Here is a 115343-nt window from a genome sequence, read left to right on the forward strand (position 1 = left end):
GGATCCAAGAGGAAGAGGCAACAATAGGGCTTATTGGTGTTGCATTACCCTATCAAGGTCAGGGCTTAGGCAAAAAGCTACTCGCGCTTGTTGAAAGTTATTGCATTGCTAAAAAGGCTAATGTGATCAAGGTTGCAACACAAACAAGTAATATTTCGGCTGCAAATTTATATAGCAAAAATGGTTTTGCTATAGCTGATATTTCGTATTGGTTCTACAAACAGGTTTAAAGATGATCCCTTTCAATGTGCCTCCTAAAACAGGCAGTGAGTTAAAATACATAGAGCAAGCTATTAACTCTGATAAGTTATGTGGTGATGGTCACTTTTCAAAAAAATGTGAAGCATGGATAGAAAGTAACTTTAATACCACAAAGGCACTGCTAACGCCGTCGTGTACTGCAGCTCTTGAGCTTGCAGCTATTCTTATAGATATAAAAGCGGGTGACGAAGTCATCATGCCTTCATATACTTTTGTATCGACCGCTAATGCATTTGCATTACGAGGCGCTAAAATAGTTTTCATTGATGTACGTCCAGATACCATGAATATGGATGAGTCATTAATTGAAGCCGCTATAACCTCAAACACACGCGCTATAGTACCGGTTCATTATGCTGGGGTAGCGTGTGAAATGGATACAATATTAACAATCGCAAAAAAATATAAACTTTGGGTAATAGAAGATGCAGCTCAAGGCGTAATGTCTACATATAAAAGTCAAGCATTAGGTGCTATTGGGCACATAGGTTGTTTTAGTTTTCATGAAACTAAAAACTACTCTTCAGGCGGTGAAGGAGGAGCAATTTTAATTAATACACCAGAATTAGTTGAAAGAGCAGAAATTATTCGCGAAAAAGGAACAAATCGTAGTCAGTTTTTGCACGGCTTAGTAGATAAATATACTTGGCAAGATATAGGTTCGAGCTTTTTACCAAGTGAGTTGCAGGCGGCATACTTATTCGCACAACTTGAAAATGCAGAGGCTATAAATAATTATCGACTATCAATTTGGGATTATTATTATGGTGAACTTAGCCAAGTTATAAACTCAGATAAATTGCCTTATATTCCTAATAACATAAAGCATAACGCGCATATGTTTTATATAAAATTAGACTCTGATGAAGAACGAACAGAGTTTATAAATTACATGAAAAAGGAATGTATCACCACGCCATTCCACTATGTGCCACTACACTCAAGTCCTGCTGGATTAGTTTTAGGGGAGTTTGTAGGTAATGATATTTACACTACTCATGAGAGTTCAAAGTTAGTTCGCTTGCCAATGTACTTCGCTATGCCCCATATTGCTCAAGAACACGTTATTAATGCGGTTAAAGGGTTCTTTAGTGACGACTAAAAAAATATTACATGTAGCAGAGTGCGATAAATTTATTCCTCCATACATAAGATTTATAAATAAAAATTTTAATAGTGATGAACATGAATTTCTAATTAAAAATGGAATGGCTAATGATGAGCTTGAATATGCTAAGAATATCTGTTTGACAGGGAGCTCATCTGCATCAAAGGTAAATCACCATATTCAGTTAATAATAAAAATGCACCGAGCTGATAAAATTATATTACATAGTTTAATGGATATAAAAATGGTTCAAATACTGAGTGTTATGCCTTGGTTGCTTAAAAAGTGTTATTGGATGATATGGGGAGCAGACTTATATGCTTATCAATTAAAGCGTGTCACTCTCAAAGAAAAAATAAATGAGTTTTTAAGATACAGGGTGATAAGTCGGCTCGGGCATTTAGTTACATATTTAGAAGGAGATGTAGCCCTTGCAAAAGACTGGTATGGAGCAAAAGGAACTTACCATGAGTGCTTAATGTATACGAGTAACCTATACAAAAAATATAAACTTCCCACAGTTGATAAGGTGAGGGTAAATATTCAAGTAGGCAACTCAGCCGATCCGAGTAATAATCATATAGAGGCGTTGGAAAAGTTATTACCATTTAAACATCAAGATATATGTATCTATGTACCTTTGTCGTATGGGCATCAAGAATATGCGAAGCAAGTAATAAAGCAAGGCAAAGAATGGTTTGGTGATAAGTTTAAACCCCTTACAGATTTTATGCCATTTGATGATTATTTGTTATTTTTAAGCTCAATTGATATTGCCTTTTTTAATCATAAACGCCAGCAAGCCATGGGCAATACAATAACTTTATTAGGCCTTGGTAAAACGGTTTACTTGCGAAGTGAAACCACGCAATGGCATTTTTTTGCAGAGAAAGGTGTTAACGTTGGCAATATTGAAAAGATCAGTAATTTAGATTGCTACAAATCACATAAAAATATTGAAATCATAAAAAATTACTTTTCTTCAGAGAACTATAAAAATCAACTTTCCCAATTATTTGATAAGTAACTACTTCAAAATCTTTAATAGTCATTGTTTTTTAAATAATACTCTATTGGGGGTTGCTCGCATGATGGAACGTAAAAAAATATGACCCCAAAAAAAATCCTGTCTTTTGCATTGGGCCCAGTGGGCGGTGCTCTCTTAGGTTTTGTTAGTTTGCCAATTATCACTTGGTTTTTTTCTCAGGAAGATATTGGCCGTATAGCTATGCTTAATGTAGTGGTAGGTTTTTGCACACTCCTTTTTAGCTTAGGACTAGATCAAGCGTATGTACGTGAATTCCACGAAGTTAGTAATAAGCCAGCCCTATTTAAGGCGTCATTCTCTCCTGGCTTAACCTTATTAATTTTTAGCTTATGTGTACTACTTAGCTTCGATAATGCAATTTCGTTATGGTTATTTGAGGTTGATAGCAAATTACTTAGCCTGTTAGTCGCTTTAGCTGTTTTATGTGCTTTTATGTCTAGGTTTTTATCTTTAATTTTGCGAATGAATGAACAAGGCTTTGCCTATTCAATGAGTCAGCTACTTCCCAAGCTACTTTTAATCATTATTATCTTAGGTTATGTTTTATTTTCGGTTAATAAAAATATTACCAACCTCGTAATAGCCAATGTTGCAGCTATATTACTCGTTTTTTTTATATACGCGTTGAATACAAGAAAGGAGTGGATTGCAGGACTTAAGGAAAAGCTAGACCCTAGCCAATTAAAAGGTCTGTTAAGCTTTGGTATGCCGCTAATTTTTGGCAGTTTAGCGTTTTGGGGACTAACCGCATCAGATAAAATATTATTAAAAGAGCTCTCAAATTACGAACAATTAGGGATTTACTCTGTAGCTGTTAGTTTTGCCGCCGCTGCAACCATTATTCAAAGTGTTTTCTCAACTGTTTGGGTTCCCGTTGTGTATAAATGGGCTGCAGCTAACGAAAACCTTGATAAAATATTCAAAGTAAACCGATATGTATTATTGGTAGTAATTATTTTATTTTGTTTGGCTGGCATACTTTCAGCTATAGTGACGTTTATACTTCCTGATAGTTACAAGGCCGTTCAATGGATTTTAGTTCCGTGTTTAGGGTACCCATTACTTTATACCCTATCTGAAACAAGCGTTGTAGGTTTGGGTATTACTCGGCGCACGGGGTTTTCAATGCTTGCATCTGTAATTGCTTTTGGAGTTAACTTGTTAGGAAACGTATGGCTAATTCCTAAGCATGGTGCAATAGGTGCAGCTATAAGTACGTGTTTTTCTTTTTGGATATTTTTTATATTAAGAACTGAGTTTTCTATCTATTTTTGGAAAGCAATCCCTAGGTTAGGCATGTATATTTATACAACCCTATTGGTGCTTGGCTCTGTTATACATGCATTATATGCTAACAGTTTACAAAACTACTTTACGCTATATTGGTGTCTGATATTAATGAGTTTATTTTTCTTTTTTAAAGATGAAATTTTTGAAAGTAAAAGCTTTATTAAAAATAAAATCTCTGGAATGAAGTCTTAGCAAGTTTTTTTGTTACAACAGTTAGGTTAACCATAAACAAATACGCAAACGTTTTTACCGTTAGCCTGATATCAATTATTCCAGAACGCCATTATAAAAAGTATTTAATTACATTTAATGGCTTTTTCTAAGCCGAAGTCGCCTAAATCAAGTGTTTAATTCACCACTATTTAAAGTAATAGCTTATTACCGCTAAATGCCCTTTAAATTAAGATTTTTACTTACTTATCTCTATTTTAACCTCATTTCCCAACACCTCTTTGTATTTATTTACCATTGTTGTTTTTGCATTATTATCACCATACACAATTTTTATATGGCTTGGCTTTTTACGCATACCGGTTATAAATTTAACTAATCCATTTTGATCGGCATGTGCGCTGTAACAACTAATGGTGTGCACCTGCGCGTTAATTGTAATACGTGTATCCTTATAAAAACATACCCTGGACTTCCCATAGTTTGCTAGACACCTAGTGAGTTACATTCTAACTTCTAAAAAGAAGTGTTTTATGAGGAAAGGCAAGCGTTATACCCAAGAGTTTAAAGAAGCGGCTGTTAAACAAATTACTGAGCGTGGATATTCAGTTGCTGAAGTCGCTGAACGATTAGATATTTGCACCAAAACGTTATATCACTGGCGAAGCCAATTATCAGATAAACCTAAATCCGTTCAATCATCCGATGAAAAACTGAAGGTCGCCAAATTAGAGGCTGAGTTAAAACGTGTCACGGAGGAACGAGACATTTTAATAAAGGCCGTAAGGTACTTTGCCTGCAACCCCGAGTAAAGTAAGGCTTCATTCGTGATCACCAAGATGAATTTTCTATCACGGCGATGTACCGCCTTTTTAAGCTACACAGAAGTGGTTTTTATGCGTGGTTAAAAAAGCCCTTAAGCGATAGAGCTCTTGAATATAATCGTTTGTTGAAGCTCATTAAAGAGTTTTATGTAGCCAGTGGTGGCACGTATGGTTGCCCTTGGATACATGCAGACTTGCGTGAAGCAGGTGAGCATTGCACCATAAACCTTGTTGCGAAGATCATGCGACAACATAAGCTTAAAGCGCAAATTGGATATAAGCGTCGCAATTTTAGAGGCGGTAAGGCATCGCGGATTGCAGATAACTTATTAGCGCGTCAATTTAACCCGCCAGCGCCGAACCAGTCGTGGGTGAGCGACATAACTTATATAAGAACCTATGAAGGTTTTTTATATGTGGCAACAGTGATGGATTTATTCTCTCGGCGTATTGTGGGCTGGTCGATGGATAAAAATATGAATCAGCAGCTGGTGATAAATGCACTTAAGGTAGCCAATACGGCAGCGCTTACTATCTCGCATTTTTGAAAGAATATAACCTTGTACCTTCGATGAGTCGAGCTGGGAACTGTCATGATAATGCAGTTGCGGAAAGCTTTATTGCGACAATTAAAAAGCGAACAATTAAGCGTAAGATATACTCGACACGCGAAGATGCGAAAGCTGAGATATTTAATTTTATAGAAATGTTTTACAATCCAAAAAAGCGCTATTCACACAGGCGGTGTTTCACCTGCTAAGTTTGAAGAAGCGTACTATTCTGAGTTAAAAGCTGTCTAGTGAAAGCTGGGAAGTCCACTGCATTTATTTTTTAAGAGTAAAATTAAAAGTAGAGCTAAACAGTAATTTAAGCAAAATTTAGGTGTGTTGTAGCAGCGGCTTTATGCCGCGTTAAAGCAATAAGACCAAACGCGAGATAAGTTTGTCGCTACTTGTAAGTTTTTTTCATTCACTTCGCTTTCACTCCTTCATGTGCAAAAAATAAAGGTATTATTCACCAAGAGGCTAAGAGGGCGCACCGAAGCAGTGGCTTTATACCACGTTAAAAAATAAGCCCAAACGCGAGGTAAACTTGCTGCTACTCACGTGTGTATAAGCTGCTTTATATTAAATAGGCATAAACGGATATGAAAAATACAATTACTGCTGTTAACAAAGTAAGTGTACATTTACCTTAAAAGACTATTTACTTAAGAAACTTAAATTGTTTATAATTATGTGCTGTTAAAAATAATGTTGTGTTTGTTGCAATTGTGTGTGTAGTAAGGATTGCTATGAAGGGTTGGTATTTAGTTACATGTAGGCCTCGCCAAGAAGAGCGAGCAGCCACCAACTTACTTAATCAAGGCATTGAAGTTTTTTATCCAAAATTAACCACCGAAAAACTCATCAAAGGCAGGCGAACTGTTAAACAGTCTGCTCTGTTTCCAAGCTATTTATTTATTTGCTTAGAGTCTCAAAACGGTAACTTTTCTGCTGTAAAAAATACACGTGGAGTGATTGGGTTTGTTACTTATGGCGCCCGTTACCAAGTTGTGCCAGATTGTCTTATAGAACAACTCAAATGTGAGCGCATAGAGTCTGCCGAATCAACAATACCTAAAGCAGGTGATACCGTAAGCGTAAACAACAACGCGTTTAACAATGTTTCAGCAATATATAAAGAGCCTGATGGCGACATGCGTAGTATTTTACTTATTAACTTACTTAATCAAAAAATTGAGGTAAGTGTAGATAACAAAGATATCAAACAGTGAGGTTAAAGGTTGTAGCGAAGTTACGCCTTAACACCTAAAAAGTTAAGTAATATCAGTACGTAGGAACTGCAACCTAGGGGCGGAAGCGTGCCCGAAGGGCTAGATAAGCAAAAAAATTTGCTTTCAAGCTGGAGCGAGAGGAGCTCTGCGACGAACTGGAACGTGAAGCGTGCCCAATGGCTGGCGCCTTGTAGACGCACAACTTGTTGGCGTAATGGGCGAAGCCCATAATAGTTGTAGCAACGGCTATAAACCGCGTAAAAATTAAATACTGCAAGGTAAACTTACTGCATTACTTCAATAGTATCATTTTTAAAATTTGGTTAATTTAATCAATACGGTTAAATGATTCAAGCTTGCGCGTAAACAGACCTCATGCTTTAATTACATCGCTAAAAAAAATAAGTACTCACCAAGGTTGGTGAGCAAGAGCAATATTTAAAATAATTTTGGGATTCTACAATGGCGTTAAGCTGTAAATCACTCGCAACTTCTCTCGTAATGCTAGCAATATCAGGATGTACAATAGTACCCGGTAGCCATTTTGAAGGCATAGACTCAGGCGAACAAACATATAACCTTGAGCAAGATCTCGAAAAAGTAAACATTCAAATTATTGACTCTCAGCTTTTAAATACACAAAAGCTAGCGCAAGCAGCTGCTAAGCCAATCTCCAGCAACGCAGGTGTTAGTACTAGCAGCTACGAATATAAAATTGGTGTAGGCGATGTATTAACAATAGGCGTGTGGGATCATCCCGAACTCACAATACCAGCAGGTACACAAAGAACTGCGGAGTTTGATGGCTTTAGGGTACAACAAGATGGCACAATTACTTATGCGTATGCGCCTAGTATACCAGCCGCAGGAAAGACAATAAGCCAAGTGCGTGACGACTTAGTAAAGCGCCTAAGCCGAGTAATAGAAAACCCACAAGTAGATGTGAAAATAGTGGGCTTTAAAAGTCAAAAAACATATATTACAGGTGAAGTAAAGCAACCAGGGATATACCCAGTCACAGAGAATCCGCTTACCCTCATTGACGCACTAAACCAAGCCGGTGGTTTAACAGAAGCTGCCGATTGGCGCACAGTTACTTTTACCCGAGGCGATAATACTGAAGTTATTCAACTTGATAATTTTTATGCCCACGGCGATATTTCGCAAAACCGTTTATTACAGCACGGCGATATTGTGCATGTAAGCCGTAACGATGCGCAAAAAGTATTTGTACTTGGCGATGTTAAAAAAGCAGGTTCAGTAACCCTTAATCGCTATGGTTTAAATTTAGCCGAAGCATTAAGTGATTCGGGCGGTCTAAACGAAGCAACAGCAGATGCAAACGGCGTATTTGTACTGCGTAAAAGTAACATAGAGCGAACAGGCTATTTTGCAAGCGTATATCAGCTACATGCAAAAAATATTGCGGCTATGGTATTAGCGGAGCAGTTTGAACTGCAGCCAAGCGATATTGTATATGTAACTTCTGCACCACTTGCACGTTGGAACCGTGTAATCAGCTTATTGTTACCGTCTATAGCTACCGTTGATAGTGTAGATGATATCACTGCAAACTAAAGGTAAAAAATGTTTGATTCAGTTTTAGTAGTATGTGCGGGCAATATATGCCGCAGCCCTACCGGTGAGTATGTGTTAAAGCAAAAGCTTGAAGGTAAAAATATTAAAGTATCGTCAGCCGGGTTAACTGCACTTGAAGGTAAACCTGCCGATGCCACAGCAAAGCAAATTGCACAAGCTAATGGTGTAAATATGGATGCCCACCAAGGGCGCCAATTAACATCAGCTTTGGTAGCGCAAAACAGCGTTATTTTAGTAATGGAAGAACGCCATTTAAACGATGTACACGGCCGTTACCCCGAGGCACGCGGTAAAACCTTTTTATTAGGCAAATGGATTAACAGCGCCGAAATACCCGACCCATACCGCCAGAGCGCAGAAGCTTTTGAACACGTGTATACATTAATCGATAGCGCATGCAGCGCTTGGCAAAAGTATTTATAAGGAATGGCTAATTTAATGACTGCCCAGCCTAGTAATAAAAGTAATAACACGCAGCCCACTCAAGAAATCGACCTAATGGCACTACTTGGAGCATTGCTCGACCGTAAATATTTTATAGCCGGTATAACCGCTTTATTTATGTTTGTAGGTATTGTTTATGCTGTATTAAGTACACCGGTTTACCAAGCCACAACCATGATACAAGTGGAAGATGGCGGCGCATCTGTCCCTGGGTTTGATGACATGGCTGGCATGTTCGAAAGTACATCGGCCGCAGTAACAGAAATAGAGCTCCTTAAATCGCGCAGTGTAATTGGTGAAGCAGTAGATACACTAAAGCTTGATATTACAGCTGAGCCTAAGCTCTTCCCGTTTATTGGTAATCGCGCTTATCGTAAATTTATGTCAATGAGCGAGGGCGACCTAGCCGAGGCAAGCTTTGGTGCAAGCAGCTACGCCTGGGGCGGCGAAAGTATAAATATATTTAGGTTTGACGTACCTCGTACTGCTATAAACCGAGGGTTTACGCTTGTAGCACAAACAAATAATGGTGTGGCGCTTTTAAATAGTGATGGCAACCAAATACTCGCTGGTAAAGTGGGTGAGGAGCTTACCAATGGCAAGTTTAACTTAACAGTACGCGAGCTTAACGCACGCCCAGGTACAGAGTTTATAGTAACTCGTAAAGATCGCTTAAATACAATACTTGATTTACAAGCAGCCATTGGCGCAAGCGAAAAAGGTAAAGACTCAGGCATAATTAATTTAAGTTTACAAAGCACAAAACCAAGCTACGCCGAAAAAGTACTTGATAAAGTAGCCGCTATTTATGTACGCCGCAACGTTGAGCGTAATAGTGCAGAGGCACAAAAGTCGCTCGAATTTTTAGAAGTGCAATTACCTGAGATTAAAAAGCAACTTGAATACGCCGAGCAACGTTTTAACGATTATCAAATAAAGCGCCAGTCTATAAACATAACACTTGAGACCCAAGGTGTACTTGAGCAAGTAGTAAAGCTTGAAACCAAATTACAAGAGCTAAATTTAAAACGTTTAGAACTTGGCCGTAAATTTAAAAAAAACCACCCGTCATACCAAGGTATTATTGAGCAAATTCAAGCAGTAGAAAAACAAAAAGATCAGCTAATTGGCGAGGTGGGTAGCCTACCCGAAACTCAACAAGAGCTACTACGTTTAAAGCGCGATGTTGAGGTCAGTAATCAAATTTACACCTTGCTACTTAGCAAAACCCAAGAGCTCGATATAGTGCGTGCTGGTACCGTAGGTAATGTTCGTGTTATCGACTACGCAGAGGTAAACATCAGCAAGCCGGTAAAACCAAAAAAAGCATTAATAGTGGTTATGGCAACTATGCTAGGCGGTATGTTGAGCGTTGCCATTGTGCTTATACAAAAAGCAATGCACAAAGGAGTAGAAGACCCAAGCGAGATAGAAGCCATAGGCATACCTGTTTACGCAAGTGTACCGCACTCAGACCACCAAGATAAGCTAACGGGTTTTGCAAAAGCGCGTAAAATTAAAACGGCAAAAGCAAAAACTATACTCGCGCTCGATAACCCTGCGGACCTTTCTATAGAGGCGCTCCGTAGCCTACGCACAAGCTTACACTTTGCGATGATGGAAGCTAAAAACAACATTATTGCTATATCGGGCCCAAGCCCAGGTGTGGGTAAATCGTTTATATCGGTTAACTTAGCCACGGTGCTGGCACAAAGCGGTAAAAAAGTACTGATTATTGATGCCGATATGCGCAAAGGCTATTTGCAAACACAGTTTGGCTTAAAATGGGATGACGGCCTAAGTGATTACTTATCGGGCCGTTTAAACTTAGTGCAAGTTATCAAAACAACCAAAGTAGAAGGCCTAAGTGTAATTACCCGCGGGCAAATACCACCAAACCCGTCAGAGTTGTTAATGCACAGCAACTTTAGCAAATTGGTTGAAGAGGTAAGCGCTGCTTACGATATAGTAATTATAGATACACCGCCAATACTTGCAGTAACCGACCCGGCCATTGTCAGTGCTCATACAGGCACCACATTGCTAGTGGCTCGTTTTGGGCAAAACCACTTACGCGAAATAGAGCTCACCCGTAATCGTTTTGAGCAAAATGGAATAGATGTAAAAGGGCTAGTCTTTAATGGTGTAGTTAAAAAGGCTAGCAATGCTTATGGGTATTACGGTTATTACAACTATGAATATAAGAGTGATAAGTAGTTTTTGGGGCCTATTGGGCACTTTTTATAAAAATTACTAAATCAAGTAATTACAATGAGGTAGCCTAAATTGACTGTCTCAAAATGGAAAAAAGTGTCTCAGGGGGGAGTTTTATCCCTGAGGTGCACACTTGCTAAAACACAAGTTCATTTGTTTGTAATAGTAGTGTATTTAACTATAAAGGCCACTAAAACTCTAAATGTAGCGCTCACCCAAAAGATTATAAAGGGTTGTTAAACACTACTAATATTAGGCTAGCTTTCATATCACGCTTTTCAATAAAACAAATTTTCAATTTAACATTTACAAGTTCGAAGTTACACGCTCGAAGATGTATAACTAGATAAGAGAGTACATATGCACGATTCATTAACGGACCTAAAAATTGGCATTATAGGCTTAGGCTATGTTGGCCTACCATTAGCAGTTGAATTTGGTAAAAAGTTCCCTGTTTTAGGTTTCGATATAAATCAAGGGCGAATAGCCCAGTTACAATTAGGCCATGACTCTACCCTTGAAGTAAGTGACGAAGAGCTTGAAAATTCACCACAACTTGGTTTTTCCTCATCTGTTGCAGATTTAGAAAGTTGTAATGTATACATTGTTACCGTACCCACGCCTATTGATGAGCATAAACAACCTGATTTAACACCGCTGATTAAAGCCAGCGAAATGCTAGGTAAAGTAGTTAAAAAAGACGACATAATAATTTACGAGTCTACGGTTTATCCTGGCGCAACAGAAGAGGCATGTCTACCAGTCGTTGAGCGTGTATCTGGCCTCGTATTTAATAAAGATTTTTTTGCCGGCTACTCACCAGAGCGTATAAATCCAGGCGATAAAGAGCACCGCGTAACTAACATATTAAAAGTGACGAGTGGTTCGAACCTCGAAATAGCAGAAAAAGTTGATCAGCTGTATAAATCAGTTATCACTGCGGGCACACATAAAGCTAGCTCGATTAGAGTAGCAGAGGCAGCAAAAGTTATCGAAAATACTCAGCGCGATGTAAATATTGCTTTAATTAATGAGCTGTCGATTATTTTTAATAAGTTAGATATCGACACGCTCGAAGTATTAGAAGCGGCTGGCACTAAGTGGAACTTTTTACCGTTTCGCCCAGGCCTAGTGGGTGGACACTGTATTGGTGTAGATCCGTATTATTTAACACATAAAGCTCAAAGCGTAGGCTACCACCCAGAAATGATTTTAGCGGGCCGCCGTTTAAACGATGGCATGGGTAAACATGTTGTGTCTGAACTAGTTAAAAGTATGCTTAAAAAGCGTATCCATGTAGATGGTGCAAATGTGCTTATTATGGGCTTAACCTTTAAAGAAAACTGCCCAGATTTACGCAATACAAAAGTGGTCGATATAGTAAGCGAGCTCAAAGAATATAACATTAACGTAGACATAGTAGACCCATGGTGCTCAAACGATGAAGCTGAGCGTGAATATGGTTTAAGTTTAACCACAGAGCATAAGCAAAGTAACTACGATGCAATCATTCTTGCTGTAGGCCATAGCGAATTTAAACAAATGGGTACTGAGCAAATTCGTGCACTAGGTAAAGCAGAACACGTACTTTACGACCTAAAATACGTACTACCTAAGCAAAATGTAGATATGCGTTTATAACGCAGTATGCGCGGGTTTCTCCCGCGCTTTTAAATTAGATAGCATATGCCACGCACAATTAATAACTTAAACGTTGTTAGTTCAATATCCAGAGATTATATAGGGACGCACATGACGCGCTACGCACAAATTAAAACCGAGCTACTTTCATCACCTAAAACCTGGTTAGTAACAGGCGTAGCTGGTTTTATTGGCTCTAACCTTTTGGAGCATTTATTAAAATTAAATCAAAAAGTAGTGGGGCTTGATAACTTTGCAACGGGCCATCAACATAATCTTGATGAAGTAAAAGGCTTGGTTACTTCTGAACAATGGCAAGGTTTTAACTTTGTTGAAGGCGATATTCGTAATTACCAAGATTGCGAAACAGTGTTAGCTAATAACGGTAACGGCGTTGACTACGTATTACACCAAGCTGCCCTTGGCTCGGTACCACGCTCAATTGCGGACCCTTTAACAACTAATGCGGCTAATATCAGCGGCTTTTTAAATATGTTACAGGCAGCAAAAGAGGCTAACGTAAAAAGCTTTACCTATGCAGCAAGTAGCTCTACATACGGCGACCATCCGGCACTACCTAAAGTTGAAGAGAACATCGGTAATCCATTATCCCCTTACGCAGTAACCAAATATGTAAATGAAGTGTACGCGGGTGTATATGCCAAAACATATGGCTTTAAAGCCATTGGCTTACGTTACTTTAATGTTTTTGGGCAGCGCCAAGACCCTAATGGTGCTTACGCAGCGGTAATTCCTAAGTGGACTGCCGATATGATTAAAGGGGAGGATGTGTTTATTAATGGCGATGGTGAAACAAGTCGCGACTTTTGCTTTATCGAAAATACAGTACAAATGAATATTCTTGCTGCAACAGCAGAAGATAAAGCTAAAGATAACGTATATAACGTTGCCGTAGGTGACCGGACAACACTTAACGATTTATACAAATCTATACAGTCTGCTCTTAAAGAGTGCAATATTAATGCGACCCAAGATCCAATATATCGTGACTTTAGAGCAGGTGACGTACGACATTCTCAAGCTGATGTGAGTAAAGCCGTTAATAACCTAGGGTACGTCCCTGAGTACAAAATAATACAAGGTATTAGTAAGGTAATGCCATGGTATGTTAAGTTTATTAGATAAAAATTATTTCTTTTCCTGAGAGTAGCTGAGCGTTGAATATCATAATATGAAAGTAAAATATAATGTAATAGCTAATTTTATCGGCCAGTTTTATGTTATGACTGTTGGTATATTAGCGCTGCCATATTATCTTAAATATTTAGGAAGTGAAGCTTATGGTCTTGTAGCATTTTTTACAATGTTGACATCTATGATGATGTTATTGGACGCTGGAATAATACCAACTGTAACCAGAGAGTCAGCAAGGTTAAATAATGATAAAGCAAAACTTAAATCAACTATAAGAGTAATCGAGTATTTTCTTTTACCAATCACTTTAATTACAGCATTTGGCGTGTATTTTTTAAGTGGTAAATTAACTAATAATTGGGTTGATTTCGCTACATTGGATTTTTCATCAGTAGAAAATAGTATCAAAATTATGGGGTTCATTATTGCAATAAGGTGGTTTGGTTCTGTCTACCAAGGTGTATTAATGGGTTTAGAGTATCAAGTCTGGGTCAATTCTTACAAAATAGTGATTTCAACTTTTAGAACGATAGTTGCTTTATTGTTAATAGTCTATATAAACGATGATATAACAACTTATTTTTTGTATCAGCTGCTTGTTGCAATAGCGGAGCTATTGGCAGTTATGCTCAAAACTTATTTAGCTTTAGGTATCAAATATAAAGCTAAACCAAGTTTCCAAATATTGAGAGAGATGTTGCCATTCATATTTTCAACGGGCTTTACAACTATAAGTTGGACGCTTTATATACAATTCGATAAGTTGTTATTATCTAGTTTTCTAAATTTAGCAGAATATGGTTATTATGTCATAGTTGTAGTTTTAGCTGGAGCTGTAATGAAGTTTTCCACCCCGTTTACTCAAGCAATGTTACCAAAAATGACTAGTTTAAAGAGTAAAAATGATATTGTAGGGTTCAATAAATTCTATAGAAAGGGAACTAGAACTGTAGCAATGCTGATTATTCCAATAACTGCTATGATGTCGTTTTATTCATCGGAGTTACTTTACTCTTGGACTGGAAATATGGAGCTAGCTAACTGGGGGGATGGGATATTAAAGTGGTATGTATTGGGGACAGGGTTAGCAGCTCTAAATATATTTCAATATTATATACAGTATGCGTCGGGAAATTTAAGATTTCATGTTCTATATAATACAATTTTGCCTCTAGTTGGAGTACCGTCATTGTATTTTATTATACATCTCAATGGCGCGCAAGGAGCTGCATACTTTTGGTTTTTTGTTCATTTTTCAACCTTTTTAATCTGGAATAAAATTGTACACGATAAGTTTATTCCAGGCCTACATTATCAGTGGCTATTTAGGGATATTCTGCCTTATACGTTAGTAACATCTGCCTGTATATTGCTTTTTAACTTAGTTAATATTGAGTTTTTTTCTTATAGCCAATTTGAAATTTTTGTCCTATTAATTTTTTTAGGTTTAATCAATCTTTTACTAAATTTAGCTGTTTATTTCTTTACTACAAAAAAGGCTCTTATATGAAATGTATAACCGTTATCACTACAACATATAACCGAGGTTATTGTTTACATCAATTATACGAGTCTCTGAAGAAGCAGGAATATAAAAAGTTTCAATGGTTAGTTATTGATGATGGTTCTAATGACAATACTAAAGAGTTAATTCAAGGCTATATAGATGAAAATAGTATCGATATTGAATATCATTACCATCAGAACATTGGTATGACAGCCTCTAGGAATATTGGTTATGAATTAGCTAAAACAGAATTAAGTGTTATTATCGATTCAGATGATTGGTTAGAATCTAATGCACTTAATAATATTATTGATTGTTGGGAAGAAAAAAAATCTGATAATATCGCAGGCATAATAGCATTAAACCAAAAACGGGATGAGAGCTTTGATGAAGTTAAGTTACTTCCAGACATAAAACAGCTTAAATTCAGAGATTTGCACGATATATATCGTTACGGTAAGGATGCCAAGCTAATTTATCGAACTGACATAGCAAAAAAGTACCCTTACCCCACATTTGAAGGGGAAAGAAGCTTTCCTGCTAGCTTCAAATTTAGAGCAATTGATGAAAAGTATGATTTAGTGACGATGAATAAGGTAGTCTGTATAGTTGACTTTAATCAAAATGGACAAACTTTTGATAGAATAAAGCAATACAAAACTAACCCTAAAGGATATGCTTTTTATAGAAATGAAATGATGAGAATATCAAAAAATAAAAGGTTCATACTCAAGCAAGCAATTCATTATATATCTTCATCATTTTTTGCTAAAGACTATATGTTTTTGTTTAAAGCATCAAAAAAGCTATACGTCGTTTCAGTTCTTCCTTTAGGTATTATGTTTCATTTATATATAAGGAACACCAAAAGACGCTCTTTAAAGTTCAAATAATTACACGCTTTGATATTTGACTTCGGTTGCCAATACATAATAGACATAGATATTAGACAAGATATACCCTGTACAATTATTGGGTAAAGGTAAAGGTAAAGGGAAAGGTAAAGGTAAAGGTAAAGGTAAAGGTAAAGGTAAAGGTAAAGGTAAAGGTAAAGGTAAAGGTAAAGGTAAAGGTAAAGGTAAAGGTAAAGGTAAAGGTAAAGGTAAAGGTAAAGGTAAAGGTAAAGGTAAAGGTAAAGGTAAAGGTAAAGGTAAAGGTAAAGGTAAAGGTAAAGGTAAAGGTAAAGGTAAAGGTAAAGGTAAAGGTAAAGGTAAAGGTAAAGGTAAAGGTAAAGGTAAAGGTAAAGGTAAAGGTAAAGGTAAAGGTAAAGGTAAAGGTAAAGGTAAAGGTAAAGGTAAAGGTAAAGGTAAAGGTAAAGGTAAAGGTAAAGGTAAAGGTAAAGGTAAAGGTAAAGGTAAAGGTAAAGGTAAAGGTAAAGGTAAAGGTAAAGGTAAAGGTAAAGGTAAAGGTAAAGGTAAAGGTAAAGGTAAAGGTAAAGGTAAAGGTAAAGGTAAAGGTAAAGGTAAAGGTAAAGGTAAAGGTAAAGGTAAAGGTAAAGGTAAAGGTAAAGCATTAAGTTGATATATATGGCTTATATTTTGTAAAATGTATTTTTATATGGGAGAATTTCTCTGAGCATTAAATCAGTCCTCTGAGTATGGCTACTTATTTGACATAGTATGCCCCAATAAAGGTAAAGCTTTCGCCTTATTTCTCCGAGTTAAATATTGTCTATCTAATAGTGTATTTAATGGTTACAAAGAATTAGTTGAATTGTGTTAGCGCGAGCACGAAATAAATTCTTTCAGTACCAGATACAATCAATGTATATGCGCTAGATATTGGATTAAATAGTCTTAATCCTTATGCAGACTTGTATAACACAGGTATTCATCCTTACAAATTATGACATTTCCCTTTCAATATCAGAATATTATTGCAAGACAGCTTATTACGCATTTGAAAATCACTTTTAGTAAATGTAACAACATTTACTTTTTTTCAGAAAATGAATAAAAGCTAATGATTGTCTCGGTTATAGTGAACGTATATAACTTTTCAGTATAAGATCTCAGTAAAGTGTATCCACGGATGACAATTCAAAATTATTAAGTTTTCGAAACTTTCATTCGGTATATTAAGTGGTGACCTATTTTTGGGGGGCTGATCTGATAAAGATCGAGTACAACAAAACAAAGAATATCACTGTGCTGGGATAAGAATTAATGATCAGCAGGTAGATATCTATATGAAAGGTAGAACGTTAACTTCAACGTAGTTTTTGATCTTTTTCACGGGCTTTAGAGCGATAAATGTGAATTCATAAGTATATTAATCGAATTCATAAGTGCTGAACACTGTTCTGTTCAGTAAGGAAGTGGCATTCCTGTAAACACATGGACGTTTTGGGTGTTAGTTTTCACATAAATGATGCGGTGGTGATAGATTTACTTGCTTTTACTGATTGTATTTATAGCCACTTACAATATGCTAAGGAAGTCTATAGGGCCATGCTGAAGTTAGCTATCCATAATATAGCAGCTAAAAATAAGTTACATAGGGTTAGAATAACTGGTTATTACTGACTTAACTAGCTAGAAGAAAAGCTATAGGTTTATAGTCAGGGTTAAGTTGCTAATATCAGACCATGGAATACACGTTATGTTTTGTAGTAATGTTTTAATTTATTTAGAAGGGCGTTATGGAGAAAATAGCTTTTATAATTAATAGCTTCGGAGGAGGCGGTGCTGAAAAGGTAACACAGCAATTATTGGAGTACATATTATCAACTAATAGTGCCGAAATACATCTTGTGTTGTTAAATAATGACGATATTGAATACGAACTACCGAGTCAAGTCATTGTACATAGGCTTGGAGGAAAAAGTATTCGCTATGTCGAATACTTTCTTCTTCTATGGAAAGCCTTGAAATTAGCTAATTTATTATCAGCAAATAAGATTGATCACTCTATCTCTATGTTGTTTAGAGCTAATGTTTGTAATGTTATGTCTAAGCTATTTGGGAATAAAAACCAAATAGTGATTTCTGAACGCAGTTTTAGTAATTTTAATTCTGGAAATAATCTTTTAATAAATAAGTTGATTACATTCTTTTATAGCAAGGCTGATAGGATAATTGCTATTTCACATGGTATAAAAGAATCACTTGTAAGTGATTTTCACTTGAATGCTAGTAAAATTATTGTCATTCATAATCCTGTTAAATTAAATCGATATAGCGTATTACCAGTACAAAAAGAGAATGTCGAGTATATTTCAGTTGGCCGACTTATTAGTTTAAAAAATCATGAATTACTGATAAAGGCATTTTCAGCTTGTGTAGATATTAACCCTAAAGCAAAATTGATAATATTAGGAGATGGGCCGTTAAAAGAAAAACTGCAGGGTTTAGTATGTAGCTTAAGCTTACAAAACCATGTGACTTTGACTGGATTTGTAGAAAACCCTGGTGAATATCTCAAGCAATCTGATATTTTCGTTTTTAGTTCCTTAGTTGAGGGTTTTGGTAATGCGATAACCGAAGCTATGAGCTATGGTTTGCCTGTAATTTCAACTAATTGCCCATCTGGCCCTTCAGAGATACTATCTGGCGGAGATTATGGAGTTTTGGTCAAAAATGATAATGTCGAAGAGCTTAGTCGATCTATGATTAAACTAATGGAGAGTTTAGAGCTTAGACAGCATTATTCATTAATGTCACAGAAAAGAGTCTTAGACTTTGAAATATCTAAGATTGCGGAAAAATACATAAAGACGATTCGATAAATAGTAAAAGTAGGGTACATTGGCTCTTATATGAAAAAGATTCTTCACATTGTTGGCAAGATGAATTTAGGTGGTACAGAAACTTACATAATGAACCTATTTAGGGGAGTTAATAAGAAAAATTACACATTCGATTTCCTTACTTATTATTCAGAAGGGGAAGAAGGTTACTATGATAAGGAAATACAGGATCTCGGTGGTAATATATATAAGATAGCCCCGTTTAACTTTAGAAATGCGGTGTCTTTTATTAGATCCATAAGGAGGATCATTAAGGAGGGGGAATATGATGTAGTCCATGCCCATACAACTTATAACATGGGCTTTGCTTTATACGCTGCTTATAAAGAGAATGTTAATATTAGGATTGCTCACTCTCATAATACAAGCATTGGTGAGCGAAAATCACTCCCTCACTACATATATAGAAAGATAATGCATTTTTCTATAAATAATTATGCAACTCACTATTTTGCATGTAGTTTAGCCGCTGCAAATCATATGTTCACAAAGTTTAATGTTGAGTCAAATAGTTACTCTTACCTACCAAATGCAGTAGAGCTGGAAAGCTTTTTATCGATAAAAGAAAATAATCTGAGAAAAGATCTCAACATCCACCCAAAAACTAAGATTATTGGCCATGTCGGACGATTTGGAAAAGCAAAAAATCATGATTTTATTATAGATATATTTAATGAGCTTACCTCAATTGAAGATAACTATTGTTTGATTTTAATTGGAGAAGGTGCATCGAAATCAAATATACAGGAAAGAGTGAACATTTTAGGTTTGAATGACCGAGTGAGGTTTTTAGGCCAACGCAATGACATACCGGATTTAATGTCTATTATCGATGTTTTTATTCTTCCATCACTATATGAAGGATTTGGTATTGTTCTTTTAGAAGCTCAGGCAAGTGGCTTGCCATGTGTTGTTTCTGAAAATATTCAACCAGAGCCTGACATGAAGCTGGGACTAATTCATAGAGTCGAATTACAGAATAAAAAACAATGGCTCTTATGTATAAAGAAATTAGCACATGAGTCAAAAATGCCTATCAGTACTAGAGAACTAGCTATAAAAAACAGCAACTTTATTTTATCAAAGGTTCTAGATAAGTTAACTAATACTTATGAGAGCAGAAAGTGAATAAGTTAAAAATATTAATTGTTATGAAAACTATGAATATTGGTGGAGCTGAGAGGAGCTTAATAGGCTTACTCTCCTCGATAGACTATGAGAAGTGTGATGTATCTTTAAAGTTATTTCATCATGAAGGGGATTTTTTGCCATTAATCCCCGCACCGGTAAAAATTATCCCTAATGATCCTCTATATTCAAACTATGAACGACCACTTCGAAAAGTACTTTTCAGTAAATACTTTAGGTTTGGTGTTGCCCGCCTAATTGGTAAGATCGAATGCTATATTTATCGTAAGCGTAATAAAATACCTTACAGCTCTTGGATAGCCCAGCAGTATACCCATAAAAATATAATTAATAAGTTGCCTCAGATCCCTGGGAATTATGATATGGCGATCAATTTCTTAGGAGTTCCTGATGTAGTCTGCAAAAAGGTTGTAGCCAAAATTAGGCTAGGTTGGGTTCATACAGATTATGAACAATTATCTGTCAATGAAGAGCTAGATATTAGAGTTTACTCTGAGCTCGATTATATTATAAACGTCTCAAAAGATTGTAATGAAATTTTCAAACTAAAATATCCTTCCTTAAATCATAAAGCTAAAGTTATTGAAAATATACTTTCTAAAAAATCAATAGTTAAACAGTCTAATTTAAATGTTGCAATGGAGGATATGCCGCGTGTAATTAGCGAGCAAATTATTCTCTCAATAGGTCGATATTGCAGGGCGAAAAATTTTGACAACATACCGAAGATTGCTAAAAATCTTCTTGAATACGGTTGCCGTTTTAAATGGTATATAATAGGTTATGGTTCAGAAGAAGATATTATAAGAGATAATATTGATAAACTAGGACTTAGCGACGTAGTTATACTGTTAGGAAAAAAGGCAAACCCTTACCCATATATTAAGAAATGCGATATATATGTGCAACCTTCTCGTTATGAGGGGAAATCTGTTACCGTTAGAGAGGCTCAAATTTTAGGTAAGCCAGTTGTAATAACAGACTACGCTACAGCGCCTAGCCAAATTAATAATGGGGTTGATGGCATAATTGTCCCCATGGAAAACACAAAGTGTGCTTTGCAGTTGTCAAAAATTATGTCCGATAAAATTTTATTGTCAAAATTAGCGAAGTATTGTGATAGTGCAGATTTTGGAAATGAAGAAGAAATCAACACACTTTATAAATTAGCTGGAAAGGTACAATGAAAAGAATTTACTCTATTTTATACCATCTTACATCACCACTATTACCGACATCTTACTTTCGTTTGAATGCTTATGGTCGATCATATCATGTGTCAATTGGCCTGAAAATTCGACGCTTTTTATGTTCTAAGATAATAACTAATTGTGGTAATAATATAAACATTGAGAAATTTGCAAAATTTAACTCAAATATTAGTATTGGGAACAATTCAGGAATCGGTTACAAGGCTCAAGTAGGACCGCAAACACACATTGGTGACAATGTTATGATGGGGCCTGAGGTTGTTGTTTATACACGTAATCATGCAATTGATCGTGTTGATATACCTATGTGTCAGCAAGGCTTCAAAGAAATAGCTCCTGTATACATCGAGGATGATGTATGGATAGGTAGAAGAGTGATTATTTTACCGGGGGTTTCGATTGGAAAAGGTTGTGTATTAGGCGCAGGTAGTGTAATTGCTAAAGATATACCACCTTATTCTATTGTAGTTGGTAACCCTGGGAAAGTAATTCGGAATAGGCTGGCTGGGAGCTAGTTAGCCGTTATTATTAGTATATGACGTATAGGACTATAAACGTTGCTATTTTATATAATTCTATTTTTTATTTGGGTTTTCTCATTTTTAACTGATTTTTCAGATGAAAAAGGAAACAAAACATTTTTCTTTCTATTAAGTATGATTTTTTTAACAGTATTAATTGGTAGTAGATTAGAGTTTAATGATACTGAGAGCTACATTTATAACTTTTTAAGGTTAGAACAAAATAGCAATTTTAAAAACGTATTTATTATTAGTGAGTTAGGAGATAACCCTTTATTTTATAATTTGCAACTCTTTTTTAAGAAATATATTTCTGTTGATCCTTATTTATTCATCTTTTTAAATGCTTCTATTATTAGCTTTTCGTTCATGCAGTTTTTTCGTAAAGCAAGTGTATCAATATCTTCATCATTTTTGATTTTTTCATGTTTTGGATTGCTTTTATTAAGTATGGCTGCGATGAAGCAAGTGTTGGCAATGGCTGTTGGTATTTGGTTTTTTTACGACTATTGTGTTAATAATAGACTGAAATACTTGTGGGCTCTGATATTAGCTATATTTATACACCCTTTTATATCATTTTACTTAGTCTTTCTATTTATAGGGGATAATATTTGGAGTAGACGGAAACTTATTTTATTTTTGTTCCTATTGATTTCTGGACCTATTATTTCTGGAAGTATTTCAAATATATTAGAGGTTTTGAGTTTAATAAGTGTCAATTATAATATGGATTACATAGAAGGCACTAAGGGGGGGAGTTTTGTTAGGCTAAGTGTTTACGCCGTGACACCGATACTTTTTTATATATATCGTGATTATATAAATCAATATAGTAGTAAGTTAGTAATCGTTTCTGGTAATTGCTCCATTATCTCATTCCTCTTTTTTTACTATGGTACTTTTCAGGCTGCTAATATGTTTTCTCGGCTTTCTTCTTATTTCGATATAGTGTCAATAATTGGTTTGGTTTGGATATTACACAAAGCACCAATGAGTACATTCACTAGAACTATTGCTTTTATTTCTATGTACATACTATACCCTCTATTTTTATATTATGAGTTAGTTTTAAAGCGCGGGTTTACCTATATTAGCCATTTAAATTATATATTTACCTAACCTCACAAAGTTACAGTACCATTGACATAAGATAAACTATATAGAAGTGCTCATATATACCACCTATCACTATATGTAATAAACAGAGCTGTATACCCGCCTACTAGGCATTTAAAGTACCATGGTAATAAATTGTTTAGAACAGCGATTTTCAGCTAATATAAGTGTTTGCCTGTCTTTCTGTATGGGAGAGCGACACTAAACAACTCGATACGCGAAGATGCGAAAGCTGAGATATTTAATTTTATAGAAATGTTTTACAATCCAAAAAAGCGCTATTCACACACAGGCGGTGTTTCACCTGCTAAGTTTGAAGAAGCGTACTATTATGAGTTAAAAGCTGTCTAGTGAAAGCTGGGAAGTCCAGTAGAGGAAAACCGACAGTACTTGATAGTCATTATACAAATTTGAAATGTCGTTAACGTTTATGACGTTATAAAGTTATGTAATGTATGAGTATGCCTGAAACTATTAGGATAACGGGCCAATGGAGCGATCTCATAGCAACGGTTAAACGGAATGGATGTTAAAGATTGGATATGTAAACTTTAAAGGTGCTAAATTCGGGTTTAGTGATTATATCAACTGATATTACAATATCGCTAGGCGCACTATTATGATGCTGGCTTAGCGCCGAAAGCAAGTAGAGGGCTGTAATTACACAATAAGTGCGTTGGTTAATCCTTATATTCAATGTAAGGAGGATCTTTGAAACCATGCAGTATCTTCATAAAAGACACATTTATTTAAGTGAAATAGTATTATTGATGAAGGAGAATTATTGTTTTGAAACATTATTTATTTGTCGCAAACTCCCCATTTACAATTACGAACTTTAGGAAAGAGCTCGTATTTTCATTGATATCAGAGGGGGGGAAAGTCTCAATTTTGTGCCCTAATGACTGTAATTTATTAGACAGCTCCAGTCAAAAACAGGATTTTATAAATAATGGAGTCGATTTTTATAACTTAAATGTTGATAGAGCTGGAATGAATCCTCTGGTGGACTTAATGATGTTTTTGAAAATAATAAGAACTATCAAGAAAGTAAATCCAAGCATAATACTAAATTATACTATAAAGCCAACAATTTATTCATCACTAGCAGGGGGGATTTTGGGGAAGAAATTTATTTATTCTAATATAACAGGAATGGGATATGCCTTCACTGATAAATGTTTAAAAGCTAAGCTGTTATCAGTCGTTATTAAACTACAGTATAAATTATCTCTGTATTTTAATAACAAAGTGTTTTTTCAAAATCCTGATGATTTAAGGTTTTTTGCTAAAAATCAGCTAATTCGTAGTGATAAAGCAGTATTGATTAATGGTTCTGGCGTTGATATCGACTACTTTAAAAATACAATTCATACTAAAATTAAGGTTATAAGGTTTTTATTTGTCGGCAGGCTACTTAGGGATAAAGGCGTTTTTGAGTATATTGAAGCTGCTAAGATAATAAAGAGGAGCTATCCAGATGCTGAGTTTTTGATCGCAGGTGCATTTGACTCGAACCCTTCTGCAATATCAGAGGCTGAAATGCAAAAACACATAGGATCAGGCTTGATTTCTTATCTGGGCAACGTTAGAGACATAAAGTGTGTGTATCAAAATGCTGATGTGTTTATATTACCCTCTTACCGAGAGGGAACACCTCGTTCAACGTTAGAGGCTATGTCTATGGAAATGCCCATAATAACTACTGACGCACCAGGGTGTAGAGAGACAGTCAAAGAAGGATACAATGGCTACCTAGTTCCGACAAAAAATGTAGAAGAGTTAGCAACAGCAATGGAAAGGTTTATTGTTAATAGGAGCTTAATAAAAATTATGGGTTATAATAGCCGTAAAATTGTAGTGGAAAAGTATGATGTAAAAAAAGTCAATAAGGCAATAATTGAGACGCTGATCTTATAACCATGATCTTAAGGGGGCTAACTTGAGGTTATTAATAACAGGTGGGAGTGGTTTCATTGGTCGTCACTTGACGAATTCACTTATTGGCTATGAAGCAGATATATGCTTTGTTGAGAGGGAGTGTGTGCCTAGAGAAGCGGTTGAAACTATTACGTATAAATACTTTTTATCAGAAAGCTTTCAAGATTATAATTTTGATGCGTTGATACACTTGGCAGGTGCCGCTCACGAAGCTTACTCAGATAAAGAGGCTTATAGCTTAAATGTTGACTTGTCAAAAAAGGTCTTAACTAAAGCTTCATGGTTGGGTATTCCTAAAGTTATTTACTTAAGTACAGCAAATGTATACTTAAATAACAAGGGGAAAGCTAATGTTTTTTCAACATTACATAATGTGAGTAGACTTAATAATACCACTAAAACCAAATTAGAAGCTGAGCAATATGTTAAAGAAAGTAGTTTAACCTATACAATTATTCGCAGTCCATTAGTTTATGGTGAAGGGGTTAAAGCAAATTTTTCATCACTAATGCGTCTTATTAATAAAGGGTTACCACTGCCCTTTAGAGCAATAAAAAATAATAAGCGAAGCTTAGTCTCTGTTTATAACTTAGTTGATTTAATAAAAGTGTGTATTGAGCATCCCAAAGCAGCTAATCAGGAGTTTTTAGTTAGTGATGATAATGATATGTCTACAGCTGAAATGGTGGCATTAATGGCAAAAGTACAAAATAAAAAAAATATCGCTTTACCAGTGCCTATTTGGTGTTTTAAGTTAGCAGGAAAGCTGCTAAATAAAGCTGACGTCATAAATAGGCTTACGGGCTCCCTTCAGCTAGATATAACCCATACAAAAAACACGCTTAATTGGACGCCTCCATACTCCGTTGAGCATGGTTTCGAATTAGCAGCTAAAAAGTCTACACGAGATAATTAATGGATTTATAAATGATACGTTTACTCGATTTTTGGTTTTCACTTTTTGGATTGTTATTTGCAATGCCATTTTTAGTGATTTTATATATTATTGGTTTATTTGATACTGGTTCACCTATATTTATGCAGGAGCGTGTTGGTCGAAATAAAAAACCATTCACATTGGTTAAGTTCAGGACTATGACTATTGGTACTGCATCGGTCGCAAGTCACTTAGCAAGAACAGCATCAATCACCTCATTTGGTAACTTTTTACGTAAAACTAAGCTTGATGAGCTTCCACAGTTGTGGAATGTTTTAAAAGGTGAAATGAGTTTAGTCGGCCCTCGACCAGGTTTGTTTAACCAAGAGGAGTTAACTCAAGCACGTGAAGCTAAAAATGTGTTTGCAGTGCGCCCTGGGATTACTGGTTTAGCACAAGTTAGCGAAATCGATATGTCTACCCCTGAACTACTTGCTAAAACTGATCGTGAAATGATTGATACACTCACAATTAGTAATTACTTTAAATACATACTAATGACAGTTACTGGTAGTGGTAGTGGGGATAGGGTTAAATAAGGCCAACTAGCTATAATAGTAAAATGGCCCCAATTATATATTATACTGGGGATGCTTTTTTTAATTTTTGACTAACTAATCCAAACAGTTATTTGAAAATGAGTCTCAGGCAAAGACATTTATGAGACACATTTTACCATCATTTATTACACCAATAGTGATATCCATGGTATTTATAACCGTTGTAATTAAGCGCTATTATTTTTTCTATTTACTCAATAAATAAACTTATTTAAAGCTAATTACACTAGTTTGTTATTTGGTATAGTTACCATGTTGTTAATTTTTATACAATACTGGCTTAACCTCGTATTTACACCACAAAGGAACGTGTTATGGATAGTTTCATTCGCTCTATTTTAAACGCCTCGCGTGTTAAAAAACGAATCATTACATTGTGTATTGATTCGTTTTTTATTGTATTGGCGTTTTGGCTAGCGCTAATTGTGAGGCTTGATAGCTTAGCGCCACTCCAGCGTTTAGATAATTGGCTTTTATTAGTAGTGTTAATACCGGTTAGCTTATATACATTTGTAAGTTTAGGCTTATATCGTGCTGTACTTAGGTACATGAACTCGCAAGCGATCTGGGCTATTGTCATCGGGACGGTAATAACAACAATCAGCTTGGTTTTAATCGCCTTTTTTATTGGTATTGACATACCACGTACAATGCCGTTTATATTTGCGTGGTTATGTTTGTTAACCGTTGGCGGATCACGAATATTGGTTCGCGCGATGATTAGCAAGATGACAACCAGTAATAAAGAGTCTGTTATTATTTATGGCGCAGGCTCTGCTGGGCGGCAGCTAGCTACTGCTTTAGGTGCTGGGCCAGAGTATTTTGTGAAGGCCTTTATTGACGATGATTTAACTAAGCATGGCTCAATAATCCAAGGCATACCTGTCGTGTGCTTCAAAGATATTTACGAGCTAGTAAATAAGCGTAAAGTAAGCAAAGTGTTATTAGCGCTCCCAAGTGCAACACGCTCCCGCCGAAAAGAAATACTCTCTCAATTAGAGCCTTTAGCTATTAATGTACTTTCAATGCCTGGCATGGCTGATGTTGTTGAAGGCAAAGCAAAGCTTGCGGAAATAGCTGAAGTGGGTGTTGAAGATTTACTTGGTCGCGATCCAGTAGAACCAAATATTGATTTAATGACTGCGAATATTGAAAATAAAGTAGTTATGGTTACAGGTGCAGGAGGTTCTATTGGCTCTGAACTATGTAGGCAAATAGTTAAACAAAAACCAACAAAATTAGTTTTATTTGAACAAAGTGAATTTGCTCTATATTCAATTGAAAAAGAGCTTTGTGAATACATTACCAATAACAGTCTAAATATAGAACTAGTGCCTATAATGGGCTCTGTTCAACGTATTAATCGTATTGAAACTGTATTGGTGGCATTTGGTGTTCAAACGGTTTATCACGCTGCTGCTTATAAACATGTTCCTTTAGTTGAGCATAATGTAGTAGAAGGTGTACGTAATAATGTGTTTGGCACTTACTACGCAGCAAAAGCAGCGGTAAATGCAAAGGTTGAGACTTTTGTGCTTATATCAACAGATAAAGCAGTACGCCCAACGAATGTAATGGGGGCGACTAAGCGTATGGCAGAGCTTGCGCTGCAAGGGTTAGCGCAAGAGCAAGGTGTAAAACATAAAACACGTTTTTGTATGGTACGCTTTGGCAATGTACTGGGGTCGAGTGGCTCTGTAGTACCATTATTTCGTAGGCAAATAAAAGAAGGTGGGCCAATAACCCTTACCCACCCAGGTATAACCCGCTTTTTTATGACGATTCCTGAAGCTGCGCAATTAGTAATACAAGCCGGTGCAATGGGCAAGGGCGGCGATGTATTTGTGCTTGATATGGGTGACTCTGTTAAAATTAAAGACCTTGCGAAAAAAATGGTTCGCCTTTCTGGATTTGAAGTTAAAAGCGATACCAATCCCCATGGTGATATTGAGATTAAGTGCACGGGCTTACGCCCAGGTGAAAAGCTTTATGAAGAACTGCTGATCGGAGATAATGTTGGTGAGACCTCTCATGAAAGAATAATGACAGCGAATGAAGTCATGCTGCCCTTGTCTGAGCTTAATGTATTCATAGAAGCATTAGATATTGCCTGTCATAACTTTGATCACGAGACAATACGTCAATTATTATTAGATGCTCCAACTGGCTTTAATCCAACGGATGGTATATGTGATTTGGTTTGGAATGTTAAGCAAGCGCAGCCAGTCCCAAGCGAACAAAATATTGTCAATATTAATTAAGAATTTTATTTCGCACTTTGTTGATGTAAAGGTAGGTATTTGGCCCTATAAATTAAATTTAAAGCGTGAGTTTAACTCGCGCTTTTTGTGTTTTGTAATAAAGCTTTATTTTTTAAATAATAGAGTCAACTAAAAATTAATAACGCGTATCGCGTTTGTAAAATTCATAAAGGAATAATCATGTCACGTAAGTATTTTGGTACCGATGGTGTAAGAGGCAAAGTAGGCACGTTCCCTATTACGCCTGATTTTGCAATGAAGCTTGGTTGGGCTGCAGGTACGGTTTTAGCCTCAAGCGGTACTAAAGAGATTTTAATCGGTAAAGATACACGCAATAGCGGTTATATGTTTGAATCGGCAATGGAGGCTGGGCTTTCTGCTGCGGGTGTAAATGTTGCCTTTGTTGGCCCAATGCCAACCCCGGCTGTTGCATACTTGGCTTCAACTTTTAGAGCTGATGCCGGCGTTGTAATTAGTGCCTCGCACAACCCGTACTACGATAACGGTATTAAGTTTTTTAATAATTCTGGCACTAAATTAAATGACGAGCAAGAGCTTGAAATTGAAGCTTTGCTTGAACAAGCATTAAAAAATGATGCCATGCAGTGTGTAAGCTCAGAGCGTTTAGGTAAAGCAAGGCGTATTAACGATGCCCCCGGCCGATACATTGAATTTTGTAAAGGCATATTTGCCAAAGACTTAACCCTAGAAGGCTTAAAAATTGTTGTAGATAGTGCCAATGGCGCAGCGTACCACATTGCACCTAATGTCTATTCCGAGCTAGGTGCTGATGTGATCAGCATTAATGACAAACCAGATGGTTTAAATATTAATGAGCAATGCGGTGCTACCCATTTAGATAGTTTGCAAACTGCCGTAGTCGCAAACAATGCAGACTTAGGTATTGCGCTTGATGGTGATGCCGACAGACTAATGCTTGTTGATGATGCGGGAAACGTTGTTGATGGCGACCAAATTTTATATATTCTTGCAAAAGCGGCAAAGCTACAAGGTAATATGAACGGCGGTGTTGTAGGTACGCTTATGTCGAACTTAGGCTTAGAGCTTGCGCTGAAAGACATGGATATTCCATTTAAGCGGGCAAAAGTAGGCGACCGCTATGTTGTTGAGCAGCTTAAAAACATCGGCTGGAAATTAGGCGGGGAAGGCTCTGGCCATATTCTACACTTAGATTATGCCACCACGGGCGATGGTATTGTTGCGTCTCTCCTAGTATTAACAGCGCTAATTCAGAAAAAACAATCATTAAAAGATTACGTAGCAGGTATGCAAAAACTACCGCAAGTACTTTTAAACGTGCGTTTAACACAAAATAATGCCGATGACATACTTAATACTGACTCAGTAAAACAAGCTGTAACCGAAGCTGAAACTATACTGGCAAATACAGGGCGCGTTTTACTGCGTAAATCTGGTACTGAGCCACTCATCCGCGTTATGGTTGAGTCTACAGATTCTGTCGCATCTCAAGCGCAAGCTGAGCATATTGCTATGGCAATAAAAGCGTTATTGTAGAAATATATGTAGATTATAGAAGGTGAGGTTTCTATCTCACCTTCTAGTATATCTATGGACTACGTATATAATTTGGGTTCAAATTACTGGCTATATGGCACTATTGATTCCCGAGTTAGCACGTAAAAACGTAGCTAATTTTATTTAGTATTTTAATTAAGCGCTTCATGCAATCCCACGCTCAATCATCATTTCATTAAACGCAAACCCATCCTGCCTAGATGCATTAGCAACATACGGCGCATAAACCTCAAATAATAAACGCGTATCACTGTGCCCAAGCATATGTGAGATATATAGCGGGTTTTCGTGCGCGGCAATATGTAGCACAGCTGCAGTGTGGCGTGTTTCATAAGGGCGTCTTCGTGCTAAGCCCGCTTTTTTTAGTGTGGGATACCACAGCTGTTTACTCACAAAATGGTTTTCGAGAGGGTTACCTTTATGCGTAAATACAAAGTCATTATTCGCTTGCTCTTTTACGCGGTTGAATAGCGTATAAAGCGTATCGCACATTTTTAATTCTCGGCGTGACTTAGGCGTTTTCACATCACACAACTCACCATTCACCCAGTTATGGCGAATACGAATAAGGCGGTGATTAAAGTCTATGTCTTCCCAACGTAAACCATGCACTTCACAACTTCGCATACCTGTCCAAAAGCGTACTTTAAAGTAATCATTCCACTGTGTAGGCACTTCTTCCAAAAAGCGTTGAACCTCATCCGCCGTTAGCGGGTTAGAATCGGCACGTTCTTCTTTAAGTACTTTGTATCGGCGCATGGGGTAAGGAAAGTTATGCTCTTCAGCCGCCAAGCTTAAAATAGCAATAAGTGGCCATAAAATGCCATTAATACGCTTGTTGGTGAGCTTTCGTCGGCCATTCTTTTGTATTAACGTTAAGCTTTCACGAAAATAATCTACATTGGCCAGTGTAATTTCGCTAATCAGTATATTACCAAATTCAGGGATCAAATAGGTATCGAGCGTATTGCGTACTACGCTTTGGTAACTGCTTTTCCATTTAGCTTTTTGACGGTCAAACCACTCATTAGCGTAATCGTTAAAAAATGGGTGAAGGCGATCAGGGTGTTTACTGCGCTGTAGAGCTTCAAACTTCGCTACTTTTTTACTCTCAGGAAAATAATCACGATACTGAAACGTTTCTAAATCAATTTCCGCGTTCATTTTTTTGAGTAGAGTATTGGCTTTTTTTAAATTGGCAGGTGTTGCCATGAGCTTAGTGCCTTCACGAAAGCGTTGCCCATAAAGATGTAAATCAAATTGAATACGCCCATTCGGGCGAATGCGAATGTGAGCCATAATGGCCTCCATTAGTTAATGGATCTATAAATAGATCTATCCCTCACCAATGGAATTCGCTAGAATTGAGCCATCGGCTGGATCGGTTTAAACGCGGAGCAGCCGTACGGGGTAGGGAGGTTGCCGCCTCTTTACCCCAACTGCTTGTTTTACTTTTGGGTTGTGTTTTATATCACTGTGTAATAAATGGTAAACAGCCACATTTTTTAATCTTACTAACAAATATAATGACTGCTGTTTATTTGTCCAGTGTTTTTTGTTTTTAATACTCATCATCAAAGTCACTTTTAAAAAAGTCATCCTTTTTTACTGGCTCTTCAGATCCACTCGTCTCTCTATTTTTATCTAGGCTCGCTAATAGTGTTGTTACTTTTTTATATTGGCTATCATCTCTTTCAATTGAAATAGTATGGGATGGCAGAATGTCATCTTTGGCGTAATACACGCCCAGTTTAAGTTCACCACTTGCCTCTTGTAAAATATCGAATTGCGCTGTTTTCGCACCGACTAAGTCTTTAATTTTGATGTTAATTAAATCTTTGGGCGAGAAGTGATACACCGAAGCTATTTCAGTGTTTACTGCGCTAACTTCGGATACTTCAATTGGGAGAACAAACTCATAAGGAGCTGTAAAAAATGCAACTGCCGCTTGTTCTTTGTTGAGGTATAGCAATGCACGGTTTTCTTTTTTGATAATTTTATATGCTTTTATGCAATGCCTGAGCTCTTCTTTAAATGTATAAAAATTTAATACAAATTGAAGTAGAGTTTTCGTTTTTGTAGGTGTTTTTGCTCTAAACTCCTCAATATCAGCTAATGAGTGCGTGACCGTACACTCTTCTGTTTTAAACGTCAGTACATCACCTGCCTGATCTATTTCTATATCACTGCTGTTTGTGGTCTCACACAAATCAGCGAGCTGCTTGGTAATTGCTTCTGTAATTGTAAGTGGTGTAGCAAGTTTAAGTGCATTTGATAGAGGCTTATCTTTAACTTCACCATTGCGTTGTATACGTATGTGATCGTTTCTAAATTCAAGCAGCTCGAAGGGGAGGCTTTTTGTTGCCTCTTCAACCACTTTGATAAGAAGTGCTTTGGGTATTTTTGAAGGCTTTATTTTTTTATTATCTTCAAGGTATTCTAAATGCTCAGGTTCTGCAGCACTGCAAGTACAGCGACGCAGTGCGACTGCATTATGTTTTGTATTTATATGTTGTAGTTCCATATAAAGGTTTTTCTTAGGATCCGTGCGAATATTTAATTCTATATCGACTTTGCTTGTAAAATAATCGGGAAGTTGTTTTACAAAGCTTGCATCAATAGCATACTTTTTATCCTTCAGGCTTGTTGATTGCTCACTAAGTTTAAAGTTGTGCTGATTGAATAAGGGCTTTTTACCTTCAATGAAGACTATCGTTCGCTCTTTTCTACTTATAATAGCGGTAACCTTATTTTCCGGAATTCGCGTATCGATCTTGCTAGCAAGCTCTTTAAGTTGAGCATGGTTATTATGAGAGATAATAATTTTCATGTTTTATCCTTTGGGAATTGAATAGATTGTATGAATGACAATGTATGCGCGAGCACACAAGGGGGAAGCTTTTTTTTAGGGGTTAACAAAATAGTTAATCTTGTTTTGCCTATAGGGTGTTTAATAAGTGAAATAGTTTCGTTCTTTTGAGTAAATAACCTCTTAAGCAGCGTTCGTTTTTGCTCATTATTCGTTTTTCTATTTACTGATAATATAAATTTAATTGTTAGCCAGCCCCAATCGGAGTGCCTAAAAGCAGTGGTAAATGCATGAGCGGTTTTTTTATTACAAGCCAGCGTGATTTGTAATGACTGACTATCATCAGAAAGTACGACGGGAGGTAAATTGTTAAGAGCCGTTCGCTGTTTTTTATGGACAGGCTTTATATGGTGTTTACCGCCTTTATCCCAAATAAAGCTCATTGCATCTATTTCCATTGCATTATCTTTAATCATATTATTAAAAATAAAGCCCAGTAACGTGTTATCGCTATCCAAAAGTGTATCTTTCCATGCTAAACCGTGTTCGTTGCTGGAAAGGTTCTGTTTTGTCTCGCTCTTTTTTCCAAATATGAATTTTCTGATGGTGTCATCGCATAATTGTAAGGGTTGGCTTTGTTTTTGTTTAAGGGTTTGGCTGGCATACTCAGGGCTGAGCCTAAGTAATATTCGAGATAGATCGTTAGATTGAGGGTTAAGCCCTAATAAATAGCGTAGCTCACTGTGCGTATATTTATGGCTAATATTCGGTGCATGAGCTCGACTAACGATAGGAAGTAGCCAGTCAATATCGTGCAAATACGACCAACGTGTAGTGCTATAATGAACGTGACCAATTTGTAGACCCATTTGATCTAAAAATATGGCTTCATTGACCTCACATACTGCTTTACCTTCAAGCCAATAATCAAAGCGAGTTGCCACCGATGAGCTCGATAACGCTTCTTGAATAAGCGACGTTTTCCCTCGTTGTTTATCGGGTGTATTATTTAAGGCGTGTAGAATTTGCAGCATAAATAGGTGCACACCACTGTGGCGAAGGTGATGAAAATTAAGATGTCTTCCAAACAAAAAGCGCAAAGCACGTGACACAGGTAATAAATAATAAAGTTGTCGTGAATGATATTTTTCACCTTCAAACCCCAACAAAGGCTGCTCGCGAGTCGTGTTATCTTTTATTTTAAAGAGAGATATAAATAACTGGCGGTACTGCTTAGGAAGCGTAGTGTATACCTTGCGGGTAGTATTGCTTTTGGTATTACCTTCTGATGTATTTGTTACGGTAATGGTTATAAGGCCAGTTTTTGGTTTGAAGCGAATATCTTTACGACGTAACCTTAGGACTTCACCACGACGGAGCATAGCGTAAAAGCCTAATAGTGCGGCAATCGCACAAAATAAACTACGCAAAGGGTGGTTTGTTTGGTTATTTATAAGTGACTTAATTAGCAAATCACATTCATCAGCATTTAAGCGAGCAGGGCTTACTGAAGGTGGCGCCAGCGGCGAACTAAAGTTAGATAAATCGAGCGTATCAGTGTGTTCTTGGTAGCTTAAAAAGCGCAAAAACCTATAAAAGGTTGCTTTTACATTGTTAGAGTGGATAGAGTCATAAACTGTTTTGGCCCACGTATTTACACCCTGCTCACTAATTGCATCTGAATAACTGAGGGGATAGGGCTTAAGTACCTTTTTTAATGCGGTGTAAGTGCTAATTGTTCCTTTGGCAAGGGTCGACTTTTGCGAGCCACCATGAATTATATAGTCCTTAGTAAAGTCAAAAAGTAAGCGCGGCAAAATGTTAGTAGCATCCAAAGCGGGTGTGGCGACTATGTTTGGATTTTGTATATTCTTAAGTAACTTAGTGTGTCTCCAGTTTATTTTTTCTGTTGATAATGATAGTGAATCGAACCAGTTAGCTTTCCAGTCGATAGCGTAAATTTCCCCCGCGATTAATGAAGACGGTATAGCGTTTAGAGGACTGGCTATATGGCGCTCAGGATACGCGAGGTCTTGTATAAAAATTGGCGGGAGTTTAAAGCGAAGGTACCAGCTTATTTGAAAAAGTTTGGGCCATAAAAACTGATTAGTTTTGGGTAATCCATGTGATTGTAAGTATTGAGTTAAGCTTGTACAGAGTACTTTAGTGGTTATTGGCTCAAGCGATTGTGCATAATAATTTTTGAGTAGGCGGTAACTCATAACAGGCAAGTGATAGTGAGTTAAGCGGGGTTCATCTAACCCCGGGGTTAGATGGTTAATTTGAAGACGGGGATAAGAATCTTCATCAGTGATCGAATCTGGATTATTTAAAATTGCAGTGATATGCGTGAGTGATAATGGAGCAACGTCATACCCTAAAACCATGACCATAAAACATGGTGTTAACGGTGCCCTTGTTTTAATGACGTTTTCTTTTTTACATGTGTAGTGGGAGAAGATGCGCTGTGCTTGTGCTGATCCGCTTGCGATATCTTCAAACCATTTATTATTTGCATCATTTATTGCTGATTCTATTTCCTCAGGTACTTGCCATTGGCATGCACTTCCTAGGTAAAAGAGCACACCATCAAGTGCAAGTCGATAAGCTCTTTTTTTCCCTGTGGGTATGGTATTGATCAACTTTTTAATAAGTCGAAGGTCTTGAGTCTCTACTTTACGCGCTTGCGTTTGAATAAATGAGCTATTTTGTAACACCCAGATGATATCATCACGTGAAGTAATTAATGGCCAAGACTGTATTAAAAAAGTGTCAATAGTCTCAGCGTAACCATGTATTAATCGCTCATGCATAAGTCATTTCCTTTAACATTAAGCGTTTTGGAAGTGTGTTTAAATAGGCCTTTAACGCGCTAAAGTTAGCAGGAGAGATAAAGTCGCTACCGAGATGTTCGCCAAGTTTTTCATGGCCCATGAGGCGATCAATATCTTGATCAAATAACTTTTCTGAGGCTGTATGACTATTAGCGCAATAGCAAAAAAAGTGACGCAATTGATACGGCACCACATTCGGCCAAAGTTGGTGCATGAATAAGCGCAGCTTGCGGCTGGTTAGGGCTTCTGGGGTGCCAACAATATCAATTTCATACCACAATTCATTCATGTCAAAATGTGAATTAAGTTGCTTACGGACAGCAGATTGAAATTTTAAATACTGTCCGATCTCATTCTGCAAATAGTCGCAAAGTATGAGTTGTCTATAGCGCCCTTTATCTTTAATAAATGCAATATCACCGCCTGAGTAATAGTCAGATAGTATACTTATACTATGAGTGGGTCTGGCGCCTGTAAGCACAATAAATAAAAATGCAATACGATAAGTCGCATTTTTATAGTATTCGCATAGCTCAGATCTATACATCAGAGGCGGTCTATCCGAACTATTATCTAGCGAGAACAGTGTTTTAGGCGGCCTAGTTAATTTATCTAATTTTAAAAAAAACTCACTAACGTAGTTATCTTCTATTGAGCGTCGGCTTCCAAATTTAATTGCTTCAACACAGATCTTATCGCTACTGTGCTTTGTATTATCTAGTTGAAACTGACTAATACAGCCTGGTTGCGATACCAAGTATTCCGCTTTCTTGGTGGTGGTCTCTATAAGGTTTACTGTGTGCTCTTTTAGAAAAAGGTCATAATAGCTATATAGCCCGGCCTGACGAGCTGCATCAATAAGGCGGGATAGGTAGCGATTGTGTGCGTCAAATATTTTGTAACGAATACGATCACTATCAAGCGTTTGATAGTGCATCGCACTCTTGTGGTGTGCTTGCTGAGCGTCAATAAGTTGCACTCGAGGAATAGCGCCGAGTGTATTATCAACTTGGGTACATTGGATAAAGTAACAAAAAAAGTTATTTTTTCTGACTCGAGGCTGTGCGGTTAAAGCGCGTGGCGTTTTCCAAGAGGCATGCATCAACTCAAATAATATTATTTTTCCTTTTTTTGTTAAAAAGGGGGTGTCGTAACTTTGGGCTGCAATAAAGCTTTGAAAAAATTTATTAAGCTGAGGCGGAATTGGTTGCCATAGGTACACCGTATTATTTTTTTCTTTACAAGTCCTTGCATACTCAGCCCAAGATTCCGTACCATCAAAATAGGTTCTAAAAGCGTGCTCTTGGCAAGGTGTTGAGCCTGAAGTTTTAATAAAGTCAGGTATATCTCTGGGCTCATCAATACTCCCCCAATCTTGAGTGAGCAATATAAATAGCGCAACAATGCTGATTGCCGTGCGCTCTTTTCCATCAACCTTCGCCAGTTTTTTTAGCATAATAGCCATTGTTACAGCATGACTAACTGCATCTGGATAACAGCCGCCTGCATTTTTTAAACGGTTGCTTCTTGCCACATGATCAAATGAACTCATAGGGACTCCTGTACTATCGAAAAGTTGAAGACGACGTATTTGCTAAATTTGTCAGTAATGATTCTTTAGGACGCGAGATCCCATACTCATCAAAGTATTTGAGGCGGTACTGTAAGTTTTTATTAAAATTCGCATTTAAAGAATATGTAAAGGCAGGGTCACAAAGTAAGGTCGATCTCGAAACAAGCTCAACAGCGCCTTTTGGGTAAACCAATAACTTTAAGTTAAGCTCGGTGTGTAATGGATGAGCTTTAAAGCGTTCAAGCAATCCACAGGGGACGAGTGCGAAGCAGGTATCATCATTAGCAATTTGGCTCACTAGCAGCGGATGTAAATCTAATAATGTCTGTGCTTCTTGAATTGGTAACTTATTAATACACAGTGAAGGGCTTAATTTCAGTACATCCTTTTCTATAAGCTTATTAAGTAATGGGTGCGCCTTTAACTTAGCTTTGAATAATGGAATTGATTTCTGTTTACATAGCATAGTATTCACCTATTTTTTAAGCTCATCATATTTGATGTAGCTTCAGGATGTTTTCTATACTTTTTGATTATATTGTTGATTTATACGCTGTCTATTTTTGGTACAGTTATTTTAAATAGCTTAAATATCATTAAGTGATCATTGCTTTTAAATGATGCAAGAGAGAACTCGATGGGGAAATTTAAGCCTTAATAGGCTGAGCGCACTGGTCAGCAATAGGGGGTAATCTATAAAAGGCCTTCATAATTATAGTTATAAGTAATAGCTGTGAGAAAACGTAACTTGTATTTTTAATACATTGAAATATGTCCCTTAAATTAAGTTATAAATAGCTTTATGGTCCCTAGCTTGGCCATAATTAGGCTTTGTTGCCGGTTTTTGAGTTATTAGTTGCGAGAAAATGTGACTTGCAATCTCATTATTTGATAGGAGCATAAAGAAATAGTGATCTAAACATAACCCAACAGCGAAAAAAGCGTGGCTGTATTAATCTATTACCTTATTAATACGGGCTCTTTTCTTTATCGACTTCTTTTAAAACTTGTTCAAGAGGCATTGTATCTAAAGCTTTAATAAGACTCATATCTAGATCGCAGTTGAAGGAATTAAACCAAAGCGCTAAATCCCAGTTTTTATAATCGCCATCGAGTATTTTTAAAATGCTAGCTATAACAGGTCTTACAGCACCTGCGTCGAATTGAAAGGCGGGGTAGCCACGATTGGATTTTTCACTTGTTTGTGTGACGGAAAAAAGGGTTTGCTCTTTTTCCATAAGCTCGAGGTCATTCTGAGTGTAGTGCTTGTCTAGTGATAGGTAGTCTATAACCTGTTGCGGTGTAAGTATTAATAAGTGCTTTGTAAATTTATTTATCTCATTAAAATAAATTTCATGTTGTTTTGTTGGCGCCTCGTTTACACTTTTTAAATTTAGGACGTCGATAAAAAGCCTTTCATATTTACACGTCATTTTAATCCCCCTATATAAGCACATTATATAAACCTTATTGTAGCTCGGCCATAGTATATTTTGGGGATTATTTTACATATAAAAAGTAAACTTTCTGCAAGATGAACACACTGCGCGGCTTGTAACCCCATAGCTTTTTATATGCGGGGGATCCACGATCTTTATTGAGCAGGCTATAACACGTGTATTAATAGTTAGTCTTTTTTAGACTATAAAACGTTATTGAGTGTAAAAAAATAGCAATTTACAATAAGCCATTTTGATTCAGGAGAAGGTTTCCTAGTAGAAATACCAATAAAAATTCAGTATAATTTTCTCGAGTTGATGACACTTGTGTAGCTTAAGTCTTGAAATAATAGCAGTGCACAGCCTATGTTCTGACCCATTTATTTTGGGATGGTAAGTCATAATTATTCGGTTATTAAGATCTTGTTAAGTAAAACGCTTAAGTTAGATACAGAACAGTCTCGCTTGTTGCTTAAACTTTTACAAGGTACTTAATATGCTAACTTTAGAAAAACATAAAAAATATCCATTTCCTATTCTTCGCTATCCCTTAGATACAAAAGAAAACCGTGCAATTAATGTAGCCAAAAGCATGCTTTATCAGATGAATCTGTTAGACATTACAATTAAAGATGAGAAATTTTTATTGTCATTTGCTAAGTCGCTAAATGAAGTAGAAAGAGACCCTTCAGCCCCTTACCTGTGTTTTGACTGCGATCCACAGCGTACTGCGCAATTTTTACAACGATTTCAGAGTAACTTATCTGAGTGTGGGCAAAACTTCAGTCTATCAAAGTTAGGCTACCTGATGGCGCTAACATTAGGGTTTGATAAATATGATGCTCTGCTCAGGCAACTAGAGGCATATCAATGCTTTATTAAAAAACCGTGGCATATTGGCGGAAAAAAAATCACCAAGCCTGTAATGCATCGTTATTACGATGGCGTTGCTGTAGATGTACCCATAGCATCTATAGCTTCCAGACATTCATCTCTCTTTCAAGACATCTCAGCAAGCTCAATTAATGCTAATCATCCTAAATTTATAGGGCGACCAATAACATTTTCATATAAAAAAATTTGCCATGGCTGTGAATTTAGAGGCTTTGGGGCGACTGAAGAGGATGCCATGGCATGGCTAATTGTTCACGCTGTACATCAACTTCAAGATGTTAAGTTATGGAATATTGAATTTAAATTTTACCGAGCGACCTTACGCTACGAGAATGAAACAGCTGATTATATGTAGTGTGCTATTTAAAATGTTAATCTCTTAATTAAAATAAGCTGTTTGCGTGTTACAGATAACAGGTATTCAGTCCTCGTATTAATAATAAAAAAAGATCGGTTCTCGGTGTACTGGTCTTTTTATTTGCTAGCAGTCTTTACTTCTTATAATGCAACCTACCGTAAATATAAATTTATAACCAATGTTCTTCCCCCATGTATAGATGTCTTTTGCACTGGCAGACCTTAAATAATACACAGTCGCTATTGATATCTTAACGTAACGAGATAGGGTCAGTAGCACGTAGTGTACGCGCCTGCTTTGATGCTAAGTTTATGATTTTTAATAATAAGGATGTGGATTGAAACATTGATAGAAAAGTATGTTACTGGCGATGTCTGTTAGGTTTTATGACTAAACGTGCATAATTGACTCTAGGTACTTTTCCGTTTATCGGTAATAAACTTGGCTTGGCTAATGCTTTTATTTTAGTGTCGAGCTTTTATTCAATACGATGAGAAACCTACAATACTTAGCCCACTGTTATTATCTATACCGCGATGACAATGTTCTGTGGGTTAAAAAATTAAGTTTGCAGTTAGCTGAGTAAGTAGCCTTCAAAATATTCAAAGAGTGTATAGTTTGATATTGATTGGTCGTAATTAGTTGACCAAGATTAAAATATATAAGTTACTTAAAGCGTGTAAATTAAAAGGATGTGAATAGATGCTGACAGAAAATTACCTTAAGGATATAAAAAAATCACTCAATACCCCTCTGTTTATAGAGATAAACCGAAAAGACATGGCGCTATTTTTACCGGGTTATGGGCTAAACTTAACTAAAAACTTGCCATTAACATTAGCAGCGCAAGTCTATAATAATAAGCTTAAAGATAATCAAAGTAATATTCTATGTATAGAGGGAAGCCCAACGCCATCTTCAAATTGCTTTGTCATTTTAGAAACGATACTTCAGTTATTGGAAGAACAACTTAAAGATATAAAAAGTATTGAAGCGCTTAAAAAATCACTACAAGGCGTTATATCAGTAACAACCGGCGGATGGGTAGATTCCTTAGTTGGGGACTATTTAGATAAAGGTTTGGAAATTATATTTAGTGAACTCAGTGATTATGTAAATGATACGATTATTGATGCGACTAAAGAAAGTATCGATATTAGTGGCAAGCTAACAAACTTTCTACAAGACAGCCTCGTTGATACGTCGGGTAATAAGTTAGCTACGAAGGCTGAGTTAATAAAAACCGCTGATATCTATCTTTGTGATGAAGCAAAAGTAAAGCTGGATAAATTATCGACTAAATTTAATAAAAGTAGTAATGCAGATGTATTCCAGCTCGCGTTTAAATTATTAATGATCCTTAGCCATAGTTCACCTCGGTTATTATGGATAAACAATCCGCAGTATCTTGATATAAACTCATTAGAATTAATTTCGTTGGTGCTTGCGCAAAATAAATATCAAAAAGAGCTAGGTAAAAGTACGGGTATATCAATCGTTTTTCAGTATAGCGACGAACAGTGTCAGCCATATTCACCCTTTCCCACCGAATTTGAAAATAAACAAACGCTATTAAATAATCAGCGAAGTTTCGCACAACGGTATGGAATGCTTGAAAGACCTACACATGATATGCCTAAAGTGGCAGTGAAGACTGATAGCTTCGTTGGCCGTGAAGTCGAACTTCAAGATTTAGTTAGGTATTTTGAGAATAGAACACACGAGTCTATATCCATCGTCTCTGGTGAGCCAGGGATAGGCAAGACGACCTTGATTAACCATCATATAAGACGACTTCAAAAGCATGAACGTAATATAAATCTGACACTCATCAATGAAGCGGGGAGCACATCAACAAATACAGGGTTGAGCGCACTAGAGCAGAGTATTATTGAGGAAGCACACCGACTTGATGCATTGAAAGGACTTTCTAACAAAGGGAAAGATTTTTTCAAAAGTCAGATGAACATAGAGAATGCGGTAAAGGCGATTGGGGCTATTTTTGGCGTACCAGTATCTGGAGTCGATAAGCTTGCGAGCACGATTGATAAAGTTACAGGGCGGATAGGTGTGAGCAGCTCTTTAGCGCATATGAAAAAACAAGGACAGCAGGCGCTTAATAGGCAAAATAGTGAAACAAAAACGCAGCAATTTGAAAAAATAAATAAAGCGATCGACGTGCTCAAATCACTGGTAGGTAATAATCAGCCCGTTACACTCTTCATTGATGATATTTAGTGGATCGATGATGCTGCTGCTGAGTACCTTCTCAAACACTTACTTAATAAGAATATATACATTGTCACTTCAGTACGACCTAGCGATGCGGCTACCTTATTTGCGAACAGAATTAATTCACAAGATAGGAATTTTTATCAACATGTTAACTACCTGTTTGTAAAACTAGGCATTGCTGGGGTTGAAAGCACAAAGCTCACTATTGAAGCAGATCTAATTGGGTTGCAAGCCATAGAGATTGTGCCGCAGACACTCTATTTAAAGGGGCTCGATCAGTTAATGCTCCAAACGATATTAGGCCGTATTCTTTATTCAAGTGACTCTCAATTAGCACAGCTATCACAGGGTATAATTTCAGCTTTAAGGGGGGAAGGCGCTACAATAAAAGGATCAGAGAGAGTAAATACACTTTTTGCGATTGAAACAATTAACATGCTGTGTGATAGCAACTTTTATAATGATAAGACAACGTTACCATTAATATTGCAACCTGCAATTAGAGCAAATAATGAAAAACCCTATGAAATTAACTCTGAAATAATTAACTTTTCATCAGTGCTTGATGAGACATTTAAACAATTAATCGAAAAATACCAAGTATCATTAAGTCATTATCATAGTGCTGATCTACATTCAGGGTTTAGTTTAATGGCCTATGCAGTAATGGAAGAGCGCTTAAACCTGATAAGAGTTTATTTTGGTCAGTTTGGTGATTGTGCTGTTTATAGCTTATTGTTCTCTTCTTTATTGGGGGCTCCATTCTCCTCAAAGGTTGTCCGTGACGTCATTGAAGCCATTATTTATTCAGACGATGAGCAATTAGCCCCGCTTCAGGCGCTACTCCCGACTGAGTATGATTACCTATCTTTGACCGCTGAGCATTATACGATCATGGATGAGATATATGAGATACTAAGGCGATTACCTAATTATGCTGAACAGTATAATTACAAGCATGGTTTGCTCGCAACATTCTTTAAGCAACAACTCAGCTTTATTATCACAACGATTGAAGGGAATGAAAAAAAGAATGAAAACTCACTCAATTGGCATTTATTGCAGCTAATATTTACGGTGATCGATGCTGAATTTGGGGGAGATAAAGATTATATAGATAAAGGGGTTGCGGGCTATTTTAAGGCACTACCTTTAGCCATATTAAAGCGTGATATAGCTGAGTTCTTTTATGACATGGATAGCACTCAGACATTCATGGCTTACGCTTATTGCGATGAGGCGCTTATCGTCCTCAGATTACTCATCAATCTTAATGAAAACCAAAAAGCGATGGAAGCGCTACTTCGTCTTGAACATAAGATAAGCACTGAACCACATCTCCAGGTCATATCTGCTATGGAAGAGCAACGTGAGGCGTTAAGTGTATCTCGGGCTCATATCTATAGCCGACAGGTAGATCCCGACTTAAATGAAAAATCGGTCGCAGCTTTTGACGAGCTTAATCAACTGTCATCTAAATATAAAAAATATAGCCCAGATTATTACAGGGTATACGCGCGAGAAATGAGTAGTATCACCGCGAAATTAGACAACAAAAAAATATCAATCGAACAAGCGCATCATGCGTACCTAACTGTCTTTGAAGAATTTGATAATGGATTTAAAGAGGATTCGTTTGGCGTCAGGGATTTGATCGTGAGCTTAGTATTAAATATTGCGCTGACTTCAAGCTTGCCCGATGAAAAAGAGCAATTATTACTAAAAGCATGTCAATTTGCGACTGAGAATTACACCGACTACGGTGAGCAGGCACTAGACAAGCTTTTAGAAACAAAGTCTAAGTTCGTGACATGTGTGTTAAACACTAAAAATACACATATGGATGCAATAGAAGAAGCCATTTTAGCCTGTATAGATATCTATAAAATAATGTCTGAATATAGAGAGCGACTCCCTGGGTGTTTTGATGAATATTACTTTCCTTGTGTGTTTAGGTTGTTTACTTTTAAACCACTCTATGAAGAAGAATTCCCACAACTTCCGTCAGAGAAAGAGTTTGCACAGGCCTTTCTTGACTTAAAAGAAAATAAACCAGCGGTGTATGCATCAAATTTAGACAGGTTTAAGCACTTCAAAGCAGTTGCTAATGTCGGTCATTATCTTAAAGAGAGTCACGAAAACTTTTACTTTAACAAAAGAAATGTAGATTCTTTAACCCTCGGGGAGCAGGTGCTGACTTATTCACTTAGTCTCGAAGTGGACACAGTCATAGAGCATATAGATTGGCTGATAAAGCGGTATGATAGCACGCAGCGAAGTGAGCTTGCGTTACTGACATTGAGTGCCTGGCATAGGATCACGCAAGACCCCGTGAGTAAAGACGACACGGTGAATGAGACTCTCATTCAAGCTTTGAAAAGGCTTATCGATACAGACTTTGATTTACACCCTTACCTGCTTGAGATGGATGATTTATTTCAAGCGGTGATAACAACATATATGCATGATAATCAGGATAGGCTCGCCGGTATTAATCTTGGTGAGCGTTTATTCTGGGCAACTGTGATGACGTTATCTCATTTTTTTTACAGCGCGACAGAAAAGGATATTTGGGAAGAAATATTTAACATTGCTTATGCGTTAGCATACAAGGAAGTGTCGACCCACAATCGCTAACGAAGGTACTCAGTTAATCACTTGCTCTGCTCATCTGCAAAAAGGTGAGCAGAGCTGGGTGACATGTTCAAGGTATTTTTATGCGTCAGGGGTTAATAAAATCACTAAAGTGTCAGTCCTGTGCTGTTTTATATCCCAGGTGTAAACGAAAATAAATAGTCCCTAAAAAGTCATTGTGATAACAGTGTGTCGCCATGCGAGCGTATAGTGGTAGCGCCGATAAACGTGCCTGTATCCACGTTTATTCCCCCAGGTTTTTGGTTATGCAGGAGTGTCTCAAATAGCCAAGTTCAGACGTTTTTATGTCTCATATGTAAAGTTAAATGTGGCGAAAAGTCTTGCTGTATAAGGGCTGTCGGGGAGGGCGGTGTTTTCTTCTAATAGCAGGAACTGTAACCCGCTCAGCATAACTCAACCTTAATCGTGTGGATTAGTGTCTAATATATCTTAAAGCCAATATGTGATGTATGTCTAATCTTATGTCGTAGGTTTTGGCTGGCTAATAGTATCTAAAAAGTATCCATTTCGAAATAAAAACGCATAAAGCTGTGGACATTGAAGCTTGAATTAACTAAATTTTAACACCTGTGTTTTTTATGTTTGTGGTGCAGAAATTTAAATAACTCAGTCGGAAAACACAGAGTGTTACGCTCGAAGTGACATTAAAAACAGTAAGATTAAATAAGTAAAAATAAGGAATGATATGAAACGGAATGTTAATTATGTATGGGTATTTATTTTAACTCTACTTCTCACTGCCTGTGGCGGAGGTGGGGGCTCTGGTTCATCTGAGAGTGCGAATACATCAACAGGAGGTGGAGGCACTACAGGAAGTGTAACCACAGAAGCACCAAAGGTTGCTAGTTTTACAGTAGATAGTGAACTCAGCTGCACAGCAACAGTAAAATGTGAAAATATAATCACTGTAGAAGTCGATGCAGAGATTACGGGGGCTAAATTTCAATTAAATGGTGTTCAAGGAGACATTGTTTTCTCTGATAGCTTTTTGACGATACCTGAAAGCGGTGAAATAACGTTTGATAGCACTAAGACTTTTAAGCTGAATGTAACCTCACAAATAGCGGGTGAAATTAGTATTGAGTTAGTGGCTATTACTGATACTAATGGCACTTATGATATTGGCAATGCTTCAGCTGTGATTACGTTTGCTGAGCAGCCTGTCCAATCACAGCTAGGTACAAGTATAATGTATTTCAACCCACTTAATGATGCTACCCTTTCATCAACGGGTGAACAAAATGAAAATACGGTAATCGCCTCAAAAATTACAGTAACGCGCTATAAACGTAATGCCGATGGCAAATATGTTCAAGAGTCACAAGATGTGGTTATACTTGATAGTGAAAATAAGTTTGAACAATCGCTTGCAGTAGGTGAGTACTATGAGCACATAGCAGTCAGTACAAGCTTTGCTGAACTTGAAACAAGTCGCCAGTTTTCGATAAGTCGTGGTGGCTTAGCAACAAATACTATGATGCTCTACCCTGTAGGAGTAACCGTAGAAGAAGTAGCAGCTCAAAAAGAAGCGCATGAGCTAGGTGAATATAATTTATTCACTTATTATATTAATGACTTCACTTATAACTGGGTCGATAGAAAGCCACTGAGTGTTAAGTATGATGCTGAGCTTGAACTTATCGTGAACTCATTCTCTCTTGTAGATAGCAGTACTTCGAGTGTTGCAATTTTGTCTAATTTAAACTTCAACCTAAAAGTAAAAGACACTGACTTTAATGTAGATATAACTTCAGGGACCCAATCTTATGATTTTGTTCCATTGTCGGCTGGTACAGCATCAATAGAGTTTGCCCTGTCTAATTTTACTGCAGGTAATCAAACGCTTGAACTTGAAATGCGAATCGCAGGGTCACAAACCATTGGTGGTTTTAGCGAGACCGCTGTGGATATTGAAATTCTTGAGTAACGAAGTGAATTCTAAAACTGAATATTTATATCTATTTTAGGTAACCAGAACACGAAACCAGAGAAGTCCATCTAGCTCATTTTTATTCATGTTCATCTGCCTAGCCATAACTCTTTATCGAGTATATGAGATAGGCAGTTACACAAAACGAGTTACAGTCTCGATAAATGAGGCTTATTGAAGGTGAGGTAACTTGTATTTTATGTAAATTATGCTTGCCTTTAGTCGCATATCTCTCCACGTGTCAAAGACCGTGTTTTTACGGATAAAACCATCCCACTCAGTGCTAGCATAGATTTCTTTTTCAGTTACATAAATATCTATTAAACCACTTGCTCTCTTTAAGCATTGCAACGTTTTAAAATAAGAATGAGATTTTATAAAATCGGGAGTCATTAAAAAGTCTAAAGAGACCTTGTACTCTCGCGTTTTAGAATGTACTTCCTCTATTAGATTGCTTAAAAAATTAAAATCATTAGTCAAAACGTAGCTCTCTCCCTGCGACTTTAAATATGTATTAGTTAGTAAATACATAAAGTATTTACAGAACAAATGTTCCCATAAACGCTATTATACACAGTATTCCGTCTCATCAAAAAAGTTAATACAGATTTTACTTTTCACTTATTCCCTACCTCAACATTAAAGTATGTAGATTTTTGTGTATTTAACTCATTTTTATTGATTTATCACGTATACAGCTAGTTTCATATTTAATTTAATAATAAAGGACTACTACTCAGCAAAGCAGTTATTCCTGTTGCCAACCTTGGCTACCTATGACCAAAGCAATTCCTAAGGAGATGCTACCAATTGTAGATAAACCTCTTATTCAATACATAGTAAGTGAGTGTGTATAGACGGGCCTTAAAGACATTATACTTGTAACGCATAACTCTAAAAATGCCATAGGAAAACACTTTGCTACGAGCTTGAAGCAACCTTAGAAAAGCGCGTTAAGCGTGCCTTACTTGAAAAAGTACGCTCTATTTGCCCTGCTGATGTAACTGTAATGAGTGCTGGCCAAGGTGAAGCTAAAGGTTTAGACCACGCTATTTTGTGCAAAACCTATTGTTGGCGATTTTATTGTATTACATCCCTGATGCTTATACGGCAGATCAAAAAACTGAAAACCTAGCCGCTATGATCAAACGCATTAACGAAACTAAAGCAAGCCCGGTAATGTTAGAGCCAGTAGCGCAGGATGACGTAAGTAAATACGGTGGTGCTGATACTAATGGCGTACAGCTAACGGCAGGTAACAGCGCTGCAATTAAAACAAAAGTTGAAAAACCAGAGGCAGATAAAGCTTCATCAAACCTTGCTGTAGTAAGGCATTACGTACTAAGCTAAAATATTTAGTCGTTACTTGCTAAAACGCCAGTGGGTGCTGGTGGCGAAATCCGATTAACTGACCCTATTGATACATTATTGACTCAAGAAACCCTTGAAGCGTTTCATGTGAGTGCTCACTCACACGATTGTGGCGATAAACTCGGTGATTAAAAAGCGATTGTTGAATACTTAATGCGCTATGAAAAACAAGGTAAAGACTTCACTGCTTTATGAATCAAGTAGCTCAAAGTAATGAGCAGCCTTAAAAGCAATATAGTTAATTTTTAACAAAAAGCGCACACTGAATTAGGTGTAAGCTTTTATATTTTAGTTATTTTAATTAAATTTATTGTTTATTCGTTTTAGCTCTAAGCTCTGTTAAAATAATAAAAAACTTTAAACATAAAGGAATAACATGAAAATTGCCGTGGTAGGTACAGGCTATGTAGGCCTATCTAATGCTATGCTCTTATCGCAACATAATGAAGTAGTTGCACTAGATATAGACGAGCAAAAAATAGCACTTTTAAACGATAAAAAATCACCTATTGTTGATACTGAAATTAGTGAGTTTTTAACACGCGGTGATTTAAACTTTACAGCAACTACCGACAAGGTAGCAGCCTATAAAAACGCTGATTATGTCATTATAGCTACACCAACTGACTACGATGTAGAAAACAATTACTTTAACACCAGTTCTGTAGAAGCGGTTATAAAAGATGCAATGGCGCATAACCCTAATGCTGTAATGGTAATTAAGTCGACTATACCTGTTGGCTTTACGGCCGATATTAAAAAGCAACTTAAGGCTGAAAACCTAATGTTTTCTCCTGAGTTTTTACGTGAAGGGAAAGCTCTTTACGATAACCTACACCCATCACGTATTGTTGTGGGCGAGCAAAGCGAGCGCGCTACTGTTTTTGCCAACTTGCTTAAGCAAGGTGCGATAAAACAAGATGTTGAAGTGTTATTTACTGACTCAACAGAAGCGGAAGCTATTAAGTTATTTTCTAACACTTACCTTGCAATGCGAGTTGCTTACTTTAATGAGCTTGATAGCTATGCAGAAGCACACGGCTTAAACTCTAAGCAAATTATAGAAGGGGTAGGCTTAGACCCTCGTATTGGCAACCATTACAATAACCCATCCTTTGGTTACGGCGGTTACTGTTTACCAAAAGACACTAAGCAACTGCGTGCTAACTATCAAGATGTACCGAATAATATTATTGGCGCAATTGTTGATGCTAATACAACACGTAAAGACTTTATTGCTGACTCAATTATTAAGCGTAGCCCTAAAATTGTGGGTGTGTACCGCTTAGTAATGAAGAGTGGTTCTGATAACTTTAGAGCGTCTTCTATTCAAGGTATTATGAAGCGTATTAAAGCCAAGGGTATTGAAGTTGTTGTATTTGAGCCTGTGCTTGAAGAAAACGAGTTTTATCACTCTCGCGTTATTAAAGACTTAAACGAATTTAAGAAAATATCTGATGTTGTGGTTTCTAACCGTATGGTAGAAGAACTGAGCGATGTTGCAGATAAAGTGTATACACGCGATTTATTTGGTAGTGATTGATTAGCGGTAAAATTTGCTGAACATTTATATAATGCTAAATTTAGTCTGCCCTCAATGTATCATCCTTGATTCATTGAGGGGGTTACAGCTTCAAAAAGTATTAATGCTTCCAAATGCTAAAACTTTCCCATTCAGCCCCCATCTACATTTAACCTGTTAACTTAAAGTAATTAATTTACAAATAAAGGACTACCCATGAAAGCAGTTATTCCTGTTGCTGGCCTTGGCACACGTATGCTACCTATGACTAAAGCAATTCCTAAGGAAATGCTACCAATTGTAGATAAACCTCTTATTCAATACATAGTAAGTGAGTGTGTAGCTGCAGGTGTTAAAGACATTGTACTTGTAACGCATAGCTCTAAAAACGCTATAGAAAACCATTTTGATACCAGCTACGAGCTTGAAGCTACGCTTGAAAAACGTGTTAAGCGTGCACTACTTGAAGAAGTTCGCTCTATTTGCCCTGCAGATGTAACCGTAATGAGTGTACGCCAAGGTGAAGCTAAAGGTTTAGGGCACGCTATTTTATGTGCAAAACCTATTGTTGGCGATGACGATTTTATTGTATTACTTCCAGATGTAGTACTTGACGCTTACACAGCAGATCAAAAAACTGAAAACCTAGCTGCTATGATCAAACGGTTTAACGAGACTAAAGCCAGTCAAATTATGCTTGAGCCAGTAGCACAAGAAGATGTAAGTAAATACGGTATTGCTGACATAAACGGCGTACAACTAACACCAGGTAACAGCGCTGCTATTAAAACGATGGTGGAAAAACCAGATGCAGACGCAGCACCTTCAAACCTTGCTGTGGTTGGCCGTTACGTATTGAGTAAAAACATTTGGCCGCTACTTGCTAAAACACCAGTAGGTGCTGGTGGCGAAATACAGCTAACTGACTCTATTGATGCGTTAATGACTCAAGAAACAGTCGAAGCGTTTCACATGAGTGGTCGTTCACACGATTGTGGCGATAAGCTGGGCTACTTAAAAGCGATTGTAGAATACGGCATGCGCGATACTAAGCTTGGCGACGACTTTGGCCAATACTTAACTACTTTGGTTAATGATGAGACAACTTCACAATCGGATAATGTTGTGAATTTATAATATTGTAGAGCTTTTATTGTTTGTAAGCGCGGCTATATGCCGCGCTTTTTTGTGAGGGTATGTATTTTGGCTGACGCCGGCTGTTAGGCTTTGCGTGAGCAATCTCCGAGCTTCATGCCTACAAAAAATTTAAAGCATTCATTCACAAAGAGGTTAAGAGGGCACTTCGCTTTAGATGGCCGTGTTGTAACAGCGGCTTTATGCCGCGTTAAGGTGAAACGCGAGGTAAACTCGCTGCTACTAAAGTGTTTAAAGCAAAACTTTGAGGTGCGCTTTTAATAAACTTTAAAAATTTGCAAATACAGCTAACCCTGCAAATGTTTCCCCGTATACATCTTTGCCCTGATAAAGCTCTGCTCCCCAACTTTGTGCGCCCATTATTGGTTTGCTTAATTTACGCGTATACGCTGTTTGCAGTTCGTAGCTAGTTTTGTATCCTTCACGCTTATTTTTCAGCGTGCGGATGGCTGTATTGAGCGTTTCTATAGAGCTTAATTGCCAATGCCAATTGATACTCATAGATTTTGCTGGCGTGTAGTCGGTGTAGTCGTGCTCATCACCAGCCCAATGACCTATTACATTACCTGAATTACGATTACCATCTTGATATAAACTGTTGCCATACCAGCTTACCTGCCAGTTACTGTGCTCAAAACGAAGGCTGTGATCATTAGCGATAAATGGTAAGTATAAGCCAAAGCTGTAGGCGTTATTTCGCGAGCCACCTAACGTGTCTTCTAGGGCAATTTCACCATAAAGCTCAAATGGTAGGGAATAAAGGCTATTATTATATTCAAAGGTAATAGAGCCTAGCTGATCGCCTAGCTCGTATCCATCTCCCAGTTCGTTAGCATCTTCAGTTGTTATATTATCTTTACTGCCTGGAGTAAAAAAACCTTCAGCAAAGTCTTTTAGCGTTACGCTACGTGGGCCGCCACCAAATTGCATTAAGCGGCTTAAACCAATAGTTAGGTTATCGGTTGCGGCAAAGCTTGTGTGTAAACCAAATAAGTATGGCTTGCCCGGCTCATAAACTCTATCTACGCCAGTTTGTTTACCTTCTTTTAATATTCCACTTTGCTCTGTCATTTGGCTAATAAACATATCGTATCGAATGTTAAAGCTAGTGATTGGATCTACGTTACTAAGTGTTATTGAAGGTGTTGTTTTAGCTTGTGTGCTTAATAGCATGGCGCTGTCTTCAAACGGTGAGTACCAGTGTTCGCGGTAACCAATATCTAATTGTGCATATTTATACCCTAAGTATATAAAGCTTTGCGTAGGGAGTATTTCGTCTTCATTGGCTATACCTGCCACACTTACACCAAAATGGCGGCCAAAGTTGGCATATGCGCCGCCTTCAACAATTAAGTTGGTTTTTGTGGTTTGCCCACGTTGGTTTGGCAGTGTTTTGTCTTTAGTGCCTGCGGCAATAGTTACTTTTGCAAAAGCGCCTGCATCGCTTTGCACATAGGGACTAAGTTGGTACGAAAGCGTTTGGTATAGCTCGGGGTAAGTGTGCCTAACAGCTTGAAGCACGTTGTATATATCGTGTGCTTTATAGGGTTTACTCATTATATGGGTGTTTTTACTTACGGCTAAGAGGCGTTGTACTTGATGCTCAAGCTCGGGTACTTGGTTTAAAGGTAAATAAGGTGAAACCCCGCCTTTAGCCATTACATTTGCACTGACTGCCATCCCGAAAAGTAGCGATATTTTTTTTAGCATAATTATTCCGTTAGCAAAAAATTGTTTAAGTAAAAAACGTTAATGCGAGGTTAGCAATAAATAACTTAGTAAGAAAGTAAAACACTCAAACCCGCTAAGATATTTAGTAGCTTATAAGGTTAGTTTTTCGTAATGCTTGTCGTTATTGGTAAGTGCAATATTAAATTTTGGTGCAGGGAAGATGGCTATAAAAAGCAGGAGTTAGATTTACTTGTAAACGCGCAGCTTGCTGGCATTTAAAAGCTAAGCTTTTACGATTATTAATTACATTATTAAACTATTAGAAGCTGTGCTTCTCGCGTGAGCAAGCTCTACGCCTTCAATGTAATATTAAAAAGGTGCTACCAATTCTGCATTTCGACTATACGCGACTGTGTTCGCGCATATTCAAAACTTAATTTTTTACCTTCATACAGCGTTTCTATCTGCGCCTGAGCATTAATTACTAACAACTTATGGCAATCGTAAAACTCATCAACCAATGCAATGAAACGCCGTGCTTCGTCATCTAAATAGTGCTCATCAAGCGTTTGTTTTTCTCGTTGGTAGCTATCTTCAATCCCGTGCACAATTACCTTACCCGTAGCCCCTACACCCATTTTTGGCACGTTTGCTATATACAAAACATCAAACTGTTTGGCTAAAAACATATAATCGTGAGCGCTTCGAGGGCCAGAGCACAGCGCCATAAAATCAATCATCAGCGCATTATTCGCTTTAAATAAATATGGCAAAGCGCGCGAGTGCACCTGTAAGATTTGATTTTTAGTCGCTTGAGGGTACTGTTTAGTAAACAGTTTATTAAACTCATTGTTTGGTAAATTAATAAAATAATGGCGGTTATTTTTACCGTATCTAAAGCGGTGATCTTCCTGCCCGGCCACACTCACTATGTGGCAGTGGTCGTTAATTAAATCGATTGTAGGTAAAAATCGTGCGCGTTGTAAGCCGTTATAATAAAGCTGCGCTGGTTTTACATTTGATGTTGCCACCAGCACTACACCATAATCAAACAAGGCATTAAATAACCTAGCCATAATCATTGCATCGCCAATGTCGCTAACAAAAAACTCATCAAAGCACAGAACTTTTATATTTTTAGCCCACTGCTTGGCAATGAGTGTAAGCGGATTTTTTTGCCCTTGTAGCTGGGCAAGTTGGCCATGTACTTGCGCCATAAAGTGGTGAAAATGCAGCCTTTGCTTTTTAGTAGTTGGTAAATTTTTATAAAATAAATCCATTAGCATAGATTTACCACGCCCTACTGGCCCATGTAAATAAACCCCTTTAATTAAAGGTGCTTTTTGCCACCAAGGAGTATTAACTTGCAGCTGTGTAGCCAAGTTATTTAACGCGTTAACCGCATTTTGCTGGGCACTGTCAACACACAGTTCTCCCGCCTCTATCTTTGCTGTATAAAGGCTTAATATTTGTGGGCTGTGTACTGTCATGGTATTTCACTATCAGCTATAATCGCGCCCATTGTAGCCGACTAAAAATGTGAACCAAAATGAAATTCCCTTGCCGCTTAGATAAATTTGTTAGCCATTTAGCAGAACTTCCTCGCTCAAAAGCACGCTCAGCAATTAAGCGCCAGGCTGCAACTGTAAATGGCGAAGTAGTTACTGCGTTCGACTTTCAAGTAAAGCAACAAGACGAAATAATGTTTGAAGGTGAGCAACTCGTATTTTTAGGTAAACGTTACTACATGCTAAATAAGCCCGTGGGTTACGTATGCGCAAATAGTGATGAATTACACAGAACAGTTTTTGACTTACTTGATGAGCCTAATATGGCCGACTTTCATGTGGCAGGCCGACTTGATATTGACACCACAGGTTTAGTTATTATTACTAACGATGGTGACTGGTCTCATAAAATCACTTCGCCTAAAAATAATAAATTTAAAACCTACCTAGTAGAAACCCAAGAACCCATTACCGACGAGTCGCTTGAGCAATTACGAGCAGGCGTACAACTTCATAACGAAAAAGATTTAACACGCCCAGCAAAAGCAGAGAGACTGGCTAACTTTGGGCTACGTTTATCTATTTGTGAAGGTAAATACCACCAAGTTAAACGCATGTTAGCCGCTGTAGATAACAAAGTGGTAGAGCTACACCGTGAGCAAATTGCCGGTATTAAACTAGATGAAAACCTAGCCAGTGGTGAGTATCGCCAGTTAACCGCAGAAGAAGTTAAACTGTAAAGCTAATAACGTCTCTATTTAAGATTTAATCTGCACTAAATCAAAATCGGCCATGCCAGGCACTATAGCTTGCAAACGTGACTCGGTTACATCTAGTGCATTTAGGCATTCACAATATTCAGAGGCTTTGAGCTCAAGTTGCTGAGCCTTTTTTTTCAGTGACTTATCTATCTCTTTTGAAATGATATCCATGCGTTGGCCCATATCGTTAATACGATCTTCTATATTGCCTTCACGCGATTTAAACGCATCACCAAGGGATACTAAAATAGCGCCTAGCGAGCCATGTACGGCAGAGTGAATTTGCTGGCTTATTTCTTTAGTGAAGAAGTCATCTATTTGCGAAAGTGATTGCGGGGCTATAAAAAAGAAATCATCACCACGCTTAAACTTATCCATAAGTGCGCGTTCTACATATTGCAGTTGGGTTTTAAGTACTTCAGGCTCTTTATCAGACATACCCTCAACTACGTGCTCAATAGCGCTTAAGCCCAAGTTAACGCCGTCTGTAGCCAAGTTAACTAACTCCGGTACGGTATGACGAATACCATGACTGAACTGTTCAAGCACTTTACTTTCTTCATTACTTAAATCAACCCAATAACCACGTATAAACAGCTGGTTATTATTGTTAATTTGTACGCGGGTTTGGCCTTTATCAAGAATACGTATTACGTCGTCGGTAATTATTAAACCATGGCTAAGCTCAACGTCACACTGCGACTGAGCCGAAAATGCAGAGCTTGAAAGTGCTAAACACAGCGCCAATATCGAACGAGATAACAACGCCATAAACACCCCAACAAGCCAAAAAAGTAAGGCAGGTAGGTTAACAAAAAAACAATTTTATGCAAGAAAAATAGCTTTTTGTAACCACCTATAAAATGCCTTAGCTGCTCAAAAATTAAGTAAGGTCCATGTTCAATATTTTAATCTAGGCGTTGAGCTTGCTCACGCGAGAAGCGCAGCTTCTAATTATTAAACGATTTAAAAACTGCGTTTTTATACGCCAACAAGTTGTGCGTCTACAAGTTAAACCTACAGCTACACCTTGGTGGTAGGCGTTGAGCTTACTCTCGTGAGAGGTGTATCTTCTAATTTTAAGCGATTTTAAAAACTGCGTTTTAATACGCCAGCAAGTTGTACGTCTACAAGTTAAACCCATAGCTACACCTTGGTGGTAGGCGTAGAGCTTGCTCACGCGAGAAGCGCAGCTTCTAATTACTAAGCGATTTAAAAATTGCGCTTTAAACTTACCCTTCTTGGCGAACTATATTCTCTAGCGCGCGAATATTGGTTATTAAATCTTGGCGTTGTGGGTTTGCCTGATACGCCTTTTTAAGGTGCTTAAGTGCCTCTGGGTAATTTTTTGAATCAATCGCTATTTGTGATAAACCAAGCCAAGCCGAAAGCTGATATTTAGGCAGTGCTTGTGCGCGTACGTACATTAGTTTGGCTTGAGTAAGCTGGTTTTTATCGCGATAAATACTGGCAAGGCTTAGTAGTGCATCACCCAAGTTAGGGTTTATTTTAAGTGCATTATTTAAACTTTTAACCGCACGTTTGCTATTACCTTGCTGCATAGCTAGCTGGGCACTGTATACCGAAAACTGTGCTTGTTCTTCACTTGGTAGGCGCTTTGTTAACCTTTTTGCGCTGCGTATTAGCTCTTTTGCTAAATCCCACTGTTGCTGCGATACAAGCCAGCCAAGTGTTTGCATTGTGGTATTAATTACGTCGGCTTGCTGCGCTTTAGTGGCATGCTTTAAACCTTGTTTTAAAAGCGAAACAGCGCGCTTACTGCTGCCTTCACTTAAATGTAATTGTGCTGCGAGTAATTGGTTACTGGTATCTTTTGGGTTAAGTTTTAAAGCGACCTCAATGGCCGAAAGCGCCTGTTTATTTTGCTCAAGTTGCAGGGCAATTTGCGCACGCTGTAACCAAAGCTCTGCGTTATCAGGCGTTTTATTTAATAACTCTTTTAATAATGCATTTGCTTGGCTTAAATCGCCCGACTCAATTAAGGCAAACAATAACCCTTGTTGATACTGCGCTGTTTCGGGTTCAAGCATAAGTGCTTGGCGGTATGCGGCCACCGCACTCCAAGGTTGACTATGTTGCACATGAATATAAGCAAGTTGCGCATAGCTTTGTGCGTCAGCTTGGCCAAGTTCAATACTATGCACTAGGTGGGTTTGCGCTTTAGTGTAATTTGCCTGTTGCATGTATAAAAGGCTTAAACCTTGGTGAGCCTTTACTAAATCGGGAGCGCTTTTTAAGCACGCTAAGTAAGCCGTTTCTGCGCTATTAAACTCTTTTAAAGTGAGTAAAACCTGCGCGCGTAATAAGTTAAGTGCAGTGCTGTCGTTGTTTATATCACGGCTTTTAAAAAGGGCTGCAACCTCTTGGTATTTACCTTCTTGTAGTAATGGCTGTACTTGGCGAGCAAAGCCACGTTCTGTAGGCTCAATTAGCACCTCGGTTGGGCCTAACAGTTTATTATTTATAGCTAACTGCCAAGTAGGATCGCTTGGCGATAGCGTGACTTTAAGCGGTGCACTTACTTGGCTTGCATATGCCTTAGTAATACCTAATAAAGGCAAAGAGCACATAAGCGTAGTATAAAGGGTGCGAGTAAGTAATTTAGGCAGTTTAATTGCGTTCATATTTTTCATTTTGTTGGTGCTTAAGGTTTAAATTCTATTGGCCAAATAAAGCGAGCACGTACTGTTTCGCCTTCTTTTTTTGGTGCGCTAAAACGGCTTTGCTTTATAATTTTATCAATGGCGGGTTTAAGCTCAGGGTAAGGGTTTTGTACAACCTCTATTAAGCTTACTCTACCGCTTTCGTCTATAAATACATCAAGCTTTACCGTAAATACATCCACACCTTGGCGAGTTAAACTTTTTGGTAAAACGGCCTTAACAGGGGTAAGTAGCGTTGGTAGTCCATCGAGCTGGTTTAAGCTAAAGGCATCCCAATTTACACTCATTGATTGCCATTGTGGCGCGTTAACTTTTACGCTTGGCGTATCGGGTTTTACAATGCTTAAATTGCTTTTAATTTTAACGTCTACTGCTTGAATTGACGCGCCTGCCCCTTGCACTTTTAAGCTTTGCATTGGCTCGCTACTTTGTTGTTGCGATACCGAAGGCGGTGGTGGAGGAGGTAGGGCAACCATCGCTATTTCGCGCACAACTACTTTGTCTTGTATATGGTGCTCAGCCATTTGCCCTAACCACAGTAATAACAATGCTGCGCTAAGCACTATTAAACTAAGGCCAAACGCAAAAAGCGGATGGCGATTATTTTTTGTTTTATTAGTTGAGCTAAAGGTGTGCATATTATTGCTTGGTCGCTAAATTAACTTGCGAGGCACCGGCAAGTTTTGCTTCGTCAATTACTTGCACTAATAGCTCGGTAGGTACTGTTTTATCTGCTTGAATAACCACAGGGCGTTGCTGCTGTTTTAGCATTTGCTCTACACTTGTGCGTACACCTGCTACACCAATTTGGCTGCCATCAAAAAATACTTGTTGAGTGTCGGTTATTGCTAAAAATATAACTTGTTGCTCAAGCCGACTGGCTGATACAGCTTGAGGTTTATCTACCTCAACGCCGCTTTCACGAACAAATACAGTGGTTACTATAAAAAATATAAGCAATATAAATACAACATCAAGCAGTGGCGACATATCAATATGCTGCCCAGCTTCTTGTTCTAGCTTGTGCTTTAAACGTGACTGCATGGCTTTACCCTAATTGTTTACTAATGTATGTAATTTAGGATTACGTTGCGAGTAGGCTAAATAAGCCTGCATTAACCACGCAGGTATGGCGCACACAAGGCCAAGCTGAGTGGTTAATAGTGCATCGCCTATGGCATCGCTCATTAGTTCGTTATGGCCAAGCGCCATGACTTTAAAGGTATCAAGTAAACCAACAATGGTGCCCAGCAAGCCCAATAAAGGAAGCGCTGCGGTTAATATAGAGCTAACTTCTTGCCAGTAGCCGTTTCGGTTTGCCTGATACTGCTTAAGGTGCAATAAATCATGAAAAGTCAGTTGGTACACAACTAAAGCTAATAACAAAATACACCAACAAATAGGGTTGCTAACGATTTGCTCAAACATGGTTTTCTCCTTGTTCTAGCTGGCTTAGTTGTAATGCAAAACCTTCGAGCTGGCTGTAATACGCTTTTGCTTTGCGCGATAGCAGTGCATTTAAAACCAGTGCTGGTATAGCAACAACTAAACCTAACTCGGTAGTAATAAGTGCTTGTGCAATACCGCCCGATACAACCTCCGGATCGCCCGATCCAAATAGGGTCATCATTTTAAAGGTTTCGATCATGCCGCTTACAGTACCTAATAAACCTAATAAAGGAGCTACGGCTGCTGTTACAGCTATAGCGCCTATAAAGTTATCAAGTTTGTGTTTATCGTATATTAGCTGGTTAAACAATTGTTCGTCTCGTACTTGGCCTTTTTCGCTTTGCAGCGTGAGGTTAAACAATTGCTGCTGCATGCCTGCAAACTCGCTGCTATTTTTATTGTTAAAGAGCGTTTGTAACTGCATTTGCGAGTGCATTTTAATTTTGCTTAAACGCAATAGTTGAGCCGCTTTTATTAGTGCAATGGTTAGTGCAAAACAGGCAAATAAAATAATAGGGATAGCCCATAAACCGCCTTTTTCTAGGTGCTCTAAGGGGCTTTCTTGCTGAGCTTGGCTGGTTACTAAATGCGTTAAACTCGGATCAAAGCTAAGTAACGTTTCGCCTACACCGTTTTGCTTTAGGGTGTCATCAAGCGGGTTATTGTCACTGCTTGATTGCACCAATGCCACTTTTAATGCGTTTGATTCATCGTCTAAATTTAATAAACCCATTAGCTTAGGTGTTTGCGTACTAAACCAGGCAACAGGCCCTACTTGCAGTGTATTAGCTTGGGTAAGCTCGCCATTGCCAAGTACCACCGCTTGTTTTTTAAAGCGAGGGTAAAGCGCTTGCTCTTGGTTATTAATAAAAGAGACGACTTGGCTTAATAATTCGTTTTGATTATTACTTGTTTGCTCGTTATTCAAAGTTTTATTGCTATTTTGGCGAACAAATCGGCTAAGTAAGTTTAATTGGTATTGCTGTTGTTGCTGCCAGGTGTCTAACCGTGTTTGTAACTGGTTAAGGCTTAAGGTATTTTCGTCAGCTAAACGGCGGTTAACAGCGGCTTGTTCGCGTAATTTACTTAGCGACTGCTGCTTGGTAAATATTTGCTTTGCTAGGCTTGCTTGCTCTTTGGCAATACTTTTTTGCGTACTGCTTAAGCTGCGTTGTGCAGTTTTTATATCGTTTAGCACGCTTTGTTTGGCTTGCTCACTCGTTGCTGCTAACGCTAAATTGCAGCTAGTAAGTAAAATAATGGCGCTAACTGCTTTAATTTTTTGAGAGAAAGTCATTACTTAGCTCCTTGCTGTGCGTTATTTTTATAACTTAGCATCGGAAGCGTTACCCAATCAGCAGCGCGCTTTTTTTGTTGTACTGCAATACCTAGCGCTACTTGTTCTGCGTTAATACTGTTATCAAACTCCCACTGCCAACCTAAGTCGCTAGGAAAACCAATACCTGCATAACTTAAATCTTCACTAACAAACCATGCTTGTGCGGCGCCTAAATATAGCTGTTTAACCCATACTTCTTGGCCGTCGGGGTGTTTAATTGCCATTTCGTGAATTGAAATACGTTGCTGAAATTCATTGAGTAAGGTCAGCATTTTTAGCGCGGTTTGTAATTTATCAGTGGTGCTTAGTTGTGGGTCGGCTAAATCGCCTGCATTTTTCCAGCTGTTTAGCAGCGGAGGCGGCAACTGTACTTGCAAAGAAAGTAATTGCTGGCTGATTTGTTTTAACTGGCTGTTTAAGTTTTGTTGATCTTTTTCAAGCTCGCCTTGCTGAGTAACTAGCTGTTCACGCTTTTTGCTAAGATCGCTTGAGTTTTTTTCGCGGTTTTTATTAAGAGTACTAAGTTGCTCTTGCTCAGCATTTAAAAGCGTTAGGGTTTGCTCCATACTGCTTTTTTGTTCAAGCCAATGTGTATTTAATTCACTAGTTTGGCTTTCTATTTTTAGCCATTTATCAACGAGTTGTTCTAATTCGCTAACGGTATCGGCTTTTACAGCCATGGTGCCACACAGTACAACTACCGCACATATTGGTTTAATTAAGCTTCGCATTACTTAACAACAATCCTGAAAGTTACGACAACAAGCAAATATACCCATTAACACTAAATTAAATCACTTTAAGAGGAGTACCTAGCGCAGCTAGCCTTAGCTAAATGGTTTTTCAGTCTCAAAATAGCTTATTTAATTAAATGTATTGGCATTACTTGTTAAATTTTGAGTGCGTATACAATATAGGAATTCACATAACAACACAACTGATAACAATTATCGTTTACATTATTTTGTCGTAGTGGTAGGATTTTGCCCGAAATCACATAGAGCCCCTTTTAAGTAAGCAATTTTATGTTTACTTAAAAGCAAAAAAACAACCACGGAGTAAACATGAGTAAGCCATCGAATAAAGGAAATGCCTACGTAAAGCCAATTGCAGCGGTAGTCACTGCCACTCTTTCAACTTGGGCAAGTGCACAAGACGTACAAGAGCTGTCGGTAACTAAAGCAGAGACTAAAACTGAGTCTAGCTATGTTGTAGAAAAATCAACATCGCACAAATACACTCAGCCACTTTTAGATACTGCAAAAACTGTAACGGTAATTAACCAAGCAGTAATGAAAGACAGAAACGTAGACAGCCTACGTGATGCTTTACGTAACGTATCGGGTATTTCTTTAGCTGCTGGTGAAGGCGGCGCACCGACTGGCGATAGCATGTCTATTCGTGGCTTTAGCGCAACTAACGACATTTTTGTAGATGGTATTCGTGATGTGGCAGGCTACACGCGCGACATTTACAACATTGAAGCGGTAGAAGTGGCAAAAGGCCCTGGCTCTGCGGTTTCTGGCCGTGGTGCAACCGGTGGTAGTGTTAACCTAGAAAGCAAAAAAGCAAAGCTTGATAGCTTTAACGACGTATCACTTCGTTTAGGTACAGAAAACGATTACCGTGGTCGCTTTGACACTAACATTCAAGTAAACGAAACCAACGCTTTGCGCATTAACTTACTAACAGATAAAGGTGATGTTGCAGGGCGTGACTACGTTGAAAACGAAACAAATGCAGTTGCTGTAGCCTTTGCAACAGGCTTAGGTACTAATAGCCGTTTTGATTTAAATTTAGAATACCAACGCCAAGATAACTTACCAGATTACGGTATTGCATGGGTATACAACGACGCGCCAGTGGCTGAGCTTGCAGATAGCGCGCGTGGTCCTTCTCCGGTAGATTACGATAACTTTTACGGTAACATTTACCGTGATTACGAAGACATTGAAGCCTACTCAACAACTGCTCGTTACGAGTATGATTTTTCTCAAAACACGATGCTACGTGTGCAAGGCCGTTTAGGTGAAGTTAAGCGTGAGTCAGTAACCACGGCACCGCGTTATTTCTCAATTACGACCGATACAGACATCACTTTTGCTGATGAAAAAACACGTGATACACAAAACTCACTGGCAGCAATACAGGTTGATTTAATTGGTAATTACGAGTTTGCAGGCTTTACTCACGATGTAGTAGTAGGTGTTGAACTTGTTAACGAAACATTTACTCGCCATGCACTTGTAGCAACTACGCCAGATAACCTAATAGAAGACGAAATTCGTAACGACTTATACAACCCTGATGCAACAATTGAATTTACAGGTGTATATGGCCGCGATGGCAGGAGCATTGAAGCAAAAGCTAAAAACCAAGCAATTTACGCATTTGATACAGTAACACTTAACAAGCAGTGGGAAGTAACAGGTGGGATTCGCTTTGATAGCTTCACAACCGATTACCACAATGATTACGATGACCCAAGTGCACTAATTTCTACAAGTGATGATTTATTTAGCTGGAACGCAGCGGTAGTGTACAAACCAGCTGATAACGGTAGCATTTACGTAGGTGCTGGTAACTCATTTAACCCATCAGCTGAAGGGCTTACTGTATCTACACGCTCAAATGCAGCAGATTTAGACGCTGAAGAAAGCCGTAGCTACGAGTTAGGTACAAAATGGAGCCTAATGGATGGCCGTTTGCAAACTAATGCAGCGCTTTTCCGCACTGAAAAAACCAATGCACGTACTGATGACCCATTTGCAGATAGCACGTCAGATGAGCTACTTGGCGGTGAGCAACGCGTACAAGGTTTAGAGCTTTCAGCAACAGGCTTAATTACTAAAGAGTGGACTGTAATTGCTTCATACACTTACCAAGACAGTGAAGTAACTAAAGCACTAGGCGCCGACGCATCACAAATTGGTAACGAGCTTGCACGTACACCAGAAAACAGCGCAAGTGTTTGGACTACTTACGATATGTCGGATAAATTATCGTTTGGTTTAGGCGCGCAATATGTAGGTGAGCGTTACAATGGCACAACTGCAACGCGTTCACGCGCACCGGGTTACACTATTTTTGATTTAATGGTTGCGTACGACGTATCTAAAGATCTTAGTTTGCAACTAAATGGTGAAAACCTTGGCGACAAAGACTATGTTGATCAGCTAGGTGGCGGACACTACGTACCAGGTAACGGTCGTAAGTTTAGCCTAACAGCTAGCTACTCTTTTTAATTTTAAAATAAATTAAAAAGTATAAGTAAATATAAGGGCAGGCCTATTACCTGCCCTTAATTATTTGATGAAAATGTGAGAGGGCGCACATGCTAGTTAAAATTCCAGAGCTACTAACTAAAGAAGAAGTGGCTTATTGCCGCGATAAATTATTAGCGGCGCAGTGGGCCGATGGCAGTATTACTGCGGGGCATCAGTCAACCAAAGCAAAAAATAACTTACAACTTCCTGAAAATAGCCCAGAAGCACAAGAGCTGGGTGAAATTATTATGGGGGCATTAGCGCGCAGCAATTTATTTATGTCGGCAGCGCTGCCAGCAAAAATTTTTCCGCCACTATTTAACTGTTATCAAGGTGGGCAATCGTTTGGTGTGCATGTAGATAATGCAATTAGACAAGTACCTGGCACGCCTGTAAAAATTCGTACTGATGTATCTATGACTCTGTTTTTTAATGAACCCGAAGATTACGATGGCGGTGAACTCGTTGTTGAAGATACCTACGGCTCTCACAGTGTAAAACTACCCGCAGGTAGCATGGTACTTTATCCATCGACGAGTTTGCACCGCGTTATGCCTGTAACTCGCGGGCGCAGGTTAGCCTCGTTCTTTTGGCTGCAAAGCATGGTAAACAGCGATGAAAAACGCGGATTATTGTTTGATTTAGATATGTCGATTCAAAGTTTGCGCAGTAAAGTAGAAGACAGCCCAGAAATTATTCAATTAACAGGTGTGTACCATAACCTGTTAAGGCAATGGGCGCAGACATAGCAAAAATATTTATTGGTAGATGTTAGATAGTAGATGTTGGTAATTTAAAGCTACGCTTTTCGCGTGAGCAAGCTCTACGCCTACTGGCAAAGTTTAACATTGTGGTTTGATTAACCCGTAGGCGCACAACTTGTTGGCGCGACGCGCAAGGCGCGTAATGCATTAAAGATTAGAGTTTTGCTTTTTGCATGGAAAAGCCTGGCGCCTACAATACATTCAAAAAGTACTGTAGGCGTGAAGGTTACTAGCCTTTATAACCATTTGGGTTATTTGATTGCCAGCGCCATGTATCTTCCATCATGGCATCAATTCCGCGTACTGCTTCCCAACCAAGCTCATTGAGGGCTTTTTCAGGTGCGGCGTAACATGCGGCAATATCGCCAGGGCGGCGAGGTGATACTTGATAAGGTACCTCTTGGCTGCTTGCTTTAATAAATGCATTAACCATTTGCAGTACAGAGTAGCCATTTCCTGTGCCAAGGTTATATACCAGTGCACCTGTATTACTAGCAATTTTATCAAGGGCTTTTAAATGGCCAATAGCTAAATCTACCACGTGAATATAGTCGCGCACGCCTGTGCCATCAACTGTGTCGTAGTCATCACCAAATACAGCGAGTTGCTTTAATTTACCTACCGCTACTTGGGCAATAAATGGTAAAAGGTTATTTGGAATTCCGTTAGGATCTTCGCCAATTAAGCCAGATTCATGTGCACCAACAGGATTAAAGTAACGCAAAATAGCAAACGCAAAGCGCTCATCTGATTTAGCGATATCTTGTAGCATCATTTCAACCATTAGCTTTGACGTACCGTATGGATTTGTTGTGCCACCCACAGGGAAGTCTTCTTTAATCGGTAAGCTTGCAGGGTCGCCGTAAACGGTTGCTGATGAGCTAAATACTAGTTTAAACACGCCAGCATCACGCATTGCATCTACAAGCGTTAGCGTACCTTGCACGTTGTTTTGGTAGTATTCAACAGGTTTAGCTACCGACTCACCAACCGACTTTAAACCGGCAAAGTGAATAACGCTATCTATGGTGTGCTTGGCAAATATTGAGTCTAAAAACGCTTTATCAAGAATATCACCTTGATAAAAGGTTGCCTCTTTACCTGTAATTGTTTTAACGCGCTGTAGTGACTCTTTTGATGAGTTACTTAAATTATCAACAACAATTACGTCGCTGCCTTGCTCTAAAAGTTCTAAAACGGTGTGAGAGCCAATGTAGCCTGCGCCGCCTGTTACTAAAATTGTCATGAATGCTCCATGGATACCTTTATCAATTAAGTTAATTTCACCATAAATTATGATGATTTACATGCTTTATCTGTAACTTTTATTATTCAGAGGGGTCATATAGTTAGAGTGAATTACTTTAATTACAAATAAAGTAGCTTTAGTAACATGTTAAATATCGCATTAAGTTATAGTTAATCAATCACTGCTAAAATTATTAGTTACGTTACTGGGCTTTGTCTAAATTATTAGTACTGCCCCATTTGGAGAATGTTATGAATTCAGTTAAAACAATCGCTATGGCAATGTGTATCGCATTACCTGCATTTGCACAGGCTGGAGAATCTGTAGTTAAATGGCAAGACTTTAAAGACTACCGCGATGTGCGTGCCTCAAGCCAAGGTAAAACGTCGTACCATAAACAAATTGCTACACAGTTTGAAAAGCATTTTTCTAAATTGGCCGAGCAACTCCCTAAAGAATATAAGCTAAGCGTAGAAATAACCGATATCGACCTAGCTGGCGATGTACGCTACGGTGGTATGGATGAAATACGTGTGGTAAAACCTATTTATTTTCCGAGAATTAAGCTTAATTACTCGCTTGTTGATAACGATGGTAGCGTAGTGAGTGAGTCAAACGACGTAGAGCTTAAAGATATGGGTTTTATGGATAAAATTAAAATGGGCCGCGACGAGCCATTTTATTATGAAAAACGCTTAATTACCGAGTGGTTTGGTGAGCAAATTTTAGCTAATTTAGATTAATTTAAATGCCGCTAAATTGCGGCATTTTTTGCGCTTTACTTAAATGTTGCTAACAGCGTTAGTAACTGCTGTAACTTAAGTACTGTTGTTTTAAGCTTTTCTTCATCAAAACCATCAGTGCTTAAGCTTTCTACATCGGCTGCTACATCAAGTACGTATGGCTTAAAGCGTTTAGCTTCAAAACTAAATCCGGCATCAGCAGGGAACAAGGCTTTAAATTTGCCGTGACCTTGTTGCTGTAGCTCATCTAGTTTTTTGTCGGCATCAAGTGCTTGGCGATAAACAATTTTTAAGTTAGCGTTGAGTTGTTCAATTATAGAATCCATGGATTTCCTAAAGCTTTGTACTGCATGGCCGATATAATACGTGGATTACATTTAAAAGTCAGGTTAGTAATATGAATATATCAGGTTCAAGTTTACCCGTTATGTCAGGGGCTAGCGAAAGTGGTGAAGTTTACAGCGCTTCTTTAGCTAAAAAACAGCAACAGGCAGACGGTGCAGCGGCACTTGCACTAATTGAAGGTGCTGCGCAATCGTCAAGTGCGCAAACACCGACTAAATCGGTGACTGCCACACTTGGTAATAACATAAACGTATACGTTTAAATGTTGCTCTAAACTAGTTTGAGGTCGATAGGGGTTTTACTTTTTTGACCGCCTATTTCTCTTACTAATTTAGGCACTAAAAATCCGGGCAGGGCTTTTAATAGCTCTGCCATTATTTTTATTGCTTGCTCTTCGTTAATATCAAAGTGGCTTGCGCCTTCAACCTTATCTAGCAAATACAAATAATAGGGTAGTACGTCGGCATCAAATAACGCCTCGCTTAAATTTATCTGCGCATCAACGGTATCGTTCACATCTTTTAAAATAACCGCTTGGTTTAATAACATAACACCTGCTTGCTTAAGTTTTTGCATGGCGGCTTTAAACTCGTCGTCTATTTCGTTGGCATGATTTATATGGTTAATAAATACAATTTTTAGCGGTGATTGCTTTAGCCTCGCGCATAGCTCATCGGTAATACGCGCAGGTATAACAACAGGTAAGCGGCTATGTATTCGCATGCGTTTAATTTGGGGTAATTTTTCAAGCTCATCTAAAAACCAGCTTATGGCATCGTCTTTGGCCATGAGTGGGTCGCCACCACTTAAAATCACTTCGTTTATGTTGGCATCTGATTTTATATAACTCAGTGCATCAAGCAGGCTTTTTTTATTGAGTTGGTTTTCTTGATACGGAAAGTGGCGCCTAAAGCAGTAGCGGCAATTTACCGCACAGCCAGTTTTAAACATAATTAAAACTCGCGATTTATACTTATGTAAAAGCCCAGGTTGTTCGTTGTCTTGCTCAAGCAGAGGGTCTTTATTAAAACCGGATTTGGTCAAAAATTCTTGGTGGCGCGGCATAACTTGTAGTAATAAGGGATCGTTTGCATCACCTTTGCGCATTTTTTTTATAAAAGGGACTGGCACGCGCACCGCAAATAAACTGCGAGCTTTTAGGTCGTTTTCATGGGCTTGGCTCGATAAACCGACCATTTCAAGCAAGGTTTTTGGGCAGGTAACTACATTTGCTAATTCTTTTTGCCAGTTTTTATGCAAATTTGCTTCATTTCTTTGTATCATTGGCACGTAGATTACTCGAAAAAATATAAATAGAGGAAACGATGGCGAATTATAGCACCAACGAGTTCAAGGGCGGCCTAAAAATTATGATGGACGGCGAACCTTGCAGTATCTTAGAAAATGAAATGGTAAAACCAGGTAAAGGCCAAGCGTTTAACCGTGTTCGTATCCGTAAACTTATCTCTGGTAAGGTGCTTGAAAAAACCTTTAAATCGGGTGAATCAGTTGAAGGCGCCGATGTAATGGATACCGACTTAGCGTACCTATACACAGACGGTGAATTTTGGCATTTCATGAACAACGAAACATTTGAGCAAATTGCTGCTGACGAAAAAGCACTAGGCGATGCAGTTAAATGGTTAGTTGAAAACGATGTATGTACAATTACATTATGGAACGGCAGCCCAATTGCGGTTACTCCACCTAACTTTGTTGAGCTTGAGATCACTGAAACTGATCCAGGTCTTAAAGGTGATACAGCGGGCACAGGTGGTAAACCTGCAACGCTTACAACGGGTGCAGTAGTACGTGTTCCATTATTCGTACAAATTGGCGAAGTAATTAAAGTAGACACTCGTAGCGGTGAATACGTAGGCCGTGTTAAGTAAGCTTTAACATTGTTTATAAAATCCCAGCTTAAGCTGGGATTTTTTTTGGAGAAAATATGTCAGCAACACTTTGGGCCCCGAGCGCAAGCATAGAAACACTTAAACAGCGCGCGGCAATATTACATACTATTCGTGAGTTTTTTTATACGCGTAATGTAATGGAAGTAGAAACACCTAGCTTAAGCGGTGCAAGCGTAACCGATGTGCATTTAGCGAGTTTTAATACTACTTTTGTAGGCCCTGGCCACGCTGGTGGCTTGCCGCTTTATTTGCAAACATCGCCCGAATTTGCAATGAAACGTTTACTAGCAGCAGGCTCAGGGCCAATATTTCAGCTCTGTAAGGCCTTTAGAAACGAGGAAGCGGGACGCCATCATAATCCTGAGTTTACTATGCTTGAATGGTACCGCCCTGGGTTTGATGAGTTTGCACTTATGGATGAAATGGATGAGCTAATGCAGCTTATTTTAAATGTAGAGCCTGCTGAGCGACTGACTTACCAACAAGCGTTTGAGCAGGTGTTATCGCTTGACCCATTAACTGCTACGCTCACGCAATTACAAGCACTTGCCAGCGAACACGGCTTTGCTGATATAGCCAATAACGAAACAAATAAAGACACCTTATTGCAGTTGTTATTTTGTATAAAAGTAGAGCCAACCATTGGGCAAACTAAACCGTGTTTTGTATATCACTTTCCTGCATCGCAAGCGGCCTTGGCGCAAATTTGTGAGCACGATAACCGAGTAGCAGGGCGCTTTGAGCTTTATTATAAAAATATGGAATTAGCGAACGGCTTTAATGAGTTAACTAATGCTAAAGAGCAAGCAAAACGCTTTGATGAAGATAACGCTTATCGCGCTGCTAATGGCTTAAACCACGTGCCTATGGATACCCGATTAATAGCCGCACTTGAGCACGGGCTGCCACAGTGTGCAGGTGTTGCAATGGGAATAGATAGGCTAGTAATGCTTGCAACTGATAAAGATAAAATTAAAGACGTAATTGCCTTTGAGGTCGATAGGGCGTGATAGTGGGTTAAGTAAACTTTTGACTTGAAATAAAAAGCACCGTATTTTACATAAACGCGGTGCTTAATAATTTATGGTTGATTAAAGCTTGGCAAACGCATCTTGTAGTGGTGGCACTACTTGCTTTTTACGGCTTAATACACCGTCTAGCCATACTTTACCTTCGCTTGGTTTTTCACCATAAGCTTGCTCTACAAGTGTTGCATCATCTGATGCGATTAACATTTGCGAACCTTCTTTCATAATATCGGTAAGTAGTAAAAATACCGAGTGGCGGTTGCCTTCAGCTTTTAGCTTTGCGATGTCTGCTTCAAGGTCGGCTTTAATTTCGTCAAACACTGCCAGGTCGATTACTTCTAGTTGGCCTATGCCGACTAGGTTACCGTTCATGTTGAAGTCTTTAAAGTCACGCATTACTAAATCACGTACTGGCGTGTCTTCTACTGCAGATTTAACACGGAACATGTCCATGCCAAGTTCTTTAAAGTCTTCAATACCAGCAATTTCTGCTAGTGCTTCAACACATTTAATATCGGCTGTTGTACAAGTCGGCGATTTAAAAATAACGGTGTCGCTTAAAATTGCGCAAAGCATAATGCCAGCGATGTCTTTAGGGATTTCTACACTGTAAAAATCGTACATCATTTTAATAATGGTGTTTGAACAACCAACAGGGCGGATCCAACACTCAAGCGGTGTAGATGATGTTAAGTCACCTAGTTTATGGTGATCTACTACACCTACAACACGGGCTTGGTCGATATCATCAGGCGCTTGTGTTTTTTCTGTGTGATCAACGATGTACACATCTTCGCCCGCATAGCTTAGTTTAAGCTCTGGTACTTCGAAGCCAAATTTATCTAAGATAAATTGCGTTTCTGGTGACACTTCACCTAGGCGTGTTGGAATTGCTGGCTCATCGATTTGGTTTTTTAAATAAGCCAGTGCAATTGCACCACAAATTGAATCTGAATCTGGGATTTTATGGCCCACTACATACATAGACATTGACGGAACTCCTTTAAATTTGCCGATATTCTAACAAAGTCTGCAGCCTTTAACATATAGACAGTGCAATTAAGTTTTAGTTACACTTTAAAATCTTGAATTTATTAACGACTCTGCACGTTATTAGGTTCACACTCAGTATATGCTAATTAAGGTGCCCGCATGCGACTAGGCCGCAAAGGTTGGAATAACGTTATAATTTTCTCAATGTTAATTATGATTTTCTTTTTAAATGGCTGGCATAAGCAGTTTTTAGGCGGTGTGGATGAACCTCGTTTACAACCTGTATTACCGCTACAAAGCTTTGTATTAACACTTAAGTTTGTTGATCAAAAAATTGAGCGTATTGGTACAAGTTGGCGTACAACCGCACTACAAGAAAATACACCTGTTAAGTGGGATGCCACAGAGCAGCAATTAGCTGAGCTGATTAATACCTGGCAAACAATTGCATTAATGCAGGTGAATGAATCGGTGGTATTTAACCCTAATTCGCCATTATACGTAGCAACCTTTGAGCTGGCAGGTGAAAACCTACCCTGGGTATATTTACTCTACAAGGGGAATGGCCAATATTATTTGCTCGAAAAAAATAGCCAGCGAGTAATGGGGCTCGATTTAAAAACTGCAGAGCAGTTATTTCCAAGTATTGATTTTACAAAAAGTGAGTTGCATTAATGCCTGAATTACCAGAGGTAGAAGTAAGCCGTATGGGGATCACGCCTCATATTGAAAACCAAGTCGTAAGCAAAGTTAATATTTATAATGCCAGTATGCGCTGGCCAGTTCCTGATGATGTATACCAACTTGAAGGCTTAACCGTTACTAGTATTGAACGCCGTGCCAAGTACCTTCTTTTACATTGTGAGTTAGGCAGTACACTATTGCATTTAGGTATGTCGGGTAATTTGCGGGTTGTTGATAAAAGCGAGCCTTTAAAAAAGCATGACCATGTAGAATTTGTATTTGGTAATAATAAGGCGCTGCGTTTAAACGACCCTCGACGCTTTGGGTGCTGTTTATGGCAAGCACCTGGTGAAGTGCACAAGTTACTTTCAAAGCTGGGTCCTGAGCCGCTAACCGACGATTTTTTTGCAAAACGTGTGTACGAGCAGTCACGCAATAAAAAGGTACCGGTAAAACAGTTTATTATGGATAACGCAGTGGTTGTTGGCGTTGGTAATATTTACGCCAACGAGTCGTTATTTAAAGCGGGGATTCACCCAAAGCGTGAAGCTGGAAAAGTATCGCTCAAGCGTTACCAAACTCTTATTCCAATAATTAAAGACACACTAGCAGCTGCTATTACACAAGGTGGTACAACCTTAAAAGATTTTGCACAAAGTGATGGCAAGCCAGGGTATTTTGCACAGCAACTTTTAGTTTATGGCCGTAAAGGTGAAGAGTGTGTAACGTGTAAAACGCCGCTTGAGGAAATTAGGCTGGGGCAGCGAAGTACTGTTTTTTGTAAACAGTGCCAAAAGTAATTGTACTAATGTGTATTAATAAATATTACGTATAGGCTTTAGTTGCTCTGCTAACTCAAAAGCAGAGCAAGTATTTATTTACAGCTCGAAAGGGGCTACGCCTACGGCTTTCATTTTATAGCCCACTTGTGCTATTTCGCCAGACCAGGTTTCTGTACTCATAATACCAGTCACTACAATGGCATCGTATAAGCTTTCTATTGGCACGCCACCCTTAATTGTTACATGCACTATTTGATTTGGCGGCGGCGGCGGTACGTGAATACACGCACCAAAGTACGGGACTAGTAAAAACTCAGTAATCACTTCGCTATCACCTTCAAGCGGAACCACAAACCCAGGTAAGCTTACTGATTGGCCATTTAATGCTTCAACCACGGGGGCATCTAATTCTGGTTGTACCCAGTTTTGTTCACTGCCTTCGTGATTAGCCTGCGCTTGAGTATCTATTTGCACGTGCCCTTGTGGGATTAAATCTTCCCAAAAAATTTCTTTTGGGGGATTAGCACTGCTAAAAAAACTAATAAGCAGGCAACTTATTAGTGCGCTTTTATAAAATGCAGATTTTAAAAATGTCATGAAATTCCTAATGTTAAGTTTTTATACTCATGCCATCGCTGAGCGAATAAAAATAAGCGCGGGTGGCAGGTACTAAGCCAATTATAAAACCGGCGGCCATGATAACGCCTATTAAAGTGAGTTCATAGTAAGAGAGCAAGGCAATATTTACGCTTATGCCGCTATGGCTTTGTAAATAATCACTACTGATGAACATAACCCCGTAATAAAGGCCACACCCAACTAAGCACCCTAAAAATGTAGTTAGTAGTGATTCCATACTTATTAACGTAAATAGCTGCCATGGCCTTGCGCCCACTGAGCGTAAAATAGCAAGCTCACGGCGGCGCTGGTTTAAATTAGCAAGTAGTGTAGTCAGCATACCTAGCAGGCTCACCAGTACTACAACGGCTGAAAACAGTAATAAAACTTTTTCAACAATGGCGAGCATTTGCCAAAGCTCTTTTAATGTAACTGTAGGCATTATCGCAAGTAGCGGCTCGTTTTTATATTGGTTAATGTTGCGCCTTACTTGCAGTGTATATAACGGGGAGTCGAAACCCATTAAAAACGCAGTTATTTGACTTGGTTCACCAATTAAGTTGTCGTGTTCATCGTGTTCATCGTGTTCATCGTGTTCATCGTGTTCATCGTGTTCATCGTGTTCATCGTGAGCATCGTGAGCATCGTGTGCATCATGAGCACTGTGCTCATTATGATCGCTATGCGCGTTACTCGCCCCACCATGAATTAAATCAATTGCAGCAAGGGGTATATGCAAGGTTTTATCTACTGGTGTACCGGTGGCATTTAAAATACCGACCACCTTAAATGGGTTATCTTTGTGGTGATGAAAGCTGGTATTGCCCATACCGTGGGAAATGACTATTTGGTCACCCAATTTATAGCCTAAGCTACTGGCTACTTCACTGCCTAATACCACTTGCGTAAGCTGTTTAAAAGCGTGGCCTTGTTGAAAGCTTAACGGCTGTTTTTTTGCAAAGCGGTAGTGCTTAAAGTAATCCGGTGTGGTGCCTACAACCGCTTGGCCTTTGTGGCTATCGCCAAGGCTTATGGGAATACTCCACTTTATCCCGCGTTGGGATGTTATATGTTCATAACTTTGCCAACTTACACTATTGTTAGCGTGGCCGATTCTAAATACAGATGAAAGTAGTAGCTGTATGTCGCCAGTACGTGCACCCACAATTAAATCAGTGTCAGAAATTGTATTGCTAAAACTGCTTTTAGCATCAATACGTATGCGCTCAATACTTAATAACAGCATAACGCTTATAGCAATAGTAAATAGCGTAAGAAGCACACTTGCGCGACGATTAAGTAAGCTTTTGTATGCAAGCTTAGTAAGGATCATATTTGCTCCTGTAAGCTAACTAGGCTAATAGTGCGATTAAATAGCGGTTTTAACGTTTCATCATGACTAACAAATATTAAGGTGCTATTGGCTTGCTCTGCTTGGTTAAACAAAAGCGTTATGAAGCTCTCTCTGTTGGCGGTATCAAGCGCAGAGGTGGGCTCATCAGCAATAATTAGCTCAGGGCTGCCAATAAAAGCACGTGCTGCGGCAACACGCTGTTGTTGGCCAATGCTTAATGTGGCTACATTTTTATTATGATCTTGTGAGTGTAACCCCAGTGCGCTTAATAGCCGAGCAGCTTCATTTTCTAAAGAGTGACTTTGCGAAGCTAATTGTTTACGCTTTTTTGAAAAGTCGCAGCCAAGCGTTACGTTTTCTATGGGTGTTAAGTAAGGTAATAAATTAAAATTTTGAAAAATATAACCAATGTTTTCAGCTCTAAATATGTCTCTTTGGGTGTTACTAAGCTGGCTTAAATTGTTATTTAAAATATACACTTCACCGCTAGTTGGGGTGTTAATACCCGCTAACAGTGCAAGCAGTGTTGATTTGCCTGAGCCACTAGGGCCGTGTAAAAAAACGTGCTCACCTTTACTAATACTAAGGTGAGGAATATTAAGCGTGGGCTTGGCATCATCTTTATGCCATTTAAAAGTAACGTTTTTTAGGCTTATCATTTTTACCAACCCCAGTAATTTAGCATTTTTCTCATTTTAAACTGCCTTATAATATTCAGGGGTTTTGATTTTAAGCTGTTTTCGCTAAGTAAAAATTCATTGGTTGCGTTTAGCACTCGCATACTCGATTGCCCGTCATTATATGGGTGAAGCTCTTGAGAATAATGTGAAATTGCAGTCATTAATTCCTTAGGGCGTGTAAGTGCTAAATCAATATTTTTTTCCACTTCAGAAGCTTCTGTTACATCTAATAAATGAGGAAATGGCTGTCTTGTTCTATACGTAACTACAGGTTTGTTTTGAAGTAAAAACATTTGCATAACCGATGAAGTATCACAAAGCATTACATCAGCGGCTTTTAATAAAGGTAAAACGTTATCTGTTTCAACAAACGTTAAGTTTTGATTACTCAGCGCTTTGTATTTTTCGACCCACTCGTGGGGCATTTTGGGATGAAATTGAACTAGGATCCGCCACTTTCCTTGCTCACTAAAGTGTTTAATTTGTTCATAAAGTCGCGGTGCGAGAGTTAGCCTATGAGAAAACGTTGAACAAATTAAAAGTGTAGCTCGAGGATCGTCACTAACGTATGGATTATCCTGTGCGTCGGAGAACAGAGGATCTAACGTTGGCCAACCAGTTTGCGCTACTTTAAAATGACCATGTTTACGCGCTGACTCTTCAAATCTTTTTGTGGTATTTGGGCCCTGTGTACAATATAAATCAAAGCATCCTCTAATTGCAAAATGCCCTTTCTCACCTGTTGTATCTCTTTTGTGAGCGTCAAACCCGTGAAATACGGCTACTTTAATTCCTGGAATAAATGTAGGTATTAGGTTTGCTGGAGCAAATGTCGCATCAGGTTTCCATGAATGTATGTCTTTAATTGAGTGAAGTTGCTGCTCGTCATCATTTAAAAAGTCAGGATTAACTTCACTACCGGCTAAAAACCAACGTACCTCACCACCATGCGCTAAAATTTGTGCTTGCAATGGCCTTAAAATAGCGTACGAATAATTTTGCGAAATATACATTAGGTATTTTTTATTTGCGGTGGCAGTTAGGTAGTTCAAGCGGTACTCCTCTAGTTAGCACGCTGAGTTTACCGCATTATTACAGCCATATAAATATTGCGTGGTTATTTAGTTTTCAGTGCTGATTGAGCTTTAGGGTAGGCTGATTTATTATATAGCGCTTATAACCCCATACCATACTTTGCTCTTTGAGCATCCCTAACCCCGGAGATAGCATGACTAGCTATAAAGTTTTAGACGTAAACGATGATTTACCCATTCGCACTAAAGGTGAAGTACACAGCGGTAAAGTTCGTTCGGTTTATTGGCTAACAGACGAAGACAGCGCACGACTCATTAAAGATAAAGGCTATAAAGTGCCTGAAGGTACTGAACTGGCTATTATGGTTATTTCAGACCGTATTTCTGCTTTTGATTGTATTTGGCAAGGCGAAAACGGTTTAAACGGCGTACCGGGTAAAGGTATAGCGCTTAACTCTGTTGCATCTCATTGGTTTAAGCTATTCGATAAAGCGGGTCTGGCGGGTAATCACATTGTTGATATTCCGCATCCGTATGTATGGATTGTACGCAAAGCAAGTACTGTTAAAGTAGAAGCCATTGCACGCCAATATATTACCGGCAGCATGTGGCGCGACTACGCAAAGGGCACGCGTAATTTTTGTGGTATAGATTTACCTGAAGGTTTACAAGCTAACCAAAAGCTCGAAAACGTACTTATTACACCTTCAACTAAAGGTATTATTGAAGGTGTTGCTGATATTCCACCTGTTGATGATGTGAATATTACCCGTGCTAACATTACTAATAATTTAGATGTGTTTAATTTCAAATCGGCCGATGATGTTACTAAATACGAAAAATTATTGGTAGAGGGCTTTAAGTTAATTAGCGATGAGTTGGCAAAGCTAGATCAAATTTTTGTAGATACAAAGTTTGAATTTGGCTACGTAGAAGACTTAAACGGCGTACAGCAGCTTATTTATATTGACGAAGTAGGTACACCGGATTCTTCGCGCATATGGGATAAAGCAGCTTACCGCGCTGGTAAAATAGTTGAAAACTCTAAAGAAGGGTTTCGTCAGTTGTTAATTTCTAATGTGCCAGAAAGTGACGTGTTATTAAATAAAGACCGCATGGATGAGCGTGAGCAATTAGCTAAAGACTATATTTTACCAGAGTCAGTTATGCTTGAAGTGTCTAACACTTATGTGGGTATAGCGAGCAAAATTGTAGGAAAAGAGATTGTAATTCCTGAAGATCCTCGCCAAGAAGTGATCAATATTTTAGATGCCGATTACGGACTTATTGTAAAATAATACAACTAAAGTATGTAATAAAATATGAGCCCAGTCTTTATTTTTAGTTACTGGGCTATAATCCTTGCAATTAGTGCTGGTCTCTAATTAACTTAACCTAAGATTAATTTTTAGGTGTGTTTATGTTTAGGCATATGCGGCAAGTACTTACTAAAAGTCGTTATTTATTAGCAACTACTTTATTTTTTAGCCAAGTAGCATTTGGCGAAAGTATTGACTTAGTTATTCACGATCAGCATGGCCAACAACTAAATAACGCAGTGGTTGAGCTTTACATTGACTCACATCCAAACGAAAGCGCATTACCCATCGCGGTAATGGACCAAGTACATAAACAATTTTTACCTGAGCTACTTGTGGTGCAAAAAGGCCAGCAGGTAAATTTTCCTAATAGCGATAATATTCGTCATCATGTTTATTCTTTTTCACCAGCAAAACCATTTCAGCTTAAGCTTTATTCAGGCCAGCCCAAAGAGCCAATTACTTTTGATCAATCAGGCTTGGTTGTACTAGGCTGTAATATACACGACTCTATGGTGGGCTATATTTATGTAGCCAATAGTTCACATGTTTATAAAACAAGTAAAACCGGTAAGCTAAGTATAGATATAGCGACTTTTCCGGCTACCTTGAGCGTATGGCATGCATTGCAAACAGCGCCGCTAGAGAATAAAAAAATGATAACAATTAACAATAAAAGCGAGTTAAAAATTACTATAAATACATCAACGCCAGCCCCGCGTAATACCTTTGGTAGTAAATTTAAGGGCGGTAATGACTAACAGTTTAAAAAACCGCATTATTATTTTATGTGTTGGCTTAGTGCTTTTAACCACTATGGTGAGTATTTTTAGTTTTTGGTGGTCTACCAGTAAATTTCAAGAAGAAAAAGTAAATCAAGATATTAGCGTTGCGCAAAATGTTTATAAGCAATACCTAAGCGCAAAAGAAAGCCTACTACTTACCGCTGCAAAAGTACTTACTGCCGATTTTGGTTTTAAGCAAGCGGTTGCCACACGAGATGCCGGCACCATTAGCAGCGTGTTGTTTAACCATAGCCAGCGCATAGATGCAGAGCTTATGCTGCTTATTGATTTATCGGGCAAGTTAATATCGGCAAATACAAGTGAAGATTTATACCCTCATAATTTACAGCTTTTATTGCAAGAGTTATTAAATTCACCCGAGCAATCAAGTTTTGTTGTACTTAATAAGCAGTTATACCAAGTTATTTTGCTGCCAGTGCGAGCGCCCAGAACAGTAGCTTATAGCTTGGTAGGGTTTAAAATTGATGATGAGGTAGCGCTTGAGCTTAAAAACTTAACCGGAATGGATGTTAGCTTTATTGCAGAGCAAAACAACTTAGTAAAAAGCTCATTGTTAAAACGCCCTGAAGATTTTTCACCTAATGCGTACTTTAGTAGTGCAACTACCTCGCGTTTATTTTCCGATTACCCTGTATATAAAAACCGCGATATTACTTTACCTTCACTGCAGGGCAACGTAGTTACTATTTTACTAAGCGCCGATTTAACGCAAAGCTATAGCGACTTTGAAAACCTATTATTTACACTAATAATTTTAGCCATTTTAACGATGTTAGTGGGGGGGATAACCAGTAGTTTATTAGCTAATAATTTAACTACACCGTTATCGCAGTTAGCTGTTATTGCAAGGCAGTTTGCACAAGGTAATTACACATTTGAGTTTAACGCTAATAAGCAAAGTAGTGAAATTGCCACGCTCGCAAACGCGTTTGATAACATGGGTAACGATATTAACGAGCGTGAGAAAAAAATTAGTTTTCAGGCACGCCATGATTCGTTAACAGGCTTTTATAACCGCTCGGCAATGCTTGAAGTACTTGATGATGAGCTTGATTGTGCAACAGAATACACTTTAGTTGCTATTGATATAAAAGGCTTACGCCACATAAACGACAAGCTAGGGCCACGCGTTGGCGATGAGTGCTTAAAAGCGGTGGCCAATAGAATTAGTGGTTTTTCAGATGAGTTAGGTGGGTTTCATGCTCGCATTGGTGGAGATGAGTTTTTAACGGTATTTCCTACGGCTGCTGCCAGAGATAAAAAAAGTGGCATAGTCGGTTTAATGGCGCAGCTACAAGCGTGCTATACCGTAAAAACGTTAAAAATTAACTTACGTTTTAGCGCCGGCATTGTGCAGTATCCAACCCAAGGAGTTGCCAGCGATGATTTAATGCGCCGGGTGCTTATTGCAGTCGATAACGCAGCAGATAACCAAGATAGTATTCATTATTATCAAAATGGTGAAGATGAAGCGCATTTAGATCGTCTTAAAATGCTTGATGAACTTAAACAAGCAATAAGCGATGACGATGGTCAGTTGTTTATGACTTATCAACCTAAATTGCACATGCAAACAAAAAAAATTAATAAGGTCGAATCGTTAATTCGTTGGCAACGCAAAGATGGCAGTTGGGTAAATCCAGAGCTCTTTATTGATTTAGCCGAGCAGTCGGGACTTATTGTTGAGCTAACAGCTTGGGTCGTTAATACGGTGGTTTCTCAAGTTGCTGATTGGCAATCAAAAGGCATACAAATGCAAGCCGCAATTAATGTATCTGCACAGGATATAGCTTCACCGAGTTTTCACTCTGCGTTAGTACGTACATTAAAAAAATACAGTGTAGATCCAACGCTTATAACGATTGAGCTAACCGAGCGCGACATGATAGAAAACGAAGAAAAAGGCATTAAAGCGCTCCAAAACTTAAAAGCAATAGGTGTAAAAATATCACTCGATGATTATGGTGTAGGACAAACGTCGTTAGGGCGTCTGAAAATGCTTCCTATTGATGAGTTAAAGCTCGATAAATGTTTTATTTTAAAATTAGATGAATCACAAAAAGATCAATACATAGTGCAGTCATCTATTACTTTAGGACACCAGTTAGGGTTTTCGGTTGTGGCCGAAGGCGTAGAGACCCTTGATTCATTAAATCTGCTTGAAGCGATGCAGTGTGACCATGCACAGGGCTATTACCTTAGCAGACCTTTAAAAGCAGAGTTATTAGAGCAATGGTTAGAGGAATACTATGCAAAAAATTAAGTGTTTATTGGCAAGCTTATTATTAATAAGTGCACCGGTACTTGCCAGTGACGGCAAGCTACTTGCTACACCTGGGGTATCTCAAATAGAAGGAAGCGGCGGCGGTGGTATTGTGCCATGGGCGCAATTAGCTGGGTATGCCAGCGAAGATGAGTTTTCGGTTAATGGCTTTTGTAGCCGTGCAGATGTAAGCGACTACACGCTAGATGTATGTGGAGCACAGGTTAACTTATTTAATAGAGTAGAGCTTAGTTATGCTCAGCAACGTTTTGATGTACCCGCGCTCGATACTGAAATAGAGCAATCGATAACGGGGGCTAAAATACGTATATACGGTGATATTGTTTATAGTACTTGGCCACAAGTAAGCTTTGGTATACAGCATAAATCACTTGATGATGGCGCTATAGCAACACTAGTTGGAGCAGAAGATACCAGTGGCACTGATTACTACCTTGCCGCGAGTAAATTACATTTAGGGGCAATAGGCGGTTATAACTGGTTTTGGAATGTGACGACTCGTTACAGTGAAGCTAACCAGCTTGGTTTACTTGGCTATGGTGGCGCAGGTAACGATGCCGAAATTTTATTTGAAGGAAGTACCGCATTATTTTTAAGTCGCAGTGTTGCTGTGGGTGTTGAATATAGGCAAAAATCTAATAACTTAAATTTAGGAGAGCAAGACTGGAAAGATTTATTTGTAGCCTGGATGCCTAATAAGCATGTTAGCGTAACAGCCGCTTATTTAGACTTAGGGAGTATTGCAGGGGCGGATGACCAAACAGGTTGGTACTTATCGGTTACAGGGTATTGGTAATGAAATTCGTAGTTGTATTGTGTGTATGTATCGGCGTGTTAACAGGTTGCGCGAGTTCAACACAGTTGTCGTTATATCAGCAGCTAGATGGACGAGCAGGGCTCACTCGAATTGTAGATAGCTTTATTTATCAAATAGGCAATGATGAGCAAGTACTTCATTACTTTGAACACAGCGATATTAATCACTTTAGAGAAGGCTTTATTACTCACATGTGCATGCTTGTAGAAGGGCCATGCACATACGAAGGTGACTCTATGGTTGATATTCACACCGGCATGCATATAACGGAAAAAGACTTTAACCGCGTGGTTGATTTACTTGTTAATGCAATGCAAGAGCAAAATATAAGTCAAAGCATTCAAAACGAGATACTTTCTAGAATGGCACCGCTGCGCAGTGAAATAATCAAAATATAGGTAACACCTGTAAATTTTTTGCATGTGGCAGGGAACCTTGCTTTTGTAATAGTGTCCACTTAATATTATTTTCATAAAAACAACAATTGGCGCGCACAGCTTGTATGTCTTACCTATTTATATCCCGCAAAAATGTACACGCAAAGTACTATAAAAAAATTATTAAAAAGCTGACAATGGATTGCCAACTACATGTAATGGGAGCGCCTAAGCTCTCTGCTGTAAATTATTTACCTACTGCATTTAAAGTTGATTTTACAGATGTATTAAATGCTCAACTAAAACGCAAAAGAGCGCGAAATTCTCTTTGGAATAACGCGATTATATCTGCTGTATACAAACTAGGCTTGGGCTTTTTTGAGCGTTTACGCTACGCAAAGTATTTAGCATTATTAACACAAATTAAGCCAGAGGTTATGGTGATTTGGAATGGTAATAAACTGCCTAATACAACCGTTGCTATGGCTGCAAAAGCATTAGGGATAAAACAGTTTTATTATGAGAATGGCTTATTACCAGGCACGACCAGTTTAGACCCTCAGGGGATTAATTATCACGCGTCACTTAGCCGCGATCCTGAGTTTTATTTAAATTTTAATCGCAACAACGCATTAAATTTTGATGCGCCTGATCTCATACCTCGAGAAAACCACAAAAAGCGGTGTGAATTTGAAGCTGAAAATATCCCAAAACGTTATATTTTTGTGCCTTTTCAAGTGCCACATGATACTCAAATAGCGAGCTTTTCACCATGGATTGACTCTATGGAAATGCTTTATGATGAAGTGGTTACAGCTGTAAGAGCCTTAAACGACCCTGAGCTCAAAGTCGTTTTTAAAGAGCACCCTTCGTGGCATAAACACTACCGTGATTTATACAACAAAGACCCTATTGCACTATTCGCTAACGGTAATAAAACGTGCGAACTTATTGAACGTGCAGAAGCTGTAATAACCATAAACTCAACCGTAGGGCTTGAGGCGCTTCAGCTTAATAAGCGTGTAATTACCGTAGGGCAAGCCTGTTATAATATAGAGGGCTTAGTAAAACATGCCAGTACGAGTAAAGAGCTAGCTATGCAAGTGGATGATGTTGTAAAGGGCTGGCAATTTAATCCTTTATTACGTGATAAGTTTTTTTGCTATTTAAAGCATATTTATAGTGTGCCAGGAGTTTGGAAGCACGCAGAGGAAGAGCATATAAAGGCAATTGAACTGCGTTTTAAAGGCGCAGATAAATTCTCTTTACATCACCTTAATGAGCAAGTAGCTCAAAACGCTTAATTAGGTAAAGCTCAAGGAATGAGCGCTCGTTTTAACGATACGGGCAGTTTTTACAGCCATTTTTACAGCACGTCCCCCTTTTTAAAAAAAACCACTTACTAAAGACCATAAAGCCATTTTGCATGGTGTAATCTAGCCCTTCTATTAAATTGTCATTAGCGCTAAATTTTTTAGCAAATTCAATTTGTGCTTTTATTGGTAGAGTATAAATACTTTCCAAATAAACATTAATTTTACTAAGCGTACAGCTATTACATAAACAACTTGTTGCACTGCTATCAAGCGGTAAAATAGCGGGTAACTGATTACACCAACATGCGGTTATATCATTAACATTACAGTTAAGCGTTGTATTACATTGGCTGCAGTTTATCTGGGTCATTTTAGGTCTTATTAACAGTAGAGCAGCAAGAATAACAAACATTATGAATATACAAAAAGCATTGGCCGAATTTATTACCTTTGGCGAGCAAAGAGATAGCGCCATTAGTGTGATTGTTTCAACCGCAGCAAACAATCAAACCTGCCTGTACACACTCACAAAGCCTGTATTAATTGACGTGCTTACGCGTTGTTTACATAAAGAAATTGATATTGACGATTTGGAACTGTGGGCAAATGTAATTGAATCGCGAGATGATATAAATTGCGCCGAGCATGAAGGTGTTATTTATGCACTAAGCAATAGCGAGCAAATGGGGGAACTTGATAATCAAAAACTGACTATATTGTTGGAGTTGCTATCTATTTGAGCGTTTTTTAGAAGTGTTATACTTAAACATTTTCGAACTATTTTCAAGAAGGCGAGATCTGACTATGCCTTTTAGACCAGCATTGCCCTGAACTCAAGGTTTTGAACTTTTGAGAACAGAACAATGTGGTACAGCTTATTTGTTTGGGTGGCTTACAGCTCTTCACTTCCTTTAATTGTTGCAAATGCTGTATTTAAGCGAGTTACTGTTTCAGGTAGCTGATCCTTTAAAATATCGGCTTTATCGGCGCCCCAAGCGAGTACTACGGTAGAGCCTAGTTTAAAGCGGCCCATTTCTTCACCTTTTTTAAGGGTAATCGCGTTTTCGCCTTTAGTAGGGTAGTTCCAGCTAAATACATCGCTACCTGCTGGTGGTGTTACCGTACCAGCCCAAATAGTTTCAATGCTGGCTACAATCGTTGCGCCTACAAGTACCATAGCCAGCGGGCCAATTTCGGTTTCAAAAATAGCGACTACCCGTTCGTTACGCGCAAATAAATTAGGCACGTTTTGCGCAGTAAGCGGATTTACTGAAAATAAATCACCAGGTACGTAAATCATTTTGCTTAATATGCCATCAATTGGCATATGAATGCGGTGGTAGTCTTTTGGCGCTAAATAAATAGTTGCAAACTTACCGCCTAAAAATGGTGTTGTGTCGTCTTCAGAGCCGCCTAATAGTGCTTGTAAGCTGTAGTCGTGGCCTTTTGCTTGTATTAGCTGTCCGTCAACAATATCTCCTAGCTGGCTAATTGCACCATCTACAGGGTGAGTAATAATGTTGTCACCCTCAGCCATTGGGCGTACGCCATCTTTTAATGGGCGAGTAAAAAACTCATTAAATGTTTTGTAATGGGCAGGGTCTGAGTACTCAGCCTCACTCATGTCTATTTTATATTGCTTAATAAACAATTTAATTAGCGTGGTGGTGAGGGCGCCTGCTTTAGCCGCTGCTAATTTGCCTACTACGCGTGAAATAAAGTGTTTTGGCATTGCGTACTGCATTGCAATTTTAAATTTGTCTAAACTCACAGATTGTTTCCTAAATTAAACGCGAGGTGCACGTGCACCAGCACGGCCGTCGGCCATTGTTTCTAAAATTCGGTGGTAGCTATCAAAGCGTAATTGCGAAATGTCGCCATCGGCTACCGCTTGTTGGATTATACAGCCCGGATCGTTTAAATGCTTACAATCTCTAAACCTGCACCCACCTATAAATTCTCTAAATTCTTTAAAGCACCAGGTTACGCGTTCAACGTCTAAATGCCATAAACCAAACTCACGAATACCCGGTGAGTCTATTAAGTTACCACCGCTTGGTAAGTGGTGTAAACGCGAAACAGTGGTAGTGTGTTGGCCTAAGCCGCTGTTTTCAGATACTTCTTTAGTTAATATTTCGGCATCAGGTAGTACGGTGTTAACTAAGGTCGATTTACCTACGCCACTTTGACCTACAAAAATATTGTTTTTATCAACGAGTACGTTTTTTAAATCATCAATGCCTTCGCCGGTCACGCTACTTACTAGTAAAACCTGATAGCCAAGGCCACGGTATATATCGAGTATTTTTTGTATTTCGTTTAAGCCCGCTTCGTCGATTAAATCGATTTTATTAAGCACCAAAATTGGCTCAATGCCCATGTCTTCACAGGCTATTAAATAGCGGTCAATAATACTGGGTGTGAACTCTGGTAATACGGCCGACACCATTAAAATTTGATCTATATTTGCGGCAATTACTTTTACGCCATCGTAAAAGTCGGGGCGAGTAAGCTGCGAGCGGCGCTCTTGCGTTGCTTCAATAACGCCCGCTAGGTCGCCTTCGCTTACTTTAGCTCGGCGAAATAGCACTTCATCGCCACACACTAAGTTAGATACCGTACGGCGAATATTACAGCGTAGTACATCGCCATTTTGCGTTTCTACATCGGCGTGTTGGCCAAACCGGCTAATTACAACCGCACTTTCGGTTGCGCCTAAATTATCTGTTTGCCATTCTTGTGCGCCACCTTTTGCCGGTTTTGTATCGGCATTGTTTAAGCGCTTTTGATGATTAGCCTTGATCCTGCGAGATTGGCCTTTACTTAATTTTTTCTGTTTTGCCACTTTTGGCCTATAACCTTGTTTAAATGTCGGCTTTGAGCATAAAAAAGCTTTAGCTCGACGGTTGATGCTAATATGATATATCGAAATGCGTTGGATCTAAAGAAAAGCACTGTTTAAGGTTACTATGACTATTAATGAATCAAATTTAATTTGGCTTGATCTGGAAATGACCGGACTTGAGCCAGCAACAGATAAAATACTCGAAATTGCCACGGTAGTAACCGATGCCGATTTAAATATACTAGCTGAAGGCCCTACCATTGCTATTCATCAATGTGATGAGCTATTAGATGGTATGGACGAGTGGTGTACTACACAGCATGGTAAATCGGGTTTAACGACGCGCTGTAAAGCAAGTACTTATGATGAAGCTTATGCTGTAGAGCAAACGCTTAATTTTTTAAAGCAGTGGGTGCCAGCAGGTAAATCGCCAATGTGTGGTAACTCAATAGGCCAAGACAGACGCTTTATGAATAAATACATGCGCGAGCTTGAGGACTTTTTTCATTACCGCAATTTAGATGTAAGTACGATTAAAGAATTAGCCCGTCGATGGAAGCCTGAGGTACTTGCACAAGTAAATAAAAAAGGCTCGCACTTAGCACTTGATGACATTAAAGATTCTATTATGGAATTAAAGGTGTACAGAGAAAAGTTCTTTAATTTGTAAAAAACACTTGCAAACACATCGGATTATTGTAGAATCCTGCCCCGCTCAAGACGATAACCCCTGCGGGGTAAGTGTGTTTGAGCAAGCGATGATGCGGCACTAGCTCAGTTGGTAGAGCGCGACCTTGCCAAGGTCGAGGTCACGAGTTCGAGCCTCGTGTGCCGCTCCAATTTCTCACCAAAGAAATTGCAGCGATAGTAAAAAAGTAAAGTGGCACTAGCTCAGTTGCCGGAATGTTGAACGCGACACGTCGCGAACCAACGGAAAAATTACTGACTAACTATAAAGCGGCACTAGCTCAGTTGGTAGAGCGCGACCTTGCCAAGGTCGAGGTCACGAGTTCGAGCCTCGTGTGCCGCTCCAATTTTTTTATCAAAAGAAATTGTAGAAAATATAGTTTATAAAGCGGCACTAGCTCAGTTGGTAGAGCGCGACCTTGCCAAGGTCGAGGTCACGAGTTCGAGCCTCGTGTGCCGCTCCAATATTTTTATATCCTTTCAAACTTTCCTGTATTAAAAATCATAAATAAAAAATAAATTAAAATCTCTCTTATCAACTAATTCTAAATGTAATTCGGTATTGAAGTTTTGGTGCTTAGAAGCTACTACTTCTCGCGCGGGCAAGCGCTGCGCCTACAAAAAAGGGGATTAACTTTGAGGTTGTATAGGTGGAGTAAAATAGGATTAATGCTTTTAAACGTTAAAGCGTTTGCTAAAACAGCTCACCCTGAATAGTGGCTACAATACGCCTTGCGCCGCCTGCATCGCGGTGTTCACCTAAGTAAATACCTTGCCAAGTTCCTAAAGCTAAGTGTCCATTTGAAATAGGAATACTTAACTCACAGCCAAGCGTGCTGGTTTTTATGTGTGCAGGCATGTCGTCATCGCCCTCATAATCGTGGCGATAGTAAGGCTGTCGCTCTGGGACAAACTTATTAAAGTGACTTTCCATATCCATGCGTACAGTTGGGTCGGCATTTTCGTTTATGGTTAAACTTGCTGAGGTGTGTTGGATAAATAAATGCAGTAAGCCCACTTTATAATTAGTAAGCTCATTTAATTGAGCGAGTATTTCATCGTCAATTAAATGAAAGCCTCGGGGACGAGGCTTTAGTGTAATCTGTTTTTGCTGCCAGCTCATAGTTTGTCGAAGCTAACTTCAATATTTGCATCACCGGCATCGCAGCTAAACGGCATAATAATTTTTTTGCCTTTACTTTTGTGGGTGATCGTATGACCCTTACCAGATACAACAATAGGTGTGGCCATATCAAAGTCATAGCCTTTTTCGCCTAGTAAATTTTTTGCGCCACCAGTTACCATATTCGTTATTTCGCCAACCATATCGGTAACTTCGTCGTCTATGTTATCTGGACGCTCGCCTAACATGCGCTCCATAATGGTTAGCGCTAAGCCTTCATCGAAGGTAATTGAAAAGGAACCACGGGTTTGTGCGCCCACCATACCAATCAAACCTGATACATCGCCACAGGCAATTTCATCAGTTTTAATGCGCGGCTTACCTGGCTTTAACTCAGTTTGCGCCATAGTAGATAAAACATTGATTAATGATGATAAAAACGGATTGATGAACTCAACATTCATATTAGGTACTCTTAAATTGGTGCTAAAAATGGCTATTTAAAGTATGAGTATAGCTTTAAAAAAAGTTTTGGGCTTAGCCTCTACAAGACTCGCACTTACCATGTGCTTCTACGGTTTGTGCTGATACAACAAAACCGCTCTCTGCTGCTAAGTTATTTAGCTCGTGAGAAATAACAGTAGAGTGTAGCTCTTTTACAAACCCGCAAGTGTCACAAATGAGCAATTGCACAGGGTGGATATGATCAAAGTGATGACATAGCATAAATGCATTGGTGCTCTCTATTTTATGAATAAAGCCTAACTCAGATAAAAAGTCTAACGCACGGTAAATAGTCGCTGGTTTTGCGCCTGTTTCTGTCACTTTTAATTGCTCAAGTAAATCGTAAGCGCCCACGCCGCCTTGAGCGCTGGCTAATAGGCGAAATACTTTTTCGCGGATTGGCGTAAAACGCGCACCACGGTTGTCACAAACTTGTTTTGCTTTACTTACGAGTGATTCTATATTCATCATTCTCTTATCCTTAACGCTACCGTGATATACTAACATACTGTGTTGTAGTTGCAGCGTTTTTATTAAACACTTTTTAGCCGGGAAACCCATTAATGCATGAATTATTAGCGATATTTATTTTCTTTTTTGCGGTGATAGACCCTATAGGTACAGTGCCTGTATTTATAGCTGTAACACGGGGCGAAGATGAAAAGTTTAAACGAAAAGTAATTTTTAAAGCGGTGGGCGTATCTGCTGTGGTTTTGTTGTTTTTTGTTATTGCCGGTGAGCAATTACTTAATGCGATTGAAATACCTCTTTCTGCTTTTCAGATAGCTGGCGGTATTGTATTACTTATTTTTGCACTTTCTATGATTTTTGGTGAAAGTAAGCCCGAAGCCGAAATAAAAAGTGTGCGCGATAGCACCGAAACCGCTATTTTCCCGCTCGCTATTCCCTCAATTGCAAGCCCCGGTGCCATGTTAGGTGCTGTGCTAATGACCCGCAACGAAGAGTATACGTGGGTAGAGCAGGTTATGACCTCATCGATGATGTTAATAGTGTTAGCCGTTGTATTGGTATTACTATTACTTGCAACGCAGGTGCATAAATTAATTGGCGATAGCGGCGCGAGTATCATAAGTAGAATAATGGGACTTATTTTAAGCTCTGTTGCCGTAACTAATATTCTAAACGGCATAGCTCATTATTTTGGTTTACAAATATACAGCTAACATTGATGCTAATTAGGCTTTTGTGTAAAATACAGCGCCTTTTTATGGGCGCATTTACCTTATAATCCCCGAGGCTTTTACTTTGCAAGAACGCACATTAGATAACCCAACGTTAAACAGACGTTTTTCAGTTGCACCTATGCTTGATTGGACACACATCCTTATATTTAAGGGTTGAAAACCTATTATGGAACACTATAAGAGCCACCGTGCTTTTTAAAATTAAATTTAACAGGGTTCCTTAAACATTACTTTCCTGATTCTTAAGAGTAAATAAAATGGATGATTATTATCAAAAGATTGAAAATGTGATTCTTGAATTGTTTGCTTTTTCTAAAACTTATAAAGATGTAATTATAGAGCTAAATCGTAGAGGAATAAAAACCGTCTCAGGCAAAGAATTTAACCAATCTTCTCTATTAATTTTAAGGAAAAAACTGGGGCTTAATATTGAGAAAAAGAAACTTCCTAATTTAAAATACTATGTGTACAAAATTACATGTAATTACCCTTATAAGTGCCAAGGCTTTGTATATTACGGAAAACATAAAGATCGTTGCCCTCATTCTAATACTTACATGGGAGGGGGCGAACTGTTGGTGTTTGCTCAAAAAAAGTTTGGTCTCGAGTATTTTGAAAAAAGTGTTATAGCTATTTTTGATTCTAGTGAAGAATCCGAAGAGCTTGAAAGGGAAATTGTTAGTAAAAATTTTATTAGTAGATCAGATAACTTTAATATGTCTTTGGGTGGAAAGAATAGTCGGTTAACTCAATATGCTCACCCTTTAAAGCATCGACTTAGTGAATATATTAGAGATAAAGAGATAGCTAACTGGGAAAATCAGAAAGTTTGGGAATATAGAAGAGGTTTACCTCAAGCAATGAAAGGGATTTTTTTAACCTCTAATATTGGCCAAGATATAGACTAAATATTATTAGCTTTTTCTAAAATTTTTAAATTGTCAAAAGCCATTCTTGATAATAGCTGCTATTTACGTTTCATTATCATTATGTCCATAAATACATTCAAGTCCATTTCATTCAATATTGTCTGGGTTATCTCAGAAATGCTTACTTCTTCTGCAGGAGTAATTACACCTTTTTGAATCGCTTTGAAAACTCCATCTGTAATTGATTGTTTTAGTTTATTTACATTTTTTCCTAGTGATAACTCTTCTTCGTCGTTACCAAACAGTAAGTAATCCATAGATACATTAAATTTTTCTGCCGCATTAACGCAAGCTTCGTAAGGTATTCCTCCTCTTTTTCTAGTGGCTGCTCCCCAGCTTTCTTTATAACCAAGTAATGTTGATAGTTCATTCATTTTTTGAGTTTCATATAACTCTAAAAGTCTCGAAAAAATTTCATTTGAATTCAATGACATATAAAAAACCCTCTAAATATTACATTTTAGCCATTGAAATTGACAAAATATAATAATAATATCTTTTTTGTCGGTTGGTGCTACTTATTGTAACTGCAACCTGATTTAACGTTAAAATATTTCTGATTTATAACATTTAATCCGCATTTTGTCTTTTAAATATATTGATAGGGTTGGTATGAACACTAATTTTGCACTTTTGGCTCGCTTTGAAACGCCAATAATTAATCTGAAAGATGTTTGTCAGGAATTCTTTGGTATTTCAGTTAAAACGGCTATGCAAAAAATAAAAGGTCAAGACTTCCCTGTTCCTACTTTTCGATTAGCAAACTCTGAACGTTCACCTGTATTTATCAAGGTTGAGGACTTAGCTGTTTATATCGACAAGCAATATCAAATCGCCTCGAAAGAATGGCAAACAGTACACATGGCTTAACTGATATGTGTATTGAAATTTACTACGAGAGCGATCCAATTATGGGGGTAAATACCTCATATGATTTAAACGGAAAACGTCATTACGATTTTTTCAGCTCCTTGTATTTGTTCAATGTTTGGGCTTCATTTGAATTTTCCAATTCTGAATTGATTGAAGTTACTAATAATAATTATCACCAATTGGTAGAGCAGGGGAAAATCTAATGCAAGTTAAAAAGAAAAAAGATCACTATACCCAAACAGCAGAAAATTTAATGGCTCATGAAAAATCTGATGCAATTAAGATAGACCACTTAGCTTTCGCTTTTCCTATTTCAGCACTTCGTTACTGCCGTAAAGCAGGTGAAATTAAGCCAGATATAGAATTAGTTACCGGTTATAAAAAATCGTTTTTTACAAACAATAACATTCCCCAAATTAAACGCGTAAAGCGAAATGGCCTTTACCCTAAACCACCCGTTATTAAATCTAGTCAGGCTTTAAATCTTGAACAGTATGAAGCCCATAAGAATATGGTTTCAATGCTAATGGCAGATTTTTATGAAGAAACATTAAAGGTATGGGTGAATAAAGTTTTAGGTTTTGAAATATCTCCTATGCGTGGTCGAGGTTTGCATGGCTATAAAGACTCAATGACCTTACGAGCTAACGGTCTAGATGTTGGCTTTATTGGTGTTGGGGGGCAAAGAGATACTGTTTATTTTCAAATATCAGGAACTGGCTGTAAGCATTTATTTAGCCATACAACACCTTTCGTTATGCATCACTGGTTATCAAAGGTTTTTACAGTTACACATTTAAGCCGCATTGATTTGGCTTTTGATGATTTCGATAATAATTTCGACTGTGATTATGCTGAAAAAGCTTATAAAGATGGTTGGTTTAGGACTTCAGATAGAGGTCCTACAGCGGATATAAATGAAAACCATAAGTACAAGTATGACAGCAAGATGAAAAAGATATTTAGTCAGGAAATGATTTGTGTCGGTTCACGTAAGTCAATTATCTACTGGCGTATTTATAACAAGAAATTAGAGCAAGGTATTAAACAAGATAATTTCTCGTGGTATCGCTCAGAAGCTGAATTAAAGAAATGGACTGTCGATTGTTTACTTAATTTAGCTGCAACATTTGCTGGCCTTTGTCCCTTTGCTGCATCTGTCGATTTAGATAAAGGTATAAGAACTAAAGCAATGAGCAAAGCAAAAGAAATTTGTCTCGATGTTGCTTCCCGTGTCCGACACGTTCGTCGTTCCGCAGGTAGAGCATTGGGTGATGTATTAGAAGCTTTTGAGGGGGATATATCAAAAACTATGGGTTTAATTTTACCCGAAGAAACAGGCGGTAAGCTTGGAATACCTCCTACCTACCAACAATTAATTAATCACGTGACAGAGGTTCAACATGTCTAACAAAATCATTTTATGTGGTCTACAAATTACTAGCTTTCCTGAAAGTAAAAATCCTGATGCAGAATCAGCATTATTACTAATGCTTTACCCATTGGAAAACGTTAATGCACCAAAATTCAAACGTAAATCGGTAGGTCAATCTACAGAAACACCATTTGGTAAACAGTCACTTAGTATTAATGCTAAATATGCACATCGACTAATAGATACACAGGCTTTTGTTTCCAATAAAGAATATGAACTGGTTGTTGGATTTAATACTGATACTTTCGAAAATGAAATTTCGAAAATAACACCTGTAGATCCTGCTGTTAAAAAACATTTTGATGAATGTTTGGGTAATAAATAATTATGTCAGTTTGTGCGGTTGCCAATGCTAAAGGTCGTTTGTTTATAACTGCGGAAACTGATTGTTCTGAATTTGTTTTATTGGATCAGGCTGAGTTTTCAAATTTGGAGTCCGGTTCACTACAACAAATGCTAGAAACTTTGCATTTACTATTTGAGTTTGATGCTGAGCTTTTTGCAATAGTTGAGTTAGCGCTAATTATGGCTTTCTTAACGTCACATTTCGGCGGTCGTATAGTTCGCTGGTTAGGTAAATAATTATAATTTTGGAATAAATAATATGATTTCTATAAAAAATTTAAGCAATAAAAAAGTGGTTTTAGTTTCAGCTGTCACAGGTGTTTTAGTAAATTTCACAGCTACTGCTGCTGATTATACGGCAGAAATTGCAACAGCATCAGCAGAGGGTACTGCTAATGTTACTGCGGTTATTGTTGGTGTTATTGGTATCGCAATCCTTGGTTTTGGTGTTGGCGCTATGGTTTCATGGTTTAAACGTTAATGGTTATTACTATATTTTTTGCTTGTGCTTTTTATTATGCAATGTTTGAGGGTTTCACTTCTGGCATTAGAGCTTCCTAATATAGTTTTTATAAATACCAAGGGAGCTTAGCTCCCTTACTTATAGGCTCTTTAGTAATGAAAACCTTAATCTTTTTTTTACTTTTCATTTCTTCATTCTCTCATGCGGCCTTTACAGCAACTTCAGGTAATTACCCGACTAATAATGAAACCTGTAGTGATTTTCTAGGTTGTTATTCTATTTTTGCAAACATTTACCAAGAAGAAAATTACTCTTTAAATGGCAATGCTTTTATCATAGGTAAGAATCTATATGCGGAGTATGTTAAACCTAGCGGTTATAAAATTAATAAACATATCACCTTCACATATTCAGATGATTGCTATATGTCTAGCTCAGTAGGCATGATTTGCGGTCTTTCATGTAATAGCGAAAACTCCTGTTTCTCCTATGGTTCTTCTCTTTGCTCTGGTTATATTTCGTCTTATGAATACGATGATCCTGCTAATTGGACATATTCATGCTCTCAATTTGAAGATAACAGTTCCCCTATCGATATTGACCAGCTACCAGATGATTCAATAATTACATCTACTGTTAAAGGTGATAGGGGGTTGAGAGGGCAAACTGGAGAAGCTGGAGTTGATGGTAAAGACGGTCAAGATGGTAAAGATGGAGTGAATGGCTTGGATGGTGTTTCATGTTCTGTCAATAAGCATCAGGGAACTATTACTATTAATTGTCCAAGTGGAGATACTTTTATATCAGAGTATTCCATAAAAGAAGATATTAAAAATGAGCTAAATAATGAAAATTGTTTCGTAAGTTCTGTTGATGAAATTAATAATAAAATATTTTACTCGTGTCCCGATGGGCAAAAAATAGTTCAAGTTAAAAATGGTCTTGATGGTGCTGATGGTGCTGATGGTGTAGATGGTCTTGATGGTGCTGATGGTCTTGATGGTGCTGATGGTATCGATGGCGCTGATGGTGCTGATGGTATCGATGGCGCTGATGGTGCTGATGGCGCTGATGGTGTAGATGGTGCTGATGGTGCTGATGGTGCTGATGGTGCTGATGGTGCTGATGGTGCTGATGGTATCGATGGTGCTGATGGTGTTAATGGTAGAAATGGCGCAGACGGTATAGCAGGCACTAATGGTGAAGATGGTAGTGTTGTTAACCTTCAATCTGTTGCTGATGCTATAAATGATGGTTTCTCTTACTTAAAAGAGCCTGTTTCAAACTCACCTAGCCAAAGTAACTCTAATGCTTATTCTTCACTTTTTAGTCAACAATCTATTGATGAAAATAACAGCGAAGTACAAAATTATAAAGACCTAATACAAGCTGCCAATATAACTTTTAAAGATACTGTATCTTCTAAATTTAGCTTTTCATCATCATCCTCTGGTTACCAAGCAAGGAATTTAGATTTAGGCTCTTGGGGACAGCATGATGTTTCAATATCCCGCATAACCCAGCATTTTGGCGGCTTGGCCAATATCATTTATTTTTTCGCAACACTTCTTGCACTTTCAATTGTTTTATCTGGAGTTAAATTATGAAAATATTATTATTCTTTGTTTTTGCTTTGTGCTCTTTATCTATATCCGCAGCTGGATCTGGAGAGAGCTCTGTAGATGGCACTATAGGGTTCTTTAGTTTTGCATCTAGTTTTTTTTCTGACATAAGTAATTTTGTATTTGTCACGATTCCGGAGTCAATTGATAAAGCTCATATTTGGGTGACCTCTTTCTTACTTAAGTTAAAATTTTTTGCAATGTATGAATCGTTAAAGTTTTCCCATGAAGTAGCTTTAAGTTTTTTGAATCTTATCGATATATCAAGTTTTGTTAATTCTGCTATTTCCGCTCTTCCTCAAGATATGAAACAACTAGCATCAGATTTGCGCTTTTTTGAGTCATTAACTTTAGTTGTCGAAGCTTGGATAACACGAATGGTTTATTCAGGGATAATGTAATGGCTACTAAAATTTTTCATGGCCCTCCTGGTTCGTACAAATCTAGCACTGCAATGTGGTATGAAATTGTTCCAGCGCTTCGTCAAGGTCGTGTAGTTATAACTAATCTACAGGGCATTAAGACAATGGAGGCCATACAAAAAGAGTTAAATGAAGTGTTTCCTAATACAGCTAGGTTGTTACGAATTTCAATTGGTAATGATTTAGGTATGCTCTTGATGCGAAATTTTTTTCACTGGTTACCCATTGGTTCTTTAATATTTCTTGATGAAATTCAAGATATATATCCAAATGATAAGTCATTTAAACCTTCAGATTACGATTATAAAAACGAAGGTTACTTCAATGAACACCTTCCTGATGAATTTATAGAAATTTATCATGCAGAGCAAAAATCAATAAAGTCATCAATTAACGTGACTGATTTTCAAGATGATATAGGCGAATCCCTTTTTGATGAAAGGGATTATTTACGATACCCAAGAACGCTACGCGAATGCTTTATGCGTCATCGCCATTATAACTGGGATATTCTCATTGCTACGCCAGACATAAAAGAAGTGTCTTCTTTTATTCGTTCAGTTTGTGAGGTTGCGTACTGCCATTCAAGTAAAGATGCTATACCTATTTCTTACTTTAAAAGGCGGCCTAGAATTTTAGAGCACTTACCTAAAACGAATGGCTTAACTGCTTCAAAGACGGATATTGTTAGTTATAAAAAGGTGCCTTTAGATGTTTTTAAATTATATAAATCGACCGCGACTGGAAAAAATACTAAGTCTGGCGCTGGTAAATCGCCTTTTACATTTTCTTTATTATTTGGCTTTATCTTTCTTATCTCCTTTATTGTTTATTTATTTTATTTTTTCCTCGATGACACAAGCGATAAAGTTCCTCAAACGACAAGTACTGTTAAGAATGTACAAAAAACTAATGTTTCGAAAATTCCGCAAGAAATTGCGTACGGTAACAATCAAGATAGTACTGCTGTTAAAAAAAATATTAACGCGTTTGATTCTGTTTCTTTTCGTAATGATTCTTTTCAGAATATGTTTACGTCTTCTCGTTCTCTTTTAGAGCCTTTTGGTGTTACTTCTATTTTTGTTAGTGGTATCAGCACGGTTTACCACTCTAAACACAGTATTCAAAGATATTACGTTTTTAAAATGTATTCTGGTGCTGATGAATTTACTGTTAATTCAGATTTTTTCTACGAAATGGGGTTCAAGATATTTTATAAAAGCGATTGCTTACTAGAATTGAGATATGAATCAATGAGTGATTATATTTATTGTGAGCCCTCTAAAGTAGAAAATATTCAACAGGATATTGATAGCAATAATGTGGTCGACGTATCACTTTTGGGAGACTGACGCGAGAGGCGGACGGCGAAGCCTGAGCAAGGACAACGAACAAGGAAGGCAAGCAAAGCTTGTTTTCCTTGTTTTAAAACAACCCCCTCAAAACACCCCATGTTAACTTCACACTTCCTACTATCTGTAAGTCATAAAATCACTCTGAGATTCTTTAAAATTAAATGTCGTATTATTAACGATGTCTTTTTATCGTTAAAAATCGTCATTGAACAAACGAAGTGCGTTAGTTGTCTTTGGCTAGAAGTTCCCCGTTATGTATTACGGGGGTAGATTCCACCAACTAATGGTCCTTTGCTCAGCTTTGGTTTTAATTTTTTAAAACTAAGTATGCTTCCGTAGCTTTTATGTCTATTTTCATAAAGGTTTTAATGTAGAAGCTTTAATGTCTGATTACATTCTAAATTTATTTAGCTTGCGGAGTTGAAATATTAATTTTAAATCTAACGGTGATAAAGTCGCTAGGAGTGAAGTGGAATATATTGTGTTGCTGTGAAGGTGCGTTGATGCAAGGGTTCGTTGCGGTACTGCGTTTCGTTACGGTGAGTGTGCATTTTTTTGATGGTTCGCTGCGGCGCTACTTTGCGGAGAGTTTGCATTTTTGCAAGAGTGCGCTATTGCAGGTTGCAGGGTTGCGGTTTTGCAGGGTTGCGATGTTGCAGGGTTGCGATGTTGCAGTGGTGCGATGTTGCAGTGGTGCGATGTTGCAGGGTTGCGATGTTGCAGTGGTGCGATGTTGCAGGGTTGCGGTGTTGCGAGGATGCAGCGCTTTAAAAGTGTGTTGAGTTTATTTTTAGGAGAGATCTTGGAATTTAGTGAGGATTTGCTGTTGCGCGAAAGTTTAAAAGTATTTATACTGACTAAAAGCTAGAGGAGATGATTATGTTTGATAATATAGACTTCAAAAGTGCGGTTTCAAATTCTAGAGGGGCAGCATCTGGCAGTCCTGTATCTATAACGCATAATAAAGGCGAGAAGAAAGAAGAACAAACTTATAAAATTAGCAAAGAAGCTATGGATAAGTGTAATTTTGGTTATAGAGACAAGGTTGATATTCAGTTTTCGCCTGACTTTAAAGTTTGCAGAATAATTAAAACTTCTGCTGGATTGACTTTAAGTCAACAAACGGCGAACAACCCACATTCATCGGCAGTTACTAGAATGTTATATAAGGAAAATATTCATCCTGACTTACTAAAAATGGCATTTGATGAAAGTGGCGTTGAAACAAATAAAGCTATGTTTGAGAACGGAGATATAGACTATAAAGATGGAGTTTTAACTTTCGCACTTAAACTAGTTAAGAAATGAGATAAACCCCTAATTACTAGGGGTTAACTCTAAGATCAAAGTTGACACTTTGGAAGCGACATGGCTTAGATCTCAGCTTGCCAGCGAGATTATATTAGCCCTTTAGCACACCAAATGTCAACTTTGAAAAACAAAAGCTCCTAAACATAGGAATTATATTATGGTAATTGAACCATTGTTTTTTGACTCTCTAAAGAGTCGCAAAAGGTTGGCATGTTGTTGTATTAACAATCAATTATGCCTTTGGTGTAACATTAATAAAGGGGTACTAATATGAGTAACCATACTGTAAAGGACGGTTGGGTATACTGTGACTATTTTATTCACTATCGTACTGGGAAGAAGGTATATCCTAAGACGGCAAAGTGTTTTAGGTTTAAAATAGGTCGATAATATACTTTTGATAAATATCGCTAATTAGTTATTTTTGTAGAAAATTATACTTTCTGTTTTAAGTAGCTTTTTAGCTGTTGAATAAGAGCCGCATTATGCGGCTTTTTTATGTGCTGAATTTATCGTGTAATTTATGTGGAAACAATTGTGTGTAGACTTGCCATAATATGTTTAAATTTCTATGTCCCGTCACTTGAGCTACTTCTTCAATGCTATAACCTTTTTCAAAAAGTCTTGACGCACCTTCTCTTCTTAAATCATGGTATCTTAAATCTGTAATTCCTAGAGATTTCCTGACGCGCTGAAATCCTGCTGTAACAGACTTTGAATTATACGGAAATATCCTGCTTTCTGTTTGTTCTTGTTTGTTTATCAATTCAAATGAGCCCGCCAGTAATGGCACTATCATATGATTGCCTTCCTTTTTTCTTGGATCCTTTCTATCTCGAACGATTATAGTTTTATGTTCTTTATTTAAGTCTTCCCATTTTATCGCGCAGACTTCACCAATTCTCATACACGTCAGTATTGAAAAATTAAGAATATCAACGAATGGAATATTACTCCCTTGCTTGTTTTGCCTTTCTGTTAATGCTTCGATTAGTCTTTCTAATTCATATTCAGTAGGCCTGCGTGTACGCTTTTGGCTTTTACCAACTAATTTCATTTCAATTAATACAGGTACTGCATCTTCAAATATTTTCCAATTAGCCGTTACATCAAAAACAGGCAGAGCAATTTTCATTACACTACGTAAATAGGCAATATCATGATAAACAGTTGCTCCGCCTGCACCTGCCGCTCTGCGCATTTTACAGTGATTAACTAAGTCACTACTTTTAAGTTCATTTGATAAAACTGAGGCTAAAGGACAATCACGTAGCATTTGTATAACGTATCGTTTGGTTCTTCCAGTGTTAGCCCACAAATCAACATCATTAAAATAAAGGTCTAGTAGTTCGCCAATGGTTATTACTTTATTTTGTTTTGCGATGCTATTTAATTCCACAGCCTCTTTTTGTATTTTCCCCCATGTCTTTGCTAATTCTTTTTTGCTGAATGTTCGTGATTCTCTATGTATAATCACGCCATTCTTTTTTACACGCACAGTGCATCGGAAACTAAATTCTCCGTTTGCTTTTTGGCGTTTATCAATTGTTACTGATGCCATGGTATTATTCCTTAATCGTCCTACCAATAATGGGGCGCATTTGGAACACCCTATATGGAAATTGAACGAAAGTACAGGCGATTCAGAGCAGTTCAGGTGGTACATATATGCACACAAATAAGGCTTCAACGCCAGATATGACGGGCTCTACAGTGAATCGCAGGTTTAGTGTCGCCCCGATGCTTGATTGGACTGATCGTCACTGTCGTACTTTTCATCGTAAGATGAGCAAGCATGCAGTTTTGTATACAGAGATGATCACCACGGGGGCTATTTTATTTGGTCGTGGCGATTACCTTCACTTTAATAAACACGAAGGCCCTGTTGCATTGCAACTAGGTGGCTCTGATCCTGATGCATTAGCAAAATGTGCAAAGCTTGCCGGTGAGCGCGGCTACAATGAAATTAATTTAAATGTAGGCTGCCCATCAGATAGAGTACAAAACGGGCGTTTTGGCGCATGTTTAATGGCAGAGCCAGAACTTGTTGCACAGTGTGTTGCGGCAATGAAAAGCGAAGTAGATATTCCGGTTACAGTAAAAACACGTATTGGTATAGACGAGCAAGACTCGTATGAGTTTTTATGTGCACTTATTGAAGCCAGTCACAAAGTGGGCTGCGATGACTTTATTATTCATGCGCGTAAAGCATGGCTAAATGGCTTAAGCCCTAAAGAAAACCGTGAAGTACCGCCTTTGGATTACCCGCGTGTTTATCAGCTTAAAAAAGACTACCCGCAACTTGATTTAAGCATTAATGGCGGCGTTAAAACAATTGAGCAAAGCCTTGAACATTTACAGCATATAGATGGTGTAATGATAGGGCGCGAAGCGTACAGTAATCCATTTATATTAAACAGCGTAGATGAAAAAATTTATGGTGATACTGCTAATACGCAATCACGCCACGATGTAGTGCGCTCAATGTATGACTATATTGAAGATGAAATGCGCGAGGGTGCTAACTTTTGGCATGTTGCGCGCCATATGCTGGGGATTTTTCAGGGTCAGCCGGGTGCTCGTGGATTTAGGCGTCACCTCTCTGAAAATGGTCACGGTAAACAGGCAGACTTATCGGTGATGGATAAAGCACTGAGCTTTGTACCCGAATAAGTTTAAGCCGAATAGATTATTTTATTAAGCCACTTTTTAGTGGCTTTTTTGATCCTAAAATTTAGTCAAAAGATCAAAATATTAGTTAATTACACTTTTATGCATTCAGCTTCTGGTCACTTAAAATCGCACCCTTTTAAGTTTAACTTACTGTTTTTAAATATTAATGTTTTATTTTTTGTTACTTGGCATAAGTCTTGGAATCTCCTAGTTGTTACCAATTAAAACAACAGGACAAAATAATGAGCATATTTAACCGCATAAACGACGTGATCCAATCAAATATTGTAGCAATGCTGGATAAAGCAGAAGACCCAGAAAAGCTATTAAATTTAATGCTAAACGAAATGCCAGATGCGCTTAACGAATGTAGAAGCACAGCCGCTGCTTTACTTTGCGAAGAGAAAACTCTAAAGCGCCAAATAACGAATAAAGAAAAAGACTTAACCGTATGGCAAAGCAAAGCTGAGCTGGCTATTGAAAAAAGCCGTGATGATTTAGCTAAATCAGCATTAGTAGAAAAACAACGTGTTGCTGATGCAATAACAGCTAAAAATAATCAGCTAACGGTAGTGAAAGAGTCGGTTGTTAAAATTACTGATGATTGTGAGCGTTTACAGCAAAAAATTGTGCAAGCCAAAGCAAAGCAAGCGCAATTAATGAAACGCCATGACGTAGTTGTTGCGCGCGAAAAAGTAAGTATTCAGTTACACAGTGACAAGGTAGCGCATGCGCTGTCACGATTTGAAATGATAGAGCAAAAGGTTGAAGGCATAGAGGCACAAGTTGAAGCGTATGAACTAACTAATACCGCACAAACAACGGCTGAGCAAATAGATTCACTCGTTAAAAATGAAGAAATTGAGGCCCAGCTTGCTCGCTTAAAAGCAAGTGTAAAACAAAACCAAGACAGTTCTATCAAGCAAAGCGCTTAAGGAGTTAAAAATGAATAGTTTTAAAACACAACGTGGTTGGTACAAAGATTCGTTAAACAAAAAAATATCGGGTGTATGTAGTGGGTTAGCACACCGTTTAGATTTTCCGGTGTGGGCCACACGTTTAGCGACTGTTTTACTATTTTTGAGTTTTCCGTTTGCAGTAGCACTGGGCTACTTTATTGCCCATTGCTGCCTTGAAGAGCAGGCACTTTAGGAGATAGCTATGAAAACCTTAGCAATATGTGTTGTCGTATATTTGTTATTTTTTACTGACATGATTTCGGTAATACATTTTGACTCATGGCAGTTTCCGTTGTGGATTGCCGATATAAGTTGGGTAGGGTTAGAGTTAGTTGGGGTACTGATTGCAATTATTGCTGTAATAGCTGTTGTTACTTTAGTCACTATGGGGTTAATTGGTGCCGGTATTGTAGCGCTGGTTGGTACTGTACTGGCGTTGTTATTTGGCTCAGTAATGATTGCATGGCCATTATTATTTGTAGCGGTACTGTGCTGGTTAGTACTCGATAACAAAAAAGTGGCCTCTTAAGCCTTAATTTAACTGACTAATATTAGTTAACTATGTTAAATTTAAAGTGAAATTTTATGTATTCACAAGGAATAAAGCGATGATGAAGCAGTGCTTTTTTATGGCCTCGGCGTTAATGATTAATGTATTTTCGTCATCGGTTGCTGCGCATGCTGGGCACAGCCACGATATTGACGATGCTAAACTTGCCGTGAGTAATGCGCAAATAAGAGAGTTTTTGCCCGCAAGTAAAGCAAGCGTTGGCTATTTAACTATTTCTAATCATGGTGGTACAGCAGCTAATTTAACTAAAGCGACCATTGATGGCCTAGGTCGTGTAGAAATACACGAGCATAAACATGTAAATGGCATGATGAAAATGCAAAAGGTTGATGCGGTAACAATTAAAGCACATGAAAGTGTCAGCTTTCAGCCTGGTGGCTATCATTTAATGGTGTTTGATCCACAAGAACCACTAAAAGTAGGGCAAGAACGTAAACTCACGCTATATTTTAGTGACGGTAACCGCTTGTTTACTAATGCCGAAGTGGTTTCGCTTGAAGCGCAAGCAGCGCATTCAAAGCCATCTAAAAAACAACATGCTCATCATTAGGAGGATAAATGTCGCAACATAAAGGAAAAATAATCGGTGCACTGGTTTTACTGCTTATTGTTTTTTACGCTATTGCTGTTTATTGGAGCACGGAGCCTGGCCGCTTTAACGTAGTGACCAATGCAAAAGAAGTAGCGCAAGCACGCAACGAAAAAATGGTAACGGGTTATACCACAACATCAACACTTATCACGGTAGCAAGTACCTTACTTGAAAAACCAGGTGGTTACTTATCAAATGATGTTATGCCGCCTAGCGTAATTATGGATGATATGCCTGCTTGGGAGTATGGCGCACTTGAAATGGTACGTGACTTAGCACTTTCTATGCGTAAAGATTTTAGCCGCTCCCAGTCGCAATCTACAGAGCATGAAGCACTTAAAAAAGCGCAGCCCCAATTTAACATTAGCTCTGAGGCATGGGCGTGGCCAAGTGCTGAGGGTGAATACCAAAAAGGTATTGATTATTTAGTGGTGTATCGCGCGCAAATTTCAAATGAGCATGAGCGAGATAGCCAGTTTTATTCTCGCGCAGATAACTTACGTAGTTGGTTAAAAGAAGCTGAAAAACGCTTAGGTAGCCTAAGCCAACGTTTAAGCGCAAGTGTAGGGCAAGACAAAGTAAATACCGATTTAGCTGGTAACTCATCAAATACTCAAGCCACTTACTCGCCGCTTCAACAGCAAGTAAGAACATCGTGGTGGGAAATCGACGATGTATTTTATGAATCGCGCGGTGCTACATGGGCTTTATTACACTTTTTACAAGCGGTTGAGTACGACTTTGCTGATGTACTAGAAAAGAAAAACGCACGCGTTAGCTTACAGCAAATTATACGCGAGCTTGAGGCAACACAAGAAACCGTGTGGAGCCCAATTATATTAAACGGGAATGGGTTTGGCTTTGTGGCAAATCATTCTTTAGTAATGGCAAATTATATTTCAAGAGCCAATGCGGCTTTAATCGAACTTAGCGAACTACTAGCTCAAGGATAAAAAATGAAAAAGTATTGTTTAGCAGCAGCCCTTTCAATGGCATGTTTAGCGCCTGCAGCGCAGGCAGACACTCTATTAGGTTTATATGTAGGTGTTGATGGCTGGAAGTCAGACAACGAAGGTCAGTTTTCTTATAAAGATAACGCACCACAAGATTTTAACTTTGAAGACGAAACATTTGTAAGCTACTACGCGGCGCTTGAGCACCCAGTACCACTAGTGCCTAACTTAAAGCTTAAATACACAGAGCTTGAGCTTAACGGTTCAGCAACCCTTACCGATACGTTTAGCTTTAATGGCTCAGATTATGTGGTAGGTACAACTGCAAATACGCTAAGTGACTTAACGCATATTGACTACATTCTTTATTACGAAATCTTTGATAACGATTTAATTTCAATTGATTTAGGCTTAAATGCAAAGCAGTTTGATGGTGATATAGTGGTTACCGGTACTACTCAACAAGGCGGTACTAACTTTTCTGAAACTGTTGATTTTTCGGGCCTTGTACCACTAGCGTACGGCCGTGCCGAAGCAGGCTTACCATTTACTGGCTTAAGTGTGTTTTTTGAAGGCAGCTTTTTGGCCATTGACGATAGCAAAGTGCAAGACTACCAAGTAGGTGTTGCGTGGGAGCTTATAGATAACCTAGCGGTTGATGTAGCTGTTAAAGCGGGCTACCGCTCAATGACGCTAGAGCTTGATGATGTTGATGATATTAATACAGATATTGATGCATCAGGCCCATTTGCAGGTATTCAAGTTCACTTTTAATGAGTGATCTTATAACGTGGTGTGTTATTTACTAGCATGCCACGTTAAATCAAATTCTCCCTCCAGTGCATTATTAATTAGCTGCTTATAAATTTTATTAATGGGGTAGTTAATCAACTTAGAAAGCTCATCCCCAGTTTGTGTAAACTTGTAATAGCTTAATACCAAGTCGCTGCTTTTGGCCTTTAAAGTTACTTTTTGCGATAAAAATGACAGTGTAAGTTCTTGCCCTGCCTTTAAAACTGCCGACTCAATCTCTTTTCTGTAAATTAAATTTAAGTTCATTAACGTTAAAATATCCGGAAAACTGATCCCCGTTTTACCTAAATTTAGCGATACTTTATTGCCTTTACGCAGTAAATCAAACAGTGAAGGCTTTTTATAAAAACCGAGTAAAATGAAGTGGCTATCGTCTTTTTCATTATAGCTGCTCAGCGATACACACTTTTGCAGGGCATCGGCTTCACGTTGGGTCATGTGTTTTAGCGTTTGTAAGCTTTTAATTGAAAAGGTGCCAGGGTTGAGCGTTTCACCGGTAAGGATTTTTGCCCAGAGCGTTTGCATCGACTCGTTTGAGGTATCTTCGCAAAGTGCTATAAAACGCTCAATCCAATCGGCATCAGGCTGTTTATTACTTGCTACATCGGGACAAAATCCCATGGCCTTAGCGAGTATGGTTTCTATGTTTTGCTGTTGCTTTATAAGTAGTAAGTCTTGGCGCTTTTGAGCGCGAACCAAAATAGGGTTATCGCTATTAATGTGATACAGCGGGTTTAAAGTCCCCTTAGAGCCATAACTTTGATCTGTAGTAGGCTGACCCGTATTCGTTGTTATTTTTTTTACAGGGTAACCAAGTAAAGACTCAATAATATTAGCGAGATTAATTCTTGCTTGGGCTGATTTCACTGTCATAACTTTCCAGCTGTGTTTTTTCGTCGCGTAATTGAGCAACGGTTTGTAAATTATTAAGTCCAAGAGCAACTGTGTTACTCAAAACGTACTCGCTAAACAACGACAAATAACCAGAAACGAGTGGTGTTGTTGTTTGGCCTTTAATATTACACGCTACCTTTACGAAGCCATTTTCTTCGGTAAAGGTAATTTTTCCTTCAATAATATGTTCATTTTTGAGTAATGCATTAAAGGTCATTTGATTATTAGTCAATGAGGTTATGGTCATTTCGCCATGGCCCCAATCATTTTGCCACGATTGGTGCGCGCCAATACCTCGGCTAGGTTCACCTATAGAAAATGTGATTGTAGGGTCTACCTTTTGCCAAGGAGACCATAAATGCCACAAACTAAAGTCTGCCACTAAAGATTTAACCGTTGCTACTTTCGCATCAATTAATACGCTTTTATTTACACTGTAATTTTGTGGCAGGGTTAAGCCAATTAGCATTAGTACTAGCAACAGAATAAAGAGCGTTTTTGTTAGTGTTTTTAGAAGTTTAATAAGCACACCTTTTACGAGTTTTTTAGTTTGAAATATAACAACTTTTTATTAATCGACTATAGTATGAATTAACCTATAAACCAAAAATATATTTTTCTAGTATATAGGTATTAGCTTATTTAAGTATTTAAACTGATAAAGGGTAGAAAATGTCGTCAGAGCAAAACGATTTTTTATTTTTAGCGCCAGACAACGAAGAAGAAATAAACCAAGAATTAACTGATTTTTGGGATGTTTTGATTGTTGACGACGATCCTGAAATTCATTCGGTGACTAAACTTGCTTTGTCGGGTGTGGAATTTTGGGGAGCAGGCCTTCGTTTTCATGATGCATACTCAGGTGCAGAGGCCATCGAAATACTTAAAAATAATAATGCTATATCAGTGATATTTTTGGATGTGGTTATGGAGTCTGACGATGCAGGTTTACAAGTTGTAAAGCGTGTACGTGAAGAGCTAAATAACCAACATGTTCGAATTATTTTAAGAACAGGCCAAGCAGGTAATACCCCAGAAGAAAAAGTTATTCGCGAATACGACATAAATGACTATAAAACAAAAACAGAGTTAACCCGCTCTAAACTTGTTACATCATTAATTACAGCCATTCGCTCATACGAGCAGGTATGTAAACTCGAATACCAAAGTGATGCCATGAATACCATAGTATCGGCTTCAAAGTCTATTTTAGGGCTTACCGATATAAAAGTGCTGTGCAAAGAAATAATAAAGCATATGGGCATTATATTAGAATGCCAGCCAGTAGGGCTGGTTTGTAGCAAGCTTGATGGTGATAATTTTATTCAGGTTTTGGGCGGTGGTGGCCACTACGAAAGCTATTTTGGCGAAAAGCTAGTTAATGTAGATAGCGTAGCTTTAGAGCAAGTAGAGCAATGTTTTTCATCGTTAAAGCATCAACACACTGACTCCAATGTAACGTTTCTTTTAAAAAGTAAGCATCGTAAAGCCGCTATATATTTAGAATGCGAGCATAAACCAAGTGAGGCACAGCTTCAGTTTGCTGAAATTTTTCTAACAAATGTAAGTGTTGCTTTGGACAACGTAAGGTTATTTGTAAAGCTCAGAGACGCAGCCTACAAAGATGTTCTTACTGGTATTTCTAACCGGACTAACTTTATTGAACGGGTAGTGCGCTTTCAAAAGCCACATGTGAACGACCATGTTTTTGTGTTAATTGATGTGCTTGGCTTTGCAGATATTAACAGTGGTTTAGGTCAAGAAATTGGTAACTACTTATTAATTGAAATTGTTAAGCGATTAAAAGATAACTACCCAACGGCCAAGTTACTCTCGCGCATAGGTGCCGATGTATTTGGTTTTGTTATTCGCCAAGATGAATTTAATTTAGCGCAGTGTAACGACATGCTTAATGCCCCATTTAATGCAGGCGAGCATGTGTTACCTATCGATTTTAGGATTGGTTTGTGCCAACAGCAAGATTTCCAAAGCACAGGATTAGATACGCTTAAGGTGGCCTATATAGCGCTAAACCAAGCAAAAAAACTTAAAAGCAAAGAGGGTGTTTATTACGATATTGATATGCAAGATAAAATGGCATGGCGCCTTGGTATTATTAGGCAGCTACGCCATGACTTTGCGCGCGAAAAACTACAGGTTTGGTATCAGCCGCAACTGGCACTTGATGACCTATCTTTAATTGGCTGTGAAGCCTTACTGCGCTGGCCATCAGAAGACGGTGGCTTTATATCGCCAGCAGTGTTTGTGCCATTAGCTGAAGATGCTGGACTTATTGTAGACATTGGCCAGTGGGTTTTAGAGCAGGCTTGTCAGCAGCAAAAGCGTTTAGAAGCATTGGGTGAGGAAATATGTATAGCGGTTAATGTATCGGTTCCTCAGTTTAAAGTAAAAGGCTATGCACAAACTGTAAAAAGCACATTAGAAAAATACGGCGTTAAGCCAGCTAACATTGAATTAGAGGTCACTGAAAGTGTGGTAATGGATGAGCTGGAAACGGTTATTAATACGTTAAAAGAGCTCAAAGAGCTAGGTGTAGAGGTTGCCATAGATGATTTTGGCACTGGGTTTTCTTCGTTGAGCTATTTACAAAGCCTACCCCTTGATAGGCTTAAAATAGACCGCGCTTTTGTAAAAGACTTGCCCGATAACGACACCGGCGCTATTGCTGCGTTAGTAGTATCGCTTGGTGCTAAGTTAGGCTTAAAAACCATAGCTGAAGGCGTAGAAACTCAGCAACAGGCAGAGTTTTTAAAAAACTTAGGGTGTGATGAAGTGCAAGGCTTTATGTATGCAAAGCCAATGCCTGAGCACGAGCTATTAGAGTTTATAGAAACGCGAAATAAAAAAGACTAATATAAACAGACCACATACTAGCAAGGTGCGATATACGCAGGTAATGTTGTATAAATAAGCAGTGTATTAGGATATAATTCGCGCCTTTTGTTATTCAACGGCCAAAATTATGAGCTCTCTTAAAGCTGAACGCGCGCTATTCTCATACCCAAAGTATTGGGCAGAGTGTTATGGCACTGCGCCATTTTTACCTACAACTCGCGAAGAAATGGACGCACTCGGCTGGGATAGCTGCGATATTATTATAATCAGCGGCGATGCTTATGTAGATCATCCTAGTTTTGGTATGGCTGTGATTGGCCGAGTACTTGAAGCGCAAGGCTTTAGAGTAGGTATTATTGCTCAGCCAGACTGGCAATCAAAAGATGCCTTTATGGCACTTGGTAAACCGAATCTATTTTTTGGTGTAACTGCCGGTAATATGGATTCGATGATTAATCGTTATACGGCCGAAAAGAGAATGCGCCATGACGATGCTTACACGCCTGGTAATGTTGGCGGCAAACGTCCAGACCGCGCTGTAATGATTTATTCTCAGCGCTTACGCGAAGCTTACAAAGGTGTGCCAATTGTGATTGGTGGCATTGAAGCAAGCCTGCGTCGTATTGCTCATTATGACTACTGGCAAGAAAAAGTACGCCGCAGTATTTTGTTTGATGCCAAAGCCGATATTCTTATTTATGGTAACGCAGAACGCCCACTTGTTGAGGTGGCTCATCGTATTGCTGCCGGTGAGACTATGGATACAATTCAAGATATTCGTGGTACGGCGGTTATTCGTAAAGAGCCAATCCCTGGTTGGCGTGGTAGTGACTCAACTGCTATTGATAAAATTGGCAAAATAGACCCGATCCCTAACCCATACGGGGCGGATGATGTAGGCTGTAGCAAGTCAGAATTTAAAAAAGCGGGTATCGATTTAAAAGCAGAAGCTGCAAAGCCTATTACTATTCAGCCAGCGCGCCCTAAGCCGTGGGAAAAAACCTACGTTAAGCTCCCTGCATTTGAGCAAGTAAGTGTTAATAAGCCTTTGTACGCTCACGCATCACGAATTTTGCACCAAGAAACAAACCCAGGTTGTGCTCGTGCACTTTTTCAGCGCCATGGCGATCGGTCTATTTGGGTAAACCCACCTGCATTTCCGCTTGAAACACATGAAATGGATGACGTATTTGGCTTACCATATCAACGTATACCGCATCCAAGTTATGGGGATGCAAAAATCCCTGCTTACGATATGATCAAAACATCAGTTAATATTATGCGTGGCTGTTTTGGCGGTTGCTCATTTTGTTCTATTACTGAGCACGAAGGGCGAATTATTCAAAGTCGTTCGCAAGAATCGATTATTGATGAGATTGAGCAAATTAGAGATAAAGTCCCAGGCTTTACGGGGGTTATTTCTGATTTAGGCGGTCCAACTGCAAATATGTATAAGCTGCGTTGTACGAGTAAAAAAGCAGAGAGTACATGTAGGCGTTTATCGTGTGTGTACCCTGATATTTGTAAGCACATGGATACAGACCACACCCCAACAATCGATTTATACAAAAAAGCCCGTGAAGTAAAAGGCATTAAAAAGATTTTAATTGCCTCTGGCGTACGTTACGACTTAGCAGTGCAAGATCCTCGCTACGTAAAAGAACTGGTAACGCATCACGTAGGAGGCTATTTAAAAATAGCGCCAGAGCACACTGAAGATGGTCCTTTATCTAAAATGATGAAACCAGGCATGGGCGCGTACGATCAATTTAAAGAATTATTTGATAAGTACTCAAAAGAAGCGGGTAAAAAGCAGTATTTAATACCGTATTTTATTTCTGCTCACCCAGGTACAAAAGACGAAGACATGGTAAACATGGCGATGTGGCTTAAATCTAACGATTTTAAGTTAGACCAAGTGCAAAACTTTTACCCTTCGCCCATGGCTAATGCAACCACCATTTACCATACAGAAATGAACTCACTGCGTAATATTAAAAATAACAAAGAGCAAGTGCCTGTACCAAAGGGAGCTCGCCAGCGTCGCTTACACAAAGCAATTTTACGCTATCACGACCAATCAGGTTGGCCAATAATTCGCGAAGCTTTGCGCAAAATGGGTAAAGCTAATTTAATTGGTAAAGGCCCGAATTGCTTAGTACCTGAAGAAGGGCGAGATGAAAAAAGTAAAGGCGCTAATAAAGGCAAAGGTGGGCGTCCTGCACTAACGCGCCATACTGGTTTTAGCCAATTTAAAAAGGCTAACACTAAGCCTAAAGTGGGTGGGAATCGCCAACGTGCAGCTAGGTAAGTGTTAAAATAAACAAATAAAAACCCGATACTGTTAATCAGTATCGGGTTTTTTATTGTTTTGATTTTTGGCGTAATAAGATTGGTATAAATTACACCTTAAAGTTTTCTACCGATATTCTTAGCTCTTCAGCGAGTTTGGCAACTTCTGAGCTTGAAATGTTTGTTTGATTCGCACCCTCAGCAGTTTGCTCTGCTATGGCCACAATAGACTCTAGGCGTTCGCTGATCTCTTGTGATACTTGCTGCTGCTCTTGTGCTGCGGTCGATATTTCTTCACTTACGTCATGTGCCTGCGACACGGCGAGCGTGATAGAGTCTAATGCACTACTTGCTAAATCGCTTTGTTCAACACACGATACAGCTTGCTGTTTACCCTTATCCATCGCTGTAACAGCGGCCTCTGCGCCACTTTGTAGCGATTCAATCATAGATTGAATCTCTTGGGTCGACTCTTGAGTTTTACTCGCGAGTGAGCGAACCTCGTCAGCTACAACAGCAAAGCCACGACCATATTCGCCGGCACGTGCAGCTTCAATAGCGGCATTAAGTGCCAGTAAGTTAGTTTGCTCTGCAATGCCACGAATTACATCTAAAATACTACCTATTGAGGCGCTATCTTGATGTAGCTTGTTAATAACACTTGCCGCGTCATCAACTTCACGGGCAAGTTGCTCAATAGTCGCTTTATTTTGATGAGAAATACCTTTAACGCGCTCAGCTTCTTTATCAGCATTTTTAATCTCGTCAAGTGCTTGTTGAGCACTATTACTTACTGTTTGCGAGGTACTACTCATTTCGGTAGTGGCTGTTGCGGCTTGCTCTACTTGCGCTTGCTGGTTACGAATAGCTTGGCTTGATTCGCCTGTAATTGCTGAGGTTTCTTCAGAGGCTGCGGCTAACTGTGTTGAGCGAGAAATAATCCCTTTAATTAAGCTACGTAAGCTATCTATTAAGGTATTACAGCTTTTTGAAAGTTCGCCAAATTCGTCTTTCGCAGTATCATCTAAGCGTTGGGTCATATCGCCACTGGCCACAATGTCTAAAATACGATTTACTTCTGCAAGTGGCTTAGTGATTCTGTTAACAGTAAGAATAGCGATAGCAATGGCTATTAGCGTAGCAATTATCATCCCCGCCCATGTCCATAAATTTGCAGAGTCTACATCTTTACGTACGCCTTCTTGTAGCTTATAAGCAACAGTACTTGCTTGGGTTACTAAGTCATCAATTTGAGATAGCGCCATGTTTGTGGCTTGCTCTGATTGAGCAAGTTCTTTCTCGGTAAGTGCGATAGCGTCAATAAGGCGCTGCTTATTAGCGGCTAGACTATTATTGCCGCTGATATTCGTTACTAGCGTATCAACGTACTCTTGAAGATCGCTATAAAGATCGTTGTTATCTTGCTCAATGGCAGGCTTTATTAATGCAAGGGTACGAATCACTTCTTCTAAGTAATAAGCTTGCTCATTTTTTACAATATCTAGCGTGTTTGTTGTTTTTACCGTGAGCATGTCGGTGCTATTACTAACAACCGACATGAAGTTGTTTTCAAGGTTGTTAGCGGCTTGATAAGCGCGTGGGTGGCTTTGCTCAAAGTTGGTAATATCGGTTATGTCTAGTACAACAGAGTTTGCATCTTCTGCTGCTATTTCTATTGTTTCAAGTTGTGCAGTTAGCTTTTTATTAAGCACTAGCTGTTTATCTTTATCGGCTAACAGATTCTCTACTGTGCTTAAAAAGCTTAGGTAGGTTTTTTCTACTGCTTGGCTTTTTTGGCTAAGCTCAGGGTCATCTTGTACTACTCGCTGTAAATCGGCATGCAGTGCGTTAAATTTTTCTTTTTGCTCAAGCACTTTTTGTTTAATAGGTGCTAGTTGTGCATTTGAGGTTGTATAAAAACTCGCTTGAGCCGCTTTACTCATTAAAATAAATTCAGCTTGAAGTTCTGAGCTTCTATTAAGCGCCGGCAATGATAGCTGGTTTACTTGTTGGGTGGAGCTGTCAATGCTCGCTATTTTTATTAAAGAGTTACCACCAATGATTATGAGTAATAATGTGATAAATATAAAACCACACCAAATACGTTGGCTTACTGTCAGATTCATATGGATTTCCAATTAAAGTACTTCAATCACATCTTATCGGCTTTTTAACCAATAAGTTAAGCAATTAATATCTATTAATTTAAATTTAACATATGTAGTGGGTTATTACAGTTTATTTAGATAAAAGCGCAGAGTTTTCTACTATTTTTTGCTGAGTTTTTAAGTCCATCAGCGTCATAGTCCCGCCCCATACGCATCCAGTGTCTAAAGCATGAACATGCTTAAGCTTTGTAACACCCTCAAGTGCTGCCCAATGGCCAAAAATCAGGTTTTTTTCTAATGATTTAATATTAGGATGCATAAACCAAGGTGTTAACGATTTGCTGTCGTTAATTGCGCCTTTAGCACTAAGCTCTAATGTATTTTCGTTTGTTAAAAAACGCATGCGAGTAAAGTAATTTACAATGTACCTAAACTTTTCAAAATCGGTTAGTTCAGCATCCCAATGGGTAGGATGGGGCTGGTACATTTTTTCAAAAAACACATTGGCTTTAGCTGATTGATAGCAACTTTGTGCAAACTCGGCGTACTTAAGGGCATTTTCTATTGACCAGTTTGGATTAAGACCCGCATGTGCAATAAAGCTATTATGCTTTTTTAAGTAAACGGCTAAGGGCTGAGTTTGTAGGTAAGAAATATAAGTAGGGAGTTTTTCGCTATTAAAAATTGCGCCTAACTTATCTTTTGGGTTAATTGGTTTGTTGAGATAGTGACAGGCAACCATGTGTAAATCATGATTGCCCAACGTAATGGTCATACTATCTTGGTGGCGATAAATATAATCTAAGCAGGCTAACGAGTCAGGACCGCGTGCAACTATATCACCAACCAAGTAAAGGTGATCTTTACTTGGGTTAAAATCAACCCGTTTAAGTAAGGTGCTAAATTCATTGAAGCAGCCTTGTAAATCACCTATAGCGTAGTCAGCCATTGCGCTTTTTACTAATGTAAAATATTAGGGCACGCTAAACGAAAAACGCTTATTGGTGCTTCAAACTCAGAGCCAAACTCATTACGTAAAGTGTAGTGACCTTGCATGGTGCCCACTGGCGTATCTAAAATAGCGCCGCTGGTGTATTTGTAACTTTCGCCAGGGCCAATAACCGGTGTTTCACCTACAACGCCTTCACCTTCAACTTCAACCTCTTTACCGTTTGCATCAGTAATTAGCCAGTAACGACTAAGTAGTTTTGCACTGCAAAGGCTGTGGTTTTTAATCGTTACCGAATAGGCAAATACGTATTTTTCGAGTTCAGGCTGAGATTGCCCTTCCACATAAAACGTCTCTACAGACACTTTTACCGGAGAGCCAATATTACTGCTTGTTGTCATAAATCCAGTTAGCTATATCAATAAATTGTTGTAACGAGAGGCTTTCAGCGCGTAGTGTTATATCAATACCTATGCTCGTAAGCTCATCAGCGGTTAATAAGTTACCTAAGCTATTACGTAGCGTTTTACGGCGTTGATTAAACGCTTCTAAACACACGGTATTTAAAATTTTCACGCTTTTAGCTGTGCGTTGCTCTGCTTTTTTAGGAATTAAGCGAATAACCGCTGAATCAACCTTTGGAGCAGGCTTAAAGCATTCTGGTGGTACTTCTACTACTGGCATTGCATGACAATAATATTGAGTCATTACGCTTAAACGACCAAACGTTTTACTACCAGGCCCAGCAACCATACGCTTTACCACCTCTTTTTGCAGCATAAAGTGCATGTGCTCAATATGATCAGCAAATTCAAAAAGGTGAAATAGCAACGGAGTAGAAATATTGTAAGGCAGGTTACCAAACACTTTTAATTTTTTGTCATCGCGTACAAGGCTTGAAAAATCAAACTTCATTGCATCGCCTTGATTAACATTTAATTTAGGGCCCAAAAATGGGTGCTCAATTAAACGTTGTGCAAGGTCTTTATCTAGCTCAACAACCGTAAGCTGGCCGCTCAAATCGGCAACAGGTTCAGTAATTGCGCCAAGGCCTGGGCCAATTTCTACTAGGTTGTCTTCTGGTTTAGGATCGATTGCAGTGACTATTTTATCGATGATTGATTCATCAAATAAAAAGTTTTGCCCAAAACGTTTACGGGCGCGGTGTCCTAAATGTACTTTATCGGTCATTGATTCTGTGCTTTTTCATGGGCGAGCTTAATTGCTTCGCGGATCGCTAATTCAAAACTGCCAACTTCAGCATCACCTGTACCCGCTAAATCAAGCGCTGTACCGTGATCCACTGAGGTGCGGATAAATGGTAAACCTAGGGTTATATTCACCGAGTTACCAAATCCCTTGTATTTTAGCACAGGTAATCCCTGATCGTGATACATAGCAAGTACGGCATCTGCTTGAGATAGGTATTTATCTTGAAATAGTGTATCGGCAGGGAGTGGCCCAATTAAATTCATACCTTGGCTGTTTAAAAGCTCAAGCGTAGGAGTAATTGTTTCAATTTCCTCAGTACCTAGGTGGCCGTCTTCACCAGCATGAGGGTTTAAACCACATACTAAAATTTTAGGCTGCTCAATACCAAATTTGGTTTGTAAGTCGTGATTTAAAATACCAATCACTTTGGTTAGTCGCTCTTGGGTAATTGCACGCGATACATATGCAAGCGGAATGTGTGTAGTCACAAGTGCAACACGCAGCCCTTGCGTTGCTAGCATCATAACAACATCAGAAGTGCCTGACTGCTGAGCAAAGTATTCAGTGTGGCCACTAAACGATATGCCTGCTTTATTAATAATACCCTTATGAACTGGGCCGGTTACAACGGCATCAAAGGTGCCGTCCATATTTTTTTCGCTGGCAATACGCAATGTATCAAGCACGTATTGGCCATTTAAATCATCAAGTTCACCAAGCTTTACAGCTGTGCCTAAATCAACTTGGTGA

The 115343-nt window shown here is 38.5% G+C and carries 105 protein-coding genes, 3 tRNA genes and 2 pseudogenes (2 of these 110 cut by a window edge); 71 read left to right on the forward strand and 39 right to left on the reverse strand.

Annotation, left to right across the window (positions count from 1 at the left end; all coding sequences use genetic code 11):
- The 4 genes from PESP_RS02100 to PESP_RS02115 all read left to right on the forward strand — a co-directional run.
- Positions 1-230, forward strand: the 3' end of a protein-coding gene (locus PESP_RS02100; RefSeq protein WP_089346559.1) for a GNAT family N-acetyltransferase. It extends 463 nt beyond the left edge of the window; only the last 230 of its 693 coding nucleotides appear in the window; the start codon falls outside the window, past its left edge; its stop codon occupies positions 228-230.
- A gap of 2 nt (positions 231-232) precedes the next feature.
- Entirely contained in the window at positions 233-1363 is a 1131-nt protein-coding gene (gene rffA / locus PESP_RS02105) for a dTDP-4-amino-4,6-dideoxygalactose transaminase (RefSeq protein ID WP_089346560.1), read from the forward strand.
- Complete coding sequence (locus PESP_RS02110; protein ID WP_164504402.1) at positions 1353-2396, forward strand: TDP-N-acetylfucosamine:lipid II N-acetylfucosaminyltransferase family protein; 1044 nt, start codon at positions 1353-1355, stop codon at positions 2394-2396. The genes rffA and PESP_RS02110 overlap by 11 nt, the downstream gene beginning before the upstream one ends.
- An 81-nt stretch (positions 2397-2477) precedes the next feature.
- Positions 2478-3899 carry a lipopolysaccharide biosynthesis protein gene (locus PESP_RS02115; protein WP_089346562.1) on the forward strand — a complete coding sequence of 474 codons (1422 nt, stop codon included), beginning with the start codon at positions 2478-2480 and terminating at the stop codon, positions 3897-3899.
- Between the two features lie 217 nt (positions 3900-4116).
- On the opposite strand, the gene PESP_RS02120 is transcribed toward PESP_RS02115, so the two are convergent.
- Positions 4117-4320 (reverse strand): MBL fold metallo-hydrolase RNA specificity domain-containing protein, encoded by a 204-nt coding sequence (locus PESP_RS02120; RefSeq protein WP_089346563.1) that lies wholly within the window; start codon positions 4318-4320, stop codon positions 4117-4119.
- A gap of 91 nt (positions 4321-4411) precedes the next feature.
- Between PESP_RS02120 and PESP_RS02130 the strand changes: the two are divergent.
- The 20 genes and pseudogenes from PESP_RS02130 to glmM all read left to right on the forward strand — a co-directional run bounded on the left by PESP_RS02130 (position 4412) and on the right by glmM (position 30022).
- A pseudogene (locus PESP_RS02130) lies at positions 4412-5502 on the forward strand (IS3 family transposase).
- 494 nt (positions 5503-5996) lie between these two features.
- On the forward strand, positions 5997-6479 hold the full coding sequence (gene rfaH, locus PESP_RS02135; protein ID WP_089346565.1) for a transcription/translation regulatory transformer protein RfaH: 483 nt from the start codon (positions 5997-5999) through the stop codon (positions 6477-6479).
- Positions 6480-6941: 462 nt separating this feature from the next.
- Positions 6942-8057, forward strand: coding sequence for a polysaccharide export protein (locus PESP_RS02140; RefSeq protein WP_089346566.1), 1116 nt, complete (start codon positions 6942-6944; stop codon positions 8055-8057).
- A 9-nt stretch (positions 8058-8066) separates the two neighbouring features.
- Positions 8067-8501 (forward strand): low molecular weight protein-tyrosine-phosphatase, encoded by a 435-nt coding sequence (locus PESP_RS02145; protein ID WP_089346567.1) that lies wholly within the window; start codon positions 8067-8069, stop codon positions 8499-8501.
- Between the two features lie 15 nt (positions 8502-8516).
- A complete protein-coding gene (locus PESP_RS02150) occupies positions 8517-10739 on the forward strand; it encodes a polysaccharide biosynthesis tyrosine autokinase (RefSeq protein WP_089349078.1) in 2223 nt (740 codons plus the stop codon).
- A 357-nt stretch (positions 10740-11096) separates the two neighbouring features.
- Positions 11097-12377, forward strand: coding sequence for a Vi polysaccharide biosynthesis UDP-N-acetylglucosamine C-6 dehydrogenase TviB (gene tviB, locus PESP_RS02155; RefSeq protein ID WP_089346568.1), 1281 nt, complete (start codon positions 11097-11099; stop codon positions 12375-12377).
- Between the two features lie 111 nt (positions 12378-12488).
- Positions 12489-13523: an NAD-dependent epimerase/dehydratase family protein gene (locus PESP_RS02160; protein WP_089346569.1), complete on the forward strand. Its 1035-nt coding sequence runs from the start codon at positions 12489-12491 to the stop codon at positions 13521-13523.
- A gap of 46 nt (positions 13524-13569) precedes the next feature.
- A complete protein-coding gene (locus PESP_RS02165; RefSeq protein ID WP_089346570.1) occupies positions 13570-15042 on the forward strand; it encodes an oligosaccharide flippase family protein in 1473 nt (490 codons plus the stop codon).
- Complete coding sequence (locus PESP_RS02170) at positions 15039-15932, forward strand: glycosyltransferase family 2 protein (RefSeq protein WP_089346571.1); 894 nt, start codon at positions 15039-15041, stop codon at positions 15930-15932. The genes PESP_RS02165 and PESP_RS02170 overlap by 4 nt, the downstream gene beginning before the upstream one ends.
- Positions 15933-16011: 79 nt before the next feature.
- The gene (locus PESP_RS20420) at positions 16012-16560 is read left to right on the forward strand and encodes a hypothetical protein (RefSeq protein WP_164504403.1); all 549 of its coding nucleotides are present in this window, start codon (positions 16012-16014) and stop codon (positions 16558-16560) included.
- Positions 16561-17680: 1120 nt separating this feature from the next.
- Positions 17681-18766: a glycosyltransferase gene (locus tag PESP_RS02190; RefSeq protein ID WP_089346573.1), complete on the forward strand. Its 1086-nt coding sequence runs from the start codon at positions 17681-17683 to the stop codon at positions 18764-18766.
- A 30-nt stretch (positions 18767-18796) separates the two neighbouring features.
- Positions 18797-19915, forward strand: coding sequence for a glycosyltransferase (locus tag PESP_RS02195; protein ID WP_089346574.1), 1119 nt, complete (start codon positions 18797-18799; stop codon positions 19913-19915).
- Positions 19912-21123, forward strand: coding sequence for a glycosyltransferase (locus tag PESP_RS02200; RefSeq protein WP_089346575.1), 1212 nt, complete (start codon positions 19912-19914; stop codon positions 21121-21123). The genes PESP_RS02195 and PESP_RS02200 overlap by 4 nt, the downstream gene beginning before the upstream one ends.
- On the forward strand, positions 21120-21662 hold the full coding sequence (locus PESP_RS02205; RefSeq protein WP_089346576.1) for an acyltransferase: 543 nt from the start codon (positions 21120-21122) through the stop codon (positions 21660-21662). The genes PESP_RS02200 and PESP_RS02205 overlap by 4 nt, the downstream gene beginning before the upstream one ends.
- 42 nt (positions 21663-21704) lie before the next feature.
- Positions 21705-22790, forward strand: a complete 1086-nt coding sequence (locus PESP_RS02210) for an EpsG family protein (protein WP_089346577.1) — start codon at positions 21705-21707, stop codon at positions 22788-22790.
- 786 nt (positions 22791-23576) lie between these two features.
- Complete coding sequence (locus tag PESP_RS02215; protein ID WP_089346578.1) at positions 23577-24707, forward strand: glycosyltransferase family 4 protein; 1131 nt, start codon at positions 23577-23579, stop codon at positions 24705-24707.
- Between the two features lie 22 nt (positions 24708-24729).
- On the forward strand, positions 24730-25644 hold the full coding sequence (locus tag PESP_RS02220) for an NAD-dependent epimerase/dehydratase family protein (protein WP_089346579.1): 915 nt from the start codon (positions 24730-24732) through the stop codon (positions 25642-25644).
- A gap of 11 nt (positions 25645-25655) precedes the next feature.
- Positions 25656-26204 (forward strand): sugar transferase, encoded by a 549-nt coding sequence (locus tag PESP_RS02225; RefSeq protein WP_089346580.1) that lies wholly within the window; start codon positions 25656-25658, stop codon positions 26202-26204.
- A 335-nt stretch (positions 26205-26539) separates the two neighbouring features.
- On the forward strand, positions 26540-28486 hold the full coding sequence (locus tag PESP_RS02230) for a polysaccharide biosynthesis protein (protein WP_089346581.1): 1947 nt from the start codon (positions 26540-26542) through the stop codon (positions 28484-28486).
- A gap of 180 nt (positions 28487-28666) precedes the next feature.
- The gene (gene glmM, locus PESP_RS02235) at positions 28667-30022 is read left to right on the forward strand and encodes a phosphoglucosamine mutase (RefSeq protein WP_089346582.1); all 1356 of its coding nucleotides are present in this window, start codon (positions 28667-28669) and stop codon (positions 30020-30022) included.
- Positions 30023-30187: 165 nt separating this feature from the next.
- Here the strand turns inward: glmM and PESP_RS02240 are convergent, their stop codons facing one another.
- From PESP_RS02240 to PESP_RS02270, 6 genes are all read right to left on the reverse strand, one after another.
- Entirely contained in the window at positions 30188-31342 is a 1155-nt protein-coding gene (locus PESP_RS02240) for an Arm DNA-binding domain-containing protein (protein WP_089349079.1), read from the reverse strand.
- Between the two features lie 262 nt (positions 31343-31604).
- Positions 31605-32873, reverse strand: coding sequence for a hypothetical protein (locus tag PESP_RS02250; protein ID WP_089346584.1), 1269 nt, complete (start codon positions 32871-32873; stop codon positions 31605-31607).
- The gene (locus tag PESP_RS02255; RefSeq protein ID WP_089346585.1) at positions 32870-35665 is read right to left on the reverse strand and encodes a site-specific integrase; all 2796 of its coding nucleotides are present in this window, start codon (positions 35663-35665) and stop codon (positions 32870-32872) included. The genes PESP_RS02250 and PESP_RS02255 overlap by 4 nt, the downstream gene beginning before the upstream one ends.
- Positions 35658-37238, reverse strand: coding sequence for a hypothetical protein (locus tag PESP_RS02260; RefSeq protein WP_089346586.1), 1581 nt, complete (start codon positions 37236-37238; stop codon positions 35658-35660). Before PESP_RS02260 ends, PESP_RS02255 begins: the two co-directional genes overlap by 8 nt.
- Before the next feature lie 13 nt (positions 37239-37251).
- Entirely contained in the window at positions 37252-37725 is a 474-nt protein-coding gene (locus PESP_RS02265; RefSeq protein WP_089346587.1) for a hypothetical protein, read from the reverse strand.
- 502 nt (positions 37726-38227) lie between these two features.
- Positions 38228-38692 carry a hypothetical protein gene (locus PESP_RS02270; protein WP_125939501.1) on the reverse strand — a complete coding sequence of 155 codons (465 nt, stop codon included), beginning with the start codon at positions 38690-38692 and terminating at the stop codon, positions 38228-38230.
- A gap of 502 nt (positions 38693-39194) precedes the next feature.
- Here PESP_RS02270 and PESP_RS02275 point away from each other — a divergent pair.
- The 7 genes and pseudogenes from PESP_RS02275 to galU all read left to right on the forward strand — a co-directional run bounded on the left by PESP_RS02275 (position 39195) and on the right by galU (position 50800).
- Complete coding sequence (locus PESP_RS02275) at positions 39195-39947, forward strand: hypothetical protein (protein ID WP_089346589.1); 753 nt, start codon at positions 39195-39197, stop codon at positions 39945-39947.
- Between the two features lie 705 nt (positions 39948-40652).
- Complete coding sequence (locus PESP_RS02280; RefSeq protein ID WP_089346590.1) at positions 40653-42188, forward strand: AAA family ATPase; 1536 nt, start codon at positions 40653-40655, stop codon at positions 42186-42188.
- A 222-nt stretch (positions 42189-42410) separates the two neighbouring features.
- Positions 42411-44822: a hypothetical protein gene (locus PESP_RS02285; RefSeq protein WP_089346591.1), complete on the forward strand. Its 2412-nt coding sequence runs from the start codon at positions 42411-42413 to the stop codon at positions 44820-44822.
- 703 nt (positions 44823-45525) lie between these two features.
- Entirely contained in the window at positions 45526-46767 is a 1242-nt protein-coding gene (locus PESP_RS02290) for a hypothetical protein (protein WP_089346592.1), read from the forward strand.
- A 753-nt stretch (positions 46768-47520) separates the two neighbouring features.
- A pseudogene (locus tag PESP_RS02300) lies at positions 47521-48270 on the forward strand (sugar phosphate nucleotidyltransferase); the annotation flags it as partial.
- Between the two features lie 247 nt (positions 48271-48517).
- On the forward strand, positions 48518-49684 hold the full coding sequence (locus PESP_RS02305; RefSeq protein WP_089346594.1) for a nucleotide sugar dehydrogenase: 1167 nt from the start codon (positions 48518-48520) through the stop codon (positions 49682-49684).
- 195 nt (positions 49685-49879) lie between these two features.
- Positions 49880-50800, forward strand: a complete 921-nt coding sequence (gene galU / locus PESP_RS02310) for a UTP--glucose-1-phosphate uridylyltransferase GalU (RefSeq protein ID WP_089346595.1) — start codon at positions 49880-49882, stop codon at positions 50798-50800.
- Positions 50801-51085: 285 nt separating this feature from the next.
- Here the strand turns inward: galU and PESP_RS02315 are convergent, their stop codons facing one another.
- Positions 51086-52528: a capsule assembly Wzi family protein gene (locus PESP_RS02315; protein ID WP_089346596.1), complete on the reverse strand. Its 1443-nt coding sequence runs from the start codon at positions 52526-52528 to the stop codon at positions 51086-51088.
- A gap of 341 nt (positions 52529-52869) precedes the next feature.
- Positions 52870-53979 (reverse strand): cell division protein ZapE, encoded by a 1110-nt coding sequence (zapE, locus tag PESP_RS02320; protein WP_089346597.1) that lies wholly within the window; start codon positions 53977-53979, stop codon positions 52870-52872.
- A 59-nt stretch (positions 53980-54038) separates the two neighbouring features.
- Between zapE and rsuA the strand changes: the two genes are divergently transcribed.
- Positions 54039-54737 (forward strand): 16S rRNA pseudouridine(516) synthase RsuA, encoded by a 699-nt coding sequence (rsuA, locus tag PESP_RS02325; RefSeq protein ID WP_089346598.1) that lies wholly within the window; start codon positions 54039-54041, stop codon positions 54735-54737.
- Positions 54738-54755: 18 nt separating this feature from the next.
- Here rsuA and PESP_RS02330 read toward each other — a convergent pair whose 3' ends face one another.
- From PESP_RS02330 to PESP_RS02365, 7 genes are all read right to left on the reverse strand, one after another.
- Positions 54756-55529, reverse strand: a complete 774-nt coding sequence (locus tag PESP_RS02330; protein WP_089346599.1) for a YggN family protein — start codon at positions 55527-55529, stop codon at positions 54756-54758.
- 461 nt (positions 55530-55990) lie between these two features.
- The gene (locus tag PESP_RS02340) at positions 55991-57403 is read right to left on the reverse strand and encodes a tetratricopeptide repeat protein (protein ID WP_089349080.1); all 1413 of its coding nucleotides are present in this window, start codon (positions 57401-57403) and stop codon (positions 55991-55993) included.
- A gap of 20 nt (positions 57404-57423) precedes the next feature.
- On the reverse strand, positions 57424-58080 hold the full coding sequence (locus PESP_RS02345; RefSeq protein WP_089346601.1) for an energy transducer TonB: 657 nt from the start codon (positions 58078-58080) through the stop codon (positions 57424-57426).
- Position 58081: 1 nt separating this feature from the next.
- On the reverse strand, positions 58082-58486 hold the full coding sequence (locus PESP_RS02350; RefSeq protein WP_089346602.1) for an ExbD/TolR family protein: 405 nt from the start codon (positions 58484-58486) through the stop codon (positions 58082-58084).
- A 9-nt stretch (positions 58487-58495) separates the two neighbouring features.
- Positions 58496-58870, reverse strand: a complete 375-nt coding sequence (locus PESP_RS02355) for a MotA/TolQ/ExbB proton channel family protein (protein ID WP_089346603.1) — start codon at positions 58868-58870, stop codon at positions 58496-58498.
- The gene (locus PESP_RS02360; protein ID WP_089346604.1) at positions 58863-60188 is read right to left on the reverse strand and encodes a MotA/TolQ/ExbB proton channel family protein; all 1326 of its coding nucleotides are present in this window, start codon (positions 60186-60188) and stop codon (positions 58863-58865) included. The genes PESP_RS02355 and PESP_RS02360 overlap by 8 nt, the downstream gene beginning before the upstream one ends.
- Complete coding sequence (locus PESP_RS02365) at positions 60188-60961, reverse strand: DUF3450 family protein (RefSeq protein ID WP_089346605.1); 774 nt, start codon at positions 60959-60961, stop codon at positions 60188-60190. The genes PESP_RS02360 and PESP_RS02365 overlap by 1 nt, the downstream gene beginning before the upstream one ends.
- A gap of 333 nt (positions 60962-61294) precedes the next feature.
- Here PESP_RS02365 and PESP_RS02370 point away from each other — a divergent pair, with 333 nt between their 5' ends.
- Both PESP_RS02370 and PESP_RS02375 read left to right on the forward strand, forming a co-directional pair.
- Positions 61295-63475 (forward strand): TonB-dependent receptor, encoded by a 2181-nt coding sequence (locus PESP_RS02370; protein ID WP_089346606.1) that lies wholly within the window; start codon positions 61295-61297, stop codon positions 63473-63475.
- Between the two features lie 89 nt (positions 63476-63564).
- On the forward strand, positions 63565-64245 hold the full coding sequence (locus PESP_RS02375) for a Fe2+-dependent dioxygenase (protein ID WP_058546942.1): 681 nt from the start codon (positions 63565-63567) through the stop codon (positions 64243-64245).
- A 244-nt stretch (positions 64246-64489) separates the two neighbouring features.
- Here PESP_RS02375 and galE read toward each other — a convergent pair whose 3' ends face one another.
- Positions 64490-65506, reverse strand: a complete 1017-nt coding sequence (galE, locus tag PESP_RS02380; RefSeq protein WP_089346607.1) for a UDP-glucose 4-epimerase GalE — start codon at positions 65504-65506, stop codon at positions 64490-64492.
- Positions 65507-65760: 254 nt separating this feature from the next.
- Between galE and PESP_RS02385 the strand changes: the two genes are divergently transcribed.
- Positions 65761-66252, forward strand: coding sequence for a DUF3016 domain-containing protein (locus PESP_RS02385; RefSeq protein ID WP_089346608.1), 492 nt, complete (start codon positions 65761-65763; stop codon positions 66250-66252).
- Between the two features lie 35 nt (positions 66253-66287).
- Here the strand turns inward: PESP_RS02385 and PESP_RS02390 are convergent, their stop codons facing one another.
- Positions 66288-66578: a prephenate dehydrogenase gene (locus PESP_RS02390; protein ID WP_089346609.1), complete on the reverse strand. Its 291-nt coding sequence runs from the start codon at positions 66576-66578 to the stop codon at positions 66288-66290.
- Positions 66579-66649: 71 nt separating this feature from the next.
- On the opposite strand from PESP_RS02390, the gene PESP_RS02395 reads away from it, so the two are divergent.
- Positions 66650-66859, forward strand: a complete 210-nt coding sequence (locus PESP_RS02395) for a hypothetical protein (RefSeq protein ID WP_058403279.1) — start codon at positions 66650-66652, stop codon at positions 66857-66859.
- 8 nt (positions 66860-66867) lie between these two features.
- On the opposite strand, the gene epmB is transcribed toward PESP_RS02395, so the two are convergent.
- Positions 66868-67881, reverse strand: coding sequence for an EF-P beta-lysylation protein EpmB (gene epmB / locus PESP_RS02400; RefSeq protein ID WP_089346610.1), 1014 nt, complete (start codon positions 67879-67881; stop codon positions 66868-66870).
- Positions 67882-67922: 41 nt separating this feature from the next.
- Between epmB and efp the strand changes: the two genes are divergently transcribed.
- The gene (gene efp, locus PESP_RS02405; RefSeq protein ID WP_058546947.1) at positions 67923-68489 is read left to right on the forward strand and encodes an elongation factor P; all 567 of its coding nucleotides are present in this window, start codon (positions 67923-67925) and stop codon (positions 68487-68489) included.
- A 56-nt stretch (positions 68490-68545) separates the two neighbouring features.
- The gene (gene epmA / locus PESP_RS02410; protein WP_089346611.1) at positions 68546-69520 is read left to right on the forward strand and encodes an elongation factor P--(R)-beta-lysine ligase; all 975 of its coding nucleotides are present in this window, start codon (positions 68546-68548) and stop codon (positions 69518-69520) included.
- Between the two features lie 81 nt (positions 69521-69601).
- Here the strand turns inward: epmA and PESP_RS02415 are convergent, their stop codons facing one another.
- Positions 69602-70528: a manganese-dependent inorganic pyrophosphatase gene (locus PESP_RS02415; protein ID WP_089346612.1), complete on the reverse strand. Its 927-nt coding sequence runs from the start codon at positions 70526-70528 to the stop codon at positions 69602-69604.
- A gap of 162 nt (positions 70529-70690) precedes the next feature.
- Between PESP_RS02415 and PESP_RS02420 the strand changes: the two genes are divergently transcribed.
- Together PESP_RS02420 and mutM are read left to right on the forward strand one after the other, a co-directional pair.
- Positions 70691-71206, forward strand: coding sequence for a hypothetical protein (locus PESP_RS02420; RefSeq protein WP_089346613.1), 516 nt, complete (start codon positions 70691-70693; stop codon positions 71204-71206).
- On the forward strand, positions 71206-72015 hold the full coding sequence (gene mutM / locus PESP_RS02425) for a bifunctional DNA-formamidopyrimidine glycosylase/DNA-(apurinic or apyrimidinic site) lyase (RefSeq protein WP_089346614.1): 810 nt from the start codon (positions 71206-71208) through the stop codon (positions 72013-72015). Before PESP_RS02420 ends, mutM begins: the two co-directional genes overlap by 1 nt.
- Before the next feature lie 78 nt (positions 72016-72093).
- On the opposite strand, the gene PESP_RS02430 is transcribed toward mutM, so the two are convergent.
- The 4 genes from PESP_RS02430 to PESP_RS02445 are packed head-to-tail and all read right to left on the reverse strand — an operon-like array spanning position 72094 to position 75701.
- The gene (locus PESP_RS02430) at positions 72094-72594 is read right to left on the reverse strand and encodes a DUF3299 domain-containing protein (RefSeq protein WP_089346615.1); all 501 of its coding nucleotides are present in this window, start codon (positions 72592-72594) and stop codon (positions 72094-72096) included.
- A 13-nt stretch (positions 72595-72607) separates the two neighbouring features.
- On the reverse strand, positions 72608-73948 hold the full coding sequence (locus PESP_RS02435; RefSeq protein WP_089346616.1) for an ABC transporter permease: 1341 nt from the start codon (positions 73946-73948) through the stop codon (positions 72608-72610).
- Positions 73945-74628 carry an ABC transporter ATP-binding protein gene (locus tag PESP_RS02440; protein WP_089349081.1) on the reverse strand — a complete coding sequence of 228 codons (684 nt, stop codon included), beginning with the start codon at positions 74626-74628 and terminating at the stop codon, positions 73945-73947. The genes PESP_RS02435 and PESP_RS02440 overlap by 4 nt, the downstream gene beginning before the upstream one ends.
- A gap of 2 nt (positions 74629-74630) precedes the next feature.
- Positions 74631-75701, reverse strand: a complete 1071-nt coding sequence (locus PESP_RS02445) for a CDP-glycerol glycerophosphotransferase family protein (protein ID WP_174694369.1) — start codon at positions 75699-75701, stop codon at positions 74631-74633.
- A gap of 176 nt (positions 75702-75877) precedes the next feature.
- On the opposite strand from PESP_RS02445, the gene PESP_RS02450 reads away from it, so the two are divergent.
- From PESP_RS02450 to PESP_RS02475, 6 genes are all read left to right on the forward strand, one after another.
- Positions 75878-76981 (forward strand): phosphoribosylaminoimidazolesuccinocarboxamide synthase, encoded by a 1104-nt coding sequence (locus PESP_RS02450; protein ID WP_089346617.1) that lies wholly within the window; start codon positions 75878-75880, stop codon positions 76979-76981.
- A gap of 122 nt (positions 76982-77103) precedes the next feature.
- Positions 77104-77763: a methylamine utilization protein gene (locus tag PESP_RS02455; protein ID WP_089346618.1), complete on the forward strand. Its 660-nt coding sequence runs from the start codon at positions 77104-77106 to the stop codon at positions 77761-77763.
- Positions 77756-80071 (forward strand): bifunctional diguanylate cyclase/phosphodiesterase, encoded by a 2316-nt coding sequence (locus PESP_RS02460; RefSeq protein WP_089346619.1) that lies wholly within the window; start codon positions 77756-77758, stop codon positions 80069-80071. Before PESP_RS02455 ends, PESP_RS02460 begins: the two co-directional genes overlap by 8 nt.
- The gene (locus PESP_RS02465; protein ID WP_089346620.1) at positions 80058-80888 is read left to right on the forward strand and encodes a DUF3034 family protein; all 831 of its coding nucleotides are present in this window, start codon (positions 80058-80060) and stop codon (positions 80886-80888) included. The genes PESP_RS02460 and PESP_RS02465 overlap by 14 nt, the downstream gene beginning before the upstream one ends.
- Positions 80888-81307, forward strand: a complete 420-nt coding sequence (locus PESP_RS02470) for a group I truncated hemoglobin (protein WP_089346621.1) — start codon at positions 80888-80890, stop codon at positions 81305-81307. The genes PESP_RS02465 and PESP_RS02470 overlap by 1 nt, the downstream gene beginning before the upstream one ends.
- Before the next feature lie 176 nt (positions 81308-81483).
- Positions 81484-82590, forward strand: a complete 1107-nt coding sequence (locus PESP_RS02475; RefSeq protein WP_245852127.1) for a capsular polysaccharide export protein, LipB/KpsS family — start codon at positions 81484-81486, stop codon at positions 82588-82590.
- A 31-nt stretch (positions 82591-82621) separates the two neighbouring features.
- On the opposite strand, the gene PESP_RS02480 is transcribed toward PESP_RS02475, so the two are convergent.
- Positions 82622-82972 (reverse strand): DUF5522 domain-containing protein, encoded by a 351-nt coding sequence (locus PESP_RS02480; RefSeq protein ID WP_089349083.1) that lies wholly within the window; start codon positions 82970-82972, stop codon positions 82622-82624.
- 43 nt (positions 82973-83015) lie between these two features.
- Between PESP_RS02480 and PESP_RS02485 the strand changes: the two genes are divergently transcribed.
- The gene (locus PESP_RS02485; protein ID WP_089346623.1) at positions 83016-83342 is read left to right on the forward strand and encodes a hypothetical protein; all 327 of its coding nucleotides are present in this window, start codon (positions 83016-83018) and stop codon (positions 83340-83342) included.
- Between the two features lie 152 nt (positions 83343-83494).
- Here the strand turns inward: PESP_RS02485 and asd are convergent, their stop codons facing one another.
- Together asd and rsgA are read right to left on the reverse strand one after the other, a co-directional pair.
- A complete protein-coding gene (asd, locus tag PESP_RS02490; protein ID WP_174694370.1) occupies positions 83495-84373 on the reverse strand; it encodes an archaetidylserine decarboxylase in 879 nt (292 codons plus the stop codon).
- Positions 84374-84388: 15 nt separating this feature from the next.
- The gene (gene rsgA / locus PESP_RS02495) at positions 84389-85447 is read right to left on the reverse strand and encodes a small ribosomal subunit biogenesis GTPase RsgA (protein ID WP_089346624.1); all 1059 of its coding nucleotides are present in this window, start codon (positions 85445-85447) and stop codon (positions 84389-84391) included.
- 124 nt (positions 85448-85571) lie between these two features.
- On the opposite strand from rsgA, the gene orn reads away from it, so the two are divergent.
- From orn to PESP_RS02515, 4 genes are all read left to right on the forward strand, one after another.
- Positions 85572-86117, forward strand: coding sequence for an oligoribonuclease (gene orn / locus PESP_RS02500; RefSeq protein WP_089346625.1), 546 nt, complete (start codon positions 85572-85574; stop codon positions 86115-86117).
- Between the two features lie 93 nt (positions 86118-86210).
- A tRNA-Gly gene (locus PESP_RS02505) sits at positions 86211-86286 on the forward strand.
- A 118-nt stretch (positions 86287-86404) separates the two neighbouring features.
- Positions 86405-86480: transfer RNA gene (locus PESP_RS02510), tRNA-Gly, on the forward strand.
- Positions 86481-86522: 42 nt separating this feature from the next.
- A tRNA-Gly gene (locus tag PESP_RS02515) sits at positions 86523-86598 on the forward strand.
- Positions 86599-86828: 230 nt separating this feature from the next.
- Here PESP_RS02515 and PESP_RS02520 read toward each other — a convergent pair.
- From PESP_RS02520 to PESP_RS02530, 3 genes are all read right to left on the reverse strand, one after another.
- Positions 86829-87257 carry a secondary thiamine-phosphate synthase enzyme YjbQ gene (locus tag PESP_RS02520; protein ID WP_089346626.1) on the reverse strand — a complete coding sequence of 143 codons (429 nt, stop codon included), beginning with the start codon at positions 87255-87257 and terminating at the stop codon, positions 86829-86831.
- Complete coding sequence (locus tag PESP_RS02525) at positions 87254-87721, reverse strand: chemotaxis protein CheX (protein ID WP_089346627.1); 468 nt, start codon at positions 87719-87721, stop codon at positions 87254-87256. The genes PESP_RS02520 and PESP_RS02525 overlap by 4 nt, the downstream gene beginning before the upstream one ends.
- Positions 87722-87794: 73 nt before the next feature.
- A complete protein-coding gene (locus PESP_RS02530; RefSeq protein ID WP_089349085.1) occupies positions 87795-88229 on the reverse strand; it encodes a transcriptional repressor in 435 nt (144 codons plus the stop codon).
- A 95-nt stretch (positions 88230-88324) separates the two neighbouring features.
- Here PESP_RS02530 and PESP_RS02535 point away from each other — a divergent pair, with 95 nt between their 5' ends.
- The gene (locus tag PESP_RS02535) at positions 88325-88945 is read left to right on the forward strand and encodes a MarC family protein (protein ID WP_089346628.1); all 621 of its coding nucleotides are present in this window, start codon (positions 88325-88327) and stop codon (positions 88943-88945) included.
- A 278-nt stretch (positions 88946-89223) separates the two neighbouring features.
- Positions 89224-89874, forward strand: a complete 651-nt coding sequence (locus PESP_RS02540; RefSeq protein WP_089346629.1) for a GIY-YIG nuclease family protein — start codon at positions 89224-89226, stop codon at positions 89872-89874.
- Positions 89875-89933: 59 nt separating this feature from the next.
- Here PESP_RS02540 and PESP_RS02545 read toward each other — a convergent pair whose 3' ends face one another.
- The gene (locus PESP_RS02545; protein WP_089346630.1) at positions 89934-90329 is read right to left on the reverse strand and encodes a helix-turn-helix domain-containing protein; all 396 of its coding nucleotides are present in this window, start codon (positions 90327-90329) and stop codon (positions 89934-89936) included.
- A gap of 178 nt (positions 90330-90507) precedes the next feature.
- On the opposite strand from PESP_RS02545, the gene PESP_RS02550 reads away from it, so the two are divergent.
- The 9 genes from PESP_RS02550 to PESP_RS02590 all read left to right on the forward strand — a co-directional run bounded on the left by PESP_RS02550 (position 90508) and on the right by PESP_RS02590 (position 97718).
- On the forward strand, positions 90508-90765 hold the full coding sequence (locus tag PESP_RS02550) for a pyocin activator PrtN family protein (RefSeq protein WP_089346631.1): 258 nt from the start codon (positions 90508-90510) through the stop codon (positions 90763-90765).
- 205 nt (positions 90766-90970) lie between these two features.
- Positions 90971-92179: a replication initiation factor domain-containing protein gene (locus tag PESP_RS02555; protein ID WP_089346632.1), complete on the forward strand. Its 1209-nt coding sequence runs from the start codon at positions 90971-90973 to the stop codon at positions 92177-92179.
- A complete protein-coding gene (locus PESP_RS02560; protein WP_089346633.1) occupies positions 92172-92528 on the forward strand; it encodes a DUF1293 family protein in 357 nt (118 codons plus the stop codon). The genes PESP_RS02555 and PESP_RS02560 overlap by 8 nt, the downstream gene beginning before the upstream one ends.
- A gap of 2 nt (positions 92529-92530) precedes the next feature.
- Positions 92531-92785, forward strand: a complete 255-nt coding sequence (locus PESP_RS02565; RefSeq protein ID WP_089346634.1) for a hypothetical protein — start codon at positions 92531-92533, stop codon at positions 92783-92785.
- A 22-nt stretch (positions 92786-92807) separates the two neighbouring features.
- Positions 92808-93029 (forward strand): hypothetical protein, encoded by a 222-nt coding sequence (locus tag PESP_RS02570; protein ID WP_245852129.1) that lies wholly within the window; start codon positions 92808-92810, stop codon positions 93027-93029.
- 137 nt (positions 93030-93166) lie between these two features.
- Entirely contained in the window at positions 93167-94618 is a 1452-nt protein-coding gene (locus PESP_RS02575) for a collagen-like protein (protein ID WP_179947218.1), read from the forward strand.
- Positions 94615-95034: a hypothetical protein gene (locus PESP_RS02580; protein WP_089346636.1), complete on the forward strand. Its 420-nt coding sequence runs from the start codon at positions 94615-94617 to the stop codon at positions 95032-95034. Before PESP_RS02575 ends, PESP_RS02580 begins: the two co-directional genes overlap by 4 nt.
- Positions 95034-96407, forward strand: coding sequence for a zonular occludens toxin family protein (locus tag PESP_RS02585; RefSeq protein WP_089346637.1), 1374 nt, complete (start codon positions 95034-95036; stop codon positions 96405-96407). The genes PESP_RS02580 and PESP_RS02585 overlap by 1 nt, the downstream gene beginning before the upstream one ends.
- A gap of 882 nt (positions 96408-97289) precedes the next feature.
- Positions 97290-97718: a hypothetical protein gene (locus PESP_RS02590; protein ID WP_089346638.1), complete on the forward strand. Its 429-nt coding sequence runs from the start codon at positions 97290-97292 to the stop codon at positions 97716-97718.
- A 499-nt stretch (positions 97719-98217) separates the two neighbouring features.
- On the opposite strand, the gene PESP_RS02595 is transcribed toward PESP_RS02590, so the two are convergent.
- Positions 98218-99282, reverse strand: a complete 1065-nt coding sequence (locus PESP_RS02595) for a site-specific integrase (protein ID WP_089346639.1) — start codon at positions 99280-99282, stop codon at positions 98218-98220.
- A gap of 137 nt (positions 99283-99419) precedes the next feature.
- On the opposite strand from PESP_RS02595, the gene dusA reads away from it, so the two are divergent.
- The 7 genes from dusA (at position 99420) to PESP_RS02630 (ending at position 104243) form a co-directional block, all read left to right on the forward strand.
- Positions 99420-100394, forward strand: a complete 975-nt coding sequence (dusA, locus tag PESP_RS02600; protein WP_089349087.1) for a tRNA dihydrouridine(20/20a) synthase DusA — start codon at positions 99420-99422, stop codon at positions 100392-100394.
- 242 nt (positions 100395-100636) lie between these two features.
- Positions 100637-101329: a PspA/IM30 family protein gene (locus PESP_RS02605; protein WP_089346640.1), complete on the forward strand. Its 693-nt coding sequence runs from the start codon at positions 100637-100639 to the stop codon at positions 101327-101329.
- Between the two features lie 10 nt (positions 101330-101339).
- Entirely contained in the window at positions 101340-101546 is a 207-nt protein-coding gene (locus PESP_RS02610) for a PspC domain-containing protein (protein WP_089346641.1), read from the forward strand.
- Positions 101547-101555: 9 nt separating this feature from the next.
- Entirely contained in the window at positions 101556-101882 is a 327-nt protein-coding gene (locus PESP_RS02615) for a hypothetical protein (RefSeq protein WP_089346642.1), read from the forward strand.
- A gap of 79 nt (positions 101883-101961) precedes the next feature.
- Positions 101962-102474, forward strand: a complete 513-nt coding sequence (locus tag PESP_RS02620) for a copper chaperone PCu(A)C (RefSeq protein WP_089346643.1) — start codon at positions 101962-101964, stop codon at positions 102472-102474.
- Between the two features lie 8 nt (positions 102475-102482).
- A complete protein-coding gene (locus tag PESP_RS02625; RefSeq protein ID WP_089346644.1) occupies positions 102483-103469 on the forward strand; it encodes a DUF2333 family protein in 987 nt (328 codons plus the stop codon).
- A 3-nt stretch (positions 103470-103472) separates the two neighbouring features.
- Positions 103473-104243 carry a TIGR04219 family outer membrane beta-barrel protein gene (locus PESP_RS02630; RefSeq protein WP_089346645.1) on the forward strand — a complete coding sequence of 257 codons (771 nt, stop codon included), beginning with the start codon at positions 103473-103475 and terminating at the stop codon, positions 104241-104243.
- Between the two features lie 24 nt (positions 104244-104267).
- Here the strand turns inward: PESP_RS02630 and PESP_RS02635 are convergent, their stop codons facing one another.
- A complete protein-coding gene (locus PESP_RS02635; RefSeq protein WP_089346646.1) occupies positions 104268-105155 on the reverse strand; it encodes a TIGR03899 family protein in 888 nt (295 codons plus the stop codon).
- The gene (locus PESP_RS02640; RefSeq protein WP_245852132.1) at positions 105124-105645 is read right to left on the reverse strand and encodes an SRPBCC family protein; all 522 of its coding nucleotides are present in this window, start codon (positions 105643-105645) and stop codon (positions 105124-105126) included. The genes PESP_RS02635 and PESP_RS02640 overlap by 32 nt, the downstream gene beginning before the upstream one ends.
- A 203-nt stretch (positions 105646-105848) precedes the next feature.
- Here PESP_RS02640 and PESP_RS02645 point away from each other — a divergent pair, with 203 nt between their 5' ends.
- Both PESP_RS02645 and PESP_RS02650 read left to right on the forward strand, forming a co-directional pair.
- Positions 105849-108050, forward strand: coding sequence for a bifunctional diguanylate cyclase/phosphodiesterase (locus PESP_RS02645; RefSeq protein WP_089346648.1), 2202 nt, complete (start codon positions 105849-105851; stop codon positions 108048-108050).
- Positions 108051-108159: 109 nt separating this feature from the next.
- Entirely contained in the window at positions 108160-110343 is a 2184-nt protein-coding gene (locus PESP_RS02650) for a YgiQ family radical SAM protein (RefSeq protein WP_089346649.1), read from the forward strand.
- Positions 110344-110434: 91 nt separating this feature from the next.
- On the opposite strand, the gene PESP_RS02655 is transcribed toward PESP_RS02650, so the two are convergent.
- The 5 genes from PESP_RS02655 to pdxA form a co-directional block, all read right to left on the reverse strand.
- Positions 110435-112450, reverse strand: a complete 2016-nt coding sequence (locus PESP_RS02655) for a methyl-accepting chemotaxis protein (protein ID WP_089346650.1) — start codon at positions 112448-112450, stop codon at positions 110435-110437.
- A gap of 112 nt (positions 112451-112562) precedes the next feature.
- A complete protein-coding gene (locus PESP_RS02660) occupies positions 112563-113381 on the reverse strand; it encodes a symmetrical bis(5'-nucleosyl)-tetraphosphatase (protein ID WP_089346651.1) in 819 nt (272 codons plus the stop codon).
- Positions 113382-113392: 11 nt separating this feature from the next.
- The gene (gene apaG / locus PESP_RS02665) at positions 113393-113782 is read right to left on the reverse strand and encodes a Co2+/Mg2+ efflux protein ApaG (protein WP_089346652.1); all 390 of its coding nucleotides are present in this window, start codon (positions 113780-113782) and stop codon (positions 113393-113395) included.
- A complete protein-coding gene (gene rsmA, locus PESP_RS02670; protein ID WP_089346653.1) occupies positions 113766-114572 on the reverse strand; it encodes a 16S rRNA (adenine(1518)-N(6)/adenine(1519)-N(6))-dimethyltransferase RsmA in 807 nt (268 codons plus the stop codon). Before rsmA ends, apaG begins: the two co-directional genes overlap by 17 nt.
- Positions 114569-115343, reverse strand: the 3' portion of a protein-coding gene (gene pdxA / locus PESP_RS02675) for a 4-hydroxythreonine-4-phosphate dehydrogenase PdxA (RefSeq protein WP_089346654.1). 218 nt of this gene lie beyond the right edge of the window; 775 of the gene's 993 nt are visible here — the last part of the coding sequence; its start codon lies off the right edge, out of view; its stop codon occupies positions 114569-114571. The genes rsmA and pdxA overlap by 4 nt, the downstream gene beginning before the upstream one ends.

This window comes from Pseudoalteromonas espejiana DSM 9414 (assembly GCF_002221525.1).
Lineage (GTDB): Bacteria > Pseudomonadota > Gammaproteobacteria > Enterobacterales > Alteromonadaceae > Pseudoalteromonas > Pseudoalteromonas espejiana.

Bases quoted from the DNA above. Each gene is read 5' to 3' on its own strand.
- rffA (WP_089346560.1), top strand. From the start codon at position 233: ATGATCCCTTTCAATGTGCCTCCTAAAACAGGCAGTGAGTTAAAATAC.
- PESP_RS02115 (WP_089346562.1), top strand. From the start codon at position 2,478: ATGACCCCAAAAAAAATCCTGTCTTTTGCATTGGGCCCAGTGGGCGGT.
- rfaH (WP_089346565.1), top strand. From the start codon at position 5,997: ATGAAGGGTTGGTATTTAGTTACATGTAGGCCTCGCCAAGAAGAGCGA.
- PESP_RS02140 (WP_089346566.1), top strand. From the start codon at position 6,942: ATGGCGTTAAGCTGTAAATCACTCGCAACTTCTCTCGTAATGCTAGCA.
- PESP_RS02145 (WP_089346567.1), top strand. From the start codon at position 8,067: ATGTTTGATTCAGTTTTAGTAGTATGTGCGGGCAATATATGCCGCAGC.
- PESP_RS02150 (WP_089349078.1), top strand. From the start codon at position 8,517: ATGACTGCCCAGCCTAGTAATAAAAGTAATAACACGCAGCCCACTCAA.
- tviB (WP_089346568.1), top strand. From the start codon at position 11,097: ATGCACGATTCATTAACGGACCTAAAAATTGGCATTATAGGCTTAGGC.
- PESP_RS02160 (WP_089346569.1), top strand. From the start codon at position 12,489: ATGACGCGCTACGCACAAATTAAAACCGAGCTACTTTCATCACCTAAA.
- PESP_RS02165 (WP_089346570.1), top strand. From the start codon at position 13,570: ATGAAAGTAAAATATAATGTAATAGCTAATTTTATCGGCCAGTTTTAT.
- PESP_RS02170 (WP_089346571.1), top strand. From the start codon at position 15,039: ATGAAATGTATAACCGTTATCACTACAACATATAACCGAGGTTATTGT.
- PESP_RS02190 (WP_089346573.1), top strand. From the start codon at position 17,681: ATGGAGAAAATAGCTTTTATAATTAATAGCTTCGGAGGAGGCGGTGCT.
- PESP_RS02195 (WP_089346574.1), top strand. From the start codon at position 18,797: ATGAAAAAGATTCTTCACATTGTTGGCAAGATGAATTTAGGTGGTACA.
- PESP_RS02205 (WP_089346576.1), top strand. From the start codon at position 21,120: ATGAAAAGAATTTACTCTATTTTATACCATCTTACATCACCACTATTA.
- PESP_RS02225 (WP_089346580.1), top strand. From the start codon at position 25,656: ATGATACGTTTACTCGATTTTTGGTTTTCACTTTTTGGATTGTTATTT.
- PESP_RS02230 (WP_089346581.1), top strand. From the start codon at position 26,540: ATGGATAGTTTCATTCGCTCTATTTTAAACGCCTCGCGTGTTAAAAAA.
- glmM (WP_089346582.1), top strand. From the start codon at position 28,667: ATGTCACGTAAGTATTTTGGTACCGATGGTGTAAGAGGCAAAGTAGGC.
- PESP_RS02240 (WP_089349079.1), bottom strand. From the start codon at position 31,342: ATGGCTCACATTCGCATTCGCCCGAATGGGCGTATTCAATTTGATTTA.
- PESP_RS02250 (WP_089346584.1), bottom strand. From the start codon at position 32,873: ATGAAAATTATTATCTCTCATAATAACCATGCTCAACTTAAAGAGCTT.
- PESP_RS02255 (WP_089346585.1), bottom strand. From the start codon at position 35,665: ATGCATGAGCGATTAATACATGGTTACGCTGAGACTATTGACACTTTT.
- PESP_RS02260 (WP_089346586.1), bottom strand. From the start codon at position 37,238: ATGAGTTCATTTGATCATGTGGCAAGAAGCAACCGTTTAAAAAATGCA.
- PESP_RS02265 (WP_089346587.1), bottom strand. From the start codon at position 37,725: ATGCTATGTAAACAGAAATCAATTCCATTATTCAAAGCTAAGTTAAAG.
- PESP_RS02270 (WP_125939501.1), bottom strand. From the start codon at position 38,692: ATGACGTGTAAATATGAAAGGCTTTTTATCGACGTCCTAAATTTAAAA.
- PESP_RS02275 (WP_089346589.1), top strand. From the start codon at position 39,195: ATGCTAACTTTAGAAAAACATAAAAAATATCCATTTCCTATTCTTCGC.
- PESP_RS02280 (WP_089346590.1), top strand. From the start codon at position 40,653: ATGCTGACAGAAAATTACCTTAAGGATATAAAAAAATCACTCAATACC.
- PESP_RS02290 (WP_089346592.1), top strand. From the start codon at position 45,526: ATGAAACGGAATGTTAATTATGTATGGGTATTTATTTTAACTCTACTT.
- PESP_RS02305 (WP_089346594.1), top strand. From the start codon at position 48,518: ATGAAAATTGCCGTGGTAGGTACAGGCTATGTAGGCCTATCTAATGCT.
- galU (WP_089346595.1), top strand. From the start codon at position 49,880: ATGAAAGCAGTTATTCCTGTTGCTGGCCTTGGCACACGTATGCTACCT.
- PESP_RS02315 (WP_089346596.1), bottom strand. From the start codon at position 52,528: ATGCTAAAAAAAATATCGCTACTTTTCGGGATGGCAGTCAGTGCAAAT.
- zapE (WP_089346597.1), bottom strand. From the start codon at position 53,979: ATGACAGTACACAGCCCACAAATATTAAGCCTTTATACAGCAAAGATA.
- rsuA (WP_089346598.1), top strand. From the start codon at position 54,039: ATGAAATTCCCTTGCCGCTTAGATAAATTTGTTAGCCATTTAGCAGAA.
- PESP_RS02330 (WP_089346599.1), bottom strand. From the start codon at position 55,529: ATGGCGTTGTTATCTCGTTCGATATTGGCGCTGTGTTTAGCACTTTCA.
- PESP_RS02340 (WP_089349080.1), bottom strand. From the start codon at position 57,403: ATGAACGCAATTAAACTGCCTAAATTACTTACTCGCACCCTTTATACT.
- PESP_RS02345 (WP_089346601.1), bottom strand. From the start codon at position 58,080: ATGCACACCTTTAGCTCAACTAATAAAACAAAAAATAATCGCCATCCG.
- PESP_RS02350 (WP_089346602.1), bottom strand. From the start codon at position 58,486: ATGCAGTCACGTTTAAAGCACAAGCTAGAACAAGAAGCTGGGCAGCAT.
- PESP_RS02355 (WP_089346603.1), bottom strand. From the start codon at position 58,870: ATGTTTGAGCAAATCGTTAGCAACCCTATTTGTTGGTGTATTTTGTTA.
- PESP_RS02360 (WP_089346604.1), bottom strand. From the start codon at position 60,188: ATGACTTTCTCTCAAAAAATTAAAGCAGTTAGCGCCATTATTTTACTT.
- PESP_RS02365 (WP_089346605.1), bottom strand. From the start codon at position 60,961: ATGCGAAGCTTAATTAAACCAATATGTGCGGTAGTTGTACTGTGTGGC.
- PESP_RS02370 (WP_089346606.1), top strand. From the start codon at position 61,295: ATGAGTAAGCCATCGAATAAAGGAAATGCCTACGTAAAGCCAATTGCA.
- PESP_RS02375 (WP_058546942.1), top strand. From the start codon at position 63,565: ATGCTAGTTAAAATTCCAGAGCTACTAACTAAAGAAGAAGTGGCTTAT.
- galE (WP_089346607.1), bottom strand. From the start codon at position 65,506: ATGACAATTTTAGTAACAGGCGGCGCAGGCTACATTGGCTCTCACACC.
- PESP_RS02385 (WP_089346608.1), top strand. From the start codon at position 65,761: ATGAATTCAGTTAAAACAATCGCTATGGCAATGTGTATCGCATTACCT.
- PESP_RS02390 (WP_089346609.1), bottom strand. From the start codon at position 66,578: ATGGATTCTATAATTGAACAACTCAACGCTAACTTAAAAATTGTTTAT.
- PESP_RS02395 (WP_058403279.1), top strand. From the start codon at position 66,650: ATGAATATATCAGGTTCAAGTTTACCCGTTATGTCAGGGGCTAGCGAA.
- epmB (WP_089346610.1), bottom strand. From the start codon at position 67,881: ATGATACAAAGAAATGAAGCAAATTTGCATAAAAACTGGCAAAAAGAA.
- efp (WP_058546947.1), top strand. From the start codon at position 67,923: ATGGCGAATTATAGCACCAACGAGTTCAAGGGCGGCCTAAAAATTATG.
- epmA (WP_089346611.1), top strand. From the start codon at position 68,546: ATGTCAGCAACACTTTGGGCCCCGAGCGCAAGCATAGAAACACTTAAA.
- PESP_RS02415 (WP_089346612.1), bottom strand. From the start codon at position 70,528: ATGTCTATGTATGTAGTGGGCCATAAAATCCCAGATTCAGATTCAATT.
- PESP_RS02420 (WP_089346613.1), top strand. From the start codon at position 70,691: ATGCGACTAGGCCGCAAAGGTTGGAATAACGTTATAATTTTCTCAATG.
- mutM (WP_089346614.1), top strand. From the start codon at position 71,206: ATGCCTGAATTACCAGAGGTAGAAGTAAGCCGTATGGGGATCACGCCT.
- PESP_RS02430 (WP_089346615.1), bottom strand. From the start codon at position 72,594: ATGACATTTTTAAAATCTGCATTTTATAAAAGCGCACTAATAAGTTGC.
- PESP_RS02435 (WP_089346616.1), bottom strand. From the start codon at position 73,948: ATGATCCTTACTAAGCTTGCATACAAAAGCTTACTTAATCGTCGCGCA.
- PESP_RS02440 (WP_089349081.1), bottom strand. From the start codon at position 74,628: ATGATAAGCCTAAAAAACGTTACTTTTAAATGGCATAAAGATGATGCC.
- PESP_RS02450 (WP_089346617.1), top strand. From the start codon at position 75,878: ATGACTAGCTATAAAGTTTTAGACGTAAACGATGATTTACCCATTCGC.
- PESP_RS02455 (WP_089346618.1), top strand. From the start codon at position 77,104: ATGTTTAGGCATATGCGGCAAGTACTTACTAAAAGTCGTTATTTATTA.
- PESP_RS02460 (WP_089346619.1), top strand. From the start codon at position 77,756: ATGACTAACAGTTTAAAAAACCGCATTATTATTTTATGTGTTGGCTTA.
- PESP_RS02465 (WP_089346620.1), top strand. From the start codon at position 80,058: ATGCAAAAAATTAAGTGTTTATTGGCAAGCTTATTATTAATAAGTGCA.
- PESP_RS02470 (WP_089346621.1), top strand. From the start codon at position 80,888: ATGAAATTCGTAGTTGTATTGTGTGTATGTATCGGCGTGTTAACAGGT.
- PESP_RS02475 (WP_245852127.1), top strand. From the start codon at position 81,484: ATGGATTGCCAACTACATGTAATGGGAGCGCCTAAGCTCTCTGCTGTA.
- PESP_RS02480 (WP_089349083.1), bottom strand. From the start codon at position 82,972: ATGACCCAGATAAACTGCAGCCAATGTAATACAACGCTTAACTGTAAT.
- PESP_RS02485 (WP_089346623.1), top strand. From the start codon at position 83,016: ATGAATATACAAAAAGCATTGGCCGAATTTATTACCTTTGGCGAGCAA.
- orn (WP_089346625.1), top strand. From the start codon at position 85,572: ATGACTATTAATGAATCAAATTTAATTTGGCTTGATCTGGAAATGACC.
- PESP_RS02520 (WP_089346626.1), bottom strand. From the start codon at position 87,257: ATGAGCTGGCAGCAAAAACAGATTACACTAAAGCCTCGTCCCCGAGGC.
- PESP_RS02525 (WP_089346627.1), bottom strand. From the start codon at position 87,721: ATGAATGTTGAGTTCATCAATCCGTTTTTATCATCATTAATCAATGTT.
- PESP_RS02530 (WP_089349085.1), bottom strand. From the start codon at position 88,229: ATGAATATAGAATCACTCGTAAGTAAAGCAAAACAAGTTTGTGACAAC.
- PESP_RS02535 (WP_089346628.1), top strand. From the start codon at position 88,325: ATGCATGAATTATTAGCGATATTTATTTTCTTTTTTGCGGTGATAGAC.
- PESP_RS02540 (WP_089346629.1), top strand. From the start codon at position 89,224: ATGGATGATTATTATCAAAAGATTGAAAATGTGATTCTTGAATTGTTT.
- PESP_RS02545 (WP_089346630.1), bottom strand. From the start codon at position 90,329: ATGTCATTGAATTCAAATGAAATTTTTTCGAGACTTTTAGAGTTATAT.
- PESP_RS02550 (WP_089346631.1), top strand. From the start codon at position 90,508: ATGAACACTAATTTTGCACTTTTGGCTCGCTTTGAAACGCCAATAATT.
- PESP_RS02555 (WP_089346632.1), top strand. From the start codon at position 90,971: ATGCAAGTTAAAAAGAAAAAAGATCACTATACCCAAACAGCAGAAAAT.
- PESP_RS02560 (WP_089346633.1), top strand. From the start codon at position 92,172: ATGTCTAACAAAATCATTTTATGTGGTCTACAAATTACTAGCTTTCCT.
- PESP_RS02565 (WP_089346634.1), top strand. From the start codon at position 92,531: ATGTCAGTTTGTGCGGTTGCCAATGCTAAAGGTCGTTTGTTTATAACT.
- PESP_RS02570 (WP_245852129.1), top strand. From the start codon at position 92,808: ATGATTTCTATAAAAAATTTAAGCAATAAAAAAGTGGTTTTAGTTTCA.
- PESP_RS02575 (WP_179947218.1), top strand. From the start codon at position 93,167: ATGAAAACCTTAATCTTTTTTTTACTTTTCATTTCTTCATTCTCTCAT.
- PESP_RS02580 (WP_089346636.1), top strand. From the start codon at position 94,615: ATGAAAATATTATTATTCTTTGTTTTTGCTTTGTGCTCTTTATCTATA.
- PESP_RS02585 (WP_089346637.1), top strand. From the start codon at position 95,034: ATGGCTACTAAAATTTTTCATGGCCCTCCTGGTTCGTACAAATCTAGC.
- PESP_RS02590 (WP_089346638.1), top strand. From the start codon at position 97,290: ATGTTTGATAATATAGACTTCAAAAGTGCGGTTTCAAATTCTAGAGGG.
- PESP_RS02595 (WP_089346639.1), bottom strand. From the start codon at position 99,282: ATGGCATCAGTAACAATTGATAAACGCCAAAAAGCAAACGGAGAATTT.
- dusA (WP_089349087.1), top strand. From the start codon at position 99,420: ATGACGGGCTCTACAGTGAATCGCAGGTTTAGTGTCGCCCCGATGCTT.
- PESP_RS02605 (WP_089346640.1), top strand. From the start codon at position 100,637: ATGAGCATATTTAACCGCATAAACGACGTGATCCAATCAAATATTGTA.
- PESP_RS02610 (WP_089346641.1), top strand. From the start codon at position 101,340: ATGAATAGTTTTAAAACACAACGTGGTTGGTACAAAGATTCGTTAAAC.
- PESP_RS02615 (WP_089346642.1), top strand. From the start codon at position 101,556: ATGAAAACCTTAGCAATATGTGTTGTCGTATATTTGTTATTTTTTACT.
- PESP_RS02620 (WP_089346643.1), top strand. From the start codon at position 101,962: ATGATGAAGCAGTGCTTTTTTATGGCCTCGGCGTTAATGATTAATGTA.
- PESP_RS02625 (WP_089346644.1), top strand. From the start codon at position 102,483: ATGTCGCAACATAAAGGAAAAATAATCGGTGCACTGGTTTTACTGCTT.
- PESP_RS02630 (WP_089346645.1), top strand. From the start codon at position 103,473: ATGAAAAAGTATTGTTTAGCAGCAGCCCTTTCAATGGCATGTTTAGCG.
- PESP_RS02635 (WP_089346646.1), bottom strand. From the start codon at position 105,155: ATGACAGTGAAATCAGCCCAAGCAAGAATTAATCTCGCTAATATTATT.
- PESP_RS02640 (WP_245852132.1), bottom strand. From the start codon at position 105,645: ATGCTAATTGGCTTAACCCTGCCACAAAATTACAGTGTAAATAAAAGC.
- PESP_RS02645 (WP_089346648.1), top strand. From the start codon at position 105,849: ATGTCGTCAGAGCAAAACGATTTTTTATTTTTAGCGCCAGACAACGAA.
- PESP_RS02650 (WP_089346649.1), top strand. From the start codon at position 108,160: ATGAGCTCTCTTAAAGCTGAACGCGCGCTATTCTCATACCCAAAGTAT.
- PESP_RS02655 (WP_089346650.1), bottom strand. From the start codon at position 112,450: ATGAATCTGACAGTAAGCCAACGTATTTGGTGTGGTTTTATATTTATC.
- PESP_RS02660 (WP_089346651.1), bottom strand. From the start codon at position 113,381: ATGGCTGACTACGCTATAGGTGATTTACAAGGCTGCTTCAATGAATTT.
- apaG (WP_089346652.1), bottom strand. From the start codon at position 113,782: ATGACAACAAGCAGTAATATTGGCTCTCCGGTAAAAGTGTCTGTAGAG.
- rsmA (WP_089346653.1), bottom strand. From the start codon at position 114,572: ATGACCGATAAAGTACATTTAGGACACCGCGCCCGTAAACGTTTTGGG.